General features: G+C 64.0%; 102 protein-coding genes and 9 pseudogenes (2 of these 111 only partly in view). 76 read left to right on the top strand and 35 right to left on the bottom strand.

Annotated elements, in window-relative coordinates; all coding sequences use genetic code 11:
- The 12 genes from H0A72_RS00860 to H0A72_RS00805 all read left to right on the top strand — a co-directional run.
- Positions 1-312, top strand: the end of a protein-coding gene (locus H0A72_RS00860) for a branched-chain amino acid ABC transporter permease (protein WP_180152938.1). It extends 558 nt beyond the left edge of the window; only the last 312 of its 870 coding nucleotides appear in the window; its start codon lies beyond the left edge, outside the window; its stop codon occupies positions 310-312.
- Positions 309-1175 (top strand): branched-chain amino acid ABC transporter permease, encoded by an 867-nt coding sequence (locus tag H0A72_RS00855; protein ID WP_180152937.1) that lies wholly within the window; start codon positions 309-311, stop codon positions 1173-1175. The genes H0A72_RS00860 and H0A72_RS00855 overlap by 4 nt, the downstream gene beginning before the upstream one ends.
- Before the next feature lie 10 nt (positions 1176-1185).
- Positions 1186-1932, top strand: a complete 747-nt coding sequence (locus tag H0A72_RS00850; RefSeq protein ID WP_180152935.1) for an ABC transporter ATP-binding protein — start codon at positions 1186-1188, stop codon at positions 1930-1932.
- Positions 1932-2666, top strand: coding sequence for a branched-chain amino acid ABC transporter ATP-binding protein (locus H0A72_RS00845; RefSeq protein WP_246436986.1), 735 nt, complete (start codon positions 1932-1934; stop codon positions 2664-2666). The genes H0A72_RS00850 and H0A72_RS00845 overlap by 1 nt, the downstream gene beginning before the upstream one ends.
- Positions 2667-2712: 46 nt before the next feature.
- Positions 2713-3918 (top strand): acetyl-CoA C-acetyltransferase, encoded by a 1206-nt coding sequence (locus H0A72_RS00840; protein ID WP_180152933.1) that lies wholly within the window; start codon positions 2713-2715, stop codon positions 3916-3918.
- A gap of 20 nt (positions 3919-3938) precedes the next feature.
- Positions 3939-4742, top strand: a complete 804-nt coding sequence (locus tag H0A72_RS00835; protein WP_180152931.1) for an enoyl-CoA hydratase/isomerase family protein — start codon at positions 3939-3941, stop codon at positions 4740-4742.
- Positions 4743-4817: 75 nt separating this feature from the next.
- Positions 4818-5972: an acyl-CoA dehydrogenase family protein gene (locus H0A72_RS00830; RefSeq protein ID WP_180152929.1), complete on the top strand. Its 1155-nt coding sequence runs from the start codon at positions 4818-4820 to the stop codon at positions 5970-5972.
- A gap of 24 nt (positions 5973-5996) precedes the next feature.
- The gene (locus tag H0A72_RS00825) at positions 5997-6866 is read left to right on the top strand and encodes an alpha/beta fold hydrolase (RefSeq protein ID WP_180152927.1); all 870 of its coding nucleotides are present in this window, start codon (positions 5997-5999) and stop codon (positions 6864-6866) included.
- Between the two features lie 102 nt (positions 6867-6968).
- The gene (locus H0A72_RS00820) at positions 6969-7943 is read left to right on the top strand and encodes a tripartite tricarboxylate transporter substrate-binding protein (RefSeq protein ID WP_218953119.1); all 975 of its coding nucleotides are present in this window, start codon (positions 6969-6971) and stop codon (positions 7941-7943) included.
- A 50-nt stretch (positions 7944-7993) separates the two neighbouring features.
- The gene (locus H0A72_RS00815; protein ID WP_180152925.1) at positions 7994-8809 is read left to right on the top strand and encodes an alpha/beta fold hydrolase; all 816 of its coding nucleotides are present in this window, start codon (positions 7994-7996) and stop codon (positions 8807-8809) included.
- 85 nt (positions 8810-8894) lie between these two features.
- Positions 8895-9374 (top strand): NADAR family protein, encoded by a 480-nt coding sequence (locus tag H0A72_RS00810; protein ID WP_180152923.1) that lies wholly within the window; start codon positions 8895-8897, stop codon positions 9372-9374.
- 102 nt (positions 9375-9476) lie between these two features.
- Complete coding sequence (locus tag H0A72_RS00805) at positions 9477-10079, top strand: mechanosensitive ion channel domain-containing protein (RefSeq protein WP_343060211.1); 603 nt, start codon at positions 9477-9479, stop codon at positions 10077-10079.
- Positions 10080-10189: 110 nt separating this feature from the next.
- On the opposite strand, the gene H0A72_RS00800 is transcribed toward H0A72_RS00805, so the two are convergent.
- Entirely contained in the window at positions 10190-11113 is a 924-nt protein-coding gene (locus tag H0A72_RS00800; protein WP_180152921.1) for a LysR family transcriptional regulator, read from the bottom strand.
- A gap of 161 nt (positions 11114-11274) precedes the next feature.
- Between H0A72_RS00800 and H0A72_RS00795 the strand changes: the two genes are divergently transcribed.
- From H0A72_RS00795 to H0A72_RS22485, 5 genes and pseudogenes are all read left to right on the top strand, one after another.
- Positions 11275-12246 carry a tripartite tricarboxylate transporter substrate binding protein gene (locus tag H0A72_RS00795; RefSeq protein WP_180152919.1) on the top strand — a complete coding sequence of 324 codons (972 nt, stop codon included), beginning with the start codon at positions 11275-11277 and terminating at the stop codon, positions 12244-12246.
- Positions 12247-12285: 39 nt separating this feature from the next.
- The gene (leuC, locus tag H0A72_RS00790; protein ID WP_180152917.1) at positions 12286-13716 is read left to right on the top strand and encodes a 3-isopropylmalate dehydratase large subunit; all 1431 of its coding nucleotides are present in this window, start codon (positions 12286-12288) and stop codon (positions 13714-13716) included.
- Entirely contained in the window at positions 13716-14441 is a 726-nt protein-coding gene (gene leuD / locus H0A72_RS00785; protein WP_180153512.1) for a 3-isopropylmalate dehydratase small subunit, read from the top strand. The genes leuC and leuD overlap by 1 nt, the downstream gene beginning before the upstream one ends.
- Positions 14357-14593 (top strand): annotated as a pseudogene (locus H0A72_RS22300) (mandelate racemase); the annotation flags it as partial. The gene leuD and the pseudogene H0A72_RS22300, both read left to right, overlap by 85 nt.
- A pseudogene (locus tag H0A72_RS22485) lies at positions 14593-14712 on the top strand (mandelate racemase); the annotation flags it as partial. The pseudogenes H0A72_RS22300 and H0A72_RS22485, both read left to right, overlap by 1 nt.
- 32 nt (positions 14713-14744) lie before the next feature.
- Here the strand turns inward: H0A72_RS22485 and fabG are convergent.
- Positions 14745-15485, bottom strand: a complete 741-nt coding sequence (gene fabG, locus H0A72_RS00770) for a 3-oxoacyl-ACP reductase FabG (RefSeq protein WP_180152915.1) — start codon at positions 15483-15485, stop codon at positions 14745-14747.
- 263 nt (positions 15486-15748) lie between these two features.
- On the opposite strand from fabG, the gene hisD reads away from it, so the two are divergent.
- From hisD to H0A72_RS00715, 11 genes are all read left to right on the top strand, one after another.
- The gene (gene hisD / locus H0A72_RS00765) at positions 15749-17074 is read left to right on the top strand and encodes a histidinol dehydrogenase (RefSeq protein WP_180152913.1); all 1326 of its coding nucleotides are present in this window, start codon (positions 15749-15751) and stop codon (positions 17072-17074) included.
- A 31-nt stretch (positions 17075-17105) separates the two neighbouring features.
- Positions 17106-17867 carry an SDR family NAD(P)-dependent oxidoreductase gene (locus tag H0A72_RS00760; protein ID WP_180152912.1) on the top strand — a complete coding sequence of 254 codons (762 nt, stop codon included), beginning with the start codon at positions 17106-17108 and terminating at the stop codon, positions 17865-17867.
- A 56-nt stretch (positions 17868-17923) separates the two neighbouring features.
- Complete coding sequence (locus H0A72_RS00755) at positions 17924-18643, top strand: RraA family protein (protein WP_180152910.1); 720 nt, start codon at positions 17924-17926, stop codon at positions 18641-18643.
- A gap of 65 nt (positions 18644-18708) precedes the next feature.
- Positions 18709-19701, top strand: a complete 993-nt coding sequence (locus H0A72_RS00750; RefSeq protein ID WP_180152908.1) for a Bug family tripartite tricarboxylate transporter substrate binding protein — start codon at positions 18709-18711, stop codon at positions 19699-19701.
- A 2-nt stretch (positions 19702-19703) separates the two neighbouring features.
- Positions 19704-21446, top strand: a complete 1743-nt coding sequence (araD, locus tag H0A72_RS00745) for an L-arabinonate dehydratase (RefSeq protein WP_180152906.1) — start codon at positions 19704-19706, stop codon at positions 21444-21446.
- Between the two features lie 8 nt (positions 21447-21454).
- Positions 21455-22414, top strand: a complete 960-nt coding sequence (locus tag H0A72_RS00740; protein WP_180152904.1) for a hydroxyacid dehydrogenase — start codon at positions 21455-21457, stop codon at positions 22412-22414.
- Complete coding sequence (locus tag H0A72_RS00735) at positions 22411-23595, top strand: alpha-hydroxy acid oxidase (protein WP_180152902.1); 1185 nt, start codon at positions 22411-22413, stop codon at positions 23593-23595. Before H0A72_RS00740 ends, H0A72_RS00735 begins: the two co-directional genes overlap by 4 nt.
- Entirely contained in the window at positions 23588-24631 is a 1044-nt protein-coding gene (locus H0A72_RS00730; RefSeq protein WP_180152900.1) for a LacI family DNA-binding transcriptional regulator, read from the top strand. Before H0A72_RS00735 ends, H0A72_RS00730 begins: the two co-directional genes overlap by 8 nt.
- Positions 24632-24767: 136 nt before the next feature.
- A complete protein-coding gene (locus tag H0A72_RS00725) occupies positions 24768-25742 on the top strand; it encodes a Bug family tripartite tricarboxylate transporter substrate binding protein (protein WP_180152898.1) in 975 nt (324 codons plus the stop codon).
- A 48-nt stretch (positions 25743-25790) separates the two neighbouring features.
- Positions 25791-26693, top strand: a complete 903-nt coding sequence (locus H0A72_RS00720) for an SMP-30/gluconolactonase/LRE family protein (RefSeq protein WP_180152896.1) — start codon at positions 25791-25793, stop codon at positions 26691-26693.
- 56 nt (positions 26694-26749) lie between these two features.
- Positions 26750-27718, top strand: coding sequence for a Bug family tripartite tricarboxylate transporter substrate binding protein (locus H0A72_RS00715; protein ID WP_180152894.1), 969 nt, complete (start codon positions 26750-26752; stop codon positions 27716-27718).
- A gap of 18 nt (positions 27719-27736) precedes the next feature.
- Here H0A72_RS00715 and metC (H0A72_RS00710) read toward each other — a convergent pair whose 3' ends face one another.
- The 5 genes and pseudogenes from metC (H0A72_RS00710) to H0A72_RS00690 form a co-directional block, all read right to left on the bottom strand.
- Positions 27737-28939, bottom strand: coding sequence for a cystathionine beta-lyase (metC, locus tag H0A72_RS00710; protein ID WP_180152892.1), 1203 nt, complete (start codon positions 28937-28939; stop codon positions 27737-27739).
- A 381-nt stretch (positions 28940-29320) separates the two neighbouring features.
- Positions 29321-29449: pseudogene (locus tag H0A72_RS22480) on the bottom strand (tripartite tricarboxylate transporter substrate-binding protein); the annotation flags it as partial.
- A gap of 126 nt (positions 29450-29575) precedes the next feature.
- Entirely contained in the window at positions 29576-31894 is a 2319-nt protein-coding gene (locus H0A72_RS00700; RefSeq protein ID WP_180152889.1) for a molybdopterin guanine dinucleotide-containing S/N-oxide reductase, read from the bottom strand.
- Positions 31895-31902: 8 nt separating this feature from the next.
- Entirely contained in the window at positions 31903-32361 is a 459-nt protein-coding gene (locus H0A72_RS00695) for an Lrp/AsnC family transcriptional regulator (protein ID WP_343060215.1), read from the bottom strand.
- A 1-nt stretch (position 32362) separates the two neighbouring features.
- Positions 32363-33322, bottom strand: a pseudogene (locus tag H0A72_RS00690) (CoA-binding protein); the annotation flags it as partial.
- Between the two features lie 148 nt (positions 33323-33470).
- On the opposite strand from H0A72_RS00690, the gene H0A72_RS22295 reads away from it, so the two are divergent.
- Positions 33471-33605, top strand: a complete 135-nt coding sequence (locus H0A72_RS22295; protein WP_281389319.1) for a hypothetical protein — start codon at positions 33471-33473, stop codon at positions 33603-33605.
- Positions 33606-33636: 31 nt separating this feature from the next.
- On the opposite strand, the pseudogene H0A72_RS00685 reads toward H0A72_RS22295, so the two are convergent.
- Positions 33637-34501: pseudogene (locus H0A72_RS00685) on the bottom strand (LysR substrate-binding domain-containing protein).
- A gap of 141 nt (positions 34502-34642) precedes the next feature.
- Between H0A72_RS00685 and H0A72_RS00680 the strand changes: the two are divergent.
- Genes H0A72_RS00680 through H0A72_RS00650 form a run of 7 tightly spaced genes read left to right on the top strand, consistent with a single transcriptional unit; the run spans position 34643 to position 41074 of the window.
- Positions 34643-35233, top strand: a complete 591-nt coding sequence (locus H0A72_RS00680; RefSeq protein WP_180152884.1) for a cysteine dioxygenase family protein — start codon at positions 34643-34645, stop codon at positions 35231-35233.
- Positions 35233-36399: a cystathionine beta-lyase gene (metC, locus tag H0A72_RS00675; protein ID WP_180152883.1), complete on the top strand. Its 1167-nt coding sequence runs from the start codon at positions 35233-35235 to the stop codon at positions 36397-36399. The genes H0A72_RS00680 and metC (H0A72_RS00675) overlap by 1 nt, the downstream gene beginning before the upstream one ends.
- A gap of 19 nt (positions 36400-36418) precedes the next feature.
- Positions 36419-38020: a rhodanese-like domain-containing protein gene (locus tag H0A72_RS00670; protein ID WP_180152882.1), complete on the top strand. Its 1602-nt coding sequence runs from the start codon at positions 36419-36421 to the stop codon at positions 38018-38020.
- Between the two features lie 21 nt (positions 38021-38041).
- The gene (locus H0A72_RS00665; protein ID WP_180152881.1) at positions 38042-38896 is read left to right on the top strand and encodes a transporter substrate-binding domain-containing protein; all 855 of its coding nucleotides are present in this window, start codon (positions 38042-38044) and stop codon (positions 38894-38896) included.
- Positions 38897-38935: 39 nt separating this feature from the next.
- On the top strand, positions 38936-39637 hold the full coding sequence (locus H0A72_RS00660; RefSeq protein ID WP_180152880.1) for an amino acid ABC transporter permease: 702 nt from the start codon (positions 38936-38938) through the stop codon (positions 39635-39637).
- On the top strand, positions 39634-40335 hold the full coding sequence (locus H0A72_RS00655; RefSeq protein ID WP_180152879.1) for an ABC transporter permease subunit: 702 nt from the start codon (positions 39634-39636) through the stop codon (positions 40333-40335). Before H0A72_RS00660 ends, H0A72_RS00655 begins: the two co-directional genes overlap by 4 nt.
- Positions 40336-40348: 13 nt before the next feature.
- Positions 40349-41074 carry an amino acid ABC transporter ATP-binding protein gene (locus H0A72_RS00650; protein ID WP_180152878.1) on the top strand — a complete coding sequence of 242 codons (726 nt, stop codon included), beginning with the start codon at positions 40349-40351 and terminating at the stop codon, positions 41072-41074.
- A gap of 76 nt (positions 41075-41150) precedes the next feature.
- Here the strand turns inward: H0A72_RS00650 and H0A72_RS00645 are convergent, their stop codons facing one another.
- From H0A72_RS00645 to H0A72_RS00625, 5 genes are read right to left on the bottom strand one after another with little or no spacing between them, the layout of a single operon-like run.
- Positions 41151-42143 (bottom strand): Bug family tripartite tricarboxylate transporter substrate binding protein, encoded by a 993-nt coding sequence (locus H0A72_RS00645; protein WP_180152877.1) that lies wholly within the window; start codon positions 42141-42143, stop codon positions 41151-41153.
- Positions 42144-42188: 45 nt separating this feature from the next.
- Positions 42189-43274 (bottom strand): Ldh family oxidoreductase, encoded by a 1086-nt coding sequence (locus H0A72_RS00640; protein ID WP_180152876.1) that lies wholly within the window; start codon positions 43272-43274, stop codon positions 42189-42191.
- A gap of 46 nt (positions 43275-43320) precedes the next feature.
- Complete coding sequence (locus H0A72_RS00635) at positions 43321-44280, bottom strand: tripartite tricarboxylate transporter substrate-binding protein (RefSeq protein WP_180152874.1); 960 nt, start codon at positions 44278-44280, stop codon at positions 43321-43323.
- Positions 44281-44301: 21 nt separating this feature from the next.
- Positions 44302-45537: a metal-dependent hydrolase family protein gene (locus H0A72_RS00630; protein WP_180152873.1), complete on the bottom strand. Its 1236-nt coding sequence runs from the start codon at positions 45535-45537 to the stop codon at positions 44302-44304.
- 22 nt (positions 45538-45559) lie between these two features.
- Entirely contained in the window at positions 45560-46738 is a 1179-nt protein-coding gene (locus H0A72_RS00625) for an NAD(P)/FAD-dependent oxidoreductase (RefSeq protein ID WP_180152872.1), read from the bottom strand.
- Positions 46739-46936: 198 nt separating this feature from the next.
- On the opposite strand from H0A72_RS00625, the gene H0A72_RS00620 reads away from it, so the two are divergent.
- Positions 46937-47575 carry a GntR family transcriptional regulator gene (locus tag H0A72_RS00620; RefSeq protein ID WP_180152871.1) on the top strand — a complete coding sequence of 213 codons (639 nt, stop codon included), beginning with the start codon at positions 46937-46939 and terminating at the stop codon, positions 47573-47575.
- 47 nt (positions 47576-47622) lie between these two features.
- Here H0A72_RS00620 and H0A72_RS00615 read toward each other — a convergent pair whose 3' ends face one another.
- Positions 47623-49104 carry an aldehyde dehydrogenase family protein gene (locus H0A72_RS00615; RefSeq protein ID WP_180152870.1) on the bottom strand — a complete coding sequence of 494 codons (1482 nt, stop codon included), beginning with the start codon at positions 49102-49104 and terminating at the stop codon, positions 47623-47625.
- Positions 49105-49244: 140 nt separating this feature from the next.
- Between H0A72_RS00615 and H0A72_RS00610 the strand changes: the two genes are divergently transcribed.
- Positions 49245-49718, top strand: a complete 474-nt coding sequence (locus H0A72_RS00610; protein ID WP_180152869.1) for a c-type cytochrome — start codon at positions 49245-49247, stop codon at positions 49716-49718.
- Here the strand turns inward: H0A72_RS00610 and H0A72_RS00605 are convergent.
- Entirely contained in the window at positions 49696-52065 is a 2370-nt protein-coding gene (locus H0A72_RS00605; RefSeq protein ID WP_180152868.1) for an FdhF/YdeP family oxidoreductase, read from the bottom strand. The two genes, H0A72_RS00610 and H0A72_RS00605, sit on opposite strands and share 23 nt — an antisense overlap.
- Between H0A72_RS00605 and H0A72_RS22475 the strand changes: the two are divergent.
- A pseudogene (locus H0A72_RS22475) lies at positions 52024-52545 on the top strand (CopD family protein); the annotation flags it as partial. The gene H0A72_RS00605 and the pseudogene H0A72_RS22475 overlap by 42 nt on opposite strands.
- A gap of 85 nt (positions 52546-52630) precedes the next feature.
- Here H0A72_RS22475 and H0A72_RS00595 read toward each other — a convergent pair.
- The gene (locus H0A72_RS00595) at positions 52631-53116 is read right to left on the bottom strand and encodes a DUF2231 domain-containing protein (protein WP_180152867.1); all 486 of its coding nucleotides are present in this window, start codon (positions 53114-53116) and stop codon (positions 52631-52633) included.
- Between the two features lie 112 nt (positions 53117-53228).
- Here H0A72_RS00595 and coxB point away from each other — a divergent pair, with 112 nt between their 5' ends.
- The 6 genes from coxB (at position 53229) to H0A72_RS00565 (ending at position 59554) form a co-directional block, all read left to right on the top strand.
- Positions 53229-53864, top strand: a complete 636-nt coding sequence (coxB, locus tag H0A72_RS00590; RefSeq protein ID WP_180152865.1) for a cytochrome c oxidase subunit II — start codon at positions 53229-53231, stop codon at positions 53862-53864.
- Positions 53861-56344 (top strand): cytochrome c oxidase subunit I, encoded by a 2484-nt coding sequence (ctaD, locus tag H0A72_RS00585; RefSeq protein WP_180152863.1) that lies wholly within the window; start codon positions 53861-53863, stop codon positions 56342-56344. The genes coxB and ctaD overlap by 4 nt, the downstream gene beginning before the upstream one ends.
- Positions 56341-56730: a hypothetical protein gene (locus H0A72_RS00580; RefSeq protein ID WP_180152861.1), complete on the top strand. Its 390-nt coding sequence runs from the start codon at positions 56341-56343 to the stop codon at positions 56728-56730. Before ctaD ends, H0A72_RS00580 begins: the two co-directional genes overlap by 4 nt.
- Before the next feature lie 169 nt (positions 56731-56899).
- On the top strand, positions 56900-57316 hold the full coding sequence (locus H0A72_RS00575; RefSeq protein ID WP_180152859.1) for a DUF411 domain-containing protein: 417 nt from the start codon (positions 56900-56902) through the stop codon (positions 57314-57316).
- A gap of 116 nt (positions 57317-57432) precedes the next feature.
- A complete protein-coding gene (locus H0A72_RS00570; RefSeq protein ID WP_180152857.1) occupies positions 57433-58506 on the top strand; it encodes a PA0069 family radical SAM protein in 1074 nt (357 codons plus the stop codon).
- Positions 58507-58702: 196 nt separating this feature from the next.
- Positions 58703-59554: an SIR2 family NAD-dependent protein deacylase gene (locus H0A72_RS00565; RefSeq protein WP_180152855.1), complete on the top strand. Its 852-nt coding sequence runs from the start codon at positions 58703-58705 to the stop codon at positions 59552-59554.
- 55 nt (positions 59555-59609) lie between these two features.
- On the opposite strand, the gene H0A72_RS00560 is transcribed toward H0A72_RS00565, so the two are convergent.
- Positions 59610-60602: an SDR family oxidoreductase gene (locus H0A72_RS00560; RefSeq protein ID WP_180152853.1), complete on the bottom strand. Its 993-nt coding sequence runs from the start codon at positions 60600-60602 to the stop codon at positions 59610-59612.
- A gap of 207 nt (positions 60603-60809) precedes the next feature.
- On the opposite strand from H0A72_RS00560, the gene H0A72_RS00555 reads away from it, so the two are divergent.
- Positions 60810-61736: a hydroxyacid dehydrogenase gene (locus tag H0A72_RS00555; RefSeq protein WP_180152851.1), complete on the top strand. Its 927-nt coding sequence runs from the start codon at positions 60810-60812 to the stop codon at positions 61734-61736.
- Positions 61737-61795: 59 nt separating this feature from the next.
- Positions 61796-62788, top strand: coding sequence for an Ldh family oxidoreductase (locus H0A72_RS00550; protein ID WP_180152849.1), 993 nt, complete (start codon positions 61796-61798; stop codon positions 62786-62788).
- On the opposite strand, the gene pgi is transcribed toward H0A72_RS00550, so the two are convergent.
- Both pgi and infA read right to left on the bottom strand, forming a co-directional pair.
- Positions 62770-64383, bottom strand: coding sequence for a glucose-6-phosphate isomerase (pgi, locus tag H0A72_RS00545; protein ID WP_180152847.1), 1614 nt, complete (start codon positions 64381-64383; stop codon positions 62770-62772). The genes H0A72_RS00550 and pgi overlap by 19 nt on opposite strands.
- 50 nt (positions 64384-64433) lie before the next feature.
- Positions 64434-64691 (bottom strand): translation initiation factor IF-1, encoded by a 258-nt coding sequence (infA, locus tag H0A72_RS00540; RefSeq protein ID WP_180152845.1) that lies wholly within the window; start codon positions 64689-64691, stop codon positions 64434-64436.
- A gap of 394 nt (positions 64692-65085) precedes the next feature.
- On the opposite strand from infA, the gene H0A72_RS00535 reads away from it, so the two are divergent.
- From H0A72_RS00535 to H0A72_RS00515, 5 genes are all read left to right on the top strand, one after another.
- The gene (locus H0A72_RS00535) at positions 65086-66789 is read left to right on the top strand and encodes an FAD-dependent oxidoreductase (protein WP_180152843.1); all 1704 of its coding nucleotides are present in this window, start codon (positions 65086-65088) and stop codon (positions 66787-66789) included.
- Positions 66790-66816: 27 nt separating this feature from the next.
- Positions 66817-67890, top strand: a complete 1074-nt coding sequence (locus H0A72_RS00530) for a TRAP transporter substrate-binding protein (protein ID WP_180152841.1) — start codon at positions 66817-66819, stop codon at positions 67888-67890.
- Between the two features lie 2 nt (positions 67891-67892).
- The gene (locus H0A72_RS00525; RefSeq protein ID WP_180152839.1) at positions 67893-68471 is read left to right on the top strand and encodes a TRAP transporter small permease subunit; all 579 of its coding nucleotides are present in this window, start codon (positions 67893-67895) and stop codon (positions 68469-68471) included.
- Positions 68468-69814: a TRAP transporter large permease gene (locus tag H0A72_RS00520; protein WP_180152837.1), complete on the top strand. Its 1347-nt coding sequence runs from the start codon at positions 68468-68470 to the stop codon at positions 69812-69814. The genes H0A72_RS00525 and H0A72_RS00520 overlap by 4 nt, the downstream gene beginning before the upstream one ends.
- An 85-nt stretch (positions 69815-69899) precedes the next feature.
- On the top strand, positions 69900-70637 hold the full coding sequence (locus tag H0A72_RS00515; RefSeq protein ID WP_180152836.1) for an SDR family oxidoreductase: 738 nt from the start codon (positions 69900-69902) through the stop codon (positions 70635-70637).
- Positions 70638-70649: 12 nt separating this feature from the next.
- On the opposite strand, the gene H0A72_RS00510 is transcribed toward H0A72_RS00515, so the two are convergent.
- Entirely contained in the window at positions 70650-71624 is a 975-nt protein-coding gene (locus H0A72_RS00510) for a Bug family tripartite tricarboxylate transporter substrate binding protein (protein ID WP_180152834.1), read from the bottom strand.
- Between the two features lie 176 nt (positions 71625-71800).
- Here H0A72_RS00510 and H0A72_RS00505 point away from each other — a divergent pair, with 176 nt between their 5' ends.
- Genes H0A72_RS00505 through H0A72_RS00485 form a run of 5 tightly spaced genes read left to right on the top strand, consistent with a single transcriptional unit; the run spans position 71801 to position 75497 of the window.
- The gene (locus tag H0A72_RS00505) at positions 71801-72931 is read left to right on the top strand and encodes a CaiB/BaiF CoA transferase family protein (protein ID WP_218953117.1); all 1131 of its coding nucleotides are present in this window, start codon (positions 71801-71803) and stop codon (positions 72929-72931) included.
- Positions 72928-73374: a VOC family protein gene (locus tag H0A72_RS00500; RefSeq protein ID WP_180152832.1), complete on the top strand. Its 447-nt coding sequence runs from the start codon at positions 72928-72930 to the stop codon at positions 73372-73374. Before H0A72_RS00505 ends, H0A72_RS00500 begins: the two co-directional genes overlap by 4 nt.
- Entirely contained in the window at positions 73371-73781 is a 411-nt protein-coding gene (locus H0A72_RS00495) for a PaaI family thioesterase (RefSeq protein WP_180152830.1), read from the top strand. Before H0A72_RS00500 ends, H0A72_RS00495 begins: the two co-directional genes overlap by 4 nt.
- A complete protein-coding gene (locus H0A72_RS00490; RefSeq protein ID WP_180152828.1) occupies positions 73782-74708 on the top strand; it encodes a LysR family transcriptional regulator in 927 nt (308 codons plus the stop codon).
- 12 nt (positions 74709-74720) lie between these two features.
- On the top strand, positions 74721-75497 hold the full coding sequence (locus H0A72_RS00485) for a 2-keto-4-pentenoate hydratase (protein ID WP_180152826.1): 777 nt from the start codon (positions 74721-74723) through the stop codon (positions 75495-75497).
- A 29-nt stretch (positions 75498-75526) separates the two neighbouring features.
- On the opposite strand, the gene H0A72_RS00480 is transcribed toward H0A72_RS00485, so the two are convergent.
- The gene (locus H0A72_RS00480; RefSeq protein WP_180152824.1) at positions 75527-75991 is read right to left on the bottom strand and encodes an Lrp/AsnC family transcriptional regulator; all 465 of its coding nucleotides are present in this window, start codon (positions 75989-75991) and stop codon (positions 75527-75529) included.
- Between the two features lie 158 nt (positions 75992-76149).
- Here H0A72_RS00480 and mdeB point away from each other — a divergent pair, with 158 nt between their 5' ends.
- The 5 genes from mdeB to H0A72_RS00455 all read left to right on the top strand — a co-directional run bounded on the left by mdeB (position 76150) and on the right by H0A72_RS00455 (position 82499).
- Positions 76150-78792 (top strand): alpha-ketoglutarate dehydrogenase, encoded by a 2643-nt coding sequence (gene mdeB, locus H0A72_RS00475; protein ID WP_246436995.1) that lies wholly within the window; start codon positions 76150-76152, stop codon positions 78790-78792.
- Between the two features lie 86 nt (positions 78793-78878).
- Entirely contained in the window at positions 78879-79766 is an 888-nt protein-coding gene (locus H0A72_RS00470) for a DMT family transporter (RefSeq protein WP_180152820.1), read from the top strand.
- A gap of 124 nt (positions 79767-79890) precedes the next feature.
- Positions 79891-80856, top strand: coding sequence for a tripartite tricarboxylate transporter substrate-binding protein (locus H0A72_RS00465; protein ID WP_180152818.1), 966 nt, complete (start codon positions 79891-79893; stop codon positions 80854-80856).
- A 27-nt stretch (positions 80857-80883) separates the two neighbouring features.
- Positions 80884-81660, top strand: a complete 777-nt coding sequence (locus H0A72_RS00460) for a GntR family transcriptional regulator (protein WP_180152816.1) — start codon at positions 80884-80886, stop codon at positions 81658-81660.
- A complete protein-coding gene (locus H0A72_RS00455) occupies positions 81657-82499 on the top strand; it encodes a hypothetical protein (protein WP_180152815.1) in 843 nt (280 codons plus the stop codon). The genes H0A72_RS00460 and H0A72_RS00455 overlap by 4 nt, the downstream gene beginning before the upstream one ends.
- Positions 82500-82510: 11 nt before the next feature.
- Here the strand turns inward: H0A72_RS00455 and H0A72_RS00450 are convergent, their stop codons facing one another.
- Entirely contained in the window at positions 82511-83767 is a 1257-nt protein-coding gene (locus H0A72_RS00450; RefSeq protein ID WP_180152813.1) for an O-antigen ligase family protein, read from the bottom strand.
- Between the two features lie 79 nt (positions 83768-83846).
- On the opposite strand from H0A72_RS00450, the gene H0A72_RS00445 reads away from it, so the two are divergent.
- From H0A72_RS00445 to H0A72_RS00430, 4 genes are all read left to right on the top strand, one after another.
- Entirely contained in the window at positions 83847-84251 is a 405-nt protein-coding gene (locus H0A72_RS00445) for a GtrA family protein (RefSeq protein WP_343060208.1), read from the top strand.
- Between the two features lie 112 nt (positions 84252-84363).
- On the top strand, positions 84364-85428 hold the full coding sequence (gene rffG, locus H0A72_RS00440) for a dTDP-glucose 4,6-dehydratase (RefSeq protein WP_180152811.1): 1065 nt from the start codon (positions 84364-84366) through the stop codon (positions 85426-85428).
- 180 nt (positions 85429-85608) lie between these two features.
- Positions 85609-85788: a hypothetical protein gene (locus H0A72_RS00435; protein WP_180152809.1), complete on the top strand. Its 180-nt coding sequence runs from the start codon at positions 85609-85611 to the stop codon at positions 85786-85788.
- A 29-nt stretch (positions 85789-85817) separates the two neighbouring features.
- The gene (locus tag H0A72_RS00430; protein WP_180152807.1) at positions 85818-86321 is read left to right on the top strand and encodes a DUF4351 domain-containing protein; all 504 of its coding nucleotides are present in this window, start codon (positions 85818-85820) and stop codon (positions 86319-86321) included.
- Positions 86322-86441: 120 nt separating this feature from the next.
- On the opposite strand, the gene H0A72_RS22290 is transcribed toward H0A72_RS00430, so the two are convergent.
- From H0A72_RS22290 to rfbD, 5 genes are all read right to left on the bottom strand, one after another.
- A complete protein-coding gene (locus tag H0A72_RS22290) occupies positions 86442-88403 on the bottom strand; it encodes a calcium-binding protein (RefSeq protein WP_180152805.1) in 1962 nt (653 codons plus the stop codon).
- 254 nt (positions 88404-88657) lie between these two features.
- Positions 88658-91045: an autotransporter domain-containing protein gene (locus tag H0A72_RS00420; RefSeq protein WP_180152803.1), complete on the bottom strand. Its 2388-nt coding sequence runs from the start codon at positions 91043-91045 to the stop codon at positions 88658-88660.
- A 154-nt stretch (positions 91046-91199) separates the two neighbouring features.
- The gene (rfbC, locus tag H0A72_RS00415) at positions 91200-91745 is read right to left on the bottom strand and encodes a dTDP-4-dehydrorhamnose 3,5-epimerase (RefSeq protein WP_180152801.1); all 546 of its coding nucleotides are present in this window, start codon (positions 91743-91745) and stop codon (positions 91200-91202) included.
- Positions 91742-92626, bottom strand: coding sequence for a glucose-1-phosphate thymidylyltransferase RfbA (gene rfbA, locus H0A72_RS00410; protein ID WP_180152799.1), 885 nt, complete (start codon positions 92624-92626; stop codon positions 91742-91744). Before rfbA ends, rfbC begins: the two co-directional genes overlap by 4 nt.
- The gene (rfbD, locus tag H0A72_RS00405) at positions 92623-93522 is read right to left on the bottom strand and encodes a dTDP-4-dehydrorhamnose reductase (protein WP_180152797.1); all 900 of its coding nucleotides are present in this window, start codon (positions 93520-93522) and stop codon (positions 92623-92625) included. The genes rfbA and rfbD overlap by 4 nt, the downstream gene beginning before the upstream one ends.
- 75 nt (positions 93523-93597) lie before the next feature.
- Between rfbD and H0A72_RS00400 the strand changes: the two genes are divergently transcribed.
- The 5 genes from H0A72_RS00400 (at position 93598) to H0A72_RS00380 (ending at position 99710) form a co-directional block, all read left to right on the top strand.
- Positions 93598-94530, top strand: coding sequence for a glycosyltransferase family 2 protein (locus tag H0A72_RS00400; RefSeq protein ID WP_180152795.1), 933 nt, complete (start codon positions 93598-93600; stop codon positions 94528-94530).
- Between the two features lie 23 nt (positions 94531-94553).
- On the top strand, positions 94554-95936 hold the full coding sequence (locus tag H0A72_RS00395; protein ID WP_180152793.1) for an undecaprenyl-phosphate glucose phosphotransferase: 1383 nt from the start codon (positions 94554-94556) through the stop codon (positions 95934-95936).
- A complete protein-coding gene (locus H0A72_RS00390; RefSeq protein ID WP_180152791.1) occupies positions 95923-96918 on the top strand; it encodes a glycosyltransferase family 2 protein in 996 nt (331 codons plus the stop codon). Before H0A72_RS00395 ends, H0A72_RS00390 begins: the two co-directional genes overlap by 14 nt.
- Before the next feature lie 59 nt (positions 96919-96977).
- Positions 96978-98525 carry a TolC family outer membrane protein gene (locus H0A72_RS00385; protein WP_180152789.1) on the top strand — a complete coding sequence of 516 codons (1548 nt, stop codon included), beginning with the start codon at positions 96978-96980 and terminating at the stop codon, positions 98523-98525.
- Between the two features lie 84 nt (positions 98526-98609).
- Positions 98610-99710 carry an acyltransferase family protein gene (locus H0A72_RS00380; RefSeq protein WP_180152787.1) on the top strand — a complete coding sequence of 367 codons (1101 nt, stop codon included), beginning with the start codon at positions 98610-98612 and terminating at the stop codon, positions 99708-99710.
- A 3-nt stretch (positions 99711-99713) separates the two neighbouring features.
- On the opposite strand, the gene H0A72_RS00375 is transcribed toward H0A72_RS00380, so the two are convergent.
- From H0A72_RS00375 to H0A72_RS00350, 6 genes are read right to left on the bottom strand one after another with little or no spacing between them, the layout of a single operon-like run.
- On the bottom strand, positions 99714-100889 hold the full coding sequence (locus H0A72_RS00375) for a glycosyl transferase (protein ID WP_180152785.1): 1176 nt from the start codon (positions 100887-100889) through the stop codon (positions 99714-99716).
- A gap of 22 nt (positions 100890-100911) precedes the next feature.
- On the bottom strand, positions 100912-101772 hold the full coding sequence (locus H0A72_RS00370; protein WP_180152783.1) for a glycosyltransferase family 2 protein: 861 nt from the start codon (positions 101770-101772) through the stop codon (positions 100912-100914).
- A gap of 46 nt (positions 101773-101818) precedes the next feature.
- Positions 101819-103795, bottom strand: coding sequence for a glycosyltransferase (locus H0A72_RS00365; RefSeq protein WP_180152781.1), 1977 nt, complete (start codon positions 103793-103795; stop codon positions 101819-101821).
- Positions 103792-104712: a class I SAM-dependent methyltransferase gene (locus tag H0A72_RS00360; RefSeq protein ID WP_180152779.1), complete on the bottom strand. Its 921-nt coding sequence runs from the start codon at positions 104710-104712 to the stop codon at positions 103792-103794. Before H0A72_RS00360 ends, H0A72_RS00365 begins: the two co-directional genes overlap by 4 nt.
- Positions 104713-104730: 18 nt before the next feature.
- Positions 104731-106065 carry an ABC transporter ATP-binding protein gene (locus H0A72_RS00355; protein WP_180152777.1) on the bottom strand — a complete coding sequence of 445 codons (1335 nt, stop codon included), beginning with the start codon at positions 106063-106065 and terminating at the stop codon, positions 104731-104733.
- Entirely contained in the window at positions 106055-106870 is an 816-nt protein-coding gene (locus H0A72_RS00350) for an ABC transporter permease (RefSeq protein WP_246437090.1), read from the bottom strand. Before H0A72_RS00350 ends, H0A72_RS00355 begins: the two co-directional genes overlap by 11 nt.
- A gap of 466 nt (positions 106871-107336) precedes the next feature.
- Here H0A72_RS00350 and H0A72_RS00345 point away from each other — a divergent pair, with 466 nt between their 5' ends.
- On the top strand, positions 107337-110156 hold the full coding sequence (locus H0A72_RS00345; RefSeq protein WP_180152775.1) for a beta strand repeat-containing protein: 2820 nt from the start codon (positions 107337-107339) through the stop codon (positions 110154-110156).
- Between the two features lie 354 nt (positions 110157-110510).
- Here H0A72_RS00345 and H0A72_RS00340 read toward each other — a convergent pair.
- Positions 110511-110711: pseudogene (locus tag H0A72_RS00340) on the bottom strand (transposase domain-containing protein); the annotation flags it as partial.
- A 77-nt stretch (positions 110712-110788) separates the two neighbouring features.
- A pseudogene (locus tag H0A72_RS22050) lies at positions 110789-111070 on the bottom strand (group II intron maturase-specific domain-containing protein); the annotation flags it as partial.
- Between the two features lie 86 nt (positions 111071-111156).
- Here H0A72_RS22050 and H0A72_RS00335 point away from each other — a divergent pair.
- The 4 genes and pseudogenes from H0A72_RS00335 to H0A72_RS00315 all read left to right on the top strand — a co-directional run.
- Complete coding sequence (locus H0A72_RS00335; protein WP_180152773.1) at positions 111157-111573, top strand: transposase; 417 nt, start codon at positions 111157-111159, stop codon at positions 111571-111573.
- The gene (gene tnpB / locus H0A72_RS00330; RefSeq protein ID WP_180152771.1) at positions 111570-111914 is read left to right on the top strand and encodes an IS66 family insertion sequence element accessory protein TnpB; all 345 of its coding nucleotides are present in this window, start codon (positions 111570-111572) and stop codon (positions 111912-111914) included. The genes H0A72_RS00335 and tnpB overlap by 4 nt, the downstream gene beginning before the upstream one ends.
- Before the next feature lie 83 nt (positions 111915-111997).
- Positions 111998-113491, top strand: a pseudogene (gene tnpC, locus H0A72_RS00325) (IS66 family transposase).
- A 101-nt stretch (positions 113492-113592) separates the two neighbouring features.
- On the top strand, positions 113593-114228 hold the 5' portion of the coding sequence (locus H0A72_RS00315) for a tyrosine-type recombinase/integrase (RefSeq protein WP_023094592.1). The gene runs 567 nt beyond the window's last position; the window shows 636 of its 1203 coding nt (coding positions 1-636); it begins with the start codon at positions 113593-113595; the stop codon falls past the right edge of the window.

The raw sequence follows: 114228 nt of genomic DNA, 5'->3' as shown, positions 1-114228 counted from the left end.
CGCCTGACCATCCTGGCGTTCGTGATCGGCTCGGCCCTGGTGGTGCCGGCGGCCATCTTCACGGCGGTCTCCATCGGCATCCAGCCGGCTTCCGGCCACCGCGTCATGCTCATCAGCCTCGCGGCCACCATCGTGGGCGGTATCGGCAGCCTGCGAGGCGCCGCCCTGGCGGGCTTGCTCCTGGGGGTGGTCGAGAACCTGGTCATCACGGTGGTCGACACTCAATGGAGCGAGGCCGTCAGCTTCCTGGTCCTGTTCGCTTTCATCATGTTCCGTCCTCACGGCATCTTCGGCATGGCGGTAAAAAAATGATCAATTACCTATTCAGCATCCTGACTCTCGTCACCATCTACGGCATCGCGGCGTCCAGCCTGAACGTGCTGGTCGGCTACGCGGGCATCTTCAGCGTGGCGCATGCCATATTCTTCGGCATAGGCGCGTACACCGGCGCGCAGTTCGCCCTGCTGGTGAGCCCGGACGTCGTCCTGGCCTGCCTGGCGGCGGCCGCCACGTCCGGCGTCTTTTCCCTGCTGCTCGCCGTGCCCGCCCTGCGTGTCCGGGGCGAGTACTTCGTGGCTGCCGCCCTGGGCTTGCAGATGGTGGGCGTTACCGTGTTCAGCGAGGCCCATGCGCTTACCGGCGGCCACGGCGGCCTGGTCGGCATTCCGCCCGCCACGCTCTTCGGCATGGACGTGTCCTCGCCCGGCGCATTCCTGCTGGTGTGCGCCCTCATGCTGGCGCTGGTCCTGTATGCGATTCGCCGGCTCATGCGGCTGAGCTTCGGGCGTGCGTTGATGTCCATCCGGGACAACGAAACCGCGGCGGAAAGCTTCGGCAAGAACGTGCCCAAGCTGAAGACCCTGGCCATGTTCGTGGGCTGCGCTTTCGCGGGCGTCGCGGGGACGCTGTTCGCTTTCAACCTGATGTTCGTCAACGTGGAGAGTTTCACGTTCGAGCAGTCGATCCTGATGCTGGCCATGGTCGTGATCGGAGGCGTGGGCACGCTGTCGGGACCGCTGATCGGCGCCATCGTGCTGCTTTCGCTGCCGGCCCTGCTCTCGTTCATCCCCTTCATCCCGCCGACGGAAATCGGGACGGTCCAGCAGTTCATCTACGGTGCGTTGATGACCTTGCTGATGATCTTCCGCCCCTCCGGCATCGCCGGAAAACTGTGAGGAGCGACGCATGTCGAACGTATTGCTGTCGATGCGTGGAGTGAGCATCAGTTTTGGCGGCCTGGCCGCGGTTCAGTCGGTGGACATGGATCTTCAGGAAGGCATCGTGACCGCGCTGGCGGGGCCGAACGGCGCGGGCAAGACCACGCTGTTCAACCTGATCACGGGCAACCTGCCGGCGTCCAGCGGGCAGATTTCCCTGCGGGGGAAATCCATACTCGGCCTGCGGCCGCATCAGATCGCCGGCATGGGCATCGCCCGCAGCTTCCAGGACCTGCGCCTGTTCACGCACATGACGGTGCGCGACAACGTGCTGGTGGCGATCGAGCCGTCCTCGTGGCTCTGGCAGCCGGGCGGCAGGGCCGCGCAGCGCGAACGGATGCGCAGGGTGGACGAGGCGCTGGAGCAGACGGGCCTGGCGGGCATGGCCGACAGCAGGGCCATCGACCTCTCTTACGCGGAAACCAAGTTCCTGTCGCTCGCGCGCATCATCGCCACGGGTTCGCGCATCTGGCTGCTGGACGAGCCCGCTTCGGGACTGGACGTCAACTCCCGGACGCGCTTCATCTCGCTGCTGCGCGATGCCACCCGCCGCGGCGTCACGATCTGCCTGATTGAACACAATCTGGACGTCATGACGGAAATCGCGGACCGGATCGCATTCCTGGACCGGGGCAGGAAACTCGCGGAAGACGTGCCTGAAAAGGTGCTGCGCGATCCTGAACTGATCTCCATCTACTTTGGCAAGAGCAGGTAATGAAAATGACGAATGTCGAAGTCGGGCTCGCCCCCGCCATGGCGGTCGAGCAATTGGCCGCCGGCTACAAGGGCCGGAACGTGTTTGAAGGGTTGAGCCTCAAGCTCTACACGAACGAGGTGCTGTGCCTGATCGGCCACAACGGTGCGGGCAAGTCGACGCTGTTGAAGGTGCTGTTCGGCCTGCTGCCGCATAACGCGGGCGTCATCCGCTTCCATGGCCGGGAGATCAAACCCACGCCCAGCGAGATGGCCGGCCATGGCGTTTCTTACGTGCCCGAGGGCCGGGGCGTCTTTCCCGGCCTGACCGTGAAGGAAAACTTCGCGCTCGCCCTGTGGTCGGCGAAGATCCAAGGCCAGGACGCCGAGCGGCGCATCGGTGAAGTGCTGGAGGTGCTGCCGCGCATCAAGGAGTTCTGGCAGCGGCGGGCCGGCCAGCTTTCCGGGGGGCAGCAGCAGATGGTGTCCATAGGGCGCGCCATGCTGGCCGAGCCGTCCATCCTGTTGCTGGACGAGCCCTCCATCGGCCTGGCGCCCAAGCTGTTCCAGGACCTGCTGGTCCCCATCCGCGAATACCAGCAGAAGCGCGCCATGTCGGTGCTGCTCGTGGAGCAGCAGGTGGGCGAGGCCTTCAGCGTGTCCGACCGGGTCGTGGTCATGAAATCCGGCGAGCTGATCTTCGAGGGCGTGCCGGGCGACCTGGCGGACGAAGGCAAATTGATGGGAATGTTCTGAAGGATTCTTCGGGACCACGCACGATCACGATTGCAGGAGCAAACACATGAAAAAGACCGACGCATACATTGTTTCACCGTTGCGGACGGGCATAGGCAAGTTCGGCGGCGGGCTGATGCCCTTGAAGGCCGATGAGCTGGCGGCGTTCATGATCAACGAAATCGTCAGGTATGCCGGGGTGGAGCCGGGCCTGATCGAAGAAGTGATCGTTTCGCAGTCCTATCAGTCTTCGGAGGCGCCATGCATGGGGCGTTACGCGGCGAACCTGGCCGGACTGCCCATCGAAGTGCCCGGTTACACGGTGGACAGGCGCTGCGGGTCGGGCGTGCAGGCGATTGCCGACGCGGCCATGCAGGTCCAGACGGGCGTGCTCGACTGCGCCATGGTGGTGGGCGTGGAAAGCATGAGCAATATCGAGTACTACTCCACGGACATGCGCTGGGGCAAGCGCCTGGGTTCGGTCGTCTTGCATGACCGTCTTGAAAGCGGCCGGGTGCGCTCGCAGCCCGCCAGCCGCTTCGGCGAATGTTCCGGCCCCATCGAGACCGCCGAGAACCTCGCGCAAGACTATGGCATCAGCCGCGAAGAGGCCGACCGCTACGCCTGCCACAGCCACCGCAAGGCCGCCGCGGCCTGGCGCGAGGGGCGCTTCGACAAGGAAGTGGTGCCGGTGCCGGTGCCGCAGCGCCGCGGCGACCCCGTTCTGTTCCGCGAGGACCAGGGCATACGCGCCGACATAAGCCTGGACGATCTGGCGAAGCTCAAGCCCATCATCCGGGGCGGCACGGTCACCGCCGGCAATGCCAGCCAGCAGAACGACGCGGCGGCCGGCTGCCTGGTGGTTTCCGAGTCCTTCCTGCAGCGTACCGGCATCGAGCCGATGGCCCGCTTGCTGGGGTGGTCGGCCGCGGGCTGCGATCCGCTGCGCATGGGCATCGGCCCGGTGCCCGCGGTCGCCCGCCTCATGCCCCGCATCGGCTTGTCGCTGGACGACATGGACGTGGTCGAGGTGAACGAGGCCTTTGCCGCCCAGATCCTGGCCGTGCTGAAGGAATGGGGCATGGTCGACGATCCGCGCGTGAATCCGAATGGCTCGGGGATTTCGCTGGGGCATCCCATCGGCGCCACGGGCATGCGCATCATGACCACGCTGCTCCATGAAATGGAGCGCCGCAAGGCGCGCTATGGGCTCGAAACCATGTGCATCGGCGGCGGGCAGGGCATGGCGGCCGTATTCGAGCGCATCGCCTGAGCGGTCTTCTGGGAAACACCATGACGATCCATCATTCCATTGACCGGCACGTCGCCACCATCGTGCTCGATGCGCAGGCGGCGCTCAATGCGCTCACCGTCGAAGACCTCGCGGCGATGCGCGATTTGCTCGTGTCCCTGCAAGACGACGATGCCGTCCGGGCCATCGTTCTGACCGGCGCCGGCGAAAAGGCTTTCTGTACCGGCGCGAATCTGAAGAAGACGATGCCGCCGGCCGCGGGTTTCGCCCAAGGCGCTTTCAAGAGCCGGCGGGCCGAGGCGGGCGGCGGCGGATACACCCGGCTCATCGACATAAGCGATCTGGACATCTGGAAACCCATCATCGGCGCCATCAACGGATATTGCCTGGGCGGAGGCCTGGAGCTGGCATTGCAATGCGACATCCGCATCGCAAGCGACAACGCCACCTTCGCCCTGCCCGAGGTCAAGGTCGCCAGCGTGCCCGCCGTCGGCGGCGTGCAGCACCTGATGCGCGCGGTCGGCTCATCCAATGCGTTGAGCCTCGCCCTGACGGGGGACCGGATCGACGCCGATCACGCGCTGCGCATCGGGCTCGTGTCGCAGGTCGTGCCCCAGGCCGAGCTTGCCGCGAGCGCGCGCGCCATCGCCGAGCGCATCGCGGCGAACGGCCCGCTGGCGGTTCAGGCCGTCAAGCGCCTGGCGCAGGAAACCAGCCACATGGCGCCGCGCGATTTCATCGCGCAGTCCAATCTGCAATGGGGCCTGCTGCGCGATTCGCGTGACCGCCTGGAAGGGCGCCAGGCCTTCGCCGAGCGCCGTACGCCGCGATACACGGGTGAATGAACGGCCGGTGCCGAGGAATGAACGAGAGGCCGTCCATGCATGGGCGAGCCGGTTGGCAATGACGAGAGGCAGCAAGTGAATTTTGAATTGACGCAAGACCAGGAAGCCATGGTCTCGGCCGTGCAGCGCGTGAGCCGGGACGCCATCGAGCCCATCATGGCAAGCCACCCCGTATCGGCGCCCTTGCCCAAAGAGGCGATGCTGCGCATCTATGCGCATTTGGCGGAACTCGGGATCACCGCGCCCCGGCTGCCCGAAGAAGCGGGCGGAGGCGGGCTCAAGATGCTCGACTACGGCATGCTGATCGAGCAGCTGCCGCCGGTGGTGGCTTTGTCGCTGATCTCGCATGAAGGCACGATATCGCGCATCCATGCCGGCTGCCCGCGGGAGATCCGGGATGCGTATCTCCCGGATCTGATTGCGGGGCGCAAGATCGCCTGCACCGCGAACAGCGAGGCGGACGCGGGTTCGGATTCCAACGCGGTCAAGACCAGGCTGGAAATCGACGGGGATCATGCCTACATCACCGGGCGCAAAATGTGGATCACCAACGCCTCCATCTGCGATGTGGTCAATGTGTCCTGCACCGCCGGTGCCGGCCCCGGCGGCAAGCCGCTCACCCGCCGAGTGCTGGTGGACCGCTCGCAGTCCGACTTCGAGGTGCGCGAAACCCCCGTCACCGGATTGCAGCAAGGCCATCTGAGCGAAATCGAGTTCGACCGCAGCCGCGTTCCGCTGAGCCATGTGCTGGGCGAGCCCGGCGATGCCGGCAAATACCTGACGCTGGCCTGGAACGCCAACCGCCCGTTGCTGGGCCTGATGACCGTGCACCTCGCGCAGCGCGCCCTGGACATGACGCGCGAGTACGTGGGCCTGCGCAAGCAGTTCGGCAAGACCCTGGGCGCGCACCAGCTGGTGCAGCAGGACCTGTCCGACATCGAGACCCGGGTCATGAGCGCAAGGCTGATGTGCTACTACGCATTGAGCTGCATGGACCGCGGGCTGCGGGCCAATGGAACGTCCGCCATGGCCAAGCGCTACGCCACCCATGCATGCGAGCGCGCCATCAACCTGGCCATGCAGCTGCATGGGGCGATGGGCATCACGCAGGAATTGCCGCTGGAGCGCATGTGGCGCGATGCCCGGATGTTCCAGGTGCCGGACGGCACCATGGGCATACTGGCTCTCATACACGGGCGCGAACTGACCGGCATCGGCGCCTTTCGCTGAGCGCGTGAACGCCAGGAGACGAGCATGAATGAAAAGACGTGGATCGAAGCCAACGGGATTGCGCTGCGTTACGCCTATCGCCGAGGGACCGATGCGACCTATGTGCTGTTGCACGAAATGGGCGGCTCCATCGAGAGCTGGGAAGAGGCCGCCGCACGCTTGCCGCCCGATGCCGGCGTGCTGCTGTATGACCAGCGAGGCTTCGGCCTGTCGGAAAAGGTCAGGAGCCCCATGACGATGGAGCAGCACGTCGCCGACCTGCTGGCGCTGCTGGATGCGCTGGGCATCACGCAACCCGTGGTGCTGTCGGGCGTGGCGGTGGGGGCGGGCATTGCGATGGCCTTTGCCGCCCGGCACCCCGAGCGGGTCGGCGGTTTGCTGGCGCTCGCGCCGGCCTGCGGCGTGGCGCCCGAACGTCGGGCGGCGGCCATGGAAATGGCCCAGCGCATTGCCGGCAACGGGCTTCGAAGCGAAGGGGCGCGCCTGTTCGAGACCGCCTACCCCGAGGCCTTGCGGACCGATCCGGCCCGCTACGAGTCCTACCGTTCGGCCTGGCTATCGGCCGATCCGCATTCGCTGGCGGCCATCTATCGCATGCTGGCGACGCAGGATCTCGATGCGGACGTGGCGGCCCTGCCCAAGGCCACCCTTCTGGTGGGCGGCACCTATGATGCGCTGCGCCCCGAAGCCGAGATCCGCCGCCTGGCCGGCCTGTGTGCCCACGCAGCGTGCATTTTCGCCCCGACGGGCCATTTCATGCAGGTCAACAGTCCGCGCTTCGTGGCGCATGCGTTGGCGGCGGTGGCGCGGGACGCCGGCCGCTCCGTGCGGGCGATCCAGGAATTTCTTGATGCGCCGGGCAACCGCCACGGCCGGAATGGGCCGCTGCGCTAGGGCCAGTGACACCTACCCTTTAGCGTTGACAGGCCCTAGGATTCATTTTCGCCGGCGCGGCGCCACACGCTTCACTCGCATATAACCATCCAGGAGACATCCGTGAAATCGATTCTATTCAAAGCCCTTTCGTTGGCCTCGGCAGCCGTCATGGGCCTTGCGGCGCCGCAAGCCATGGCCGCCGATTTCCCCTCGAAGCCGATACGTATCGTTGCGCCCTTCCCGGCGGGCGTGACGACGGATATCGTCGCCCGCACCGTCGCAGACGCCTTGACCGCCCGGCTGGGCAAGCCGGTCATCGTGGACAACAAGGCCGGTGCGGACGGCGTCATTGGCGTGATGGACGTGGTCAAGGCGGCGCCGGACGGCCACACCTTGCTGGTGGTGACGAACGGCCCTTTGTCGGCGGTGCCCAATCTGAAGAAAAACCCGCCCTATGACGTTCTGAAGGACTTGACGCCGATATCCGATATTGGCCGTGCCACCTTCGCCGTGTACGTGGCGGCGGAGGTCCCGGCAAAGACATTGCCCGAATTCATCGAATACGCCAAGGCCAACCCCGGCATGCTGAACTACGCGTCCGGAAACCTTACCGGACAACTGTCCTTCGCCTACATGGCCATGAAGGCCGGCCTGGACATGGCCCATATTCCCTACAAGGGGGAAACCAACGCGATGAACGACATGATAGGCGGGCGCGTCCAGGCGATCGTGGCGACGCTCGGCACCGGCCTGCCGATGGTGGAGGCCGGCAAGCTGCGCATCCTGGCGGTGATCGCCGGTGAACGCAATGCGGAAATCCCGGATGTTCCTTTGATATCCGAGGCCGGGTTTCAGGATTTCCCCATTCAGTCCTGGTTCGGCATGTTCGGCCCCGCCGGCATGCCCCCCGATGTCGTCACCAAACTGAATGTTGCCATGACGGACGCCTTGAACGACCCCGCGGTGCTGAAGCGCTTGAAGGGCATGCGCACTGAAGTGACGCCGTCGACGCCCGAGGGGCTGGCGGTCGTGCTGCGTGCCCAGCTGGAAGCCCATGGCAAAATCATTCGCGATGCCGGCATCTCTTTGGAATAGGACGCGGGCCCCGCGCCTTCGGGCGCCATGCAGATAGACGAGGAATGCCGATGATGCACCAGCGAGCCGCCAGCCACAGCGAAGCGACCATCCAATACACCGCGCAGGGGACGGGCTACCCCATCGTCATCCTTCCTTCTCTGGGAAGAGGCCCGGCCGACTACGACGAGCTTGCCGGGCTGCTGGCGCTGCGGGGTTTCAAAGTCCTGCGGCCGGTGCCCAGGGGCCTGCACGACGCCGCTTCGCGGGCCGCATCCGGCAAGCTGACGCTGCATGATTACGCCCGCGACGTAGCCGCCGTCATCCGGCGGGAAGGGGATCCGGATGCGGTCATCGCGGGCCATGCGCTCGGGAACTTCATTGCGCGCACCACCGCCGCCGATTTCCCGGCGCTGGTGCGCGGGGTGGCGCTGCTTGCGGGATCCGCCGGCAAGGCGCCCGAAGGCCAGGACAGCATTCCGGCCGATGTGCTCGAGTCGGTGTATGAAAGCGGCAATCCGTCGCTTCCCGACGAAGAGCGCCTCCTCCATCTGCGGAAGGCTTTTTTTGCTCCGGGCAACGATCCGAGCGCATGGCTGACGGGCTGGTATCCCGAATTGAAAGCCGTCCAGACCGCCGCATGGCGAGCCACGCCGATCGACGACTATTTTGCCGCGGGCTCGGCGCCGCTGCTGGACCTGCAGGCGGCGCAAGACACCGTCGCGCCGCGGCGGTTCTCACACGTCCTGAAACAGGCTTTGGGCGACCGGGTGACAGTCGAAGTCATCGATAACGCCGGTCACGCGCTGATTCCCGAACAGCCCGAGGCGGTCGCGCGCGTATTGGGAGACTGGGTCCGCAAGCTCATCGGCGATGGCGCCGCGTGACGGGCGCGGTCCGCGTCGCTGCCGGTCCTCGCGACTATGTAAAATCACCCGGATACGGTGAACCCCACAATCCCGAGGTGATGCCATGCCGGCGACCCCCAGCAGCTTGAACGTAGCCTACACGTCGACCGACTGGCGCGGCGTGGCGCTTTCGAACTTCACGCTTTCGCCTTTCGTCCTGGACGACACACTGCTGGCTTCGGTGGAAGGCTTCATCCAGGGCATCAAGTTCCCCGAAGACGATCCCCGCAGAGCGCAGGCCTTTCATTCCAGCGCCTGGGATGCGAAACGGGCCGGCGAGCAGGCGGGCCGTAGCGCCGTGTACTGGTCGGGGCAGTCGATTCCATTCGGCTCCATTGAGCATCATCGGCTGGTCGCGCGGGCCGTCCGCGCGCGCATCACGCAATCCCTGGGCTTGCGCACGGTGCTGATGTCCACAAAGGGAATGACGCTGGTTCACGATACCGGGCATGGGCCCGAGCCCGCCGTGACCTCGCTGCCGGCGGCGATGTTTTGCGCAACACTGGCCCAGCTCCGCGACGAATTGCTGGCAGAGGCTCGCTAGGGCCGGTGCCGCCCGTCTTTTTGCGTTGACGGGCCCCCGCGGCGGCATTGCGGGCCACGATCCCCGCGACTTCGGTAAAATCGGCGGAATTCATTTTCCCGTGTGACCGTGGACTTTCATTCTTCTCTTCCTGTCTGGCTGTACGCATGGTCGGGCCCGGGCTTGCTCGCGGCGCAAGTGCTATTGATCGCCGCCGGCGCCTGGCTGCTGCAGCGCACGCTGCGCAAGCTGATCCTGAAGGCCGGCGCCGTCTACGACTTGCCCAGGCACCTCACCAGTTCTTCGATGTGGCTGACGCGGTGGATCATCACGATAGCCGCGGCCATGCTGATCATGGGCAGGATAGGCGTATCCGGCACGGTGCTCTGGACGGCCTTCACCAGTTTCGCCGCGGTCGCGGCGGTGGCTTTCTTTGCCGCCTGGAGCGTGCTGTCCAACATTTTTTGCGCGCTGCTGATCTTCACGGCCCGGCCTTTGCGGGTGGGCGACTACGTCGAGATTCTGGATACGGCTGAAAAACCCGGCGCGAAAGGCGAGGTGATCGCGATCAGCCTGCTTTACGTGACCTTGCAGGACAGCCAGCCCGGGCAGGGCGGCGCGCTGCTGCAGATTCCCAACGCACTGATCTTTCAGCGCATCGTACGGCGCTGGGCGGGCGGGCCGCCGCCCGACGACGGGGCGAGCCGGGGGCTGACGGAGCTTTAGAGTCCGCGGCGCCGGCCTGGGATCATGAAGAAAATACCTGTTCGATGGAATCGGCATCGATGAAATTCAGGGCCCAGGTCTCCAGCTCGGGGGCTGCGCCAGCGTGGATGCTACCAGCGGCTGTGGGAGTCGCTGGTCGGCTTGCGCTGGTCGGCGAACCAGTCCATGAGGAAGTCCAGGAAGGCGCGCGTGCGCGCCGACACATGCTGCCGCCGGGGGTAGACCGCCACCACGTTGGCTGACGGCAGGGACCACTCCGGCAGGACCTGCCGCAGCCTGCCCGAGTTCAGGTAGCGGGCGATGTCCCATTCCGAGCGCATGAGGATGCCCAGCCCATCGAGCGCCCATTCCACCGCGGCTTCTCCATCGTTGCTGCTGGCTCGGCCCGCCACCTTGACCGTCTGCACGCGGTTGTGCCGCGACAGATGCCAGGCGCCGTAGGTTTCGTCGCTTTCCCGGATGACGATGCACTGGTGCGCTTGCAGGTCGGCGGGCGCGGCCGGCTCGCCCGCCCTGGCGAGATAGGCGGGCGATGCGCACAGCAGCCGTCGGTTGATGGCGAGCGTGCGGGCGGTCAGGCGCGAGTCGGGGGCGTCGCCAAAGCGGATGATCGCGTCGAAGCCGGAGTCCACGAGGTTCGCCGGCGTATGGCTCAGGTGCAGCTGTACGTCGATGTCGGGATAGCGCTGCAGGAAGCGCGAAACGGCGGGCGCGATGTGCCGCCGCCCGAATCCCAGTGTGGCATGCACCCTCAGCAAGCCGCGCGGCGCCGCCCTGCCGCCGGCCACGGTCTGTTCGAGCGCGTCGATTTCCTCGAGCAGTCTTTCCCCCTGGGCGAGATAGGCTTCCCCTTCGAGCGTCAGGCTGATGCGCCGTGTCGTGCGATTCATCAGCCGCACGCCGAGCCGCTGTTCCAGGCCGGCGAGGCGCTTGCTTACCGTGGGCGGCGTAACGCCGAATTCCTGGGCCGCGCGGGACAGCGCGGCGTGCTTGGCCAGCGTGACGAAAAAGCGAAGATCGGAGATGGCGTCCATGGCGAGCTGCGATTTTATTATGTCGTACAAAGAAATAATGTATTAGAAGAATCGACATTATGCTGAACTCAGGACATATTAGCATTGGTCTTGCCGGTTTTCCTGACCGGCATGGGAGCCCAAGGCTTCCCCCTCATACAACAATTCATCGGGAGACATTCATGTACAAGCTTCCTTTCGTGCGCCGCTTGGCCTGCTGTGCGCTGCTTGCGCTGCCCATCCTGGCGGCCGCGCAATCCTACCCGGAACGGCCCGTCAAGCTGGTGGTGCCCTACGCGCCCGGCGGAAGCGCCGACATCGCCGCGCGCCTGATCGCCGACGACTGGGGCAAGGCGCTGGGCCAGCCCATCGTGATCGAAAACCGCTCGGGCGCCGGCGGAAACATCGGCGTGGACATCGTCTCGAAGGCCAAGAACGACGGCTACACCATCGGCCTGCAGACGGTGTCGCTGGCGATCAATCCTTCGCTATACGACAACATGCCCTACGACACACTGAAGGACTTGGCGCCCATCGGCATGGTGGCCACTTCCCAGCACGTGCTGGTGGTCAATAACGACCTGAAGGCCCGGTCGGTGGCCGAGCTCATCGCCGCCGCGAAGGCTGCGCCGGGCCAGCTGCTCTACGGCTCGGCCGGCAGCGGCAGCACCTTCCACATGGCTGCCGAGCTGTTCAAGTCGGTCTCGAAGACCGACATCATGCACATTCCGTACCGGGGCGGCGGGCCGGCCATGCTGGACACCATTGGCGGGCACGTGCAAATGTCCTTTCCCGTGCTGTCGGCCGCCTTGCCGCAGGTGCAGGGCGGCAAGCTGCGCGCCCTGGGCGTGACCGGCCCCAAGCGTTCCGCCCTGATGCCGGACGTGCCCACGATCGGCGAGGCGGGCCTGCCCGGCTACAGCTTTGAGACATGGTTCATGGTGTTCGCGCCGGCTGGAACGCCGGCGCCCGTGCTCGAAAAGCTGAACGCCACCCTGAACCAGACGCTCGATTCCCCTGCGCTCAAGGAAAGGATGACGCGCGAAGGCTACGACCCGGCGCCTTCCTCGATAGAGCAGGCGCGGAAGCTGCTCGCAGGCGACATGAAGAAATGGAACACAGTGATCTCGGCGGCGGGCATCAAGGCCAACTGATCCCGCCGGATGAAGCAACTTGATTGGGATGACTACAGGATGAGCCTCCGCACGCTATACCAGAAGCTCGTCGAGTCGCATACCGTGACACGGCTGGACGACGAGAATGTCCTGCTTTTTGCGGACTTGCATTTGATGAACGAGTACACAAGCCCGCAAGCCTTCGCCGGACTGCATGAGCAGGACCGGGGCGTACCCCTGCCCGGCCAGAATGTGGCCGTCGTCAGCCATATCATTCCCACCCGGCCCGAAGCCTTGCGCGTCATCGCCGACCCGGCCTCGGCGCTGCAGGCAAGCAACCTCAAGCGGAACTGTCTGCGGCACGGCATTCCGCTGTTCGACACCAACGACGCGCTGCAGGGTATCGAGCACGTGGTGGCGCCGGAGCATGGGATGATACGGCCCGGCATGGTGGTGATCTGCGGCGACAGCCACACCACCACCTATGGCGCCCTGGGGGCGCTGGGCTTCGGCATCGGCACCTCGGAGGTCGAACACGTGCTGGCGACGCAAACGCTCGTCTACCGTGTCGCCCGCGACATGCGGATCAGCGTCGATGGGGAATTGCCGCCGGGCACGACCGCCAAGGACCTCATCCTGATGATCATTCGCCGCATCGGCGCCCAGGGCGCGCGCGGCTATGTGGTGGAGTTCCGCGGGTCCGCCATCGCCGCGCTGTCGGTGGAGGCGCGTTTCACCCTGTGCAACATGGCGGTGGAAGCCGGCGCCCGCGGCGCGCTGATCGCCCCCGACAGCCTGGCCATCGACTATGTGCTGGAGCGCGCGGCTGACATCGAGGGGCACACGCGCGAGCGCGCGGTCGCTCACTGGCGTGGGCTGCGGAGCGACGAAGGCGCGGTGTTCGACGTGGAGCATTATTTCGACGCCGGCCAGGCGGCGCCGTACGTCACCTGGGGCACCAGCCCCGACCAGGCGATTCCAGTGGACGGCACGATACCCGACATCCCCGCCGATGCCGCGGGCAGGCCCGACGCCTCGATGCAGCGCGCATTGCGCTATGTCGGCCTGAGCAGCGGCGACACCCTGCTGGGGCTACCCATCCAGCACGTGTTCATCGGCTCCTGTACCAACGGCCGCATCGAGGACCTGCGGGCGGTTGCCGGCATCGTGCGTGGCCGCAAGGTGGCCGAGGGGGTCAGGGCCATGGTCGTGCCGGGTTCCGGCGCGGTCAGGCGCCAGGCCGAGCGTGAAGGCCTGGACGGCGTGCTCATCGAGGCGGGCTTCGAATGGCGCAAGCCCGGATGCTCGATGTGCCTGGCGATGAACGACGACGTCCTCCAGCCTGGCCAGCGCTGCGCATCGACGACGAACCGCAACTTCGAGGGGCGGCAGGGCAGGGGTGCCATCACCCACCTCATGAGCCCGGCGATGGCCGCGGCCGCCGCCGTCACGGGTCGAATCACCGACGTCAGGCGATACCTGGCGGGCACGCAAGCGGGAGCGCAATGATGCACGACAAGCACCAAGTTATCGAAGGCCTGGCGGCGTCGATTCCCCTGGCCAATCTCGACACCGACCAGATCATGCCGAAGCAGTTTCTGCGGGGCATCGACAAGGCCGGGCTGGACAAGGGCCTGCTGTATGACATGCGCTTCGATGAGGCGGGCAGGCCGCGCGAGACCTTCATCCTGAACCGCCCGGACTATGCGCGGACTCGCATCCTGCTGGCGGGGCCCAACTTCGGCTGCGGCTCCAGCCGGGAACATGCCGTGTGGGGCCTGCAGCAGTTCGGCATACGAGCCATCATCGCCCCAAGCTTCGGTGAAATCTTCTATTCCAACGCCATGAACAACCGGCTGTTGCTGGTGATGGCTTCCGAACCGGACGTCCGGGCGCTCATGGACGACGTGTCGGTTCCGGAGCGCGGCCATATCGCGATAGACTTGAAAACGATGCGGGTGCGCAGCGGCAAACGGGAAATCGCCTTCGATCTGTCTCCGCGCCATCGCGGCATGTTCATCCAGGGCCAGGACCTGATCGGCGCTTCCCTGGCGCACCGCGAGGCGATAGAAGCGTTCGCCGCAAGGCATTGGCAGACGCATCCGTGGCTGAAGAATGTGGCGGGCCTGACGTTCGAACGGCTTGGCGCATCGGCACCGGCGTCATTCGCGGCGGCAAGCCCGTCATCGGCTCCGGGTTCAACTCCAACGGGCGCTATGGGCAGGGCGCGCTGATGCGCGGCCGCATCATTCCGCGCGTGCTGGAAGCGGGCCCGGCCTCGCCCGGCTGTTGGCCGAACGCTATGGCGATGGCCGGCCCAATAAAAAAGGTTTTCGTCTACGCCGCCGGCGGCTACTACTATCCCGGACGGGACCACGGCAAGCTGGCGGTTTTCCCGATGGCGTGAAAGTGGAGGACAGCTACATCGCCATGCCCGAATTGCCCGGCATAGGCTTCGAGGGGAAGGCGGACCTGTACCGCGTCATGCAGGCCCTGACCGCCTAGCAGGCGCCCGCCCCGTCCAGCCGGCCGCCAGGCTAGAGCGTCAGGCCGCCGCTGGCCTCGATCACCGTGCCGTTGACGTAGCTGGCGTCGTCGCTGGCAAGGAAGGCGTACACGTTGGCGATCTCTTCGGGCCTGCCGAGCCGCTTCAGCGGCACTTGTTCGCACATCCGGGTCAGCACGTTGTCGGGCACGCTGGAAAGCATGGAGGTTTCGATGAAGCCGGGCGCCACGGCATTGACGCGGATGCCCTTGGGGCCGAGCTCGCGGGCCCAGGTCTTGGTGAAGCCGATCACGCCGAACTTGGCGGCGGCGTAGTTCGTCTGGCCGAAATTGCCATAGATGCCGACGACCGAGCTTGCGTTGAGGATCACGCCGCTGCGTTGCGCCACCATGGTGGGAAGGACGGACTGCGTCACGTTGAAGACGCCTTTCAGGTTGACGTCTATCACCGCATCGAATTCGTCGACGCTCATTTTCTCGACACGGGCGTCGCGCGTGATGCCGGCGTTGTTGACCAGGACGTCTATCCTGCCGAGCCGCCGCACCACGTCTTCGACCATCGAGTCCAGCGCGTCCCGGTCGGTGACGTTGAGCGAGAACCCGATCGCTTCCGCGCCCAGTTCCTTGCATGAGGCGACGGTCTTTGCGACCGAGGCGTCGTTCATGTCGCATATGACCAGGGCGGCGCCTTCACGCGCGAATTTGAGCGCTGTCGCTTCCCCGATGCCTTGGCCTGCGCCGGTGATGATCGCGACTTTTCCTTTTAGTTTCATGTGGGCAACACTATCGAAGGTTGATGAGGGCGCCGGCCACCTGCGCCGTGACGCCTGTTGACGGGATCACCGGGATTTTATACGGCTTGCCTTGGCGGCCTTGCCCAGGATGGCCCGCGCGCAGGCGGGCGAACGTGCGGCGGGGACACAAAAAAATATTTGCAATCGCTTGCAATGAGGTTTATAGTGCCTCCGAAGGCTGCTTCATTTGGACTTTTGCAGTCAATTTTGCAACCGCTTGCAAAAATTATCAGGAATATGAAATGACCGTCAGATATTTGAAGAAAGGCAAGGACGACCAGGCGATCGCCGAAAGTGATGCAAAGGTTCGGGCCATAGTTGAAACGATACTCGCAGACATAGAAAAGCGGGGCGATGACGCCGTGCGCGACTTGTCGAAGAAGTTCGACAACTGGGCGCCGCGGGACTTTCATCTGGGGCAGGCGGAGATCGAAGCAGCGGTGAAACAGCTGTCGCCTTTGCAGATCGAAGACATCAAGTTTGCCCAGAAGCAGATCGGCGGGTTCGCGACGATACAGCGCGCATCGATGAAGGACGTCGAGGTGGAAACCATGCCCGGGGTGGTGCTCGGGCATAAGCACATACCGGTCAACGCGGTGGGATGCTACATACCCGGCGGCAAATACCCGATGATCGCCTCCGCCCACATGAGCGTGCTCACCGCCAAGGTCGCGGGCGTCCGGCGCGTCGTGTCCACCGCGCCGCCTTTCCAGGGGGCGCCTCATCCGGCCATTGTCGCCGCCATGCATTTTGCCGGCGCGGATGAAATTCTCGTGCTGGGCGGCGTTCAGGCGATTGGCGCGATGGCGCTTGGAACCGGCAGCATCGCCGCGGTCGACATGCTGGTCGGCCCCGGCAACATGTATGTGGCGGAGGCCAAGCGCCAGCTGTTCGGGCGGGTCGGCATCGATCTGTTCGCGGGGCCGACCGAGACCCTGGTGATCGCGGACAGCACGGCCGATGCCGAGATGTGCGCGGTGGACCTGCTGGGGCAGGCCGAGCACGGCCCCACTTCGCCCGCCATCCTGCTGACCACGGACGAAACCCTTGCGCGCGAGACGCTGGCGGAAATCGACCGGCAGCTGCGCATCCTGCCCACCGCGGATGTCGCGCGCATTTCATGGGCGGATTATGGCCAGGTCATACTTTGCGATACCGACGAAGAAATGATCGAGGTGGCGGACGATCTCGCCTACGAGCACGTGCAAGTCCTGACGAAAGACCCCGACTTCTTCCTCAAGCATTTGACCAACTACGGCGCTTTGTTCCTGGGGCCCCGCACCAACGTGTCTTTCGGGGACAAGGTGATCGGCACGAACCACACGCTTCCCACCAAGCGCGCGGCGCGCTACACGGGCGGGCTGTGGGTCGGCAAGTTCATCAAGACGTGCACCTATCAGAAAGTCACCAGCGACGAGGCATCGGCGCTCATCGGAGAATATGGTTCGCGGCTGTGCCACATGGAGAACTTCGCGGGGCACGCCGAGCAGGCCAATCTGCGCGTCCGCCGGTATGGCGACCGGGCCGACGTGCCGTGGTATGAGCCCGTCCCTCCGAAAGCGGCCTGAGCAATGCCCGCAAACTGAAAAGGGGAACGCCATGCGAACACCGAGTTTCCGTCTGGATGGGAGAAGAGCCCTGGTCACGGGGGGCAGCCGCGGAATCGGCCTGGCCGCCGCGGCCGCGCTGGCGCAGGCGGGAGCCCAAGTGGTGCTGGCCGCCAGAACCGAAAACGACTTGAAGGCCGCCAGGCAGCGGATAGAGGCGGATCAGCCCGGCGCCCAGGTAACGCTCTGGACGGTCGACGTTACCGACTCGTCCGCGGTCAGGCGGGGCATGGCCGAGCATGGCCCGTTCCACGTTGTCGTGAACAACGCGGGGACCAACCGGCCGGCCCTGATTTCGGATGTCGCGGACGCCGATCTGGATGACGTCATCGATCTCAACGTCAAGGCGGCATTCTATGTGACGCGCGAGGCGGTCCGCCTGATGCGGGAGAACAGCCTGCGCGGCAGCATCATCAATGTGTCTTCGCAGATGGGGCATGTCGGTGGGCCGAAGCGTACGGTCTATTGCGCGACCAAGCACGCCATCGAGGGCTTTTCAAAGGCGCTGGCCCTGGAGCTGGGGCCGGCGTCCATTCGCGTCAATACGATCTGCCCGACGTTCATAGAAACCGAAATGACCAAGGACATGCTGAATGATCCTTCTTTCAAGGAGTTCGTCGAGTCCAAGATCGCGCTGGGCAGGATGGGCCGCCTTGAAGACATCATGGGCGCCGTCGTTTTCCTTGCCGGCGATGCGTCCGCAATGATTACCGGCTCGGCAATCATGATCGACGGGGGATGGACGGCCGCCTGAGGCCATCGAGGCGGGCAGTACGAATCAACAAACTGAACCTTACGAGAGAGTCCTGTATGTCAAAGAAAATCGATCCCGCGCTGCTGACGCCGGAGCTGATTGAAGTGCTTACTTCGGTGGATACGCCGACCATATGCAACGCGCTCGAGGTCGCCACCGGCACCCGCACGAACAAGGGTTTCACCCGGGGGGCGTTTCATGCGGCGCATCCCGGCATGAAGCCCGTGATGGGTTTCGCGCGCACGGCCACGCTGCGCACCGCCCATCCCTATACCGAACCGCTGGACGCCATAAAGGCCAGACGCATCGCCTGGTACGAGCACCTGGAAGGCAAGGGCGTCCCCACGTTCTGCGTGATGGAGGACATCGACGACGAGCCTGGACTGGGCGCTTTCTGGGGGGAAGTGCACAGCAACGTCCTGAAGGGCCTCGGGGTCGCCGGAGTGCTGACGAACGGCGCCATGCGCGACTTCGGCATGCTGGCGGAAGGTTTTCAGATTCTGGCCGCGACCATTTCGCCCAGCCATGGCTACGCGCAAATCGTCACGATCGGCCAGCCCGTCCAAATTCACGGCCTGACCATCGAAGACGGCGACCTGATTCACGCCGACAGGCACGGAGCCGTGGTCATTCCGCCCGAAGGGCTGGCAACGTTGCCGCATGGCATAGAAGTCATCACGGCCAAGGAACGGCCCCTGATAGAGGCCGCAAAGCGCCCGGGCTTCTCGGTGGAAGACCTGAAGAGGGCCATGAAGGAAGCCGACGACATTCATTGACCGGAAACTTGTACACCGGTGGAACTTAGCCTAATTCAATAGGCATTTATTGGAGAGACGACACCATGAAGAAAAACCTTTTTTCGCGCGCATTGCTGACCTTGGGCGCCGCCATGCTCGGCCTGGCCGGCGTCACGGCTACGGCGACGGCCGCGGCCAGTAATTACCCTGCGGAGCCGATCAAGCTCATCATGCCGTATCCGGCGGGCGGCATGAGCGACGTATCCGCCAGGACGATCGCCGAAGCGCTTTCGAAGAAGCTCAACGGCAACATCATCGTCGAGAATCGCCCGGGAGCCGCATCGACGGTGGCCAGCAACTGGATGGTGCATCAGAAGGCGGACGGCTACACCTTGTACGCGGCGCCGGTATCGCTGGTGCTGAATCCCATCCTGCAGCCCGAGGTCGGCTACAAGCCGTATGAAGACTTCACGCCGATATCCATGCTGCTGTACTCGCCCTTCGTCCTTCAAGTGAACAAAGACCTCGGGGTGAGCAACGTGAAGGAGTTGATCGACCTCATCAAGGCGCGTCCCGGGAAGTTCGCGATCGGGACGTCGGGGGTCGGCTCCATCAACCATCTGGCCGCCGAATACTTCATCAATGAGTTCGGGCTGGACATGATCGTCGCCCATTACAAAGGCGGCTCGCCCGCGGCCAAGGACTTGGTGGGCGGGCAGATCCAGATGATGTTCTCCGCCGCGAACGAGGCCGCCCCGATGATGGCCGCCGGCAGGACCAAAGGCCTTGCCGTGACCACTTCGGAACGCTTGGCCATGCTGCCGGACGTGCCCACCATGAACGAAGCCGCCGGCTTGAAGGATTTCGAAGCCGTCTTCTGGATGGCGCTGGTGGCGCCCAAGAACCTGCCCGCGGACATCCAGTCGAAGCTGTCGCTCGCACTGCAGGAGCTGGGCAATGATCCGCAGCTGCGCCAGAAAACGGATGCCCTCGGCGTACGCCTGCATGTCTCCAAACCCCAGGAAGTGACGGACAATCTGCGTCACGACGAGAGGAAGTGGGGCGACATCATCAAGAAACTGAACATCAAGCTCTGATCATGAACGACATCAAGAAACGCAAGAAAACCCCGGAGACCTTGCGCAGCCACAGGTGGTACGGCGCGCAAGACCTCAGGGCATTCGGCCATCGGTCGCGCACCATGCAGATGGAGCTCGACCGCGAGGATTTCGTCGGCAAGCCGGTGATCGGCATCGTCAATACGTGGTCGGAGATCAATCCCTGCCATACGCACCTGAGGGCGCGCGCCGACAACGTGAAAAGAGGCGTATGGCAGGCGGGGGGCTTTCCCGTCGAACTGCCGGCGATCACGCTGGCCGAGACGATACAGAAGCCCACGACCATGATGTACCGCAACCTGCTGGCGATGGAGACCGAAGAGCTGCTGCGGTCGTATCCCATCGACGGCGTCGTGCTGCTCGGCGGTTGCGACAAGACGACGCCCGCGCTGGTCATGGGAGCGACCAGCATGAACCTGCCGACGATTTTTCTGCCCGCCGGCCCGATGCTGACGGCGCGCTGGAGAGGGCAGACCTTGGGATCCGGGTCGGACCAATGGAAGTACTGGGACGAGCGGCGCATGGGGAACATCACCGAAGAAGAACACCGGGAGGTGGAAGCCAGCATCGCCCGGTCTCCCGGCACCTGCATGACCATGGGAACCGCGTCCACCATGGCGGCGATCTGTGAAGCGCTGGGTGTTTCGCTCGCGGGGGCGAGCTCCATTCCGGCGCCCGACTCGGGGCACGGCCGCATGGCCGCCCAGTGCGGCAAGCGCATCGTGGAAATGGTATGGGAAGACCTCAAGATACGGGACATCCTCACGCCCGAGGCATTCCACAACGCCGCGACCACGCTGATGACCAACGGCGGGTCGACCAACGCCGTCATCCATCTCGTCGCCATGGCGGGCCGCGCGGGCGTGAACCTCGGCCTGGATGATTTCAACGCGATCAGCGCTCGCACGCCGGTCCTGGCGAACATCCGTCCGGTCGGGGACAAATACTTGATGGAAGACTTCCACTATGCCGGGGGGCTGCCGGCCTTGCTGCGGGAAATACAAGACCTGCTGCACCTGGATGCATTGAACTGCAATGGCAAGACGCTGGGCGAGAACATCTCCCACGCGAAGATCTGGAATGACGACGTGATCCGCCGCCGCGACAATCCCGTGAAAGCGGACGGCGGCCTGGTGGTGCTGCGCGGGAACCTGGCGCCCGATGGCGCGGTGCTCAAGACCGGCGCCATGGACCAGCGCTTCCTTCAGCATACCGGCCGCGCCGTCGTGTTCGACAGCTACGACCACATGATGGACCTCATCGATCGCGACGATCTGGACGTCGACGGCGACTCCGTTCTCGTCCTGCGCAACGCCGGCCCGCTCGGCGGCCCGGGCATGCCCGAGTGGGGCATGATGCCCATTCCCCGCAAACTGTTGAAACAGGGCATACGGGACATGGTCCGCATATCGGATGCGCGCATGTCCGGCACCAGCTACGGCACCTGTGTATTGCACGTCGCGCCCGAAAGCTGGGTGGGAGGGCCGCTGGCGCTGATACAGACCGGCGACACCATCAGGCTCGATGCGCACGCGAAGACCTTGGAGGTCCTGTTGCCGGACGAAGCATTGGCCGAGCGGCGCAAGAACTGGACGAGGCCGGCCGAGCGATTCCCGCGTGGCTATGGGAAGCTCGTCATGGCCCACATACAACAGGCCGATAAAGGCTGCGATTTCGATTTCCTGATGGGAACGGAACCGATCCCGGACCCCGAAATTCACTGAGGCGCACCATGCCGCACATACTCGTTTCGAAGAAGATCGCCGATCCCGGCATCGCGCTGCTGCGCGCCCGGGAAGGCTTTACGGTCGACGTGCTCGAAAACCCGGGGCCGGGCGACTTCACCGGCAGACTGGCCGATGCGGATGGCGTCATCCTGTTTTTCCAGCCGCTCAGGGCCGCCGACATTGCCGGCGCGCCGAAGCTGAAGGTCGTGTCGCGCCATGGCGTGGGCTACGATTCAGTGGACGTCGCCGAGCTGGACAAGCGCGGCATTCCCCTGACGATCACCGCGGGAGCCAACGCGGTCGCCGTGGCGGAGCATGCGCTGTCGTTGTTGTTGGCGGTGGCGCGGCGGTCGGTGTCGTTCGACAAAGACGTCCGGGCGGGGCTTTGGTCCAGGAACGCGTCGGTTCCGATCTTCGAGCTGTATGAAAAGCGCGCGCTCATCGTCGGAGCCGGGCGCATTGGCAAAGCCGTGGCGCAACGGCTGCGGGCGTTCGGCATGCATGTCGCGGCCTACGACCCGGCCTTGCCCGCCGGCTCGGCCGTCGGCGACGGCATCGAGCGCGTGCCGGACCTGGATGAAGCCCTGGCGCGCGCCGATGTCGTCAGCCTGCACATGCCGCTGACGCCGGATACGCGCAACTCGATCGATCCGCGCCGCATGAAGCAAGGCGCCATACTGATCAATACCGCGCGAGGCGGCGTGATAGACGAAGGCGGCCTGATCGACGCCCTGAAGAGCGGGCATATATTGGGCGCCGGCCTCGATGTGTTCGAGACCGAGCCTCTTGCGGCGGACCACCCGTTGTGCCGGGTGGACAACGTCGTGCTGTCTCCACACATCTCGGCCCTGACGGACGGCGGCTTGCGCCGCATGTCGCTCGAAGCGGCGCAGAACGTCATCGATTGCTTCGACGGCACGCTCGACCCGGGCATGGTCGTCAACAAGCAGGTATTGGCGACATGAAGCTGGATCGTCTGCTGTCGGTTTCCGACTTCGAACGAGCAGCCAAGAAATTCCTTCCGCGTTGCGTATACGGCTACGTGCGCGGAGGGACCGAAGACGAGCGGTCTCTGCGGGCCAACCGCCAGGCGTTTGACGAGCTTGGATTCTTGCCCCGCGGCTTGAACGTCGTCGACAAACGGGAGCTTTCGACGGAATTGTGGGGCCGCCGGTACGCCATGCCGTTGGGCATCGCGCCCACCGGCCTTGCGGGACTGCTGCGGCATGAGTGCGACCTGGACCTTGCGCGCGCGGCGCAACAGGCCCGCGTTCCCTTCATTATCAGCGGGTCTTCCAGCGTTCCCCTGGAAAAGCTGCAGGAAGAGGACAGGGACAACTGGTACCAGGCCTATTTCCCCGGGGACCGCGCACGGATGTCCCGCATTCTCGACCGGCTGCGCGCCGCGAAGATCGACGTGCTGGTCGTCACGATAGACACTTGCGTGGCGGCCAACCGGGAAAACAACGCCCGGATGGATTTCATCATTCCATTCCGAATGACGCCTAGGCTGCTGCTTGATGGTATGCTGCATCCCCGTTGGAGCGTGGGCGTTTTCCTGAAAACCTTGTATGCGAACGGGATTCCCAGATTCGCCAATCTGTACGAAGAAATCGGGCCGCCCATCACGCAGGAACCCGCCCACGGTTTCCGTACGGGTCGGGACAGGCTTGGCTGGGACGATATGGTGTGGTTGCGTGAGCAATGGAAAGGACGGCTGGTGTTGAAGGGCGTAATGCACCCTCTGGATGCCGAAAAGGCCGAGCAGATAGGCGCGGACGGGATAATCGTATCCAATCACGGCGGCCGCCAGCTGGACGGGACGATAGCGCCGCTTGCCGCCTTGCCCGCGATCATCGATACTGTGTCCGAAAGGCTTCCGGTCATGATCGATGGCGGGTTCCGGCGCGGCACCGACGTCTTGAAAGCCATTGCTTTGGGGGCCAAATTGGTATTCGTGGGGCGGGCAACGTTGTACGGCGCCGCAGTGGCCGGAGAAGCCGGGGCGCGGCGCGTGCTGTCCATTCTGGCCACCGAGCTGGATAGAGACATGGCTTTGCTGGGTTGCGCGAGCCTTTCGGAGGTCACGGCGGCTTTGCTCAAAACCCGGGCCGGCGCTGCGTTTGAGGCTGCGAACTATGACTGAATCCGTGAAACCGGCGCCCACGGGCTTGGGGCAATCGACACTGGCCGACGTGGCCGCTCTTGCCGGTGTAAGCACGTCGGCCGTGAGCCGTACGTTTACCCCTGGCGCCAGCGTAGCGAAAAAAACCCGGGCCCGAGTCCTGGAAGCGGCCAAGAAGCTCGGCTATCGCCCCAACGCCATCGCCCGCACCTTATCCACCCGGAAATCCCGCATCATCGGCGTGGTGGTCTCATATCTGCACAACCAGTTCTACCCCGCCGTCATCGAACGGCTGTCGCAGCTGCTGCAGGCCCACGGCTACCATGTGCTGTTGTTCATCAGCAGCGATTCGAACTCCAGCGACGACGGAATGGACTCGTTGGTGCTGGACATTCTTCAGTACCAGGTCGATGGAATAGTGCTCGCCAGCACGGTGATGTCGTCCCGACTGGCGGCGCACTGCCAGTCGGTGGGGATACCCGTCGTGCTGTTCAACCGGGTGGCGCCCGTCGAGGAGGCCAGCATGGTGACTTCCGACAACATCGAAGGCGGGCGCCTCGCCGCCCAGGTCCTGCTGGAACGCGGGGCGCGCCGCATAGGCTTCATCAGCGGCCTGGAAGATTCATCGACGTCACAGGATCGCGAGAAAGGCTTCATGGAAGAGCTGGCCCGGCACCGTAAAACGCTTTTCGCACGCATATCCGGCGAGTATGACTTCGGCGTGGCAAGAGCCGCGACACGGGAACTGTTCAGCCAGAAAAAACGGCCGGACGCCTTGTTCGTCGCCAATGACCACATGGCTTTCGCCGTAATGGATGCGCTGCGCATCGACCTGGGCCTGAACGTGCCGCAGGACGTCCAGGTGGTGGGCTTCGACGACGTCCCGCAGGCTGCCTGGGGCGGATACCAACTGACGACCATAGAGCAGGACTCCGAACTCATGACCCGGGCGACCGTGGCAATTCTGCTGGAGCATATCGAATCGGGCGCCGCCACGCCACGGCGGGTGGTGACCCCCGTACGGGCCGTCATTCGCGCCACCACGCTTCCTTTATAGATTATCGACGGGCCGCGGAGGCAAGGCCTGTTCGTTCGAAAATTTTTGCAAGCGATTGCAATTTCAGTGATTTGAAATGGAGGACGGCGCAGACGCCTGATCCCGGGTTGTTCATTTGAAAGAAAGGAGACTGTCAATGAAATTACGATCCACCGCGGGCTTGATCTTTACGAGCCTCATGCTGTCCGTGTGCGGGCCGTCATATGCGGCATGGCCTGCGGACAAGCCCATCAACTATATCGTGCCGTTCTCTCCCGGCGGCGGCACGGACATCATCGCCAGAGTGGTCGCGGACAAGCTGGGCGCCATGCTGGGAACGCCGGTCGTCGTCACCAACAAGCCCGGCGCGGGCGGCAATATCGGCACCGAGCATGTCGCGCGTTCGGCGCCGGACGGCTACACCATCGGCGGCGCGTCGATCGCGACTCACGCGATCAATACCAGCCTGTACAAGCAAATCGGCTTCGATCCGAAAAAGGACTTCACGCCCATCAGTCTGGTGGGAACGACGCCGAACGTGCTCATCGTCAATCCCAAGACGCCGTATCACAGCGTCAAGGATTTGATCGGCGCCATACGGAAATCGGCGGAGCCGATGCCGTTCGCGTCGGCGGGGGCCGGAACTTCTCAGCACCTGTCGGCCGAGCTGTTCGCGCAGACCGAGGGCGTGAAGTTGCTGCATGTCCCATACAAGGGCGCCGGCCCCGCGCTGTCGGCAGTCATGGCGGGAGAAGTTCCGTTCAGCTTCGAGAACCTGATCGTCGCCAGCCCGCAAATAAAAAGCGGGGCGGTCAGGGCGCTGGCCGTGACGTCGTCGAAACGGGAGTCTTCGTTTCCCGACTTGCCCACCATGCAGGAGTCGGGAGTGCCCGGCTATCAAGTCGTCTCCTGGCAAGCGATTTTTGCGCCCGCTGGGCTGGATGGCGCAATACGCGACCGGCTGAGCGCTTCGATACGGGAAATATTCAAGCGTCCGGATGTGATCGACCGCATGAAGGCGCTGGGCGTGGATATCGTGGCAAGCACGCCTGAAGAGCTTGCAAGATTCCAGGAGGAAGAGATCCGGAAATGGGCGGCTGTCATCAAGAACGGAAACATCAGCATCGATTGAGCGCCGGCGCCGCGGTTTGCGGCTGAAAACACGGAAGGAGGAGTTTCGATGAACGTCATGCAATTGGAAGCGGAAGTTCTTTATCGCCTGCCGGATTCTTTGCGTCGCGGCGCGCGCACACCATGGAGCGACGCCCGCGGAGGCGGGCCGCTGCACTCTTTTCTTGAAGGGCCGTCATTTGACCGCGCCGGCAACTTCTACTGCACCGATGTCTGCCATGGTCGGATTTTCCGCATCGACAGGCGGGGCAATTGGGAGGTGTTTGCCGATTACGGCGGCCAGCCGAATGGCTTGAAGATTCATCGCGACGGCAGGATATTCGTCGCCGATGCGCAGCGCGGAATCCTGGTCTTCGATCCGTCGACGGGTTCCGTTGATTCCGCCTGGCATGGCCCCGTGGACGCGCCCTTTCGAGGGGTCAACGACCTGCACTTCTCCAGCGACGGCACGCTGCTCGTCACGGATCCGGGCGCCAGCAGCCTGGCCGATCCGTCGGGGCGGGTGCTGGTTCAACGGCCGGACGGCGGGTTCGAAGCGATCGCCGAGAACCTCGCTTATCCGAACGGCCTGGCTCTGGCCCCGGGGCAGGACGCCTTGTGTTTCACCGTCACGCGCGCCTTGCAAGTGCTCCGTGCGCAATGGAGGGGAGCAAAGGCATGCAACCTGGGATTGTTCGTGCAACTTAGCGGAGGATTGGCCGGACCTGACGGAATGGCGTTTTGCGAAGACGGCTCTTTTGTCGTGGCCCATTCAGGGCTTGGGGCCGTATGGTGGTTTGACGAACTTGGCGAGCTTCGGGCCCGCATCAGGTCCAAAGCCGGAATCAGAACGACGAATGTCGCTTTCGACCCCGAGGCGCCGGACCAGCTGTATATCACCGAAAGCGAAAGCGGAGCGATTCTCAAGGCGACGCTTCCGGCGCGGGGCGCTCTTCTTTATTCCCATCGTTGATGCTGTAAGCAGTCTGTGTGGTTTTTCCAATATCGTCGAGGAGACACATGATGAAAATGAAATCGATAGTTTTGCCGTTCCTGGCGGGCGTTGCAATGTCATTGGCCGGCGGCACGGCTGTGGCGGCCTTTCCGGACAAGCCGGTGAGAATCATCGTTCCGTTTGGAACCGGAGCGATGATCGACATCATTCCACGGGAGGTCGCGACGGTGCTCAGCAAGAAATGGGGGCAGCCGGTCGTCGTCGAGAACAAGCCCGGCGCGGCGAGCATGATCGGGGCGGAATACGTTGCCAGGTCGAAGCCGGACGGCTATACCCTCTTGATGGCGTCGTCCAGCACCCTGTCCGTCGCGCCTTTCCTGTACAAGAACTTGCGATTCGATCCCCTGAAAGACCTGGTGCCCGTCACGCTGGTCAGCACGGCGCCGAACATCCTGATGGTAAGCAGCGCGCTGCCGGTTTCCAGCCTGTCGGACCTGATCCGGCTGGCGAAGGAAAAACCCGGGCAATTGTCTTATGCGTCGGCCGGCGTCGGGGGAATCATTCATCTGCAAACCGAACTGTTCAAGCGCGTGACCGGAACCGATTTCATCCACGTGCCCTATCCGGGCTCCCAGCAGGCGGTGGGCGACTTGGCTACGAATCGCGTGCAATTGATGATCGACATTCTCGCATCCAATTATGGGAACTTGCAGGACGGGCGCCTGAAGCCCCTGGTCGCGATGACGTCCCAGCGCCTGCCCCAGTATCCGAATCTTCCGACCGTGGTGGAAGAAGGCTATCCGGATCTGGTGACCGATATGTGGTTCGGCCTCGCCGTGCCGAAGGGAACGCCGCAAGAGGTCATTCAGAAACTGCAGACTGACATTTCCGCGGCGTTGAATGAGCCGGCATTCAAGAAAAAATACGCGGATATGGGTATGAACATGGTCGGCAGCACTCCGGAGGAAATGCAAAAAGTGGTCGACACCGCGGCCGCCAGATGGAAAAAAGTGATCGAGGAGTCCAAGATTTCCATCGAGTGACCGCGCATGGCCGGCCGCTCAGGCGGCCAGCCCCCCTCTTATGCCGCGCAGCGTCCGGCTCATGGCCTGGAAGCCCTGTTCCAGATCCGCCGTCAGGTCGGCCGGGTCTTCCAGGCCGATATGCAGCCTGACGCCCGGGCCGGCGTAAGGCCATTGGGTGCTGCCGCGCCCCGCCGGCGAGAACGGCAGCGCCAGGCTTTCGTAGCCGCCCCACGACAAACCCAGGCCGAACAGCTTCAGGCTGTCGATGAAGGCGTGCAGGGCGGGTTCGGGCACGGGCTTCAAGGCGATGGCGAACAGGCCGCAGGCGCCCGTGTAGTCGCGCTTCCATAGGGCGTGGCCGGGGTGGCTGGGCAGGGCGGGGTGAAGAACGCTGTCGACCTCGGGACGGCTTTCCAGCCACTGGGCCACCTGGACTCCCGACGCCCAATGCTGGCGCAGCCGCACGCTCATCGTGCGCAGGCCGCGCAGCGCCAGGAAGGCGTCATCGGGGCTGCAGGTCTGGCCGAAATCCTGCGAGGTTTCCCGGACGGCGTTCCAGCTGGCTTCGTTGCAGGTGGCCACGCCCAGCATGGCGTCCGAGTGCCCGACGATGTATTTGGTCGCGGCCTGGATCGAGACGTCGACGCCATGGTCGAATGCCTTGAAGAACAAGGGCGTCGCCCAGGTGTTGTCCATGACGACGTAGGCGCCGCGCGCATGGGCGGCCCGCGCGATGGCGGGGATGTCCTGCATCTCGAAGGTTTCGGAACCGGGCGATTCGACGAAGACCACGCGGGTGTTGTCCTGTATCAACCGGGCGATGCCGCCGCCCACGCGCGGGTCGTAGCGGGTGACGGCGACGCCGAAGCGTTTCAGGGTGCGCGCCAGGAACTGCGTGGTGGCGGAATACACGCTGTCGGTCAGCAGCACATGATCGCCCGTGGACACCAGCGCGGTCACAACGCTGGCGATGGCCGCAAGCCCGGACGGGTACAGCATGGTCCGGTGCCCGCCGCTGATTTCCGTGATGGCGTCCTGCAGCGCGTGATGCGTGGCCGTGCCGTAGCGCCCATAGATGCTGACGCCGAATTCATCGTCGGCGTGCCTGCGGTTCTTGTCCGCCCAGTGCGCCATATTGGGGCTCAGCAGCGTCGAGCCGCGCACAATGGGTGTGTTGACGACCCCTTCGAATCGCTCTGGATTGCGGCCGGCGCTGACGAGCCGAGTGCTTTCTTTCATGGGATACCTGCCTGTTTGGCGCGGCGGTGCGGGGCCCGCCGCGCATTGAAAAGTACAGGTTCAGTATAGGAGCGTGAACAGCGAAAATTCTGTCAAAATTCCCCCCATCCAGGTGCCCGGATGGGAATCATCCGCTTCGAATTCCTTAAAGGCTAGAATAATTTTTTTCGAAGCGGGTGCGGCGCTTAATCGAGCTTGATGTTGAGTTCCTTGATCAGCTTGCCCAGGGCGGCGATGCGGTCCGGGGGCGTGCCCATGGGCGCGAAGGCGCCGAACCAGGTGCCGGCGTCGACTTCCGGCATGCCGGCTGGATGAACTGACCACCGCGTCGAACCGGCTCAGCTGCGCCACGGGCGCGAATTCGGTCAAGGGCGCATAAGGCAGCTTGCGCAGGTGCGGCGTGATGGCGCCCACGGCGATGGGCGCGACCAGCACGGTATAGCCGTCGGGCTTCGCGGCGGCGGTGGCCTGCGCCGCTATCGAGCCCCCGCCGCCGCTGTGGTTTTCCACCACGACGGGCTGGCCGCCTGCGCGGGAGCCCCAAGGACCGCGCACATCGCAATCCCTGCGAAAGCGCGTGTCGCGGATGAAATTCTGCTGAACAAGATGGCTCCTCGATGAAGGGTGGGTCGGGCGTCAGCGACGGCCGGGTTCCGGCTCGCTGATGAAAGGGGGCGGCACGAACGCCCGGACGGGTTCGGGTTCGGCGTCCAGCCGTTCGATCTCGACGCGCGCCAGCTGCCCGCTGCAGCCTTGCGACAGCGCCGAGGTCGGGAGATCGCCGGTCAGGACATTGGGATTGCCATGACGGCACTCGGGCCGCGCGGCGGACGGGTCTATGGGGTCGTACCAGGCGCCGGTGGGCAGCTGCGCCACCCCGGGCATGACGTCTTCCGACAGCCGTACCGCCGCCTGGCAGCCGCCCCGCTCGTTGTACAGCCGCACGAGGCCGCCGTCGGATATTCCGCGGGCGGCGGCATCGGCCGGATGCATGGTGCAGACTTCGCGGCCATGGCGCTTGTTCGATTGGCTGTATCGGGCGAAGTCCAGCTGGCTGTGCAGGCGGGTGGCGGGCTGGTTGGCGATGAGCCACAGGGGATAGCGCTCGGTGGGCGTTTCGCGTTTGGCCAGCCACGCCGGGTGGCCGGGGCAGTCCTCGTACCGGAAGCCCGCGATGCGTTCCGACACGATTTCTATGCGGCCGCTGGGCGTGGGCAGCGGATGCGCCGCGGGGTCTTCGCGGAAGCGCCTGAACATGCCGCCGTCGTCGGGCGCTTTCTGGAGTTCCAGCCGGCCTTGTTCCCAGAAGGTATCGAAGTCGGGCAGGGCCTGGCCCGAGGACGCATTGCGCCGCTGCGTTTCCGAGTAGATCCAGCGCAGCCAGCCCATGGTGTCGCGGCCTTCCGTGAATGCCTCGTGGCGTTCCAGGCGCTTGGCCAGTTCGGCGAAGATGTCATAGTCGTCGCGCGCCTGGGCGTATGGGGCCGCCACGCGCTTCATGGCGATCAGCATGGAATCGGTCTGGGTGACGCCCAGGTCGTCGCGCTCCAGGGTCATGGTGCATGGCAGGACGATGTCCGCATGGCGGGCGGTGGCCGTCCAGGCGACCTCGTGGACGATGATGGTTTCAGGACGGCGAAAGGCGTCGCGCAGCCTGGCCAGCTGCTGATGGTGGTGGAACGGATTGCCGCCCGCCCAGTACACCAGCCTGATTTCAGGATAGCGGTGCACGGCGCCGTCGTAGTCGAATTCCTGGCCGGGATTGAGCAGCATGTCGCTGATCCTGGCGACGGGAATGAAGGCCTGCACGGGGTTGCGGCCTTGCGGCAGCGAGGCGAAGCGGATGCGGTTGTCGAGCCGCCCGTAGTGGGCGATGGTGCCCAGGGCATAGCTGTAGCCGCCTCCGGGCAGGCCGATCTGCCCCAGCGCCGCCGCCAGCACCAGCCCCATCCAGACCGGCTGTTCGCCATGTTCGGAACGCTGCAAAGAGTGGGACACCGTCACCAGCACCCGGCCTTGCGTCAGGCGCGCCGCCAGTGCGCGTATGGTGCCCGCGTCGATGCCGGTGATCCCTGCCGCCCAGCGGGGATCCTTGGGCTGCCGGTCGGCGGTGCCCAGCACGTAGTCCTGGAACCGGTCCCAGCCCACGCAATACCGGGACAGAAAGGCCCGGTCATGGCGCCCCATGGCGACGAGCTCGTGCACCAGCGCCAGCATCAGCGCAACGTCGGTTCCCGGACGTATGGGCACCCATTCCGCGTCCGCCCCCTCAGGCAGGTCGGTGCGCAGCGGGCTTACGTTGATGAAATGGCATCCCCGCCGGCGGGCGGCGGCCATGGACGGCTCTTCGATGTGGTGGCTGATGCCGCCGCTGGCGACCATGGAGTTCTTGGTGGCCATCCCGCCGAAGGCGATGACGCAGTCGGTGTATTGCTCGATCTGCCGCCAGGTGACGCCGCGGCGCGAGACATCGTCGAAAGGCCCGGCCACGTGCGGCAGGAGGACCGTCGATGCGCCCGCGCTGTAGCTGTTGACGGAGCGGACGTAGCCGTCCGTGCAGGTGTTCAGGAACCGATGGATCTGGCTCTGCGTATGATGAAAGCGCCCGGCGCTGGCCCAGCCGTACGAGCCGCCGAAGATTTGCCCGGCGCCGAATTCGTCGCGCACCCTGCGCAGTTCCCGGGCGACGAGATCGAACGCGCGCTCCCAGCTGACGGCCACGAAGGTGTCGCCGTTGCGGTCCGCGCCCCGGGTCGGACCGCGTTCCAGCCAGCCTTTGCGCACCATGGGTTGCCTGATGCGGGCCGGGTGGTTCAGGGCGTCGGTGAAGTTTCCGATGACCGGGCTCGGATTGGGGTCGTCTTCATAAGGGCGGACCTGCAGCCCGTCCCGGCCCGGACGGGCGTAGAAAGCGCCCCAGTGGGAGCTGTGCAGAATTTCTTTTTCTTGAAGCATGGCGGTTTTCAAGTGTAGTCCAGCGGAAGGGCGGTGGTCAGCTTGATCTGTTCCATGGCGAAGCTGGAATTGATGTCCAGGTAATCCATGTCGCGTATGAGTCTCTTGTATACGGCATCATAGGACTTGATGTCGGGAACGACGATGCGCAGCAGGTAGTCGGTTTCGCCGCTCATGCGGTAGAACTCGACCACTTCCGACATGGACGTGACGACGTCGTTGAATTTCCTGAGCCATTTCTCATTGTGCTGCTGCGCCTTGATGGCCACGAACACCGTGACGCCGACGTTGATTTTTTCGGGATCCAGCAAGGTTACCCGTTTTTTGATGACACCTTCTTTTTCCAGCCGCTGAATGCGGCGCCAGCAGGGTGTGCTGGACAGGTTCACGCGTTCCGCGAGCGCGGAAATCGAGATCGTCGCGTCTTCTTGCAGGATCTTCAGGATCGCTCTGTCGATTTTGTCGATTTCAATCATGGTTGCCTCGGCTGGAAAGGCGGATCAGGGGTTTCCGAATCTGGGCTCGCGCTTTTCCTTGAACGCGGCCACCCCTTCGATGGCGTCCGGCCCGGTCATCAGATCGTTCAGCTCGCCCATGTCGGGGTAGGCGGTTTCCGCTGGCGAGCGCGGAAGCGTGCGGGCGACGGCGCGCTTGATGGTTTTCAGCACCGTGGGCGACAAGCGTGTGAGCTTTTCGGCGAATTCCAGGGCGTCGACCGCCAGCGCGGAATGTTTGATAGGCGCCCGCCATGCTGGCGGTGTGCGACTGCACGGCCTTGGTTCCGGAAGAGCTGCGCCCCGCCTTGGTGACCAGCACGGGCTTGCCGGCTTGCCTGGCGGCTTCGAGCAGGGCGGTGAAGCGGCCGGGATTCTTCAGGCCTTCCACGTATAGCGCGATGACCCGGGTGTTGGCGTCGGCGATGGCATATTCCAGGAAGTCGCATATTTCCAGGTCCGCCTGGTTGCCGAGCGATACGCAAAAGCTGAAGGCCGCGCCGATGTCATAGGAGCGCGCCAGCATGGCGCCCGCCAGCGCGCCGCTTTGGCTGATGAGCGCGATATGGCCTTTGTGCATCGTGTCATTGCGGATGAAGGCCTGCGCGTTCAGCAGGCACAGATCCGAGGCGCTGCTGAAATACCCCATGCAATTGGGGCCGATCATGCGCATGCCCGCCCGCGAGACGATGTCTTCGACTTCCTGCTGCAAGGCCATGCCTTCGGGGCCGGATTCCGCGAACTGGGCCGTCATGACCAGGACGGCGCCGACGCCCGCTTGCCCAACCTGGGAGACCGAGCCGTAGGCTTTCAGGCCCTGGACCATGTCGGCCTTGGGATTGATGGGGAACAGCTCGCCCTTGAAGCCGAATTTGCGCAGCAGGGCAAGCACGCTGCCGCCCCACTTGTTTGTGTCGTTGGAAGCGCCGATGACGGCCACCGAGCGGGGGTTCAAGATGCTTTCGATCTGCTTTTGCACGGACATGGTCTGATTTGCTGTCGACTTGGTATGACGCATCATTCTAAAGAGACATATCCAGAATAAAATTCCAATTTTCCCGGTTTTAAGGGAAAAAATACGAATGCCTATTCCCATCATGCGCGCGTACCATGTGAAGTCCGACTCGGCAAGCGAGCACAAGGCCAATGAATTCATCGACATCGAACAGCTGGAAGAATGCGAGCGGTTCTTGCGGAGAATGGCCGCCACGCTGTAGGCATGGCGCGGAGCCGCGGCGGCCGCCGTTTTCAATTGGCTTCGGCGGACTTCTGCTCGAATTGCCCCTTCAGCATTTCGTAGATGGCCAAGGTCAGCGGGCTGATGGTGTCGGGGCGCGTCCATAGCGTGTAGGTCACCGGCGGCAGGGGTGGAAGGCCTTCGGCGTCTCCCAGCACCCTCATGTCCGGGCCCAGGAATTCGACGGAGCGTGCCGTTACGCCCAGGCCGGCGCGCACGGCGGCCTTGATGCCCACCAGAGTGGGCGCAATTGATGTGCCAGGTACGCTGGGTATGGCTCAAGGCCTCTAGCGCTATCCTGCGGAAAATGCTCAGCTCGTCCGCCAGGATCAGAGGCAGCGGCACCCGCTTGTTGTAGACGAAGTCCGCTGCGCAGATCCATGCGGTGGGAGAGGTCCTGAGCGCGAAGCCGCGCAAGTCGGGGGCTTGCCTCGTGGAGATCGTCAGGTCGATGTCGCCCGATTCCAGCGCATCCATCAGGAAGGGGCTGCGGTCCACGCGTATCTCCAGGCGGACGCGGGGCGCATGGCGGGCGATATGCGTGAGCACGGGCGGCAGGATGGTGTCCGCCACGTCCAGCGGAGCGCCCAGGCGGATCTCCCCTTCCATCTGCTTCCTGCCGATGCTGCGCACTGCCTCGTCGTTGATGGCCAGCATTTTTCGCGCATATTCCGCGAGTTGCTGGCCCTGGGGCGTCAATACTCTGTTGCGGCCCTTCTTTTGAAACAGCGGGCAGCCCATTTGCGCTTCCAGGCGCTGCATCTGCTGCGTGACCGCGGATTGGGTGCGGAACAACGCGCCGGCTGCGCCGGAAAACGTATTAGTTTTCTCAATGGTTAGCAGGGTCCGCAGCAGGTCGAGGTCCAAATTCATCATGGGGTTTACCCTAGTGTCCAGTTTTCCGGAAGGCCGCCGCTCATAGGGAAACAATAAGCACTGCTTATATGTATCTTATAACAATTAATTTGTGGACGGCTGCTGCGCCCTCTATATTTTCTTGGAATTATGGAGGAAGACATGCAAGCATCTAATGCAAAGCAATCGGCCGTCGCCGATTTCATCGATCTGGCAAAGCGACATGGGGGCGCGGGCGTCACGCGCGAAAGCCTGGATGTGATCAAGGAAGCGCTGGTCGGCCTCGCCTCGCAAAAGGATTGGTGGAACGGCGAGGAATATCCGGCTCCGGAAGGCGGCGAACTGCAGGCGCGGTACTTGATTCATCAAGAACCCGACAGCACGTATGCCCTGTACCTGAACGTGATGAAGCCGGGCAAGAAGATCGTGCCGCACAACCACACCACCTGGGCTTGCATTGCGGCGGTCGAAGGCACCGAAAGCAATTATCTGTACGAGCGCACGGACGACGGCGGCACGGCGGGGCACGCCACGCTGAAAGAGGTCGGCATGCAGCCGGTCGGGCCCGGACAGGGCATAGCGCTGATGGCGGACGACATCCACGCGGTGCGCATCGAGGACGCCAGCATCAGACACCTTCACATGTATGGCCTCGCCCTCGAAAAACTCGATCGGCGTCTGGCGTTCGACCTCGAGAACCATACCTGCAAGATCATGGACGTGGGCGTCAAGACGCGGCGGAGCGGCAGCTGATGGCCGAGGATGCACTCGCCACCTTGCTTGCGCGCCTGGGACGCCCGAGCCATGGCTGGGCCAACACGCCCATCGTGAAGGGCAGCACCTATCTGTTCGAGGACTTGGCGCAATGGCGCGCCGCCCGCGAACAGCGCGACGCGCAGCGCGTCCTGTCCTATGGCGCTCGCGGCAACGAAACGGTCTTTGCGTTGGAGGACGCCATCACGGCGCTGGAGGGCGGCTACCGCAGCAAACTGTTTCCCACGGGGCTGGCCGCGATTGCCGCGGCGTTCCTGGCCTACCTGAAGGCGGGCGACCACGTCCTGATTTCCCAAGGGGTATACCAGCCCGCCCGGCAGCTGTGCGAATCGCAGCTGTCCAATTACGGCATGCGCTTCAGTTTCTTCGACCCGCGCGATCCGGAGTGGAGGAAAGCGTTGATGCCCGAAACGCGGATGGTCTATGTGGAGTCGCCCTCATCGCTGCTATACGACATGTTCGACCTGCCGGCGATCGCCGAGGTGTGCCGGCCCAGGGGGATATTGCTGTGCGCCGACAACACCTGGGGCTCGTCGCTGATATACCGCCCGCTGGAACTGGGCTGCGACGTTTCCGTGATGGCCGCGACGAAGTACCTGGGAGGCCATTCCGACGTGATGATGGGGTCGGTCACGGCCCGGCAGGCGTGTTTCGCGGAGCTGGAGAAGGCCAGTGTCAATCTGGGGCAGACGGTGTCGGCCGAGGACGCGTTCCTGGTGCTGCGGGGCATGCGCACGCTCGATCTTCGCTTGCGCCGTCATGCCGACAGCGCCCTGGAGATCGCCGCGTGGCTGGCATCGCAGCCGGCGATCAGGACGGTTTTCCATCCGGCGCTGGAAAGCGATCCCAATCATTCCCTGTGGCGGCGCGATGCGCACGGCAGCAATGGGCTGGTCACGGTCGAGTTCGATCCGGGCCTGGATCATGGGCGCATAGAACAGGCCATTGGCGCTTTGCGGCTTTTCGGCATCGGCGCATCCTGGGGCGGGTACGAAAGCCTGGTGCTGCCCGTCGACGTGCGGCGCACACGCTATCGCGACGCGGCCGTGCCGCCGGGCTACCTGCTCCGCCTGCATATCGGGCTGGAAGATCCGCAAGACCTCAAAAACGATTTGAGCAAATTATTGGGCGCGTTGGCGCACTGAGCAACCGAGTGATTGGAACATGACGTATTCGACCTTGCGCTATGTGGACGCGCGCCAGCTGAAAGAGTGGATTCACGACGACGATGAGGTGGCGTTGCTGGACGTGCGCGAACACGGGCAGTATGGAGAGGACCATCTGTTTTTTGCGGTCTCCCTGCCCTACAGCGAACTGGAGCTGCATCTTGGACGGCTGGTGCCCCGGCCGGCGGTAAGGGTGGCGCTCTACGGCGATCGGCGCACGGAACATGTGGTGGCGGCCGCGGCACGGGCCATGGAAGGCCTGGGCTATTCCAATGTTCATGTGCTGAGGGGCGGGATCGAGGCATGGAAGGACGCCGGGTTTGCGAGCTTTGCGGGCGTGAACCTGCCGAGCAAGACATTCGGCGAGATCGCTGAACACATATACGGCACGCCTCGCATATCAGCGGGCGACCTGCATGCGCTGCTGAAGGATGGCGCGCGGAAAGTTCTGGTCGTGGACGGCCGCCCCGTGCCGGAGTATCGGAAAATGAACATACCGGGCGCGGTCTGCTGCCCCAACGGCGAGCTGGCCTTGCGTATCGGCGAGCTGGCGCCCGACCCCGACACCACCATCGTCGTGAACTGCGCGGGCCGCACGCGCAGCATCATCGGCGCCCAGACCTTGATCAATCTTGGCGTGCCCAACAAGGTATATGCCCTGGAGAACGGGACGCAAGGGTGGTATCTCGCCGATCTGCCGCTGGAGCATAAATCCAATCGCTTGTATCCCAAGGATGTCAGCGCGCAGGACCGAGACGCGTTGCGGGCGCGTTCCCAGGCCTTGAGCCGCCGCTTCGAGATCCCGATCGTCGACGCGGAGACCGTCAGGAGCTGGGTCCGGGACGAGACGGCGTCCGTATTCCTGTGCGACGTGCGCACCGATGAAGAACATGGCCGAAGGGATCTGCCGGCGGCGGTCCAGCATACCCCGGGCGGTCAGCTGATCCAGGCGACCGATCAGTACGTGGGCGTGCGCAAGGCCCGGATCGTATTGTGCGATACCGATGGCATCCGGGCGCCCGTCGTCGCCAGCTGGCTGAAGCAGCTGGGATGGAACGTATTCCTGCTGGAGGATGCGGACGGCTTGCGGGACCTGCCGGAGCCGAAGCGCTACGAGCCGGCGCTGCGGCACACACAGGACCTTCCGCTTGCCGGCCTGTCCGAATTCCTGAAGCGGAATCCCGATGCGCTGTTGCTGGACGCCCGGCCCAGCCTGAAGTTCCGCGAGGCCAGCATTTCAGGCGCACGCTGGACGACGCGGCCGAACGTGTCCATGGCGCTCGCGGGGCATGCGGACCATCCGGCGGTGCTGCTGGGCCATGGGAAAGACCGCTTGTCTTTGCTCGCCCAGGAGTTGGAAGCCAACGGGTTTGCGGACGTCCATATTTGTCTGGTGGGAGAAGGCTTCCCGCACTCGGCCGGCCTGCCGGTCGAGACCCATGAGCACATGCCTGACGAGGCCTGCATCGACTACCTGTTTTTCGTGCATGATCGGCACGACGGAAACAAGGAAGCCGCAAGAAAGTACCTGGAGTGGGAAACCAACCTGGTATCCCAGATCGACGAGCGCGAGCGCGACACATTCGCCATTGATCATTGACACAACTTAAAGGAGACAAGCATGAAACATCAAACCAAAAAGAGTCTGGCGCTGTGCGCGGCGGCGCTCGCCGTTGCCTGGGGAAGCAATGCGGCCGCCAACCGGCTGGACGACATCAAGGCGCGGGGAACCATTGTCTGCGGAACGCAGAATGCCAGCAGCCCCTACGGCTTCCAGGATCCCGATACCCGGAAGTACGTGGGGTACGACGTGGACGTCTGCATGGCCATCGGCAAGGAAATGGGCTTGAAAGTCGAGCACAAGCCGCTTTCCACCGAAGCCCGGATACCGGAAGTGCGAATGGACCGCGTCGACATGGTGGCCGGGTCGGTCGCCTGGATGCCGCAGCGCGCCGAGCAAGTGGATTTCAGCAAGCAGTATCTCCAGGGTTACATCAAGGTGCTGGTCAAAGGGGACGCGGCGATATCCTCGCTGAAGGACCTGGCCGGAAAGAAAGTCTGCGCATCCTCCGGTTCCAGTTCGGCGGCGATAGCGGAAAAGGTCTTGCCCGACGCCCAGGTGCTTACGTTCCAGACCATTTCACAGTGCTATCTGGGCGTGCAAAGCGGCAAGGTCGAAGCCATGACCGCGGGCGAACTGGTGTTGCGCCGTTTCCTGAACGACGCCGAGAAGGCCGGCACGCCAATGAAACTGCTGGACCAGCCCACCTATACCGAGCATATAGGCATCATCGTCAAGAAAGACCAGCCTGAACTGCTGGCCGCCGTCAATGCCGCCATAGAATCACTGGACAAGTCGGGCGAACTGACGAAGATCTACGACAAATGGATGGGCTCGCAATCCATTTACAAGATGACGCGCGACTTCGCCGTGGAGGACGTTGCGGCGGCCTCCAAGAAGGACGCTTCCAAGTAGAACGGGAGAACGGGGCGGGCGCCGCCCTGGCATCTTTGCATGGACATTTCTTTTTCATTGCTGTCGGATCCCGATGTGCTGCGGATGATAGGCAAGGGCACGGCGATTACCCTGAGGCTTTTTGTCGGCGCGCTGCTGGGCGGATTCGCGGTCGCCCTGCTGCTGTCGGGCGTCAATCTCATACCGTCTCGGCTGGTGCGCGGCCTGGTGTCCCTGTACGTGGAATACCACCGGAACGTGCCCACGGTCGTGCAGATCATGGTGTGGTATTTCGGCATGCCGGAAATCCTGCCGGAACCGATCCGGGTTTGGGTGAATCAGGGCAATACCGAATTCTCTTTCGCGCTGGTGGCCCTGTCCCTGAATGTCAGCGCCTATTACTACGAAGATCTGCGTTCCGGCATCCGGGCCATCGTTTCGACGCAGGTTGAAGCCGCCAGGTCCATCGGGCTGGGGGCGGTGCAGGCCCTGGTCTATGTCGTGCTGCCGCAGGCGGCCAGGTACGCGGTGCCTCCGCTCATCAACCGCTCCATCATCCTGTTCAAGGACACCAGCCTGGCCATGGTGATCGGCGTGACGGAACTGACTTATCAAACGAAAAAAATAGAGAACATCACGTTCCAGACGTTTGAAATTTTCTTGATCGGCACGGTGATCTATCTGTGCATGTCGCTGCTGATCGCCATGCTGGGGGCCCGGCTGTCAAGAAAGTACCCTCCGGACTTCAAGGTGCCGTCGTGATCGAGTTTCTTCATACCTATGGCTTGATGTTCCTGGTGGGGTCCTGGCCGAACGGGCCGATCGGCGGCTTCGCGGGCACGATACTCCTGGCGGCTCTGGGCCTCGCCGGCGCGTTTCCCTTCGCCATGCTTATCGGCATCGCCCGCACGGGCACCGGCGTAACGAGAATGGCTTCCACGATATGGGTGTACACCTTCAGGTCGATACCCTTGATCATGATAGTGTTCTGGGCCTATTTTCTACTGCCCGTCTTGTTGGGAACGGAGCTGCCGCCGTTCTGGATCGCCTTGGCGGCGATCGTTGTTTATGAATCGGCATTCCTGGCGGAGATCATCCGGGCCGGGATACAGTCCGTCCCGCAGGGCCAGGTCGAAGCCGCAAGGGCGGTCGGCCTCAATACGGTGCAGACATTGGCGAGCGTGCAACTTCCGCAGGCGCTGAGCAACATGATTCCTTCCTTGCTGAATCAGTTCGTATCGACCATCAAGGCGACTTCCATCGTCTACATCATCGGTGTGCAGGAAGCCGCATTTGCCGCGCAGCAAATCAATAGCATCGAGCTCACGGGCGCGCTTCGAACCTATCTGATCCTTGCATTGTTCTATTTCTTTTTATGCCTTGTGTTGTCCAGGCTGGCCAAAGCGCTGGAGAACCATTTGAAAGACAAGCAGATGGGCATCATCGCGCAAGCGAGTTGACGGGAGACGGGAGATGATTCAGTTCGAAGGCGTAAGCAAGTGGTATAAAAAATACCAGGCGCTGAACAATATCTGTGGTGAAGTGCATGACGGCGAGGTCTTGGTGGTGTGCGGCCCGTCGGGTTCCGGAAAGTCCACCATGATCCGCACCATCAACAGGCTGGAAGAAATCCAGCGCGGAACCATAAGGGTGCAAGGCAAGGACATTACCGACGAAAAGCTCGACATCAACCGTCTGCGTGCCGGCATCGGTTTCGTTTTTCAGCAGTTCAATCTGTTTCCTCACTTGTCGGTAAAAGACAATATCGCGCTTTCGCCGATCAAAGTGGGCGGCATGGCGCGCAAGGAAGCCTATGAACTCGCTGAGGAATTGCTGCGCAAAGTAGGCTTGGAAGAGAAGTTGAACGCCATGCCGTCAAACCTGTCCGGAGGCCAGCAGCAGCGCGTCGCCATCGCTCGCGCGCTTGCCCAGAAGCCGCCCTTGATTCTTTTCGACGAGCCGACCAGCGCGCTGGATCCTGAAATGGTGGGCGAAGTGCTGAATGTGATGAAGACCTTGGCGGCCGACGGCATGACCATGATCTGCGTGACGCACGAAATGAATTTTGCCCGCGAGGTGGCGGACCGGGTGTGGTTCATGGACCGGGGCGAAATCCTGGAAGATGCGCCGCCGGAAGAATTCTTCGTGCACCCGCGGCACGAGCGCGCGAAGAAATTCTTGTCCGAAATCGTGCATTGATGGTTCGGGCCGGCGCCAGGCCGGTGGACGGTTTGCTGGATGAGGGATGCAGGCCGCGTTGCGGTTCCCGGCGCTCTTAATTCGCCCCGATCCCGGCCGCTTTTATCAACGACCCCCAGCGTTTGTCGTCGGCCTCGACCAGCTTCGTGGCGGCTTGCGGCCCTTCGAAGTTAGCGACGCCGCCGGACTCCAAGATCTTCGCCTGGATTTTCTCATCGGCAAGCACGGCCTTCACGGCCTCGGCCAGTTTCTGCACGACGGCCGCGGGCGTGCCGGCCGGCGCGGCGAGCACCGTCCATGACGTCGTTTCGAGCCCGGGGTACTTCAGTTCGGCGACCGTGGGCACGTCGGGCAGGTTGCCGACGCGGGTTCCGGACGTCACGGCAAGCGCGCGCAGGTTGCCCGCCTTGATGTGGCCGACCGAATTGGTCGCCTGGTCGAACATGACATCGATGTGGCCGGCGACGACGTCGGTAAGCGCCGGGCCGTTGCCCTTGTAGGGCACGTGCAGCAGCTTGGCCTGGGTCTCGTGCATGAACAGTTCGCCGACCAGGTGGGTGGAGGTGCCGGCGCCGGCGGAGCCGAAGCTGATCTGGCCGGGCCGCGCCTTGGCCTGGTCTATCAGATCTTGCAAGGAGGCGATGGGCAGCTTGGCGTTGGCGACGATGACGTGCGGGGTGTCGTACAGGCGGGCGACCGCGGTGAAGTCCTTCAATGGATCGAAGGGCATGTTCTTGTAGAGATGGCGGTTGACCGTCATCAGCCCCATGCTGCCGAACAGCAGGGTGTGCCCGTCCGGCCTGGCGCGGGCTACGTATTCGGCGCCGATGTTGCCGCTGGCGCCGGTCTTGTTTTCCACGATGACGGGGTTGTTCAATTGCTTGCTGAGGCCGTCCGCAAGAATGCGGGCCACGGTGTCGCTGCCGCCGCCCGCCGAGAACGGCACCACGATGCTGATGACCCGGCTGGGGAAACCGGCGTCGCTTGCCGCCTGAGCGGCGGGCATGGCCACGGCCAGCGCCATGATGCCGCCGCAGCGCCGCAGGGCGCGGAATAGGGATGGGTTCATGATGTCTCCTTCATGTTTGTTGAGGGGGCGCCGGCGCAAGCCGTATCAGGCGGGGCCGGGGCGGGGCGCGTCATACCAGGACAGCAGCAGCGCGGGGTTCACCGCGATGCCCTCGTCTTCGGCGCGCTTTCGATTGGCGTGGCGGCGGTCGCCGGGCAGCCGCGACTGGCCGCTTTCCATTAGGGTGCGGGCCAGCGCCTCGATGCGCTGCGCGAACGCGTTCTCGCCGGACAGGCGGGGATCGATGCACAGCAGGAATTGCCCGGCCCTGGAGGTATGGGCGTTGGTATAGCCCGACTTGTCGATTTCCCATGAGAAATTCCCGCCGGTCAGCGCCGCGGCCAGGATTTCCACCATCATGGCGATCGACGAGCCTTTGTGGCCGCCGAAGGGCAGCAAGGTGCCGCCGTCCAGGATTTCGGCCGGATCCTCCGTGGGCTTGCCGAACTTGTCCAGGCCGGTGCCGGGCGGAACCGGCCTGCCGCTCTTGGCGGCGAGCTGGATGTCGCCCTTCGCCATGACGCTCGTCGCCTGGTCGAAGACGATGGGCGGGCGCCCGTCGCGCGGGCAGGCGAACGCCATGGGATTGGTGCCGTACACGGGTTTGGTGCCGCCCACGGGCGCCATGTGGCTGCTGGAGTTCACCATCGTCAAGGCGACGAAGCCTTGTTCGGCCAGAGGCTCGACGTCCAGCCACAGGGCGCCGAAGTGATGCGAATTCTTCATCAGCATGACGGCCACCCCGGCCTCGCTCGCCTTGCGCGTGAGCAGGGGCATGGCTTGCGCCAGCGCGGGCTGGGCGAAGCCGTTATTGGCGTCGACGAGCACGGTGCCGCTTGCGGATTCCTGGACCCGGGGACGGGCGCCGGGCGTGACCCAATCGGTGGCCAGGGTGGCCAGATAGGCCGGCATGCGATGCAGCCCATGGCTGTGCGCGCCGTCTCTTTCGGCATGCACGCAGGTTCTGGCCAGAATCCGCGCCGGACCGGCCGGGACGCCGGCGCGGACGAAGATCTCGGTGATCAGGCCCAGCAGGCCCTCCGGGCTCAGCCGGCAGGTGTCCGAACCCACGCAGCCGCGCAGGCGGTCCACGATGCCGTTGATTGCTTCATTGCTTGCCGCTGTTGGCATAAGATTCCTCCCTTGCCGTTTTATGATGGTTCTTCTTGGCGCGGCACTATTTTGCCGATAGCCCGGCGGCCTTGCCCAGCTCAACCATTTTCTGCTGGTCGCGTTCGACGAACCGCATGAACTCTTCATGCGTGCGCTGCGGCATGGGAATCCCGATCTCTTCCAGTTTCTGGATGATGGCCGGCTTGGACGTGGTCCGCCGCAGGGCGCTGCGCAGGTGTTCGACCACGGCCTCGGGCGTCTTGGCCGGGGCGGCCACCACGATCCATCCCACGAAATTGAAATCGGGATAGCCCGATTCGGCGACCGTGGGTATCCGGGGCAGGTCTTTGGTCCGGTAGCTGGTGCTGACGGCGAGCGGCTTCACTTTGCCGCTATCGATCATGGACGCCGCCGCGGTGGACGTATAGAAAATCGCGTCCACGTCGCCGGCGACCACGGCGCGCAAGCCGTCGGGCCCGTTCTTGTACGGCACGTGCAGCAGCTTGACGCCGGCTTCATGGGCAAGCATTTCGCCCACCAGGTGCCCCGTCGACCCCACGCCGGACGAGGCATAGGTCAAGGCGCCGGGATGCTGCTTGGCATGATCGATGAAGTCCGCCAGCGATTTGAAGCGTGATTCTGCCGATACGATCAGGAAGCTCGGCATGTCGCCGATGTGGCCGATGAAGGCGAAGTCTTTCTTGGCGTCGTATGGAAGCTTGTCGTGCAGCACGGGATTGACGGCGAACGTCGCATTGGATCCCACCAGCAAGGTGTAGCCGTCCGGCGTGCTGTTGGCAACATGGCCCGCCGCCACCGCCGTGCCCGCGCCGGGCTTGGTCTCGACCACTATGCTTTGGTTCAGCTCATCTTTCAAGTCGGCGGCAATGATGCGGGCCAGGGTGTCGGTGGCGCTGCCGGCGCCGAAGCCGACGACCATCTTCACGGGGCGGTCCGGATAATCGGCATGTGCGAGGCCTCCGCATAGCAGAAGGGCGAGCAGTATGGAAGTGATTCGTTTCACGGTTTTGTCTCCTGGATTTGTTTAAAGATCGAATTTGTACAGGCGGCCTTGTTTCATGATGACGCGCAAATTGGTGCCTTCGGCGTCGAACACGGTGATGTCGTCGTAGGGATTCCCGTCCACGACCAGCAAGTCCGCATAGGCGCCGGGCACCAGCTCGCCCAGCTTGCCTTCCTGCCTCAGGATGGCGGCATTGACCAGGGTCGCAGACCGGATGACGGCCTCGTTGGACAGGGCGCCGGCCTGGATCGCAAGGCCTTCGCATTGATAGTGCTGGGTGTGCATGGACAGGTCCGTTCCGAAGCCGATGCGAACGCCCGCTTTTTCGCAGATGCCCAGCGACTTCAGGCCGGCTGCGTGGACCTGCTCGTTCTTGGCGAGGCTGTCCGGCGATTTGCCCGATGCCGGGCCCAGGCGTTTGTTCACCTCATAGACGATCAGGGTGGGCACGAGAAAAGCTTCTTTTTCCGCCATGATGGCGGCCGTTTCGGGCGTCAGGAAATTGCCGTGCTCGATGGTCCTGACGCCCAGTTCGATGCCGCGCCGGACGGCTTCGTCTGAATAGGCGTGGGCGCATACATAGGATCCCCAGCGCGTGGCCTCCTGGACCGCGGCATCGATTTCGTCTTCCCTGTACTGGAGGCTGTACAGCGGATCATTGGGAGAGGCGACACCGCCGCTGAGCATGATCTTGATGTGGTCCGCGCCTTTGCGCAGTTCTTCGCGGACCGCCTTGACGACTTCCGGGACGCCGTCGGCCATGACGCTGAACAGGGACAGCCCGGTGCAGCAGGCGCAGCCGTAGCCGCTTTCGGCGCGATTGCGGAAATCGCCGTGGCCGCCCGTCTGGCTGACCGCGCGCCCGCCCATGAAGAGCCGCGGGGCTTCCACGTACTGCGCCTCGATGGCGTCGCGCATGCCGTAGTCGCCGCCGGCGACGTCGCGCACCGTGGTGAAACCGCGCTGCAGCATGCCCCGCAGCACGACGGTCGACTTGGCCGCCATGTATGTGGGACTGACTTGGCCCAGCCCGGCGATGTTCGCCTCGTTCATGTAGATGTGCACATGCGCGTCGATGAGGCCCGGCATAACCGTCCTGCCTTGCAGGTCGATGACTTGCGCGCCCTGGCATTCCGTGGCGCCTTGCCGGACGTCCTGGACGTACCCGTCCCTGACGGCGATTTCGTAGCCGTCGAGCAGGCGCCCCTGGCGCGGGTCCAGCAGCTTGCCGTTCTTCAGAATAAAAGCATTGTTCATGGATGCGGCGTCCCGTTCGCGTTCAAAGTATGCCCAGCTCAGGATAGGGCCGGTTGTTTTCGACCCGTTCGTAGCCGAGTCGCGTGAGATCGAGGGTTTCGTAGCGGCCCTTGACGATGAGTTCGGCGATGGCCAGACCGGCGGCCGGGGCGTGCATCATTCCATGCCCGGAGAAGCCGGCGACCGTATACAGATTGGGCAGCCTGGAGTTCCAGGCGCCGATGACCGCGTTGCCGTCCAGTTCGTTGACTTCATAGAGCCCCGACCAGGTGCGATGGCACTTGGCGGCCTCGAAGGCGGGGAAGCGGTGTGCCACGGCCGGCCAGACGACGTTTTCGAAATAATCGTGGTCCACTTCGAAGTTGTAGCCGCGCGCGGCGCTGCCGTCGACCAGGCCGCCCGAATAGCCTTGGCCTTCCGAGCGGAAAGCCAGGCGCGAGAGGTCTTTGACATAGGGCAGGTGGCCGACCTTGGTGCCGGGGGTGAAGTAGTGCTCGAAGCGGCGCATGGGGGATACGGGAAGGTTCATGCCGAACATCTTGGCGACGTCGCCGGACCAGGCGCCGGTCGCGTTGACGAAGGCGTCGGCGCGTACGGTCGCGCCATCGTCCAGCCGGACGGACACGGCCTTCACGCCGCTGGTTTCGGCGCCGACGACGCGCGCCGCGATATAGACGGCGCCGAGGTCGACGGCCTTGTGGCGAAAGCCCCACAGCAGGCCGTTCGGGTCGCACCACCCGTCATGCGGGGTATGGGCGCCGGCGCCCAGGTCGCCCACATGCATCGCGGGAAAGCGGTCTTTCAATTCCGAAGGCGAAAGCAGTTCGACCGTTGCGCCTTGGGACCGCTGGAAGGCGGCGTTCTTTTCGAGCTGGGCCGCGTGTTCCGGCGGGACGATGAACAAATAGCCGCCTTCGACCCAGTCCACGTGGGCCGGATGCTTGCCGGTCGACATGGTGCGCTCGAAATTCTTGATGAAATCGATGCTGAAGAGCGACATCGCGATGTTTTCTTCGCCGGTGAACTGCACCCGGCAACCGCCGGAGGACCGCAGCGCCGAAGCGTATTCATAAGTGGGATCGGGTTCCATGACGCAAACCGACAGCTGCGGGTCTTGCTTCAACAGGAAATAGGCGACCGCCGATCCGATCACGCCGCCGCCGATGACGGCGACGTCGAATTTTTTCTGGGTGGTATTCATGTCTCTCCGGCCAGTGGTTGGATGCATGAAGATCGTATCCGTTATTGGATCCATTTGTCAACGCTTCGCCGGAAATGGAATCAAACCCCATGCGGAGCCAGGCCTTTCCCGTTCGAGCGTCTGGGAGGAGTTGGATCCCGTGTCGGATTCAATTTATCATTTCATTCTTCGGAACCGTTTGCCATGAAGGAATCATCGATGAATGAAGAAGTGGGCCGGGCTTTGTCCGCCGATGCGATCACGACTGAATTGCGTGCCATGATTCTGTCCGGCGGTTTTCCCATAGGCGTGCAGCTGAAGCAGGAAGCGCTGGCCAAACGCTTCGGGGTCAGCCGCATACCCGTGCGCGAAGCATTGAAGCGCCTGCAAGTGGAGGGCTTGGTGGAGCATACGCCCCATCAGGGTTCGATCGTCGCCGGGCAGACCATACCGCAGCTTCTGGAGACGCTGGACATCCGCATCGGCCTGGAAACGCGCGCGCTGAAACTGGCGATCCCCAACATGCAGGAATCGGATTTTCGCGCCGCCGAGGAAATTCTCGCCAAGTACGACCAAAGCGATCTGCCCAGGGAATGGGCCGAGCTCAATCTGGAATTCCACCTGTGCCTGTACCGGCCCTGCGGGCTGCCGCGCTTGCTGAAGATGATAGAAGAGATGGTGCGCGGCATCGCCATGCATCTGCGGGCGCTGCAAAGCTACCGGGTGGGGCGGAAGTCGCCGCAGTCCGAGCATAGGGAAATCCTGAAGGCGTGCATGGCGCGCGACGTCGACCTTGCGGTCAAGTTGCTGGAGCAGCACGTGGACCATACCAAGGAAGTCTTGAAAAGCGCTGCCTGACGGCGCCGGCGCCTTGCTGGCGCGGGCGTCGTTCCTTTCAGTAGGGCTTAGCGCATGACGAACGGATTTCCGGACACCGCGCCGCTGTTGAGCCAGACGCTCTTGGTCTGAAGAAATTCCTTGATGGCGTCCATGCCGTTCTCGCGTCCGAGGCCCGAATCCTTATAGCCGCCAAAGGGCGCCATGAAACTGACGGCTCGATACGTATTGACCCACACCGTGCCGGCCCTGAGCTTTTCCGTCATGCGCAATGCCTGGGCCATGTCGCTGGTCCAAACCGCTGCCGCCAAGCCGAACCGGACGTCATTGGCGATCTGCACGGCGTCCGCCTCGTCCTTGAAGCGAATGATGGACAGCACCGGGCCGAACACTTCTTCCTGAGCGATCCGCATGCTGTTGTCGACGTCCCCGAAGATGGTGGGCTCGACAAACCAGCCGCCGCTGCCGCATTCCGGCCTGTCGGCGGGCTTGCCGCCCAGCAGCAGGCGAGCGCCTTCTTGCTTCGCGATATCGATGTATTCCAGCACCTTCTGATACTGTGGGGGAGTGGTGACGGGGCCGACTTGGGTGTCGGGATCCATGGGGTCGCCCATCCGGGCGGTGGCCGCAAGCGCCAAGAGCTTTTCCACGAATTCGTCATAGATGCTGTCCTGCAGAAGCAGTCGCGATCCAGCGATGCATGTCTGTCCCGTGGCAGCGAAGATTCCGGATATGGCGCCGAAGACGGCTTGCTCCAGATCGGCGCTTTCGAAGACGATGTTGGGCGATTTGCCGCCCAGCTCCAGAGAGCTGTGTTTCAAGTGACGCGCCGCTTGTTCATTGATCACGCGGCCGGTCTGGTCAGAGCCCGTGAAAGTGATTTTTTGTACCAGAGGATGCTCTACCAGCGCGGGCCCGACGTCCTTCCCATAGCCCGTGACCACGTTGAAGACGCCGGGCGGGAAGCCCGCCTCGTCGAAAAGGTCGGCGAGCTCGAGAGTGGAAGCGGAGGTGAACTCCGAGGGTTTGATCACGACAGTGCAGCCCCCTGCCAATGCCGGAGCCACCTTCCAGCCCAGCAGCATCAATGGCGAGTTCCATGGCGTGATCGCTGCAACGACGCCAAGCGGTTCGTGGCGGGTAAAGCAAAAGTATCCTTTCTTGTCGAGCGGCAGTGTCGCGCCGTGAATCTTGTCCGCCAGGCCGCCGTAGTAATAGAACCATTGCGGAAGGTAGTTCAGCTGGCCCTGCATTTCCGCGATCAGCTTGCCATTGTCGCGTACCTCGGTTTCCGCGAGCTTGCGGGCGTCGCGGGCGATGAGATCGCCCAGGCGGTGCAGCAGCAGCCCGCGCTGGGATGCGGTCATTTCATGCCAAGGGCCGGAAATGAACGCATCGTGCGCAGCATTGACTGCAATATCGACATCGGCGGATGTGCCGCGTGGGATCTCGGCCCAGGCCTCGCCGGTAAAGGGATTCTGCGTCTGGAACCAGTCGCCTGACGCCGGGTCGACCGATTTGCCTCCGATCTTCAGTTGATAACGTTTCACTTGTGTGGTCTCCGAGGTGGTTCAGAAGATTATTCTCTGGAGCGAAGAAAGGGGTCAGGCCCCGTACGGGGTCTGGCCTCGATCCTGTTATAACGGTAAATCGATCATATTGTCCGGCGCATAAGCTCGGCCACCAAACCATGTTGAAAAATGGAGCAAACGCCATCGTCATTGCCATATTCGCCATGGGCCTGGCAACGGCGGCATTCGCGCTCTGGAAGGCGCGCGAACCTGCGTTCATCGATCCCTCGGACAGTGTGATGGCTGTGCGCGGAAAGAGGGTATACGACGCATATTGCGCCGCCTGCCACGCGGCCGACCTCAGCGGCCAGCCGAATTGGCGCGAACGGATGGGTAACGGGCGTTTGCCGGCGCCGCCGCATGACGAAACCGGACACACCTGGCACCATCCCGATTCCGTACTGATCGACATCACTAAGAACGGCTTGGTGCCGGGACGCACGGCGCCGGCGGGCTATGAAAGCGACATGCCGGCCTATGGCGCCGTCTTGTCCGACGAGGACATCATCGCGGTCCTGACCTATATAAAAAGCACCTGGCCGCCGGAGATCCTGGAGATGCAAAGAGAGGTCAACCGGCAGGATCCGGGGTAGGCCGCGGCCCGGCCGAGGCAGGCGCAATGCGCACGGGTATGGATTTGGCGGCGGGGACATGGCTTTCCCTGGCATGGTGCCACACCGGCAGCAAGACATTGCATTCCGGGTAGTATGCGGCGCAGGAGCCTCGCGGTATATCGTAGGCGACTACCCGCAGGTCGCCGATGCTGCGAGGATTGGCGAGATCGACAGCGGTGCGCAGCGTGACGCGCTCGCCTTCAGTTAGCCCATGTGCCCGGATGTCATCGGCATTCATCAATACCACTTGCCGTGTGCCGGATATGCCGCGGAATCTATCCTCATACCCATAGACGGTGGTGTTGAACTGGTCGTTGCTGCGCAAGGTCATGAGCTGCAGGACCGCTTCCTCATCCGATTCCTGCCGCAATCTTGCGGTAAGGTCCTGCGGTATCTTGAAGTTCGCCTTTCGGGTCTCCGTGTTCCATATGCGTTCGCGCGGCGCATTGGCAAGTGGAAAGCCGCCGGGATTCCAGACGCGTTCGTTATACCGGGAAAAACGCTGTAGGTAAGTCGCTTCGATGGCTTCCCTTATGAGCGCGTAATTGTCCATCCATGCCTGCCAAGGCACGTTTGCCTGGCCAAGACGCGGAATCGCCAGTGCAATGCCGGCAATGATCGCGGGCTCCGAACGCAGTTGAGTGCCGGCCGGGGTTTTGCGGCCGATGGAGCCATGGACGCAGGAAGTACTGTCTTCTATGGAAACGAATTGCACGCCGCCCGCCTGCCGGTCGATTTCACTGCGGCCCAAGCACGGCAGCACGTAGGCGCTTTTGCCGGGGAAGAGGTGGCTGCGATTCAGCGTAGTGCTGATATGGACAGTCAGGTCCAGACGGCTCCAGGCCGGTTCCAGCGCCGCCGTGTCGGGCGCGGCCCGGACGAAGTTGCCGCCAAGCGCGACGAAGCCTTGCAGGTCGCCCTTCAGCGCGCTTTCGCAGGTTCCTATCGTGTCCAGGCCTTTTTTACGGGGCGGTTCGAACGCATATAGTTCGGCAAGGCGATCCAGGGGCGCGAGCTCGGGCTTTTCCGTGATGCCCACGGTGCGCTGGCCCTGTACGTTGGAGTGTCCGCGAACGGGACAGATACCAGCGCCGGCCTTGCCCACATTACCTCGCATGAGAGCGAAGTTGACGAGCATTTGAACGTTGTCGACCCCGCCCAGGTGTTGAGTCAGGCCCATGCCGTATACCAGCAGCACGGCATCGGCGCGGGCATAGATCCAGGCGGCGTCTTCGAGCGCTTCCCTGCCGAGGCCGCTAAGCTGATGTATGTCGTCCCAGCTCGTGGCCCGCAGGAACCCTGCAAAATCCTCGAATCCAGCGGTGTGCTCGCGAATGAAATCCCAGTCCAGGAGAGGAACCTGTCCTTGCGCGCGGGCACGCTCGTCAACATCCAGCAGCGACTTGCACATGCCCGCAAGCGCCGCGATGTCGCCGCCTGGGACCACTTGGTGATAGTGCGAACTGATCGGCGTACTCGGCGCGCCGAGCATTTGCGCGGGGCGCTGGGGATTCTTGAATTGCTCCAATCCTTTTTCACGCAGAGGATTGAATGTGACGATGGGAACGCCGCGCTCGCTGGCCTTTTGCAACTCGTGAAGCATGCGCGGGCTGTTGCTGCCGACGTTCTGGCCAAAGAAGAAGATGGCTTCCGCCTGCTGGAAGTCCTCGAGCCGGACCGTGCCCACCCCCAGCCCCAGGCTTTCTTGCAAACCCACCGAGGTGGATTCATGGCACATGTTGGAACTGTCGGGAAGATTGTTGGTGCCATATACGCGGGCCATCAACTGATACATGTAGGAGGCTTCAAGAGACGCCCTGCCGGACGTATAGAAAGCGACTTTATCCGGCGCCATCCGCTCGAGCTTGGCGCCGATCTCCGACAGTGCCGTTTCCCAGCTGATGGGCACATAGCGGTCCTGTCCGGCGTCCCAGGCCAGCGGCTCGGTCAGGCGGCCCGCGCTTTCCAGATCATGATCGGACCAATTCCGCAATTCGGCCACGGTGTGCCGGTAGAAAAAGTCCGGCCCGGCTCGTTTGCTCATGCCTTCCCACGCGGTGGCTTTGGCGCCGTTCTCACAGAACTCCAGGGCGTGAGGTTCCGCAGGCTTGGCCCAGGCACAACTGACGCATGCGAAGCCGGCAGGCTTGTTCTGGCGTGGCAGCACGCGTGCGGCGGCTTCGTAGGCGCCTGTCCGGGAAATGATGCCTGCAACCGAACGGGCGGAACCCCATCCGCCGGCAGGACCCGCATACGGACTTGGGCGCTGGTTGTGAAGGCCCGCATGCGGGCCGGCGCGTCTTGCTTTCTGATCTGGTCTTGTCATGGACGTAATCCCCCTGAAAGGCGCGGTGCAGCAAGACTTATGCCGTGTTCAGCTACTTGTCAGCAAGAGGCCGCGGGCACGGGATTTGCTAGGCGTTGCGACGCCGACGAACGAACAACGATAGGAGCGCGCATGGTATGGGTGAAAGCTGTGCACGTCGTTGCCATACTGATATGGAGTGCCGCGCTGATCTATCTGCCCATGATCATGGCGACGCACAGCGCAAAGCTTTCCGAGCCGGAGTATTTGCGGGTCCACGCAATGTCCCGGACGATTTTTGTCGTATTGGCCTCGCCGGCTGCGATCATCGCGATTTTGTCGGGCACGGCGCTCGTGGCCCTGCGCGATGTGACTGAACCGTGGTTTGCCGTGAAACTGGCGATCGTGGCCTTGATGTCGGTCGTCCATGCGCGTTGCGGCATTATCCTGGCCAAGCAGACTCATGAAGCCGAGCGGGCGAATGCCGGAATCAGGGTGATGCGCATTCTGACGCCGCTGGCTCTGATTCCCTGTGTGCTATGGCTGGTGCTGGCAAAGCCCAGAATCGACTACATCGATGCCGCGCTCACGCCTCCTTCACCCCTACCCGTTCTTCGAACACCAGCTTTCCCCCTAGCCAGCCCGCCGCCGACACCAGGAGCAAGCCCAGCGCCGACAGCAGAATACCCGCGGGGTATATGGTCGACACAGGGTCGGAAAGTCGCATGAACCAATTGAAAAAGGCCACTGCCAACAGCATCACGGCCACGACGGAATGGCTCCATGCAGCGGCGCGGCGACGGATGGAGCCGATGATCAGAAGCTCGGCCGTGCCGACGATGCCCGCGACCAAGCCCATGGCTGCGCCGCCGCCCAGCAGCCACAGCGAGACGCGAGCCCAGAACGAATCCAGGGTCAAGAGAAAACCGATGTCGCTGGCGGTGGCCGTGATGAGGAAGGCGATGGGGAAGGGCACCAGCATAGGATGGATGGGATGGCTGCCCAAGGCCACCGCGCTCGGAGAGCCTTCAGGCCGTGATTCCTGCAAGTGCTGTCGAGAAAGATCTTCCATTGGCCCGGCCGCTTCTAGTCGTCAGGCCGGCACTCAGCAAGCACCATGCCGCGGCGCAGGAAAGGCCGCTGTCTTGCTTGCGGGCGCGCTTGCGGGCTGTCGCGATGCGCCCTTGTCCGCGATCGACGCCGCCAGCGCCGGCGCTCGGCATGTGGCGGACGTATGGTACGCCATGGCTTGGGGCGGCGTCGGCATCTTTTTGCTGATGCTGGCGCTGACGGCTGTGGCGGTACGCAGGTCGAAGGACGGCGACGCGGGTGTGTCAGCCCGTCGAGGCCATTGGCTGCTGGTCGCAGGCGGCGTGCTGTTTCCGGTCGGCGTCATGGCGGCCTTGCTGGTCTATGCCTATGCGAAGGCGCCGCCGCAGGATGAGGCGGCTTACCATGTGCAGGTGACGGCGCACCGATGGTGGTGGGAAGTCCGTTATCCGGACGCGCCTGGCGGCGCACGCTATTCTCTGAATGAACTGCATGTCCCGGCAGGCGTGGCAGTGGGCATCGAGCTGCGTTCCGCGGATGTGATCCACGGCTTCTGGGTGCCCAAGCTGGGCGGAAAGATGGATGCGATACCTGGGCGGACCAACCGCATTGTTTATGTCGCGCCGGAACCGGGCGTCTACCTGGGAACCTGCGCCGAATATTGCGGGACCGGACACGCAGTCATGCAGCTGCGTGTCATCGCGCATCCGCCAGACGTGCTCGATGGACTCCTGTCGCGCCTGCCCACCACAGAAGGAGTGCGACCGTGAACGACGAGCGACCGCATCCTATAGCGCTGCATCATGCCCTGGAGCGCCAATGGGCCTCTCCAAAGGGCTGGCGCAGCCTTTCGGCCGTGAACCACGGCACGATGGGAATGCGCTTCATCATCGCCGCCTTGTGCTTCTTCCTGGTGGGCGGCGTGCTTGCGATGCTGATGCGTGCTCAGTTGGCCACCTCGGGCAGCGCGTTCCTCGACAGCGATCTGTATGCGCAGATTTTTACGATGCATGGCACGGTGATGATGTTCTTGTTCGCCATCCCGATGCTGGAGGGGTTTGCCTTTTATCTGCTGCCCAAGATGCTGGGTTCGCGCGACCTGGCTTATCCGCGGCTCGGCGCCTATGCGTGGTGGTGCTACCTTTTCGGGGGATTGATACTCATCGTCGCCATGCTTCTGGGCGTGGCGCCCGACAAGGGGTGGTTCATGTATACCCCCTTGTCGGGCAAGCAGTTCACCCCCGGCATCAACAGCGATATCTGGCTGATCGGCATCACGTTCGCGGAGATCTCCGCCTTGTGCGGGGCCGTGGAACTCATCGCCACCATACTCAAGATACGCGCGCCGGGCATGAGTTTGCGGCAGCTTCCTATTTTTGCCTGGTACATGCTGGTGACCGCCGGAATGATACTGGTGGGATTCCCGCCATTGATCCTCGGCAGCATATTGCTCGAGCTGGAGCGGGCTTTCGGTTTGCCCTTCTTTTCGGTTGCCCTGGGCGGAGACAATCTGTTGTGGCAACACCTGTTCTGGATGTTCGGACACCCCGAGGTCTACATCATCTTCCTGCCTGCGGCGGGGCTGGTGTCGACCATGATCCCGACATTTGCCCGGCACCCCTTGCTGGGTTATTCCTGGGTGGTCAATAGCGTCGTCGCAATGGGTTTCCTGAGCTTCGGCCTATGGGTTCACCACATGTTTTCAGTCGGGATCCCGCAGCTCAGCCTGGCGTTCTTTTCGGTGGCGAGCATGCTGGTGGCGATACCGACCGCGATCCAGTTCTTTGCCTGGATCGCCACATTGTGGGCCGGTCAGGTTGCTCTTCGGCTGCCGGTCCTATACCTGGGCGGCTTTCTGTTCATCTTCGTGATCGGCGGCCTGACGGGCGTCATGGTGGCGCTCGTGCCCTTCAACGTGCAGGTGCACGATACCCATTTCGTGGTGGCGCATCTGCATTATGTCCTGACGGGCGGCATGGTGTTTCCCCTGTTGGCGGCAAGCTATTACTGGCTGCCTCACTTTACCGGCCGCATGCCTTCGGGCAGCCTTGGAACCGCCGGGTTCTGGCTGATATTCGGCGGCTTCAACATCACGTTTCTCCCCATGCACTTGACAGGGCTATTGGGCATGCCGAGACGCATCGATGCCTACGCGGCCGACATGGGCTGGGATTTGCTGAATCTGACGTCCAGCATGGGCGGGTTCATACAGGCGATCGGGTTTGCCGTGTTCCTGCTCGATGTGGGGCTGCATGCCCGCAGGGGCACGCCCGCGCCGCGCAACCCCTGGACGGCGGGCACGCTCGAGTGGGCAATGCCCACGCCGCCCGCTTCCTACAACTTTGCGACTCAGCCGGACGTCGAGCACCGGTATCCATTGTGGCGGAACTCGGCGTTAGGGGCCGAGCTTGCCGGCGGCAGGCATTGGCTGGGCGGATACCCGCCCGCCCACCGCCAGACCATGAGCGTGGATGCATTGACTGGAAATCCCCAAAGCGTGGTCAATTTACCCGGATCGAGCTGGCTTCCTCTTTATTGCGGCCTGGCAACCGGCGTCTTCTTCCTTGGCCTGCTGTTCAAAGCATATGCCGTGGCCTTGCTGTTCGCAGGCGTGGTCGCGTTGCTGTTCATGGTCTGGGTCTGGATGGAGTCACCGCGCGGATCGCAGGAAGCGATCGAGGCGAAGCCGGGCGTGTGGCTGCCCGTGCATACGGACTGCCGGAGTTCTCCAGGGTGGTGGGGCATGGCATGTACGCTACTGGCGAACGGCACCTTTCTTGCGTCGCTGGTTTTCGGCATTGTGTTCCTCAGGCTCTACGCGCCGAATTGGCCGCCCGGGCAATGGCTGGGTGTTCCGCCTCTGCAAGCGGCGTGGATATTCCTTGCTTATGGTGGCATGGCACTGTGCGTCTGGCGCGGGAACCGGCCACGCGCCGGCGGCGGATGGCTGTACGGCTGTGCCGGCTCCACCGTGTTGGCGCTTGTTCCGGTGGCCGCCATAATCGGCAGGCTGGAGGATCCTGCCAGCCATGCCTACTGGGCTTGCATGATGGTGGCGCTTGCCTACATGGCGGTGCACCTGGCCCTGGTGCTCGTCATGGCCGCGTTCATTGCCCTGCGACGTATCCGCCATGGCGGTGCTGCACCCTTCAGCGAAGAAACGCGGATCTTCGGAATGTGGACGCTTCATTCGGCGGCTGGAGGAGCGGCCCTGATGGTATTGATACTTTCCTTGAGAGGCGGCGCATGATCGGGAAGACGCACAGGCTCGCCACGCCCTCTGCGACGCGTCCGTCGCTTTCCCGGCTCTTTGCCGGTTTTGTCGTGTGGGCGCTGGCGTTCGTCGTCCTGTATGCCGGCCATGCCCTGGCCTGTCTTTATGTCAGCCCGGATACGAGCGGGGCCGACATCGCCGGGTGGACCTTGATCATGCTCTGGCTGGCGCATGTGCTTCTGTTGGCCCGCATGTCATGGCGCAGCTTGGCCGCCCTGGCGCCGGCCCATGCGGATGCCGACGAGGCCCGGGCGAATGCGCGATTCATGTGGCGCGTTACTTTCATGCTCGATGTCTTCGCATGCGCCGCGACCATCGTCACCGGCCTGCCCCTGGCGTGGGTGAAGGTGTGCGGCGCTTGAGTCCAGCCCATCGGCGATGGACGCCAGCTTTGGAGGAGCGGCATTTCGGGATAAACTGGACGGATGCATCAAGGTGTTTCTCAAACCGTGATTCGAGCCGAATCCCAGAATGCGATAACCAGCAACGGCGGCGTCGTGTGCGCGCCGCGGTCATTTCCAGGATCATCAAATGAAAGCAGGCCTTCTTGCCCTTGCCTTGACGGCGGCCGCGTCGGTCGTCCACGCGCAGGGCGGTTCCCTTACCGTCTACCAGGATCCCAATTGCGGCTGTTGTTCGGGGTGGGTGGATCACATGCGCGATTCGGGTTTTGACGTCAAGGCGGTCAAGACGACTCAGATGGCGGCCGTCAAGCAGAAGCTCGGCGTCCCCGGCGAGCTGGCGTCCTGCCATACGGCGGTCTTCGATGGCACGGGGCAGATTGTAGAAGGGCATGTGCCCGCTGCGGCGGTGCGCAAGCTTTTGGCGGCGCCCGCGGTCAGGGGCGTTGCGGCGCCGGGCATGCCTTTGAATGCGCCGGGCATGGGGCGGCTGGACGGCAACCTGGTTACCCTGGATTTCAACGGGCGGCCGTTTTCGCGTGATTGAAACGGGGGGCCGTAGCCGGCCGGCGAGCAGGCCGGCCGGCTGCCAAGAAACGGCCCACGCGACGCCCATGAGCTCCTTGAATACTGTATATTTGAACAGTATTCAAGGAGCTCATCATGCCCGCCACCCCCATCAAGGGCAGGGGTAGCCTGTCCAACCAGAACTCACGCTTCGACGCCCACACCCGCGTAGCTTTCGACGACGACTGGCCGGCCGCGCAGGAAGAACCGCCATGGCGTCCCGCCACCACCGTCACCGCCGAAAGGGCCCGTTCCATCATCACACGGAACGCCTCGCCCGATATCCCCTTCGAGCAATCCATCAACCCCTATCGCGGCTGCGAACACGGCTGCATATACTGCTATGCCCGGCCCAGCCACGCCTACCTGAACCTGTCCCCCGGCCTGGACTTCGAAACCCGGCTTTACGCCAAGGAAAATGCCGCGGAAGTCTTGCGTGGCGAACTTTCCAGGCCCTCCTATCGGCCACGGGTGATCGTGCTGGGCAGCAATACCGACCCCTACCAGCCCATCGAGCGGCGTCTGGGCATCACCCGCGCGATCTTGCAGGTGCTGAGCGAATTCGGCCACCCGGTGGGAATCACGACCAAGTCCGCGTCCATCACCAGAGACCTGGACCTGCTGGCGGACATGGCGTCCAGGCGCCTGCTGCGCGTATTCATGTCTATCGGAACGCTCGACAGGCACATCGCGCGCACCCTGGAACCGCGCGCCAGCACGCCCGCCGCCCGCATGGAAGCCGTGCGCGCCTTGAGCCGGCAAGGCATACCCACCGGCGTGCTGGTGGCGCCCGTCGTTCCCGCGCTGACCGACCACGACATGGAGCGCATCCTGGGCCAGGCGGCCGAGGCGGGCGCGCTGGACGCATGGTATGCCTTGCTGCGCCTGCCGCGTGAGGTCGCCGGCCTGTTCGTTGAATGGCTGCGCGCCCATCACCCCTTGAAAGAGGCGCACGTCATGAACCAGCTGCGGCAGATGCATGGCGGCAAGATCTACGAGTCCGAGTTCAGCGTGCGCATGCGCGGCACCGGCGTGTTCGCGGACCTGCTCAGGCAGCGATTCCAGAAAGCCTGCGCCAGATTCGGGTTGAACGCGCGCCGGGTCGAGCTCGACGTCACGCAATTCACCCGTCCGGCGGAGGCCGCCTCCCGCCAGCTCACCTTGTTCTAGATTCCAGGGCCAGTGCCGCCCGCCTTTCAGCGTTGGCGGGACCCCAAGGCTCGGCGCCGGCCCGCCCCGAGCATGCCGTTGCGGCCGCCGGTCAAAATACACCGAATCGCCGGAGAATTCTTTGATGATTGGTGATTGAGTTTTACGAGTTGCTCATATATGTTTATGTTTAAAAAATCAGAATGAAGGCCGGGTTATGGAAATCCACGATTACGCATTCGTCAAGGCTGCCCAGCTCATCAGCCATGCCGATGCGTTATTGATCACCGCGGGGGCCGGCATGGGCGTCGACTCCGGGCTGGCGGATTTCCGAGGCCGGCAAGGATTCTGGAAAAGCTACCCGGCGCTCCAGGCGTCCGGCATCGTTTTTGAAGAAATGGCGACCCCCCGGCACTTCCGGACGCGGCCCGAACTGGCCTGGGGGTTCTACGGCCACCGCTTGAATCTGTACCGGCGCATGCAGCCCCATGGGGGCTTCCACATCCTGCGCGAGATCGCTGCGCGGCTGAACCATGACGCCTTCGTGTTCACCAGCAATGTCGATGGGCATTTCCAGAAGACGGGGTTCCCCGAAGGGCGCGTCGTCGAATGCCACGGCTCCATCCATTATCTGCAGTGCCTGAACAACTGCAACCAGAACGTCTGGTCGGCGGAAGGCTTCGAGCCCGAGGTGGACGACGAGAACTGCCTGCTTTTGAACAAGCCGCCAAGCTGCCCCCAGTGCGGCGGGCTGGCCAGGCCCAATATCCTGATGTTCGAGGACCTGGACTGGATCGAAACGCGCAGCATGATCCAGCGCATGAGGCTCAATACCTGGCTATGGAATGCGGCCAATCCCATCGTCGTCGAAATCGGCGCGGGCTCGAGCCTGCCGGTCGTGCGGCAGTTCAGCGAGCGCCAGCGGGCGCCGCTGATACGCATCAACCCTTTTGAATCCGAGCTGCCGCGCTCCACCAAGCACGTATCGCTGCCGTTCGGCGCGCTGAACGCTCTTTCCATCCTGAAAATGGCGCTGGAAGACATCCATTTCTTCGACCGGCGCCCCTGAGCGCTACCAGGCGGCACAGGGGCCGGTGCCGCCTGCCTTGTAGCGTCAACAGGTCCTAGCCGCCCGGGCTGCCGGTGATCGGCAGGACGATGCCGGTGATATAGCTGGAACACACCGGCGATGCAAGAAATACATAGGCGGGTGAAATTTCTTCGGGCTGGGCCGGCCGGCCCAGCGCGGTCTTGGCGCCGAAGGATTTTATTTTTTCCGGAGGCTGGTCGGCGGGATTCAAGGGCGTCCAGACCGGGCCCGGAGCCACGGCGTTCACCCGTATCCCTTTTTCCGCCAGGTTGCCGGCCAGCGACATCGTGAAAGCGTGTATTGCGCCCTTGGTCGTCGAATAATCGAGCAACTGCGGCTGGCCCCGCAAGCCGGTCACCGAACCGGTGTTGATGATGGAGGATCCGGGTTTCAGATGCGGCAGCGCGGCGCGAGCCATATGGAAGTATCCATAGACATTCGTGCGCATGGTTTCGTCGAACCGCTCGTCGGTGATGTCCAGCAGAGAGTCGGCATGTTCCTGGAAGGCGGCGTTGTTGACCAGGATGTCGAGCTTGCCGAAGGTGTCGACGGTCGTGCTCACCGCTTTTTCGCAGAAGGCCGGATCCTTGACGTCGCCCTTGATCACCAGGCATTGCCGACCTTCCGCGGCGACGTGGCGGCGGGTTTCCTCGGCGTCCGGCGTTTCGTCCAGATGGACGATCGCCACGTCGGCGCCTTCGCGCGCAAACAATACCGCGACCGCTCTGCCGATGCCGGAATCCCCGCCCGTAATGAGCGCGGTAAGGCCCCGCAGCTTGCCGCTGCCCTGGTACAGGGGGGCTTCGAACTGGGGTTGCAGCTCGAGGTCTTGTTCCAGGCCGGGCTTTTCCAGGTGCTGTCCGGGCAGGGGCGGCTCGGGATGCGGGCGCGCGCCGGTTTGCGCCGGCTTGCCCTTGCCGTCGCCGCCTGATTTTGGCTTGCTTTGGTCCAGCTCGTCTTGCTGGTCCTGGATGCGTCTTTGCTTGCCGGCGGCGGCCTTGGCATCGTTGTCTTGCTTGGCGTTCATTGGCGCTCCTGCTCGGTGTATCGGGTGGCGATCATGCCGTTTGGTGCAGCCGGACGAGCAAGCGCCGTGCCGCGCGCCGGCGGGGACGGCGCCTCATGAGCCCCACGCCCACGGCTTCCCGCCTTCGGCCATCTCATGTCATATAGATCATTTAGTTGACACTGCCATCAGGACGCGGATACGATCTGGCTCATCACAGGAGCCGACATGAAAATCATCATTTCCGAATTTATGGACACCGCCGCCGTCGACCAGCTGCGCAGCGGCTTCGAGGTCGTCTACGACCCTGCGCTGGTCGACAGGCCCGACGACTTGCGCGCCGCGGTGGCCGGCGCGCAAGGCCTGATCGTGCGCAATCGCACCCAGGTCGGCGGCGAACTGCTGGCGGCCGCGGGCGGCTTGAAGGTGGTGGGACGGCTGGGCGTTGGGCTGGACAACATCGACACGAAAGTCTGCACCGACCGGGGCATCAAAGTGATCCCGGCCACCGGCGCCAATTCCCGGGCGGTGGCCGAATACGTCATTGCCTCGGCCATGATGCTGCTGCGCGGCGGCTTTCTTGCCAGCGCCGATGTGCTGCGCGGCGACTGGCCCCGCACGCGCCTGTCCGAAGGGCGCGAATCGGGCGGGAAGACGCTGGGCCTGGTGGGCTTCGGCGGTATCGGCAGGCTTGCGGCCGGCCTGGCGCAGGGCCTGGGGTTCACCGTCATCGCTTACGACCCGGGCATTCCGGGCAGCGCGCCGGTATGGGCGGAAACCGGTGTCCGGCAACTGCCGCTGGACGAGCTGCTGGCCCAGTCCGACGTCGTCAGCCTGCACGTGCCCCTGATAGAAAGCACGCGCAATCTGTTCGATGCCGATACCCTGGCCAAGATGCGCCCGGGCGCCATCCTCATCAACACCGCGCGCGGCGGCATCGTCGATGAATCCGCCCTGGCCGACGCGCTCCGGGCGGGCCGGCTGGGCGGCGCGGCGCTCGACGTCTTCGCGCAGGAACCGCTCAAGGCGGGCAACGCGTTTGCCGACGCGCCCAATCTGATCCTGACGCCGCACATCGCCGGCGTCACCGCCGAGTCCAACCAGCGGGTCAGCCAGATGATCGCCGACGAAGTCGCGCGATTCCTGAAAGCCTAGCTTCCCGGGCCAGGCATCGACACCCTCCAAGCCAATCAACCGAAAAAAAGGCAAACAGCATGGCGTTGCACACTATCGATTCACTCGTCCAGCGGGTGACCAATGCGCTGGAAAAGGCCGGCGCCTCACATGACATGGCGCTCAGCACCGCGCGGGCGCTGGTCGCCGCCGAAGCGCAGGGCATGGGCTCGCACGGCCTGTCCCGGGTGGGTCAGTATGCTTCGCACTTGCGCAGCGGGCGCGTCAACGGCGCCGCCGTTCCCGCCATCCGCGCCGAGCGGGGCGCGGGCGTGCTGGTCGATGCGGACGAGGGCCTGGCCTTTCCCGCCTGCGAATTCGCCGTCCGGGAAGCCATCGCCCGCGCGCGGCAATACGCCATCGGCTTCGCCGGCGTCACCCGCAGCCACCACTTCGGCGTCGCGGCCCTGCACCTGGAAGCCGCCGCCCAGGCGGGCATGGTGGCGTTCGCATTCAGCAATTCGCCCGCGGCCATGCCGGCGCCGGGCGGCACGCGCGCGCTGTTCGGCACCAACCCGATAGCGGCCGTCTTTCCGCGCCGCGACGGCAGCGCCGTCAGCATCGATCTGTCGCTGTCCGAGGTGGCGCGCGGCAAGCTCATGGTGGCCGCGCGCGAAGGCCGGGAGATCCCGCTGGGCTGGGCGCTGGACAAGCACGGCAAACCCACCACCGACCCCAAGGCCGGGCTGGACGGCATGATGTGCCCGGCCGGCGGCGTGAAAGGGGCGATGCTCGCCCTCATGGTGGAGTTGCTGTGCGTGGCGCTGACCGGCGCGGCCTTCGCCTTCGAGGCCGATTCATTCTTCAGCGCCCAGGGCAACCGTCCGCACGTGGGCCATGTGTTCCTGGCCATCGACCCGTCGGCCCTGGCCGGCAACGACGTCTACTTCGAACGCGTCGAAACCCTGATGGAAGCCATGCTGGCCGATGAACAGGTCCGCATACCCGGAGCGCGCCGCGCCCAGATCGCCGTGCGCTCCGCCGCAAACGGCATCGAAGTACCGGATGCGATGATTCAGGAACTGGACGCCTGATTCGACCCAAAAGCCCCGACCCAATAAGCGGTCGAGGCGTCGTGCCGGGCATCCACCGCCGCCTCGCCCGCGAGTTCGGCGGTAATGCCCTTGGCCAGCACTTTGCCGTATTCCACGCCCCATTGGTCGAAGGGGTTGATGCCCCATACCACCCCTTGCACGAAGATCTTGTGCTCGTACAAGGCCAGCAGGGCGCCCAGCGTATAGGGCGACAGCCGCGGCAGGACGATCAGGGTGGAAGGCCGCCCGCCGGGGTGCACGCGATGGCGCGCAAGCCATTTGGCCTCGTCGGCGTCCATGCCGCCCGCCAGGCATTCCGCCAGGGCGTCGTCGTAGGACTTGCCCTTGAGCAGGGCTTCGCGCTGCGCCAGGCAGTTCGCCAGCAGGCTGCGATGGTGGTCGGGCCAGCCGTGGTCGGCATGCTGGCACACGATGAAATCCACCGGCGCGCCTTCGCTGCCCTGGTGCAGCCACTGGAAGAAGGTATGCTGGGCGTCGGTGCCCGGCATGCCCCACACCGCCGGCCCGGTGGGCACGCCCACGGGCTGGCCCGCCAGGTTGACCGACTTGCCCAGCGATTCCATTTCCAGCTGCTGGATGTAGGGCACAAGGTTGAACAGGCGGAAGTCGTAGGGGGCGATGTTCAGCGACCCATAGCCCAGCACGCTGCGGTTGACGATGCCGGCCAGCGCCATTTGGATCGGCGCGTTTTCCTCCAGCGGCGCTTGCTGGAAATGGGCGTCCATCGCGGCGGCGCCCGCCAGCATGCCGGCCACCACGTCCACGTTCACGGCCAGCGCCGTCGTCAGGCTGACCGCCGACCACACGGAAAACCGGCCGCCGACCCAGTCCCAGAGCTTGAAGATATGGGCGTCGGCGATGCCCCAGGCGCGCGCCACCTCCGGGCGCGCGGTGATCGCGACGACCTGGTCGTAGGGATTGGCCACGCCCGACGCCTGCAGCCATTCCAGGGCGCGGCGCCCGTTCTGCAGCGTTTCGGCGGTCGTGAAGGACTTGGAGGCGAGCACGATCAGCGTGTCGTGAGGGTCCAGACCGGCCAGCCCGCCCTGGATCGCATGGCCGTCGATGTTGGCCACGAAATGCACGTTGCGCCAGGTTCCCGCATAGCCGAAGGCGCCCACCGCCAGCCGCACGCCCCAGTCGCTGCCGCCGATGCCGATGTGCACGATGTTGCGCCAGCGGCGCTCGGAATCGGCCAGCCGCACGAACTCGTTGAGCCGCCGGCGCTCGGCGGCGATTTCTTCAATGGGGGCGGGGATGCGCAAGCTGGTGTGCCAGGCCGCGCGGTTCTCGGTCACGTTGGCGATGCCGCCGTCCAGCAGGCGCCGGCGCATGTCGGAAAAGCCGCGGGCATCGAGCAGGGCGCGGGCGGCCGCAGCGAGCTCGCCGGAGCAGACCTGCCCGCTGATGTCCATCTGGATGCCGGCGGCGTCGATCAGCCGCAGTTTGCGCGTATCGATGGATGAAGCTTTGGCGGCGCCGCAGAATGCGGCCCACTCAGGCAGTTCGGACAAAGGCCGTGATTCCGGAGAGCCGGCGGCGACGCCGGGCAACGATGGACTGACCACAGGCATTCCTTTTTGAAAGTGAACGTTGTGATCGATTGTACGGCCAGCCCGGCCGCTTAACGGCGACGACGCGTAACAGCGGCGGCGGGGCGACCGGCGATATGGCGGAAGGTGATGCGGGCCTTGCTGAGGTCGTAGGGGGACATTTCCAGCGAGACCTTGTCGCCGGCGAGGATGCGGATATGGTGCTTGCGCATTTTGCCGCCGGTGTACGCGACGACGGGATGGCCGTTATCGAGCGTGACGCGAAAGCGGGAATCGGGCAACACTTCGGTAACGAGTCCTGACATTTCAATCAATTCTTCTTTGGCCATGGATTTTTCCTCATAAAAAACATAAAAAGCACCGGGCCGGCTGCGCGCAGGCATCCGGGAAACCGCGTTGCGGTCAGGGGCGTTGGGTGCTTCGTGACGCCAAGTGGGCGTTTTGCTGCGCTTCTGGAAGGAAGCGTGTATGGAGCAACCGGCGGCGCATGGTTCATGCGCATGCTGGTGACAAGAAGTGGCTGGGCCGCGAAATGCGGGCGAGGGCCTGTGTTCAGCAGGTCGATGATATCACGCATCTACTATCAGGTCGAGCTTTTTTCAATAGGCGTTATTCCCAGTGGCCGGCCCTCTTTACGGCGACCGATGCAAACAACGAACATATCTGTTATTAACTAATATCAAGAAAACGCCGCGCAGCGGCACCAGCAAGGAGGCAAAACCCGTGCAACAGGCAGCGGATTACGATGTCGTGGTCATCGGTTCGGGCGCATCGGGCATGGCGGCGGCCGTGACCGCCGCGGCGAACGGCCTGGACGTCCTCGTGATCGAAAAAGAAGCGCAATTCGGCGGCACCACCGCGCGCTCGGGCGGCTGGCTCTGGATACCGGGCACGCGCCTGGCCAAGGAACAGGCCATCATCGAGCCGGACGGCGCCGCGCTGGGCTATCTGCGGCACGAAGCCGGCGCGCATTTCGACCCGGAAAGAGTCGGCGCCTTCCTGAAGTACGGCCCCGAAGCCGTGGATTTCTTCACCCGCGAAACCGTCGTGCAATTCGACATGCCCGCGGTCTTCCCCGACTACCATGCCGAAGCGCCCGGCGGGCAGCCCGGCGGCCGCTCCATGGTCACGCGCCCCTTCGACGGCCGCGAGCTCGGCGACGAAATCAAGCACCTGGCGCCGCCTCTGCCGGAACTCACCGTGTTCGGCATGATGCTGGGTTCGGGCAAAGAAATCCTGCATTTCATGCGGGCCTTCCGTTCGCTGCCTTCGTTCCTGTTCGTATGCCGCCGGCTGGGCCGGCACCTGCTGGACGTCCGGCGCCACGGCCGCGGCATGACGCTGACCAACGGCAACGCCCTGGCGGGGCGGCTGCGGCGGGCGGCCATGGACCTGGGCATCCCCTTGTGGCTGTCGACCCGCGCGCTGTCGCTGGTCACCGAGCAGGGCAGGGTCGTGGGCGTGCGCATCGAACGCGGCGGCGCGCAAAGCACGCTGCGGGCGCGGCGCGGCGTCGTGCTGGCCTGCGGCGGCTTTCCCCACGACATCGAGCGGCGCAAGGCCTTGTTCCCGCATGCCCCCACCGGGCGGGAACACCATACGCCGTCGCCGCCCGGCAATACCGGCGACGGCCTGCGCATGGCCGAAGCCGTGGGCGGCTGGGTGGATGCGACCATTCCGCAAGCCGCCGCCTGGGTGCCGACCTCGGTGGTCGAGCGCGACGACGGCACGCAAGGGGTGATGCCGCATTTCATCGACCGGGCCAAGCCCGGCGTGATCGCCGTGACCGCGCAGGGCAGGCGTTTCACCAACGAAGGGAACTCCTACCACGATTTCGTGCAGGACATGGTCGCCGCCTGCCGGGCCGCCGGCCGGTCCGAGGTCGGCGCATGGCTGCTATGCAGCCACAAGACCCTGCGGCGCTACGGCCTGGGCTGCGTCGCGCCCTTCCCCGTGCCCTACGGCAAATACTTGCGCAACGGCTACCTGAAGCGCGGCGCCACGCTGGCCGAGCTCGCCGCCAGAATCGGCGTGGACGCGGCCGCGCTGCAGGCGACCGTCGAAGAATACGACCGCCACGCCGCCGAAGGCAAAGACCCGCTGTTCGGCAAGGGCTCCAAGGCCTACAACCGCTACCAGGGCGACGCCACCCGCCTGCCCAATCCATGCCTCGCCCCGCTGGGCCGCGGGCCGTACTACGCCATCAAGCTCGTGGTGGGCGACATCGGCACCTTTGCCGGGCTGGCGACGGACGGGCTGTCGCGCGTGCTCGACGGGCAGCGCCGGCCCATCCCGGGCCTGTACGCCGTCGGCAACGACATCGCCAGCATCATGGGCGGCAACTACCCCGGGGCCGGCATCACGCTCGGCCCGGCACTGACTTTCGGCTACATCGCCGGCAAGCACCTCGCTCAGCAGAACCCATGACCACAACTACTATTCCAGGAGACGAAAATGTCAGCGTTCAAATTGAAGTCCGCGTTCAATAAAACCGTGCTGGCGGGGGCGCTGAGCCTGGCCGCCCTGGCCCTGTCGGCGCCGGCGGGCGCCCAGGTCAAGCGCCTGGACCTGCAAAGCGTGTTTTCGCTGCAGGTGCCGTCCATCGGCTCCAGCCCGGTCAAGTGGGCCGAACGCGTGGCGCTCATGACCAATAATGAAATCCAGATCAAGGTGCATGGCGCCGGCGAATTCGTGCCGCCCTTCGAAGTATTCGGCGCGGTCTCCAACGGCTCCATTCCCATGGGCTTCGACTGGATCGGCTACTGGTCCGGCACGATACCCGTGGCGAACCTGATCGGCTCCATGCCCTTCGGGCCGGATCCCACCCTGTTCCTGGGCTGGATGTTCAAGGGCGGCGGCCTGGAAATCATCCAGAAGGCCTACGATCCGCACAACGTCAAGATCCTGCCCTGCCACCTGGTGGCGCCCGAGGCCGGCGGCTGGTTCAACAAGGAAATCAAGTCCGTCGAGGACCTGAAAGGCCTGAAGATGCGCATCGCCGGGCTGGGGGCCAAGACCATGGAACGGCTGGGCGCGACCGTGCAGTTGGTGCCCGCCGGCGAAATCTTCGTCTCGCTCGAGCGCGGCCGCATCGACGCGGCCGAGTTCGCCACGCCGCAGCTGGACCTCGGCCTGGGCCTGCAGAAGATCGCCAAATACTACTATTTCCCGGGCTGGCACCAGCCGTCCAGCTGGGACAGCATCATCATCAACAAGAAAGTATGGGATTCCTTCACCGAGAAACAGCAGAAGGCCATGACCGAAGCCTGCTACGCCAACATCACCTACAACAACTATGACCAGATGGGCGCCCAGATCGACGCCATCGAAGCCATCGAAAAAGCGGGCGTGAAAATCGAGCGCTTCCCCGAACCGGTCTTGAAGGCCCTGCAGGAAACCGCCCAGCAAGTCATGCAGCAGGAGGCCGAGAAAGACCCGCTCTTCAAGGAAGCCTATGAGTCGCTCACGGCCTACATCAAGCGCGTGGGCCGCTGGACCGACCTGCAATCCCTGCCGCGCCTGAACTGATCATGGTCCGCTACCTGAAGGCCGTCGAAAGCGGCTGCGCGCGGTTCGGCAAGGCGGCGGCCTGGACGGTGCCGCTGCTGGTGCTCGGCACCTGCCTGACCATCCTCATGGTGCATTTGCGCATGAACGTGCTGGTGGAATGGGATGCGCGGCTGCCGCTGTTCGGCGAGCACCTCAGCCTCAGCAACCTGACCGAACTGCAGTGGCATCTGTTCGCTGTCATGACCATGCTGGGCGGTGTCTACGCACTGCACGACGACAGCCACGTCTGCGTCGATTTCCTGGCCTGCCGCTTCAGCCCGCGCACCCGCGCCATCGTCACCCTGCTGGGCGATCTCTTCCTGCTGCTGCCCTTCACGGTCATCATGACCGTGTACGCATGGGACTACATGATGGCCGCCTTCCATTCCGGCGAAGGCTCGTCCTACGGCGGGCTGTCGGACCGCTGGATCATCAAGGCGTTCCTGCCCCTGGGCTTCGGGCTGCTGGTGGTGTTCGGCGTCGCGCGGGTGCTGCGCCTGGGCATCCAGCTGGCCACCTCCACGCTGCCGGCCGAGGCGCCGCCAAAGGAGCAAGAATGACGTACTTCTGGCCTCTGCTCATGTGCGTCGCCCTGCTGGCCGGCATCTTCACCGGCTACCCCGTCGCCTTCGTCCTGGCGGGCATAGGCGTCGCGGTGGCCGTGCTGGCCGACGTCCCCATGCTGTTCCTGTCGACCGGCGTATCGCGCATCTTTTCCGGCGTGCTCAGCAACTGGCTGCTGATCGCCGTGCCGCTGTTCGTGTTCATGGGCCTCATGCTGGAAAAATCCGGCATCGCCCAGCGCCTGCTGCGTTCGCTGGCGGGCATACTCGGCCCGCTGCCCGGCGGCTACGCCTTCGCCGTCACCATCATCGGCATCGTCATGGCCGCCTCCACCGGCATCATCGGCGCCTCCGTCGTGCTCATGGGCGTGCTGGCGCTGCCCATCATGCTGGAAAGCCGCTACGATCCGCGCCTGGCCACCGGCGTGATCGCCGCCACCGGCACGCTGGGGATACTGATCCCGCCCAGCATCATGCTCGTCATCCTGGGCGACACCATGCGCATCTCGGTGGGCGACCTGTTCGCGGGGGCGCTGTTCCCCGGGCTGCTGCTGGGCGGCCTGTACATCGCCTACCTGATCGTGCTGGCGATCTTCCGGCCCCAGGTCATGCCGCCCCTGCCCAAGTCCGAGCACATCGATGTCTCGGCGGCCCTCATGCGGCTGTGCCGCGACCTGCTGGCGCCGCTGCTGCTGATCATCGCCGTGCTGGGCTCCATCATCGCGGGCGTGGCCACGCCCACCGAAGCGGCGGCGCTCGGGGCGCTGGGCGCCTTCCTGCTGGCGCTGTTCTCGCGCCAGCTGGCCTTCCGGCAATTCGTCGACGTGATCCGGGACACCACCAAGACCACCGCCATGATCATGTTCGTGATGGTGGGCGCCACCATCTTCAGCGTGATCTTCCGCAAGCTGGGCGGCGACGTGATGATCGAAGACATGCTGGGCGTGAGCAGCGGCGAAGCCGACCCGTATTGGGTCATGTTCCTGATCATGTTCTTCGTGTTCATCCTGGGCATGTTCCTGGACTGGGTCGAGATCACCTTCATCGTCATCCCCATCGTGGCCCCCATCATCGCGGGGCTGGACTTCGGCATGCCGTCCGAACAGGCCATGCTGTGGTTCGCCATCCTGTTCGCGGTCAATCTGCAGACCTCGTTCCTGACGCCGCCCTTCGGCTATGCCTTGTTCTATATAAAGGGCATCGCCCCGCCCAGCGTCTCCACCCGCATGATCTACCTGGGCATCGTTCCCTTCGTGCTGCTGCAACTGCTCGGCCTGCTGCTGACCGTGTTCTTCCCGGACCTGGTGCTTTGGCTGCCCGGCAAGATGTTCGGAACCTGATAGTCCAAGGCCGGGTCTCGTGCGGGGCCCGGCCTTTCAACTGGTATATTCACAGGCTACGACACCACACAAGAATCCAGCACCCATGAACCAAGCCTACAGTACCGTCACCTGCGTCGTCACGGGCGGCAGCAACGGCATCGGCCGCGCCATCGTGCAAGACCTGGCCGCCAAGGGCGCCACCGTCGTCAATATCGACAGGTCGATTCCCGACTGGACCCTGGACAAGGTCCACCACTACCAGGCCGACTTGACCGATGCGGCCGACACGGCGCGCGTCGCCGGCGAGGTCGCCGCCCGCTTCCAGGTGACGGCGCTCGTCAACAACGTGGGCGCCACGCGGCCCGGCAGCGTGGAGTCCGCCAACGCGGAAGACCTGCGCATCGTCACCGCGCTGCACATCGAAACCCCGCTGAAACTGGTCCAGCACTTCCTGCCGACCATCAAGAACTGCGGCCAAGGCCGGATAGTCAACATTTCCTCGCGCGCCGCGCTGGGCAAGCACGACCGCCTGGTCTATTCCACGACCAAGGCCGGCATGGTGGGCATGATGCGCACCCTGGCGATGGAACTCGGCCAATACGGCGTGACGGCCAACGCCATCGGGCCCGGCCCGATCGACACCGAATTGTTCCGCGTCAGCAACCCGGCGGGCGCTCCGTCCACCCAGCGCATCATCGACAGCATCGCCGTCAAGCGCCTGGGCACGCCCGAAGACGTCGCGCGCCTGGTCTCCTTCCTGGTCGCGCCCGAAAACGGCTTCATCACCGGGCAGATGATCTATATCTGCGGCGGCACCACGCTGGGCGTGGCGCCGGTTTAGCGTTGACAGGCCTTAATCGATCTTGGCGTTGGTTTCTTTGATGAGCTGCGCCCACAGAGGCGTTTCCGTTTCCATCTTCTTGCGCAGGTATTCAGGCGATGCGCTGGGCGGCAGGATGAGCCCGCGCGCCTTGAGCTTCTGCTGAACTTCCGCATCGGCAAGCACCCGGCCGGAAAATTCCGCAAGCTTGCTTTTCACGGCGTCCGGAATGCCCGCCGGCGCCAGCAGGGCAAAGAAGACGTTGATGTCGATGTCTTTCATGCCTTGCTCCTGCAAGGTCTTGACGTCCGGAAACAGCTCTGAGCGCACCGACGACGTCACGCCGAGTATCTTCAGCTTGCCCGCTTCGATGAAGGGATGCGCGGTGAAGACGTCGGTGAATGTCATGGTCACCTGGTCCCCAAGCAGGGACTGCAGGGCGGGGCCCGATCCTTTGAACGGGATGTGCGTCAATTCCACGCCGGCTGACTTGGCGAACATCAGTCCCGACAGATGCGTGGTGCCCCCGCTGCCGGCGGACGCATAGGTCGCCATGTTCTTCTTCGCGTAGTCGATGAGCTCTTTCGTATTGGACACTGGCAAGTTGCTGGTGACGAGGACGGCGTTGGGCAGGCTGCCGAATTCCGCTATCGGTTCGAAATCCTTCAGCGGATCGAACTTCAGGTTGTTGTACAAGGCGGGATTGATCACCAGCACGGGCGACGAGCCGAACAGAAGCGTATAGCCGTCCTTCTTGGCCCTTGCGATATAGTCTCCCGCGATATTGCCGCCGGCGCCGGCCCGGTTTTCAACGATGATCGGCTCTTTGGTGAACTCGCTCATCTTGTTCGCGATCATGCGCGCGATCAGGTCGGCCGGGCCGCCGGGCGCATAAGGCACCACGAAGGTGATGGGCCGGGATGGAAATTCGTCGGTGGCATGCGCTGCGCCTGTTAAACCGAGAGTGAGCGCCGCCAGGCCGGCGGCGACGAAGGATCGGAATGTCATTGTCAGTCTCCTGTATGTTGGCCCGGCGGATCTTAGCAGCGGGCTCACGCGGGATTTATCTGATAAACCAATAGCGCGATATTTAATTTGAATCATCGCGGGGATATGTTTTCCTACACTTGTCGGCGTGAGGTGGTCCGACGGCATCGGTTCGCCAATTGATTCAGAAGGAAAGCATGTTGAAGACAGAAAGCGGCGGGGCATTGAGCGGCATCCGCGTGATCGACGCCTCGAGGGTACTCGGCGGGCCGATCGCGGGCCAGATCCTGGGCGACCACGGGGCCGAGGTCATCAAGGTCGAAGGCCCGGCGGGTGACGACACTCGGCAGTGGGGGCCTCCCTATCTGGGCAGGAACTCGGCATATTTCTCGGGCGCGAACCGGAACAAAAAGGGCGTGACGCTGGACCTCGCATCCGAAACCGGGCGAAGCCGCTTCTTTGCGATGCTCGAGACGGCCGACGTGCTCATAGAGAACTTCAAGGAATCGACGCTGAAAAAATGGGGAATCGACGTTTCCGGCTTCACGGAAAGATTTCCCCGCCTGGTGCATTGCAGGGTGTCGGGCTTCGGCTCGACCGGCCCTTATGGGGGCTTGCCCGCCTATGACACGGCAATGCAGGCGCTGTGCGGCCTGATGAGCGTGAACGGCGACCACTCGACGGGACCCTTGAGGGTGGGCTTGCCCATCGTGGACATGACCACCGGCCTGAATGCGGTCATCGGCGTCCTGCTGGCGCTTCAGAACCGGGAGCGCACAGGCATGGGGCAGCTGGTGGAAACCACTTTGTATGCCAATGCCTTGTCCATGCTGCACCCCCATGCCCCCAATTATTTTGCGACGGGCCGCTGCCCCGCTCCGACGGGCAACGCGCATCCCAACATCTATCCGTACGACAGCTATCCCACCGCCAATGGGCACATTTACCTGGCCGTGGGCAACGATGCGCAATTCGGCTTGTTTTGCCGCCGTCTGGGCCTGGACGAACTTCCTTCCGACCCGCGCTTCTCCACCAATCCTTCCCGCTCGGTGAACCGCGCGGCATTGAAGGCGCTGCTGGAAGCGGCGCTGAAACCCGAGGACGGACGGAGCCTGGCGCTGGAACTGATGCGGATCGGCGTGCCGTGCGCGCCCGTGAATACGGTGGAAGACGCCTTGTGCGACCCGCATACCCGCCATGCGGGGCTGGTGGTCGAGCTGGAGGACGAGTATAAAGGTCTCGCGTCGCCCATCAGCCTGAGCCGGACACCGGCCACGTATCGCCACGCGCCGCCGGCGCTGGCGGCAATCGAAAAGGAAGAGGCATGACCCAGCCGCTGCGATTTCCCTATGGCTCCGGCAAACGGTACCATCTACACCACCCGCATATCCTGTGCGCCGACATCGAGGCGACCATCGACTTCTATCGCCGCTGGTTCGACGCGGAAGTCGTATGGGACGGGGACTATGCCGGGACGCGCAACGTCTTCCTGAAAATCGGCATCGGCGCCATGCATTTGTATGAAAAGAAAGTGGATACCGCCCCGCGCAATGCGCTGCACCACCTGGGCATCCAGGTGGTCGGCCTGGAGGACCTGTATCGCCGGATGCAAGAAGCGGGGATGGCATTGAGAAACCCGATACGAAGCATAGACGGCGGCGGCTATTTCATGCTGGAAGCGCCCGACAACATCCTGCTGGAGCTCTTCGAGCCCGGACCGGATCGGCAAAGCGAAGTGCTGGCCTACTATGGATACGGGCAGTCGTCATGAGATTCGAAGACGGCTCTTTTTTCGGCATCCGCGCGCCCATGATCGACCGATTCGGGATCAAGCCGAATTCAATGAGCGATGGAAATACGGCGTCCGCCATTCTTCCCTTTCTTGAAGAGAACTGCAATGTCCATGGCACAGTCAGCGGTCCCGCCATAATGGCTTTGCTGGATTTCGCGATGGCCGCGAGCGCGCGCGCCCATGCGCCGCTTGCCCATACCGTCCTGACGATCGATCTTTCCATCAAATTCATCAAGCCGGCCGATTCGGATCTCTATGCCGATTGCCGGTGCGAAAGCCGTGGCCGCAGCATGTGCTTCGCGACAGGCATCGTGTTCAACGAACGAGGCGAGAAAATCGCGATGGCGAACGGAGTTTTCAAGCTCGTTGCCGGTAAAGGGTGCTAGATGCGCATCGACGCGATCGAGCTGAGGCATTTGAAGTATTTCATCGCGCTGGCCGAAGAACTGAACTTCAGCCGGGCGGCGATGCGATGCCATGTTTCGCAGCCGCCCTTCAGCGTCGCGATCCAGCAGCTCGAATCCTATCTGGAAATCCAACTGGTCATCCGGTCCAGCCGCAATGTCGAATTGACCGAGGCGGGGCGCGAATTCTACACCTACGCTTTGCAGGTGACGGGCCATGCGAATCAGGCGTTCAGCGACATCCAGAATTTCGCCATAGGCTTGTCGCGCGGCATCAGCGTCGGGTTCCATGCGTCCATGATCTTCCGGGGGCTGCCCGACACCATACGCAGGTTCAAGTCGGAAGTCCCGAACGTACCGGTTTCCCTGTATGAGATGTCTTCCAAAGCGCAGTTCGACGCCGTCCTTGCGGGCGACCTGGACATCGGTTTCACGCATTCGCTGGCGTCCATCAGCAGCCGGGCGGTGGGATGCATCAACCTGTTCACGGAAAGGTTTCTGCTGTGCGTCCCGGATTACTACCGGGTGACCGAAGCCGACGTGGACCTGGCGCGCTTCAAGGACGAGAATTTCATCATCTTCGACCGCGACGCCTCGCCCCATTATTTCGACACGATCACGTCCATCTGCATCCAGGCGGGCTTTTCGCCGCGCATGGAGCACCATGCCAAGCAGTGGCTGACGGCGGTCGCCATGGTTTCCAAGGGCATGGGCGTTGCGCTGGTACCGGAATGCCTGGCGCAAACCGGCTTGAACGGCGTGCGGTTCCACCGCGTGCAAACGGAGATCGTTTCGCATCTGCAGTGCATTCATGCGCTGTCGGGCAAAGTGGACCATGTCCGGTCCATGATAGACATCGCCCGGACCATGATCAGGCCCAACGGGCCACCGCCTGGGGAGCCGGCATGAAAAGGAACGGCGATGGCGGTTGATGCGAGCTTGGTCGAAGCGCTGCGGAACGCGCGCCGGGAGGTCCGGCCGCTGGCGCGGATGGACGCGGCATGGCGCCTGGAGTCGGAAGAGGAGGCCTACGAAACCATGTTCGCGGTGTCGAGCGCGCTGGGCTGGCGGCAGGCTGGCTGGAAAATCGCCGCGACCAACGAACAGATGCAAGCGCAGTTGCGCACGGACTCCCCGGTATTCGGTCCCACATTTCACGAGCATTTCCTGAGCGCGCCCGCGGCGCTTCCGCAGCAGCGTCTTTTGAGCCCCATCGTGGAATGCGAATTCTTCTTCGTCATGGGCCGCGCCCTGCCAAGCCGCGGCCGGCCATACGCCTTTGACGACGTCATGGCAGCGATCGAACGCGTGCATGTCGGCATCGAAATCGCGGAGTGCCGCTACCCCGAGGACAGGCTTCCGTCCAAGGAATTCATCATTGCCGATGGCTTTGCTTCCGGCTGGTATGTCATGGGCCGGCAAGTCGACGCGTGGCGGGAAGCCTTCGCGCGCGATATCGAGGTTACGCTCTACAAGAACGGCAAGCCCAAGGCCCGGGGGCGCGCCTCCGACGTCATGGGACACCCGGTCGCCCCTATTGTCTGGCTGGCGAACAAGCTCAATGGGATGGGTAGGGAAATAGCCCGGGGGCAAATCGTCAGTTCCGGCAGCTGCAACATCCTGGCGCGCGCCCGGCAGGGCGACGCATTCAAAGCCGTCTACGGCGCGCTCGCCGAAATAGACCTGGAAATTCTTTGAGGGAAGGTAGCGGCGGCTGCGCCACGCCGCTACCTTCCCAATGGCAGCGCGGTCTTATACAAGACCTGCTTCAGCGCGAAGCTGGACCGGATCTTGTCTATGCCCGGTATGGGCGTCAGCTGTTCAAGGATGAACCGTTCCAGCGCCGCGATGTCCTTCACGGCCACGCGGATCAGATAGTCGGAATCGCCGGTCATCAAATAGCACTCCATGACCTCGTCATGCTCGGCGATGCGCTGCTCGAAATGGTTCAGGGCGGCCTTGTCCTGCGACTTCAGGCTGATCGAGATGAACACGTTGAGCCCCAGGCCCAGCGCGGCGGCATTGGCCAGCGCCACGTAGCGCGCGATGATGCCCGCCGCCTCCAGCGCCTTGACGCGCGCCAGGCAAGGCGAGGGCGAAAGATGCACCCGGCGCGCGAGCTCCACGTTGCTGAGCGAGCCGTCGCGTTGCAGCTCGTCCAGTATCCGTAAATCCGTGGCGTCCAGCTTCATGTGCTTTCCCTGATGTTTCACCTGGCATTTTATGCTGCAAAGTGCGATAAGAGCCACTTTCTTCGACAGCAAATGCCGCGTCGGCGGGGGCAGAATATCGGTATGCAGCATTATTTCGGATGACCGCCATGAACTCACCACTTCCCATGCAAGCCTGGATGCAGGATCCCGCCTTTGCCGATGCCCAGAGCGGGCCGGACGCCGGCCCCGGCGCGGCCCACGATATCGATCCCGAGGAAACCGCCGAATGGCATGAGTCCTTCCGGTCCCTCATCGAAACGCATGGCCCGCAGCGAGCCGCCTTCATGATGGACGAGCTCTCCCGCCTGGCGCTCGGCGGCAAGCTCGCCTGGCGGCCGCCCCTGGGCACGCCCTACGTCAACAGCATACCCGCCGACCGGCAGCCGGCTTTCCCGGGCGACCTGGCCATGGAGCAACGGCTGGGCGCCATCATCCGCTGGAACGCCCTGGCCATGGTGGTGCGCGCCAACGCCGCCTATGGCGAACTGGGCGGGCACATCGCCAGCTATGCCAGCGCGGCCGACCTGTTCGAGGTCGGCTTCAATCACTTCTTTCGCGCGCGCGAGCGCCAGCCCGGCGGTCACAAGGGCGACCTGGTGTTCCTGCAGCCGCACAGCGCGCCGGGCGTCTACGCGCGCGCTTACCTGGAAGGGCGGCTGACCGAACACGACCTGGCCCATTACCGGCAGGAGATCCGCGGCCCCCGGGGAGGCGCGCGCGGGCTGTGCAGCTACCCGCATCCCTACCTCATGCCCGATTTCTGGCAGTTTCCCACCGGTTCCATGGGCATCGGCCCCATCAGTTCCATCTACCAGGCGCGCTTCATGCACTACCTGACGCATCGCGGCCTGCTCGATTGCGGCGGCCGCAAGGTGTGGGGCGTGTTCGGCGACGGCGAAATGGACGAGCCCGAATCCATGAGCGCGCTGACGCTGGCCGCCCGCGAACGGCTGGACAACCTGATCTGGGTGGTGAACTGCAACCTGCAGCGGCTGGACGGCCCCGTGCGCGGCAACTTCCGGGTCATCGACGAGCTGGAAAAACTCTTCCTGGGCGCCGGCTGGAACGTCATCAAGGTCTTGTGGGGCAGCGACTGGGACGGCCTGTTCGCCCAGGACCGCACCGGGGCGCTGGCACGGGCCCTGTCCAACACGGTCGACGGCCAGATGCAGACCTTCGCCGCCAACGACGGCCGCTACAACCGGGACCACTTCTTCGGCCAGAACCAAGAGCTCGCCCGCCTGGTGGAAGGGCTGAGCGACGAGGAAATCGACAGCCTGCGCCGCGGCGGGCACGACCTGGTCAAGATCCACGCGGCCTATGCCGCCGCCATGGCGACCACGGGCCGGCCCACCGTCATCCTCGCGCACACCAAGAAAGGCTACGGCATGGGCAGCGCCGGCCAGGGCCGCATGACCACGCATTCGCAAAAGAAATTCGAGGACACCGACCTGCTGCAGTTCCGCGACCGCTTCGGCCTGCCGCTCACCGACGAACAGGCCAGGCGGCTGGACTTCTACAAGCCCGAAGAAGGCAGCGCCGAGCTGCAATACCTGCAGGCGCGGCGCCGGTCGCTGGGCGGCCACCTGCCCGCGCGCCACACGGACTGCGACCCGGTCGCCGTGCCGCCCGCCGAATCCTACGCCCGCTTCGCCCTCCAGGGCGGCGGCCGCGAAATGTCCACCACCATGGCTTTCGTCCGCATGCTGGGCACGCTGTTGCGCGACAAGGAACTGGGGCCGCGCATCGTGCCCATCGTCGCCGACGAGGCGCGCACCTTCGGCATGGCCAATCTGTTCAAGCAGGTCGGCATCTATTCCTGCGTCGGGCAAAAATACGAGCCCGAGGATATCGGTTCCATACTCAGCTACCGTGAAGCCATCGACGGCCAGATCCTGGAAGAGGGCATCAGCGAAGCCGGCGCCATCTCCAGCTGGGTCGCCGCGGCCACCAGCTACAGCGTGCATGGGCTGGCCATGCTGCCTTTCTATATCTATTACTCCATGTTCGGCTTCCAGCGCGTGGGCGACCTGATCTGGGCCGCCGCCGACCAGCGCCCGCGCGGCTTCCTGATCGGCGCCACCTCGGGCCGCACGACCCTCGCCGGAGAGGGCCTGCAGCACCAGGACGGCTCCAGCCACCTGTGGGCCGCCGCCGTGCCGAACTGCAGGGCCTACGATCCGGCGTTCGCCGGCGAGCTGGCCGTGATCGTGGCGCACGGCATGCGGCGCATGATGGTGGAGCAGCAGGACGAGTTCTACTACATCACGGTGATGAACGAGAACTACGCCCAGCCCGATCTGCCGGCGGACGTCGAAGCCGACATCGTCCAGGGCGCGTATCGCCACGGCGCATACGCCGCCGAGGGCGCCGCGCCGGAACGGGCGCCGCGCGTGACGCTCATGGGCTCGGGCGCCATCCTCACGGAAGTCATCCAGGCGGCCCGGGAACTCGCCCGCCGGGGCGTCGCCAGCGACGTCATCAGCGTCACCAGCTGGAGCGAACTGGCGCGCGACGGCGCCCGCTGCGAGGACGGCGCGGAGGTTCCGCACTTGCGGCGGGTGCTGGACGGCACGCAAGGCCCCATCATCGCGGCCACGGACTATGTGCGCCTGGTGCCGGAGTCGGTCAGGGCGTATCTGCCCGAAGGACGCTCTTATCGCTGCCTGGGTACGGACGGCTTCGGCCGCAGCGATACCCGGGCCGAGCTCCGGCGCTATTTCGGGGTGGATGCGCAAGGAATCGCCGAAGCGGCCTCGAGGGCGTTGGAAAGAGGCTGAAGGCGCCATAAAGCCGGGGTTGCGGAGCCCACAAACCCCGCCTTACCTGATATGCTTTCGCCATCCAGACAGCCCTACGAAGACGCATGAATCCCGTCAGTATGCAGGTGCTCCTGATCGGCGTGATGGCCATCTGGGGCGTGAATATATCCGCGGTCAAAGTACTGACGACACAGCTGGACCCTCTCCTGGTGGCCTGTCTGCGCATGGTGCTGGCGGTCGCCGTCATCAACCTCACGCTTTTCCTCGCCAGGCAGCCGCTGAAGCTGCGCGGCATCACGCGCAAGCAATGGCTGCGCTTCCTGCTCTGTGCGCTGCTCATGGTGTATGGCAACCAGGTGTTGTTCACCGCCGGGATGCGCAGCGCCAGCGCCACCAACGCCGCCCTGATTTCAGCGCTCAGTCCGCTCATGGCGTCGCTGCTGGTGGCGGCCATGTTCCGCGAAACCCTGACCCGGCGGCGGCTCGTCGGCATCGTCATCGGCTTCGGCGGCGTGGCGGCCGTGGTGCTCAACCGCAGCGGCGCGGCCGTCGAGGGCGCGGGGTGGGGGGACCTGCAGGTGTTTTCGGCGCTGCTCAGCTTCGTGTCGGGCGGCGTGCTGATCCAGTCGATGGCCAAGCAGTTCGGTGCGCTGGTCATCAGCGGCATCATCTACACCATCGGCACGGTCATCCTGTGCGTGCACCTGGCGTTCAGCGAAATCGCCGGCCAGATCCCCGGCATGGCTTTCCCGGGCTGGTGGCTCGTCATGCTGCTCTTGTTCTCGGGCGTCGTGGCCACCGCCATCGGCAACATGGTGTGGAACCGGGCGCTGATCGAAATCGGCGCCGCGCGCAGCGCCATGTACCAATACTGGATTCCCGTGTTCGGGGTCTTGTTCGCCATCCTGCTGCTGGACGAGCCGTTCTCGGCCTGGCATGCCGTGGGCCTGGTCGCTATATTGCTCGGCACTTATCTCGGCACGCGCCGTTGAGCCACCTGGCCAAGGGGTCGGCATAAACCCAGTTTCCATAGGTTGTATTGTTGACAATACAACTATATGAGTTAGACTGATTCACGCCATCGAGAACCCGATATTCCATTCCAGGAGACCCACCGTGCACAAGAACGTACTCGGCCGCTGCCTGCTTGCCGGCCTTTTCAGCCTGCTGCCCCTCGCCGCCACATACGCCCAGGCCCCCAAACCCATTACGCTGATCGTCGGCGCATCGCCCGGCGGCACGACCGACCGCGTGGCGCGGGGCATCGCCCAGGAAATGTCCGACATCCTGGGCACCACCGTGATCGTCGAGAACAAGCCCGGCGCCGGCGGCAACATCGCGGCCGATCAGGTCGCCCGCTCCGCCAAGGACGGCAACACCCTGCTGGTCAGCTTCACCAGCTTCACGGTCAACGCCAGCCTGTACAAAAAGCTGCCTTTCGATCCGCAAAAAGACTTCACCCCCATCAGCATTCTCGCCCAGGTGCCCAGCGTGCTGGTCGCCCGCAAGGACTTCCCCGCCAACAACGTCGAAGAGCTCATCAAGCTGGGCAAGAGCAAGCCCAAGGAACTCAGCTTCGCGCTGGGCGGCATCGGTTCGTCGCTGCACATGGCCACCGCCAGCTTCCAGATGGTCACGGGCATCGAAGGCCTGAACGTGCCGTATAAAGGCACTTCGCCCGCCCTGCAGGACCTGGTCGGCGGGCAGGTCGACCTCATGTTCGCCAGCGTCGAAAACGTGCTGCCGCTGCTGGACTCGGGCCGCATCAAGTTCCTGGCGGTCACCAGCGACAAGCCGCTGAAGCAGTTCCCCGGCCTTCGCCCCGTGTCCGACACCGTGCCCGGGTTCACCTCCCAGGCCTGGTTCGGCATGTTCGGTCCCGCGGGCCTGAGCCCCGAGCGTCTCGCCGAACTGAACAAAGCCGTGGTCGAAGGCGCCAAGCGCCCGTCCTTCATCAGCCTGATGACGCACGGCGGCGGCCAGGTCGTCACCAACACGCCGGCGGAGTTCGCGGAATTCATCAAGAAAGACATCGCCCACTACGCCGAAGTCGTCAAGTTCACGGGGGCCTCGGCCGACTGACCACCACCCCCATCGGCGCACGCGGCCATGATCGCCAATCCCACGCCTCGCTACTACCGGATCTACCGGCTGCTCAAGCAGGCCATCGAAGGCCAGCAATTCGATGCCGGCCGCGCGCTGCCCGGCGAGAACGCGCTTGCCGGGCAGTATGGCGTGTCGCGACTGACCATCCGGCGCTCGCTGGATCTCCTGCAGCAGGAAGGCCTGGTGGAACGCCGCCAAGGGGCGGGTACGTTTCCGTGCCCGCCCAGCGCACCGTCCGCCGCATTGCCGGCCGACATCAACAAGCTCATGGCCCACTTGTCGGACATGGGCGCGAATACCCAGGCCAGGCTGCTGTCCTTCGGCTATGAAGCCGCCGGCCCGGACGTCCGCACCCGGCTGGAACTGCCGGCCCATGCCAAAGTGCAGAAGGCATTGCGCGTGCGCTACTACCACGACCAGCCTTTTTCCTATCTGCTGACCTATGTCCCCGAATCGGTGGGGCGCCGCTACACCGAAGCCGATCTCGGTCAGAATGCCTTGCAGCGCATCTTCCGCCGCCTGGGCCTGAAGCCCACCTCGGCCGAGCAAAGCTTCACCGCCATCCTGGCGGATGTCCATCACGCCGAGGCGCTGGATGTCGGCGTGGGCTCGCCGCTGCTTTGCATCAAGCGCGTGGTGCGCGATGCCGACGGCACGCCGCTGGAATACCTGATCGCGGCCTACAATCCGGCCCGATTCGAATACCGCATGGCCTTGTCGAACCGGCGCGCCAAAGGGCGCGACACCTGGGTCATGGATGAAACCGGGAAATCGCCATGAAAGTCCCTGGCATACACGTTTACGACAGCGTCACGACCTTGCTGCCGGAAGGTATGCATCCCTCTCAAGGCCCCGTCTGGGGCGCCATCGTGATCGCCGCTTCCCATGGCGGCCGCTATGCCGCCTACCTGGCGGCGCTGGCCGGCGTCAAAGGCATCGTGCTGAACGATGCCGGCGTCGGCCGCGACCGGGCGGGCGTATCGGGCCTGGCCTTGCTGGACGACTGCGGGATCGCGGGCGCCGTGATTTCGCACCTATCCGCCAGAATCGGCGACGGCAAGGACGCCGCCTGGCGCGGCCGCATTTCCGCCGTCAACCACACGGCGGGCAAGGCGGGCGTGCAGCCCGGAATGAGCGCCATGGACGCCGCCCGCCTCATGGTCGCGGGCGGCAACACGCCCACGCGGCCGCCCCCGCTGCCCGCCGAGGCGCGGGCCGTGCTGCAGCCGCCGGGCGCCCGGCGCAGGCTGGTCCTGATCGATTCGGTGTCGCTGGCCCATGAAGAAGACGCCGGCGCCGTCGTCGTCACCGGCTCGCATGGCGGGCTGCAGGGCGGCGACCCCGCCACCGCCATAGGCGGCCACGCCGTATTCGCCGCCGCCTACAACGATGCCGGCATCGGCGTGGACGGCGCCGGCGCCACCCGCCTGCCCGCGCTGGAACGGCAGGGCGTGGCGGGCGTCACCGTCGCGGCCGAAAGCGCCCGCATCGGCGACGCCCGATCCACCTACCGGGACGGCATCATCAGCTGCGCCAACCCGCTCGCCCTGTCGCTGGGGGCCAGGGCGGGGATGCCCTTGATGGAATTCGTGGCGCGGCTCCTTGAAGCCCGGGTTTGATGCGGTCGCGGTCAAACGCCGGGCGATCCGCCCTTTTCCGCGCGCCGCATGGCGGCCCATAAAATCACCAAAGACAGCACCAGGAACATGATCCCGTTGTTCCGCCGTAGAATCACCTGCGTCAGGCCAAAGAACACATAGCCCGCCACCAGCGAAGAACCGCAAAACGCCAGCGTGCGGACGGTGATGTCGGCGTGGCGCAGGCGCCTGCAGAAACCGGCCAGCGGCACCGCGTACAAGGCCAGCAGCGCCAGCAGCCCGGGCAGGCCCTGGAAAGCCCAGGCCTGAAGATAATTGTTGTGCAGGTTGTCGCTGAACTTCAGCGCCACGTCGTCCAGCACGCCCGCGTCCACCATGCGTTGCAATTCGTTGGCGTATTCCTGCTCGTTCCAGCCCAGCCAGGGCCGCTTCGAGATGTTCTCGACGGCACCGTCCCACATCACGAAACGCGCCCCGATGGATGTATCGGCCTCGTCCTTCTGCATGAACAGCACGATGTCCGACACGGCCGCATCGTAACGCGCCTTCAGCCGGCTGTCGGGCATCGCGAACAGCCCGGCCACCACCACCGCCGCGACGGCGCCGGCGATGCCGGCCCGCCAGGCGTTGCGGCGATCGATGAAGGCCACGCAGAACAGCAGCGCGATCGCCGGCATGGCCACCCAGCTGCCGCGGCTGCCCGACGCCACCACGCTGTACAGGCTACAGGCGATGCCCAGCACGAAGGCCGCGCGCCACCACCAGGCCTTGCGGCCCTGCGTGCCCGCCCAGAACATGCCGCCCAGGCAGAACACGCCGAACACCAGGGCGATGTTGCCGAAATGGATGATGTTCAAATACCCCTCGGCGCGGTCGTAGCCCAGGCCGTAAAGCTGCCAGACGGCGATGCCCACCGAGCTCACGACACCCAGCACCGTTCCCGCCCACAGCGCGGCCAGTTGAAAGGGCACGTGCAGCATCCACAGCAATATGGGAATCGCGAGCAGGCAGCGCAGCGATTGATCCAGCGACTTGGTGCTGTTGTCCAGGTACAGGATGCTCAGCAGCGAAACGAGGAAATAGACGGCCAGCACCCAGGCGACGGCCTTGTCCTCGGCGGACAGGGACATGGCCGGCCGCTGCGCGACGAACGCCAGCCCGCCCAGCAGCAGCACGGAAGCGCCATACGAGTACCCGGAGGGCAGGGCGAAGGTCAGGGCAAAGAACAGGAACACGCCCAGCGTTTCAATGGAAACCGCCGTCAATTGCGGCAAGCGTCGGTTTTGCATGGTCGATGATGGTGATGGCTGCGGCACCGCGCCATTGTAGCGGCGGCGCCGCTAAAATACCGCCCATGAACGACATAGTGTGTTGCCAACTGTAGTGAAGCTGCTGCGCGAAACGATACTCTTCGGCGTGGCGGGGACCGTGGGCTTCATGGTGGATACCGCCGTGCTTTACGCGCTGCAGGGCATCATGGGCCCCTTCTACGCCCGCGCGCTTTCCTTCCTGGCGGCCGTGCTGGCCACCTGGCTCATCAACCGCAACCTGGCTTTCCGCGGCCGTGCCTCGGCGCTTTCGCGCAAGAGCGAGTTCCTGTCCTACCTGGTCCTGATGCTGGCCGGCGGGCTGGTCAACTATGGCGTCTACAGCGCCCTGGTCCTGTGGCAGCCCGTGGTGCGCCAGCACCTGGTCCTGGGCGTCGCGGCCGGCAGCCTGGCGGGCATGTCGGTCAATTTCCTGACGGCGCGCTATCTGCTGTTCAGGAAATGAAGCCGGCGTACCGGCGGGCGGGCGCGGTTCAGCGCGCGGCGTGCCCGCTGCGCCGATCGGGCGGCTTTACTCTTTATAATCCCTTCAAAGCAAATCACATCGGAACGCGTCCATGAAAATCCTCGTTACCGGCGGCGCCGGCTTCATCGGGTCGGCCCTGGTTCGCCACATCATTCGCAACACCGGCGACTCGGTCGTCAACGTCGACAAGCTGACCTATGCCGGCAATCTCGAATCCCTGGCGGAAATCGCGGGCAGCGACCGCTACGCCTTCGAACACGTGGACATCTGCAACCGTGCGGAGCTGGACCGCGTCTTCCGGCAGCATCAGCCGCAGGCGGTGATGCACCTGGCGGCCGAATCCCACGTCGACCGCTCGATCGACGGCCCCGCCGCCTTCATAGAAACCAACATCGTCGGCACCTATGTGCTGCTGGAAGCCGCCAGGCAGTACTGGCAAGGGCTGGACGACGATGCCAAGGCGCGGTTCCGCTTCCATCACATTTCCACCGACGAAGTCTACGGCGACCTGGAAGGCCCCGAAGACCTGTTCACGGAAACCACCCCCTACGCGCCCAGCTCGCCGTATTCCGCCAGCAAGGCCGGCTCCGACCACCTGGTGCGCGCCTGGCTGCGCACCTACGGCCTGCCCACGCTGGTCACAAACTGCTCGAACAACTACGGTCCCTACCATTTCCCCGAGAAACTCATCCCGCTGATGATCCTGAACGCCCTGGAAGGCAAGCCCCTGCCGGTATACGGCGCGGGCAACCAGGTGCGCGACTGGCTCTATGTGGAAGACCACGCCCGCGCGCTGTACACGGTGGTTACACAGGGCAAGGTAGGCGAAACCTACAACGTGGGCGGGCATAATGAGAAGAAGAACATAGACGTGGTGCACGCCATCTGTGCGCTGCTGGAAGAATTGGCCCCCGCCAAGCCAGCGGGCGTCGCGCGCTACGCCGACCTCATCACCCACGTCAAAGACCGCCCCGGCCACGACCTGCGCTACGCCATCGATGCCGGCAAGATCCAGCGCGAGCTGGGCTGGGCGCCTTGGGAAACGTTCGAGTCCGGCTTGCGCAAGACCGTGCAATGGTATCTGGACAATATGGAATGGAGCCGCCGCGTGCAGGACGGCAGCTATCAGCGCGAGCGGCTGGGCGTTGGGGCTTGATTCTTGATGCTCTTGCGGGCGTGGTTTTGGCTTCAGGGCCGTGGCATGGCGCGGCCTGACACGGCTAGAGCTTGCTACGACCGGGTAGTTCCCGCAGTGGCCATTCCATCCGCCGCAGCCACTCCCGCGCTGTGATCCAAGCCATGATGGTCTCCTGACATTCACTTCAGGGAGGCCGCCATGAGCGAGCGCGATGCCGCCTACCGGCGCGTGTTCCATCACCACCAGATGCTGCGCGACCTGCTGGCCTGCGTGCTGGAGGCCGATTGGCTGCGGGACCTGGACTGGGCGGGCCTGCGCGAGGTCAACACGCAGTACGTGGCCGAGCGCCTGCAGCGGCGCGTGGGCGACGGCGCCTGACTTGTCCAACTACCAGTTGCAGTCGCTACGTGCTGATCGACGAAGGCGCGCTGCTGCGCGCGGGCGGCCTGCCCGATGCGAACCTGGCGGGGCTGCTTTTTCGGCTGGAGCACAGCACGGCCATTGAGCAAATCCCGGAAATACTGCACACTTTGATGGACGCGGTGCAAGGGGAGGGGTTTGAGGAGTTGAACCGCAGCCTTGCCGCCTATATCCAGCACCTGGTGCTGTCGCGGGCCCAGCCGCAAGAGGCGGTGCCCCAGGTCACGAGTTTGCAGGAGCTTGTCATGTTGATCAGTGAGAAGCCGGGCATGTGGGCCCGGCAGTGGAAGCGCGAGGGGATCCTGGAGGGGTTGCGGCAAGGCGAGCTGTCTGGCCAAGCAGCGCTGCTGGAGCGTCAATTGATCCACAAATTCGGCCCCTTGCCTGACACTTTGGTTCAGCGCATCCACACAGGCAGCGCTTCCGAACTGGAGGTTTGGTCTCTGAACTTTATCGATGCCGATTCCATCGAGCAGGTGTTTGCTCCATAGCGCAGCCGGGTTTTTGTATTAGAGGTGTCTGCGTGCCCAAAAACGCCTGAATCCGGCGTTGCGCCGGATTCAGGCACTTGCCGCCCGGCAGTGCTGGCAGGCGGCGTCTCCGGGGAAGGATCAGCCGAAGTTGAAGGCGGTCAGCGCCGCCAGGTCGGCGGCGGCGTTCGCCGTCGTGATCGTGCCGATGAGGACTACGTCGCTCCCCCCGCGGTGCGCACCCATCGCGGAGTCGTACCAAATCTGGACGGCGCCGTTGTTGTTGAACACCAGGATGCCGGAACCCGCGTGATTACTCACCGAGTATGCCAAATGGTCCACATCAGCTGCGGCAAGCGCATTACCCGATACGTTCTGGGCATCCGTGATGACGGCCATGTTGTAATTGCCAATGCTTCCGGAGAGCGTTGAAAAATCACCTTTGATGAAGTTTCTCACTCCAGTAAGCAACTGAGCCACATCCAGGATGTCGCCATCGCTCGACTTGAAATCGGTGATGGTGTCGGCACCGTTGGCTGCCGCGACGGCTGCAGCGGTGGCGTCAGCACCTGCGATGAAGAGGAATTTATCAATCCCATTGCCGCCGATCAGGATGTCGTTGCCCGCACCGCCAAACAGCGTGTCGTTTCCATCGCCACCAGACAGCGTGTCGGCGCCATCACCGCCGGCGATCTGGTCGACAAACGCGGAACCCGTGACGGTTTGATCACCGGCACTGCCAGCCAGCGTGACACCCTTGATGCCTGCCCAAACGGCATCGCTGAAGTTCTTATTATGAGCGGCGTCGATGGTGTCGCTGATGCGGTAGCCGCCGGTGAAGGTGAGAGTGGGGGGCAGATTGTTAAAGCCGGCGATATCCAGCGTAACAGCATCGGTGACGCTGACGGCGGCAGCATCCGTGATCAGATCGTCGTCCAGCTCAGGTTGGACATGGGCCCAGGTGTCAGTGATGCTGTAAATCACCACGCCTGCAACACCGCTGAAGTCAACACCCGCGACCTGTGCCACGGTGGACGGGCCGACGAGCGTCAAGTTGCCGCCGCCGGAAATTGCTTTGCCACCGAGTACACCGACCGCGCCGGACATCGTCGTGCCAGCAGGCACATGAATAATGCCGATACCCGCTGCGTCGGCGGTGGTGCTGATCGAAGTCGAGCCGCTGGTGAATTTGAGCTTGCCGCCTTCTTCCACAACACTGATCGTGGAGCTCGCATGCTCGAAGGCGACTGCCACAGTTGGCGCAGAACCGCTTTCGGTCACCGTGAACGTGATCGTGGGCCCGGGTGCAGGGGGCGTTTCATGCTCGACGGTATCGGGCAAAACGACATCCGGAGGCACGGTCACCGAAGGCGGCACGATCAGCTTGACGCCTTTGGGCGGGACGAAGTCGATGGGGATCGGGGTATTGGCGGCGGGAACCCAACCAGTGGGCGGCGTGAAGGTCGGCAGGAAGGGCGCGACCTTGCCGACGATGGCCACCGCATCTTCGTAGCGGCCTTCGGTGATCGCCGCCTTGAAGGCGGGGTCCGCGGCAAACAGGGACAGGCTCACGCCGTTGCTCAGCGGGCGTCCTTCGGCGATGCCGTATTGCAGCAGGTGGGTAAGCGGATCGGTCTGGCCGTTCCGGACGGCTTCGGCGACGTCGGGGTTTGCATCCAGGTAGCCCTTAAGGTTCAGGAAAGGCAGCAGTTGCCGCCCTTCGGCCAACCCGTACAGCAAAATATGCTGGATGGCGGAGATGTACCCCGCCGCCACGGCGGCGGCCACGTCAGGGTTCTGCGACAGGTAGAAGCTGATGTCGAATATGCTCGATGGCGAACGGCCCTCGGCCGCGCCATACAGGACGAAGTGGTCAAAGGCGGAGATCTCGCCCGCTTTGACAGCGGCGGCTACGTCCGGGTTTTTTGCCAGGTACTCTTGCGGATTGAATAGCGGGCCAGGCGCGCGGCCTTCGGCTTTTCCATGAAGTTCGAAATGCAGTTCGGCGGTAGTGTGCCCCAGGCGCACCGCCGCGGCTACGTCGGGGTTCCGGTTTAGATACCAAACCGGGTTGAAAAGAACGGATGCAGGCAGAGTTGCCATGATTCTGTATCCTACCGGATCGATTTAATGATGCCTATCGCCCGCTACCCGCATGGTTATGGGATGAAGCAGTTGGGGCGCAATAATTGTTGCTACAAACAACATAAATGATCGTTTTGTTACTTAAATTGTGGAATTGTATCTATTCTCCCTGGCAAAGGCAACGCATCGGTATGAAGAGCAGGAGAATCCGCAAGAGGAATCAGGCTCTGGCCGCACCCACAATCGCGTAGAGCCTCTTCACCAACCCTTCCTTAAAACACCCACGCCACCGCAACCCGCAACCCATGATCCTTCTGCCGCCGCGCGTACTGCCCGGCATAGCCGACGCTCAGCCGCAGATCACGCCCCAAATCGCCCTCCAGGCCCAGCTTCAACGACCATGCCTGGCGCGCAATGGCCTGCCCTTCGGAGGCGAACACGCGCCTGCGGGTGCCGTCCCTGAAATACTGTTGCGAGCGCGCGTGCGTGTCGCCGCCGGCGTGGCGCCATGCCAGCTCGCCTTGCAGGCGCATTGCGCCCTTCGGGCCTTGCAAGGCATAGTCGGCTTGCACGCCCAGGGTGGTAAACACGACGGAACGCCGGTCGCGCAGCATGGTCAGTGCGGCCGCGCCGCCGCGCTCGTCGTAGCCGTGCAGGCTGTCGCGCACCCAGGCCGCGCGTATGAACGGGGTCAGTCCCTTCAGCGCCGGATGCCGGTGCAGCTTCGCCAGCCGCCGCAGCGGCGCCGCCAGTTCCGTGAAAACCTGCAAGGTATACCCGTGGCCCACGCCGGCCAGCGCATAATGCATGCCGCCCGCCGACACCGACCGCGATGCCTGGACGCGGTTCCAGGTCTTGGCCACGCCCACGGCAAGGTCCGTGACCGTCAGTTCCTTCAGCAGGGCGATGCCGGCGTGGACGCCGTCGATGCGCGCATGGGCCGTGGCGGGATGGCGCCGCCAATCCCCGCGCTGGGCGCCCAGGAAGACGGTCGCCCGCCAGTGGGCGGCCAGGTTGCGCGTCGACCCCAGCGCCATCCCGTGCAGGTCGCGCCAGTCGGCGGGCGTGCCGTGTGCCGCGCCGCGCCATCCGTTGGAATGCCAGCCTTGCAGCCAATGGCCCTCGCCCCGGCCCAGATGGCGCAGCGCCGCTTCGCGGATGTGGCGGCTGTCCTCCAGCATGCCGGACCGCAGCGACGCATGCCAACTGCCGGACAATTGGCGCAAGGCCGTTTTCGCCTCGGGCGCGGTCATGACGAGGATTTCGTCATGCAGTATGGCCTCGGGCTCGCTGTCCACAACGATGACCACAGGGTCATCCACAGGAATATCCACATCCGTCTCCGTCGCGTCCGGCGGGGCCGCGGGCGCCACCGGCTCGATCGGCGGCAAGGGCTCCACCGGCCGCACCGGCGTCACCGGTTTCACCGGGTCGATCACAACCGCCACTTCGTCCTCGGTTTCGGTGTCGCCCACCTCGTCCAGCCGGGTGTCGTTGCGCACCAGGGTCAGGAAAGCGCGGGTATCGTCGTCGCTATAGCTCAGCTCCGGGTCCAGGAAGGCCAGATTGCTGCCGGCGGACTCGAAACGCGTGCCCTCGAAGCCGCCCAGGGCATGCACGACGGTATATCGGGTGCTGGGCCGCCAGTCGCCTTCACCGGCCAGGGCCGACAGCCGGCCGTCCAGCAAGGCCTTGCCCACCACCATGACCTGGTCGGAGCCGCCGTCGGGCAGGACCTTGACCGCCAGTTCCGCGCCGGGCAGCAGGTGCAGCCGGCCCGCCACCGCCAGGGTGCCGATCGCACCGGGGCGGCCCGATGCCGCCGGCGCGCCGGGAGCCAGGGTGGCGCCGCCCTGCACCGTGGTGGCGCCCATGGAGCCGCCGCCTTCCAGGCGCGCGCCGCTGCGCACGGTGACGGGGCCGTTGATCATCATCAGGTTGCGCAGCGTGCCGGCCTCCACGTCCAGGCCCGCCGCCGCGTGCGCGGAGCCCGCCAGCACCAGGGTGCCCGACCCTTGCTTGACCAGGGGCAGGGGGCCGACGATGGCGCCGGCCTGGGTCGCCACCCCTTGCGGCACGTGCAGCAGCGCCGCCTGCGGAGCCGGGTCGTCCGGCGCTTGCCCGGGATCGAGCTGTATGCTTTTGCTCAGCACCGTGCCGGCGGCATAGCTGAGCGTGGTGCCCGGGCGCATCCACAAAGACGAGAGCCCGCCGCCCAGCGCGTTGTGGCCCTGTATCTGCAGCCGCCCGGCCATCAGCCGGGTATGGCCCAGGTAGTTGTTGTCGGCGGAAAGCGCCAGCGTGCCGGCGCCGGTTTTCACCAGCCGGCCTTCCGAGCCGTCCAGGCTGGACACGGTGCCGGCCAGTTCCAGCCGGGCGCCGCCGGCCACTTCGATGTGGGCGTCGCGGTCTATGGCGACGAGGCGCGCCGTGCTGAAGCTTGCGCCGACGCGCAAAGGCTCGCCCGAAAAGACAAGAGGCGCATCGGGTAAGCCCAATTGCGCCTCGTCGGTGATCCAGTTCAAGGGGTTGCCGGGTTCCGGCCCTGGTGGCGGGCCGGTATGCTGGCCCGCCAGCGCCCGCTGGCAGAAGACGCTGAACAGCAGGACGGCAACAAAGGAGAAGAACGACGGGAACAACAATGTGCAACGTGTCAACATAGTGCCTCCGTATAGGGAATTATGTCACTCAGTAGTTGTGACAAGCCGGAGTATCGTACAAGTTGACGAAATTAGATACTATCTTGCAGTAAGTTGAAGCGTTTTGTCGTGATCCGGGCGTTCGCCGTGGCGGCGGCCACCCCATGAAGGCCTGTCAGGCGAATACCTCCGCCTTGGCCAACGGCAGGCCTTGCGCGTCCTTGGCGGACAATATCGGCTCGCCGCGCATGGGCCAGTCTATGGCCAGGTCCGGGTCGTTCCAGGCGATGCAGCGCTCATGCGCGGGCGCGTAGTAGTCGGTGGTCTTGTACAGGAATTCGGCGTGCTCGCTGAGCACCACGAAGCCATGGCCGAAACCTTCGGGCACCCATAGCTGGCGCTTGTTTTCCGCGCTCAGCACCGCGCCCACCCATTTGCCGAAGGTGGGCGAACTCTTGCGCAAGTCCACCGCCACGTCGAAGACTTCGCCCGCCACCACGCGCACCAGCTTGCCCTGCGGCTGCTGGATCTGGTAATGCAGGCCGCGCAGCACATTGCGCGCGGAGCGCGAGTGGTTGTCCTGCACGAACCCCACCTTGCGGCCCACGGCCGCGTCGAACTGCGCCTGGTTGAAGCTTTCAAAGAAGAAGCCGCGGTCGTCGCCGAAAACCTTGGGCTCCAGCAGGATCACGTCGGGGATGTCGAGTCGTTGGGCGTTCATAGCACGTATTCGTTCAAGATGCGCAGCAGGTATTGGCCGTAGCCGTTCTTGGTCAGCGGCTGGGCCAGCCGTTCCAGTTGCGCCGCGTCTATCCATTTGCGGCGGAAGGCGATTTCCTCCGGACAGGCCACCTTCAGCCCCTGGCGGTTTTCCAGGGTGGCGATGAACTGCCCGGCTTCCAGCAGGGACTCGTGCGTGCCGGTGTCCAGCCAGGCGTAGCCGCGGCCCATGAGCTCCACGTTCAGCTGCCCTTGCTGCAGGTACAGGCGGTTCAGGTCGGTGATTTCCAGCTCCCCGCGCGGCGAGGGCTTCAGGCTGCGCGCCATGTCGACCACCTGCTGGTCATAGAAGTACAGCCCTGTGACGGCATAATTGGACTTGGGCCGCGCCGGCTTTTCTTCCAGCGAGATGACCTTGCCTTCGGTATCGAATTCGGCCACGCCGTAGCGCTCCGGGTCATGCACGTGGTAGGCGAACACCGACGCGCCTTCCGTGCGCTGCATGGCGCTGCCCAGCAGCTTGTGGAAATCGTGCCCATAATAGATATTGTCCCCCAGCACCAGGGCGGACAAATCATTCCCGACGAAGTCCGCGCCAATGATGAAGGCCTGCGCCAGGCCGTCCGGGCTTTCCTGCACGGCGTATTGCAGGTTCAGTCCCCACTGGCTGCCGTCGCCCAGCAGCTGTTGGAAGCGCGGCGTGTCCTGCGGGGTGGAAATGATCAGGACGTCGCGTATGCCGGCCAGCATCAGGGTGGACAGCGGGTAGTAGATCATGGGCTTGTCGTACACCGGCAGCAACTGCTTGCTGATGGACAGCGTTGCCGGGTGCAGCCTGGTGCCGGATCCACCGGCCAGGATAATGCCTTTGCGTTGTGTCATGTTTTGTCCAGGATTTCGGTTAAAAGGCGGGTCACGCCCACCCGCCAGTCGGGCAGGTGCAGGCCGAAAGCTTCCTGCAGCTTGCGCGTGTCCAGCCGCGAGTTCAATGGCCGCCGGGCCGCCGTCGGGAAGCCGCTGCTGTCCACCGGCAAGACGGCGCCGGGCGCGGTCTTGAGCTCCACGCCCGCGGCGCGGGCCTGTTCCAGCACGAAGGCGGCATACCCGTGCCACGAGGTTTCGCCGCCCGCCGCCAGGTGGTACAGGCCGGCCAGCGCCGGTTCCCGCACGGCGGCGCGCAGCGCGTGCGCGGTAACGTCGGCCAGCAGGTCAGCCCCGGTGGGCGCGCCCACCTGGTCGTCGATCACGGTCAGCGTATCGCGCTCCTGGCCCAGGCGCAGCATGGTCTTGGCGAAATTCCCGCCCCTGGCCGCGTACACCCAGCTGGTGCGAAAGATCAGGTGCCGGCAGCCCGAGTCCTGGATGGCGGCTTCGCCCTCCAGCTTGGTCTGGCCGTAGACGTTGATGGGCGCGGTCGGGCAGCTTTCCCGCCAGGGCGTGTCGCCGCCGCCGTTGAAGACGTAGTCGGTCGAATAGTGCACCAGCCAGGCCTTGCGTTCACTGGCCAGGCGGGCCAGCAGGGCGGGCGCCCGCGCATTCACGGCGCGGGCGATTTCGGGTTCGGCCTCGGCCTGGTCCACGGCTGTATAGGCGGCGGCATTGACGATGACGTCGGGCGCGATGCGCTCGACCGTATCGGCCAGGGCGTCGGGGCGCTGCAGGTCGCCGCAGAACTCCGTGCTGTGGCGGCACAGCGCCACCAGTTCGCCCAAAGGCGCCAGGCTGCGCTGCAGTTCCCAGCCCAGTTGCCCGTTCTTGCCGAATAACAATATCTTCATATCGTGGTGGTCTGTTGCGCCGCATTGGAAGGCCAATATTGTAACATTGGCATATCTGGTCTCTGTGAGCCTTCTATGACGCATGATACGCCGCGCGTCGCGGCGCTGGTCGTCGGGTATATGCCCGACATGCCGGTTTTGGACGCCTTGCTCGCCGGCCTGCCGGCCCAGGCGGATACGGTCGTCTTCGTCGACAACGGCGGCGCGGAAGGCATCCTCGGCCATGATCCCGATCAGCGCGCGCGCATCCACTACATAGCCATGGGCGGCAATGCGGGGCTGGGCGCGGCGCTGAACGCCGGCATGGAATTCGCGGCTAGCCAGGGCTGTACGCACGTGGCCACCTTCGATCAAGACAGCGAACTGCCGCCGGGGCTCATTCCGCGGCTGCTGCAGGCGCATCTGTCGCTGCGAGGCCAGGGCGTACGCTGCGCGGCCGTGGGGCCCCGCTTCTACGACAGGCGGGAAGGCACCGTCAAGAAATTCCCCATGTACCGCGAACAGGACGGGGCCATCAAGGTCATTGCCGCCGACGGCGCAGGCGCCGATTCCGCCGCCGGCCTGCAAGAGGTCGACGTGCTGATCACCTCGGGCATGCTGGTGAACCTGCGGGCCTGGCGGGAAGGCCTGCGCTACGACGAAGGCCTGTTCGTCGACTACACCGACACCGACTGGTGCTTTCGCGCGCGCGCCGCCGGCTACCGCCTGTTCGTCTGCCTGGACCAGGAAATGGGCCACGCGATGTCGGACGCGCCCCCCGTGCGGGTGTTCGGCGTCAACCTGCTGTGCTACCCGCCGCTGCGCCGCTACTACTACTTCCGCAACACCATCTACTTCATCCGCCAGCCCTATGTGTCGCCGGCCTGGCGCAAGCGCCTGGCTGCGGGCCTGCCGGTGCGTTTCCTCAGCAATGTGTTCATCGACCGGCACAAGCTGGCCGGCCTGAAAATGATGCTGCTGGGCCTGTGGCACGGCGTGCGCAAACGGCTGGGAGGCTACGGCGCCTGACCCGCGCAGGATACAATTCCAGCATGAAGCCTCAAATACATTACGTGCCGACCCTCGCGGAGCGCTACCCGGTGGCGTTCCTGGCCGGCGTGATGGATTTTTTGCTGATCGTGCTGGGCAGCTACGCCGCGCATTACCTGCGCTTCGGGTTCTGGTACATGTCCCAGCACTACCTGACCGCCACACTGGTCATTGCCGGCACCGTCGTCATGTGCCAGCTGCTGCTGGGCACCTATCTGTCCTGGCGTGGCCGCCATCTCATCCAGCAGCTCAACCGCATGTACACCGGCTGGCTGCTGGCGCTCGCCGTCATCGCCAGCCTGGCCGTCCTGCTCAAGGTGGCCGAGGACTATTCCCGCATCTGGCTGGGCGCATCGCTGGTCATTTCGCTGGCGCTGGTCACCAGCTTCCGGGTCTCGGTCTATGTGCTGCTGCGCAGCCTGCGGGCCAGGGGCAAGAACCTGAAGAAAGTGCTCGTCGTCGAATCCGGGGACGCGGCCATCATGCTGCGCGAGCGCGAGGCGGAGCTGCCCGAACAGGGCTACGACGTCGTCAAGGTCCTGCGCCTGGGCCGGGGCACGGAATGGGAACGGCATCTGGTCACCGAAGTGACTTCCTGCGGCGCCCATGAGTTGTGGCTGTGCCTGCCCCTGAACGAAGGCGAGGCCATCAAGAACGTGGTGCACGCGCTGCGCCACCAGACGGTGGACATCCGCTACCTGCCCGACCTGGGCGACCTGCCGCTGCTGAACCATCGCGTCAGCACCATCGCCGGCCTGTATACGCTGGACATCAGCCGCAGCCCCATGGAAGGCCCGGCGCGCCTGGTCAAGCGGCTGGAAGACCTGGTGCTGGGCAGCATCATTTCCGTCTTCGTGCTGCCGGTCTGCCTGTTCATCGCCATCGCCATCAAGCTGACCTCGCGCGGGCCGGTCATTTTCAAGCAATACCGCATGGGCATCAACGGTCGGCGCTTCAAGGTGTATAAATTCCGCTCCATGGAAGTCCACGAAGAAGCCACCGGCCAGGTCACCCAGGCGCACTACGGCGACCCGCGCATCACCCGCCTGGGCGCCTTCCTGCGGCGCACCAGCCTGGACGAACTGCCCCAGTTCTTCAACGTGCTGCAGGGGCGCATGTCCATCGTGGGGCCGCGCCCGCACGCCCTGGCCCACAACGAATACTACAAGGACATGGTCGAATCCTACATGCAGCGCCACAAGGTCAAGCCCGGCATCACGGGCTGGGCCCAGGTCAACGGCTATCGCGGCGAGACCGACACGCTGGAAAAAATGGTGCGGCGGGTGGAGCACGACCTTTGGTACATAGACAACTGGTCGCTGGGCCTGGACCTGAAGATCATCGCCATGACGATCTACAAGGGCTTCATCAATGGCCAGCCCTGAACACGTCGCCGAGGGGCCGCGCGCCGCGCGGGTCAGGCTCATCGTGCCCACGCGCAACGGCGGGGAAATCTGGAAATCCTGCGCCCGGGCCATCGCCGACGCGGTGGCCGCCGGCCGCGCCCGCGTCGACGTCCTGGTCATGGACTCCGCCTCGGCGGACGACACCGCCGGCGTGGCGGCCCGGCACGGGTTCGAGGTCCGTGGCGTCGACCCCGCCGCCTTCGACCACGGCGGCACGCGCAACCTGGCGGCCCGCATCGGGCCCGAGCCCGACATCCTGGTCTTCCTGACCCAGGACGCCGTGCTGGACACGCCGCACGCCCTGGACGGCCTGCTGCGGGCCTTCGACGACGACGGCGTGGCGGTCGCCTACGGACGCCAGCTGCCCCACCGGGACGCCAACCCGCTGGCCGCCCATGCGCGCACGTTCAATTACCCGGCGCGCTCCCACGTGGCGGGCGCCGCCGACCGCGACGTCTTGGGCATCAAGGCGGTGTTCGCGTCCAATTCCTTCGCCGCCTATCGCCATGCCGTCTTTCGCGAACTGGGCGGCTTCCCGGAAAAAAGCATCGTCAGCGAAGACATGTACTTCGCGGCGCGGGCCGCCCTGGCCGGCCACAAGATCGCCTACGTGGCCGACGCGGCGGTCCGCCATTCCCACAACTACGGCCCGCTGGAGGAATTCCGGCGCTATTTCGACATCGGCGTTTTCCAGCGCGACCAAGCCTGGATCCGGCAGGCCTTCGGCGGCGCGGGCGGCGAGGGTAAACGCTACATTCTGTCGGAATTGCGCTACCTGGCGCGCCACGCCCCGCTGTGGATACCCCGCGCCTGCCTGCACAACGCCTTGAAGATGGCCGGCTATGCGCTCGGCCAGCGCTACCCCGCGCTGCCGCTCGCCTGGCGCAGGCGATTCAGCATGCACCGGCGATATTGGGACGCCCCCGCCGCCCGCGCGCCGGGGCCGGAAGGGCCGGAGTAAAATGCCCGTTTGTCTTCAAATCGGCGCCCCTGGGTACATAGGCGGCGCATAAGGTATTCATGTCTTTTCCGGTCCGCTTCCCGCCCGCTTCGAACCGCCTGCCGCGCCTGGCGGCCGCCTTGCTGCTGGGCGGCGCATGCGCGCACGCGGCCTGGGCGCAAGGCGACAAGCAGCCTGAAAAACCGGCGCGGCCGGGCTGGAACCTGGAAACGCTGGAATCCCTGCGCGGCCAGGGCGCAGCGCCCGCCGGCGCGAGTCTGGCGCTGATGTCGCCCTCGGCCCGCGCCCCCGCCCTGGAAGGCGTGGTCGACCTGGCCCGGGCCTGGCGCCTGGCGCTGGAGCACGACCCCAGCTACCAGGCGGCGATCAGCGAACAGGCCGCCGCCGACACCGAACGCGCCCAGGGGCGGGCCGCGCTGCTGCCCCAGGTGCAGGCGGGCTATTCCCGCAGCCGCATCTCGGGCACCATAGAACAGCCGGGCTTCCTGGGCCAGCGCGTCAGTTCCGACGTGCGCTACGATTCCAGCAGCGCCTACGTGCAGCTGCAGCAGCCGCTGCTGAACTACAGCCGCTACGCGGACTACCAGCGCGGCCAGGCGCGCGCGGGCCAGGGGCTGGCGGCGTTCGCCGTCAAGCAGCAGGAAGCCGGCCTGCGCCTGGCCACCGCCTACCTGAACGTGCTGCTGGCCGGCGACCGCCTGGCCTTGCAGCGCGAACTGGAAAAATCCCTGGACGAACAGGCCCGCGCCCAGGAATCCCTGTACGTGCAAAACGAAGGCACGCGCACGGACGCCCAGGAGACCCGCGCCAGGCTGGCCCGCACCCGGGCCGACGTGATCGCCGCGCAAGACCAGCTGCGCACCGTCAACCGCGAACTGCAGGCCTTGCTGGGCGCGGCCCCGCTGCAATTGGCGCCGGCCAAGCCCGATTTCCCCCTGCCGCCCCTGGTGCCCGCCGACCTGGGCGTCTGGCTGGAGCGCGCCCGCGCGAACAACGCCGAGGTGAAGTCCGCCCGGGAAGCCGTCAAGGTGGCGGACACGGAAGTCAGCCGTGCCGCCAGCCGCTATTTTCCCAGCATGGACCTAGTGGCCAGCCTGAGCAAGGCCGAAAGCGAAAACCTGTCCACCCTCAGCCAGCGCACCAACACCTTCCTGGTCGGCATCAGCGTCAATATTCCCATTTTCACGGGCGGCTACAACACCGCCAACACCGCCCGCGCGCGGGCCGACCGCTCGCGCCTGGAACAGGAACTCCGCGCCGCCACCGAGCGCGCCCAGGCGGAGACCACGCGCCAGTACTCGGCCGTGCTGTCGGGCGAACAGCGCATCCGCGCGCTGGAAGCCGCGGCCGAATCCAGCCGCCTGAGCCTGGAAGCCGCCCGCAAAGGCTATGAATACGGCGTCGCCAGCAATGTGGACGTGCTGAAAGTGCAGGACAAGCTATTCCAGGCGCTCAGCGATTTGTCGCGCGCCCGGCTGGAATACATTCTGGCGCGCCTGAGCCTGGCCGCCGCCGTGGGCGACCTTCAAGCCGGCGAGTTCGATGCGGTCAGCCAGGTGTTCTTCACCGCGCCGGACCCGGCGCGCAGCCTGAGCACAGCCGGCTGATTTTCGCGTATAGTCAGCGCTTCGGCCCAGGCCCTGGGGGCCCATGAACGTTCAATAACGGACTGCAGCGGCAGTGGATGACGCATGAGAAGCAGCAACGCCTCTTCGTATTTGTCGCGCCTGGATCATCTGCGCTTCGTGGCGGCGGCGCTGGTGATCGTGTATCACTTCAGCATACGCCAGGTCGGCGCCATCGGCACCGCCAACCCGCTGCTTTCGCTGATCGACGAAGGCCATACCGGCGTTGCCCTGTTCATGGTCATGAGCGGCTTCATTTTCGCGGTCATCGCCTACGGCAAGGATATCGACTACGGCGCCTTCCTGCGCAACCGCTTCATACGCATCTACCCCTTGTATCTTTTCGCGCTGCTGCTGTCGGTATACATCGGCCGGCAGAACTACGGATTCATGGACGTGCTGGGCGCCCTGGCGCCCTTCCTGAACCTGCGCAACCCGCCGTCGGTGAACAGCTTCGACCAGCTGTGGACCATTGCCGTCGAATTCCAGTTCTACCTGATTTTTCCGTTCCTCTGCGCGTTCCACCAGCGGCGCGGGCTGTCCTACCTGCTGGGGCTGCTGGGCTTGCTGGTGCTTTGCCGCGCCCTGGTCTACGGCGTGTACGGCACCATCCAGGACTTGTCCTACTGGACCATATTCGGCCGCCTGGACCAATTCCTGATCGGCATGATGCTGGGGGCGGCCTATCGCACCCGGCCGGGCGTCTTGTCCCACCCGCTGTACCTGCTTGCGTTCATCGCCCTACTGCTGGGCGGCGTCCAGTGGTTCAACAATGTGGGCGGGTTCTACGGCGTCAGCTACCCCAGCCAGGCGGCGTACTGGGTGGTGCTGCCGACGCTGGAGGGCCTGCTGTGGGGCGGCATCGTGCTCGCCTACGTGAATTGCCGCATCCGCGTGCCGCGCATCATGGACCAGGCGCTGGCATGGCTGGGGCAGATCAGCTTTTCTTTGTACGTCATGCACAACCTGGTGATCTTCTTCCTGCTGAAGCACGTGGGCGCCGTGCCTTTCCGGGCTGGCCATGACGTCTTCAACACCGTCATGACCGGCGCCCTGGTCGCGCTGCCGCTGACGATAGGGCTGGCCAGCCTCACCTATTACCTGATCGAAGCGCCGTTCCTGGAATACCGCGTAAGGTACGTGAGGCAGCAGGCCCCGACCCCCTGAGCCCTACAGCAAGCGCTTGATCTTGGCCTTCAGCTCCGGCGACAGGTTGCGGTTCAGCCAGAGCATCAGCCGCGGGTTGCGCTTGACCCGGTTCGCAATCTTGCCCAGGGCCGTGGGCGGGTGCTCGACGGCGGCCGGCTGTTGCGCCGCCACCGTCTCCTGGTTGCGGTGCAGCCATTGCTGGAAGGCGTTATCGGAATACGGCGTGGGAAAGCGCTTGGGCAGATCGGCCTCGTTCCGGTAGGTGAAGCGCCATTCCCGCTCGATCTTCTGCCCGTCCGCAAAAAAATCGTACACGCCGGGGCGCCGGCCCAGGCGCTCCTGCCCGTGGCGCAGCTGCTCCGACACATACCAGTCGCTCATCGAATGCAGCAGCGCGTCGTCGGCCGCATGCTTGCGCAGCATCAGCTCGTGGGTGCCGATGTCGAAGCCCGAGAAATGGAAGAAGCGCAGCGGCAGGTTGCCGTTCACCATGATGTTGCCGTCGGCGTCCTTGCTGAGGCTGCGGTAATAGAGGTTCCAGGTCGCCATGTTGTAGCCTGGGTGGCGCAGCACCAGCAAGGTCGGGAAGAAGCAGGGCGCCAGGTCCACCCAGCGCTGGTCGGTGAACAGGCCCTTGGGCGATTCGTCGTAGCACCAGTCCAGGCAGCGCGCCGCCCACCAGTCCAGGAACTTGACGCCCTCGCCATGATTCGCCAGGGCCAGGAACCCCAGGTTGAAGACCCCGTGGCGCAGGCAGCCCAGCATTTCGCCGTCCAGCAGATCGTCCTCGTCCTGGGCGGGGTTGCTGACGTGCGGGGTGAGAATGACCGGGTGCTGCGGCAGGGCGTCGTAGATCTCGTCCAAAGGCGAGTAGGCCACCGTGTCGGGGTCCATGTACAGCACGTTTTCGGCGCCGTAGCGCTCGAATATCTTCTTGAACGCCCAGGGCTTCACGGCCGTGCACAGCTCCACCACCGTGTGCTTGAAGATCCAGGCCTCGACCGACGGCACCGGCAGGCCGAGCTGGTCTATGGTCAGCACGTCGTCGAAGGCGGAATAATCGACGTCGTCGCGCTTGGCGTCCGACAGCATGCAGGTGACGTGCGCTTCCTTACCATAGACGCGCCGCAGCGACTCGGCCAGGGTGATGGCTTTGGGAATATAGGCGTTGTTGATAGAGGTAAAGAAGTATTTCATGTCGGTCGTCGTTTAGTGGGGGTCATCGGAACAGCCGCCGGTGCAGCTTGCGGGCAAGGCGGCCAAGGCCGGCGCGGTCTATGGCCGCCACGATGCGGCGCCGCACCGACATGCGCCAATGGCCCCAGGGGTCTTCCTTGAGCAAGGCGAGTTCCTTGCGCAAGGCATGCACCTCAGCCTGCAGCTTGATGTTCTGTTCTTTCAGGATCACGGGGTCGGTCGTGCTCCATTGCGAAGACATTTCCTTCAGGTGGGACTGGTAGTAAATGTCTTCCTCGGTGGGCTTGCCGGTGTCCGCATACCACGGCAGGTGCCGCGCCGTCATGGGCGCCGCGGTGCGCAGCGAGCGCCACCAGCGCGGATCCTTGGGCCCGATGCCCGGGCGGTAATAGGCAAACGTGGTGTCCACCGCCGCTTCGTACAGGGCGCCGTTTTCCAGCGCGTGTTCCCAGAACGGCGCTTCCCATTCCAGCACCTGGGCCTTCAGCGAATAGTGGTCAGGCAGGTCGTCTATGCGCAGCGACAGCCCCGCCTTGGTGAAGTTCGGGTAGCGCTCCAGCACCGCCGCCAGGCGCGCCACCACGTCGTCGGGGCATTGCTCGTCCGGCAGCACGTCGCAATCGCTCAGCACGAAATTCCGGCGGTCGATCACGTCCTTGAACTTGCCCGATTCCCACAGCACCAGGTGGCCGTAGTTCTTGTCCATGCGGTGCACGTGGTGCGGGCTGGCGTCCAGCCAGGCCAGCAGCGGCGGATAGGTCGACGCGTTGTCGATGATGTGGATGTTGGTGTAGCCGGCGCCCTCCAGCCAGCCGACCAGCTTGCGCAGGGCGTCCAGCCGGTTGTAGGCGATCAGGAATACGGGTGTATGGAAATAGTTCATAAAGAAAGGGCGCGCGGCGCAGCCCGCGATCTGCCCGGATTGTACTTTAGGGCTCCAAGTCGTCCAAACCGGCCAGATAGCCGCCGTCCTTGGCCGCCAGGCCGCCGAACACGCGTTCGCAGCCATGTTCCAGCGTGCTTTCCACGTCGCCGGCCCGCGCCGGGTCGAAGTCGTCCTGCGTCATGCCGGCCTCCAGCAAGGGCGCCAGCGCCCGGCCGCGTATCCAGAACATGGTCCCGCCGAAGAAGCGTATGCCTTGCGTCACGCTCAGGCGCGCGCACAGGCGGCGATAGCCTTCAGGATCGGCGTCGGGCGCCTCGCAGATGAAGCGCGCCGCGCCCGCCATGGCCAGCGCCGGGTCGTCGTGGAAGGCCCGGTAGATGCGCAGCACCCGTTCGCGGCTGCCCGCGATGGGCCGGATCAGCCGGCGCCGCCAGTCGTCGCCGTCGCGGATGTCGGCGCCGAACAGGCCGCGGACCGCCGCCAGGTAGCTGGGCTGGTTGCGGCTCTTCTTGCCGTGCAGCTTCAGCACCAGGTCGTACTGGTCCAGCCTGTGCCGGTTCAGCGCATCGATGAAGGGGCCGATGTCCTTGCCCTGGTTGGGCGTCTGCCAGACCACGGCTTGCGGAATGCGCGCCCGCACGCGCGCCTGTATGGTGTCGGCGGGCTGGGTGGTCGTCACGAACACGTCCGGCGCGCCCGGCAGCGCGGCGACCGCGTCCAGCAGCTCGTCCAGCAGTTCCGTGTAGTGGCTGTGCACGTGCACAGCCACCCGCGGCGGCGCCGATTCCAGCGGCGCGGGCAGCGCCACGCGCCGGTAGGGCGGGCGCGCGGTTCCGGTTGTGGCGGGCGCCGGGGCGGGGGCGCTGTCGGGGGCCGCAGCGGACGCCGCCGCCGGAATGTCGGGCGCAACCGGAACCGCGGGCGCGCCTCGCCTGCGTTCGCGCAGCCAGCGCAGGGGGGCCGTCAGCTTCCGCCCCAGCTTGTAGCTGCGCGACGCATACACCAGCGCCAGCTCGTGCTGCAGGGCGTTGCGCGCTTCCCGCGTCCGGCTCAGCTCCTCCCGGGTCTGGCCCAGCTCCGTCAGCGTCCGGCCCAGGTCTTCGTGCGCCTTGTCGTGCGCGTCGCGGGTCGCCGCCCAGCCTTCATGGGCTTTGTGCAGTTCGGCTTCCCAGTGCGTGTCGCGGGCCGAGGCCACGGCCGCCACCTGCTGGCGGCGGATCAGCTTGTAATGACGCCGCAGGCCGGCCAGCGCGGTGCCCGGCACCCGGTAGCCCTGCTTGATCGCCCGATAGAGCAGGTGGTTGGCCTCGATGGCGGACACGGGCAGCCCGCCCGTGATCGTATTGCTGCCGTGCAGGCGGTAGTCCCAGAGCTCCAGGTCGTCGCGCCATGCGAACCGGTCCGGGGCGCGCAGATAGGCGCGCAGGGCATAGTCCCAGTCCATGTTGTAGCGCAGGGGCCGGATGGGGCCCAGCGCCTGGAATAGCTCGCGCCGGAAAAAGAAGTTGGACGTGGAAACCGTGAAGTTGCGTTCCAGCAGGGTCGCCCACAGGCCGTTCGCATGGGCGCCCGCCCGCATGCGCTGATATTCCTGCAGCCACACGTTCTCGGTGATGGGCTGCGAATCATCGTCGATCAGCCGCAGGCCGGTGGCGATGAAATCCAGCCCCGCGCCGGCCTCGGCCAGGTCCACCAGCGTTGCCAGGCGGTCCGGGTGGTAGCGGTCGTCGGAATTCAGGATGGCCAGGAACTCCCCGCGACAGGCGCGCAGCCCGGCGTTGATGGCGGCGTGCGCGCCCTGGTTCTCCTGGCGGAAGGGGCGCAGGCGGCCGTCGCGTTCCGCGAACTCCTGGATCAGCGCCCAGGACCCGTCGCGCGAGCCGTCGTCGACGACGACCAGCTCCAGGTCCACGCCGCGCTGGCCCAGCACGCTGCCCATGGTCTCGGCCAGATAGCGCTCGTGGTTGTAGGAAGGGATGACCACGCTCACGCGCGGCGCATTGGAAGGGGCTGTCGTCATGGGCGGGATTTTAGTTTTCTGGCCAGATAGCGCAAGGGCGCGGTCAGCTTCCAGCTTTGCGAGGCCTGCATGGCCGCCAGCGCCTGGCGGCTGCCGTCCAGCTCCGCCCGCAAGGCTTCCAGCGCGGCGGCCGATTCGGCCGCCCCGCGCAATGCCTGCGCCCAGGCCTCCAGCCATTCGGCCTGGCGGGCCCGCATGCCGGCCGTCGGGTCGGCATCTTCCGGCACAGCGCCGGATGCCGCCCGCGCGCACACGATCACCTGGTAGGCGCGGCCCATGGGGTTTTGCGCCAGGGCGTCGCGCACCTCGGGAGGAAGCTGGTCCCAATAGGCGCTGAATTCAGGGTGCCAGGGCCCCGTGTCCACCGTCTCCAGGTGGTCCACCGCAAAGCCGGCCTCGCCCAGCAGGCGGCACAAGGTGGATGCCGTGAAGAAATGGATGTGGGTGCGGTCCAGCAGGCCGGTCTCGCGGTAGGTGAAGTCCCCCAGCAGCAAGGCCGCCAGCACGCCGCCATGCGCGATGTTGGGCACGGAGACGATGAGCCGCCCTTCGGGCGCCAGCAGGCCGCGCAGCTGCCTGGCGCAGCCCAGAGGGTCGCGCAGGTGCTCCAGCACGTCGGCCGCGACGATGCGGTCGAAGCCGCCTTGCTGGAAGCCGCCGGCCCAGCCGGGCTGGTCCAGGTCGGCTTGCTCCACCCGCACGCAGAAGCGCCTTGCGCTTTCCGCCGCGGGCCCTTCGAATTCGATGCCCGTCACGCGGCAGCCGTAGTGGCCGCTCATGACCGCCGACATGGCGCCGGCCGCGCAGCCCAGTTCCAGCACCGCATGGCCGCTGCCCACCAGGCGGCATACGCGGGCCGCCGTGCTGTCGCCGGAAGGGTCGAACTGATAGTCGTAGCGCGACGCCGGTTCGCTCATGCCGGGCTCCTGTGGGCGTTACGCCGCTTCGGGGCTCGATGCGTCCAGCCGGACGTCGAGCATGGGTATGCCCACCAGCCCCGTGGCGGCGGCGCTGCTGTGCGAGCGGAACAGCACCGCGTCGTGTATCCAGTGGTGCTGCACGTGGTCCGCCTGCGTGCCGTCGGCAACCGCCACGGCGATCGAATAATCGCCCACCGGCAGCAAGGGCATGGGAAAGCGGAAGCGCGCCGTCAGCACGCCGCCCGCTTCCACGGGCTGGGGCTGGTCCGAGTAGGTCAGATAAGTATTGTCGCCGAACAGCGTCTGCCCCAGGCGGTCCTTCACGTAGAAGCCGATGATGGGGCGGTCCAGCCGCTGCTCGGCCTGCACCGTGACCGTCAGCGTGGTGACTTCCCCGCCCACCACCCAGGCCATGCGGTTCCCCTCGGCGTCCGCCAGGTGCACGTCGGTGATGGCGGCGCGGCCCTGCCCGAAGCCCGCCTTGTCGGGGTCGAAGCGGAAGATCTCCAGGTCGTTGCGCAAAGGGCTGGCGTTGATGAAGTCGCGCCGCTGGTCCACCCACTGCTCGGGCTTGGCGCGCACGGCGTCGGACTTGCGCACGGCGCCATTGCCGTTTTTGCTTTCAAAAAGCGATGCCAGGTAGGCCTCGCACACACCCTTGGCCTCGCCCTGTTCGACGATCTGCCCTTCGCGCAGCCAGATGGCCCGCTGGCAAAGATTGGTCACCGCCGCGCTGTCATGGCTAACGAACAGTATGGTTCCCGTTTCGCGGAACTTGCGCAAATAGCGCATGCACTTCTGCGTGAACAGCGCGTCGCCCACCGCCAGGGCCTCGTCGATGATCAGGATGTCGGCGTCTACGTGTGCGATCACCGCGAACGCCAGGCGCACGTACATGCCCGAAGAATAGGTCTTGACCGGCTGGTCCACGAAATCGCCGATTTCCGCAAAAGCGAAGATATCGTCCAGCCGCTGGTCGATCTGCTTGCGGGTCAGCCCCAGTATCGTCGCGTTCAAGTATACGTTTTCGCGGCCGGTGAACTCGGGGTTGAACCCCGCGCCCAGCTCCAGCAGGGCGGCCACCCGGCCATGGACCGTGATCCGCCCCTGCGTGGGGGTCAGCGTGCCGCAGATCAACTGCAGCAGGGTGGACTTGCCCGAGCCATTGCGCCCGATGATGCCCACCGTCTCACCGCGGTTCACGTGGAAGCTGATGTCGGACAGCGCGTGGAATTCCCGGAAGTATTGGCGCCGCGGAAAGAAGCGCTGCAGCAGGCGGTCCTGCGGCCGCTTGTACAGGCGGAAGGTCTTGCCGACCTGCTCGACCGAGATGGCGATTTCAGAGGACATCGGCGAACCCCTTCTTCATGACCTGGAAGGAACGGTAGCCGAAAAAAGCCACGACGAGCGCCGCCACCATATATATAGAGAGCGATAAAAGATCGGGAGCCTTGCCGTCCAGCAGCACCGCCCGGCCCTGCTCGATGATGATGGTCAGCGGATTGAGCTGGAAAATGGTCTGGAACTTCGCCGGCAGGGCGGAAGCCGGATAGAACACCGGCGACAGGAACATCAGTATCATGGTCAGCAGCCCGGTCAACTGGGCGATGTCGCGCAGGTACACCCCCAGCCCGGCCAGGAACCAGCCCACGCCCGCCAGCATGACCACATAGGGCGCCACCACCACCGGCAGCCAGAAGGCGGTCGCGTGCAGGTGGCGGTGCACCGCAAAATAGAACACCAGCAGCACGGCCAGGCTGATCAGGAAATGGAACACCGCGGACAGCAGGTTCACCACCGGCAATGTTTCCAGAGGAAACACCACCCGCTTCACATAGCTGACGTTGCCCACCATCAGCCCGGGGGACCGGTTCAGGCATTCCGCCGCCAGCCCGTGGATGATCAGCCCCACGAACAGCTGAAGGGCGTAATCCAACGGGCTGGACGACTCCTGCGACCAGCGCGCCTGGAATATGCCGCTGAACACGGCGGTATAGACCGACAGCATCAATATAGGAGTCAGCAGCGACCACACCAGGCCGCCGGCGGACCCTCGGTAGCGGCCGAGCACTTCGCGCCAGGTCATGGTGGCGATCAGGTGCCGGTGGCGCCATAGGGCGACGGGCAGGGATGACTGCGTCAGGGGATTTGCCATTCAGAGGGAGCCAACCACGGGAAAAGATCCTCTATTATAGAGGGGACCCGCTGAGCCCATTTCGCAGCGCAGATGGCGGCAAATAAGTCCCGTTACAACTTTCAATGTTGTGAAAAGCCTACGGATTCGGCCTCTACTACGATATATCAGCCGCTTGTCGGTATGTTACGTTTAATGGTGCAATACAAAGGTTTGGCAAGCGGTATTGTTGTAGATGCACAACATTTGTGTTGAGAAATTACTTTAACTCTGGTTTTAGGGGTAATCTTTGCTCAACCTCGGCGCCAAAAGGGTGGTGATACGTTGGACCGCACTGCAGTTACCCTTGATTGACAGCCGTTGGCATTCTGTTTAGACTTCGCCGATGTTACTGGATGCTAGGTTTTACGACGTTGCGTCGATTCGCCTACGACAGCTAACATCCATCGATGGGTGTGACCCGCAACAAAATAGGACGACTATCATTATGGCTAATCCGTACTTCAACGCTGCCTATTACTTGGCAACCAACCTGGATGTGCTGGCCGCTGGATACACAGTGGAAACCGCAGAACAGCACTACCTGCAATACGGCGCTGCCGAAGCGCTGTCGGGCGCGAACACCGCTCGCAAACCCGCACCCTGGTTCGACATTCAGTTCTACCTGACTAGCAATCCCGACCTGCTGGCCAACGGCATCGGTGCTGACAACGCTTTCTGGCACTTCACCACCTACGGTCAGTTCGAGCAGCGTTCGCCTGCCAACGGCCTGACGGTTACGGACGCCAAGCTGAAAGCCTACGCTGACGCCAATGAAGACCTCCGCACCGCCTTCGGCATCACCGACACGGCCAATCTGACCGACGCGCAAAAAGACGCGCTGACCAGCCACTTCTATCAGTATGGCTACGCAGAAGATCGCGCGGGCTCGCCTTTTGACACCGATACGAATCCTGGCGAGACTTTCACGCTCACTACTGGCACGGACAACATCACGGGCACAGCAAGTAATGACACAGTAACTGCGGGCGAAGCCAACGGCTTGGCCACCTTCACCGTTGGCGACCAAGTCGACGGTGGTGGCGGTGTAGATACCATGAACTGGATCCAGACAGCCGCCATTGCGGCTGTTCCGACCGGAGCAGTGGTTAAAAATGTAGAAATCCTCAACGTAACGTCCGGCGGGGCAATCGCGCTGAACACTGCTGGTAACTTTGAAGGTCTTGTTGACCTGAATACCAATACATCTGGCGCAGCGCAGACGATCACCGCCGCTGCTACCCAAAATATTACGGCCAACGTTGCTCTGCAGGCTGCTAACAATACTGGCTTCAACGGTGGTAACGATGTCACCGTCAATGCAACCGGTGTGACCACCGGTACCACGACTGTCGGTGCTGTAGCCGCCGCTGCCGGCGATGTCGTTGTTAACGTTACGAACTCCACCGGCGGCACCACAACGGGTGCTGTTACCGTGACTGGCGGCAAGACCGTAACGGTCAACTCTGCTGCAGCTAACGCCGTCAACACCACTGTTGTCCAGTCGGCCGTTACCGTAAACGGTAACGCCAACACCACCGACGTGACAGTCAACCAAAATGCTACAGTGGCTGCTGCTGCAACGGTCGTTGGTAAAACAGCCGGCACAGTGATTATCGCCGACGTTAATGCTGCGTCGGCAACCGCTGCTGGCACGATCGCTACGGTAACTCTGAACAGCTACGGCAATTCCACTATCGATTCCAGCGCGTTGACGACTGTCAACCTGTCCGGCACTGGCGGCACCCTGGGCATTGGCCGCGGTGCGCTTACCGCTACCCCGACGGAAAATACGCTGAACCTGAATGTCAGCGGCCTGACTGCTGGCGCGATCACTGACCAAGAAGCTGCTGCTGATGATGGCTTCACCACCATCAATCTTGCGTCCAACGGCACTGCCTCCACGATCGCCGATCTGGTTGCGGCTGACGCGACCACTCTGAACATCTCTGGCGACGCGAAGGTTACCTTAACGGCTCAAACTCTAGCCAACACCAAGACCATCACCGTAACCAACAGCGCTGGTGCGTCGTTGGGCACTGCTCTGGCTAACGATGTGCTGTTTGTTGGAGGCGCCGGTGCTGATGCCATCTCGATCGGTGCAACCACCAAGGCGATCAACATGGGTGCCGGTAATGACGTCGTAACGTTGTCGTCTGCTTCTCTAGGAGCTGGCGGCACACTGAACGGCGGCGATGGTAAGGACACTCTTGTAGCAAACACCAACGGTTCATCCTTCATCGCTGACCCAGCTTTTAGCAACTTTGAAGTCCTGCGTGTGGCGGGCAGCTCTGCTGAAGGAAGTCACAATGCCAATGGCTTCAGCGAACTGGAAATTGGTGCAACCAAAGGTGCAGTTACTTTCACAAACGTTGCTGCTGGCGTAGGTCTGACGGTTCTCGCTGGTCCGACGGGTACCACCACAGTGACGCTGGCGAACGCCACCGGTGCTGCGGACTCTTTCGATCTGACTCTGAGTTCCGCGGGTAACCTTAACGCTGGCGCAGTGACTTTGGCCGGCGTTGAGACCGTCAACATCACCAACACCGATACTCTCACCACCAATGGCGTTAATGCTAACACGCTGACATTGGCTGCTACGGCTGCTAAATCTGTAGTGGTAACTGGTAATGCTGGTCTTAATCTTACTAACACTGGCAATACGGCTATTACTAACTTTGACGCAAGTGGTGTGACCGGTGATGCTGCTAACGCAGCTGCGCTGGCTGTTACGTTTGTCTCTGCCAATACCACCGTTGGTGAGAACGTAACCATCAAAGGCGGCTCTGGCAATGATTCGCTCACGGGCAGCGCAACGGCTAACGACAGCATTTTTGGCGGCGACGGCGCGGATACCCTAGTCTACACAGGCGGCTCTGATGTCTTCACCGGTGGCGCTGGAGTGGACACTTTCGACCTTAATGCTCTTGGCACCAAGACCTCGTTCCTCACGATCGCTGACGCAACCAAAGCCGATAGAATCGACTTCGCTGGTGTTTCTACTGGTACTATTGCTGATGCAACGTTGGGTGCCAAGGTCGCACTGGGAGCTGGTGCGACTTTGGATCAGTACTTGGACGCAGCTGCTGCAGGCAACGGTGGTACGAACGCTCTGGTGACATGGTTCCAATTCGGTTCTGACACCTACGTTGTCTTGGATAACACCGCTGGTGCCACTTTCGCGGCGACCGACGCTGTCATTAAGCTGGCTGGCGCGGTTGATCTCAGTGCTTCGACTCTTGCAACCGAAATTCTCACTATCGTGTAATTTGCAAGTTAAAGAAGCTTGGCTTGGAATTACGGTACCAGAAAGTCCGTAATTCTGGCCTTGCCGATACTTAACATCCACTCATGGTGGGCGTTAAGTGTCTATTCGTATAGAAAACCTTACATGACAGCAGGCCACCGCAACCTCCCGTCGTCCGGGCACTTCGGTGGCCAAGTAAGGGTTTCTAGAGCATCATCCTGAACTGCCCACTAAAGTGGGCAGTTCAGGCTCCGAAAGTATGCGTCCGGTAAACTCACATCGAAGGCAAACCAGGCCCGATAGGGCATATGTGTCCATTATTTGTAAGCGTACGGATATCCCACATTGACACGGCCGCATTAGCGGCCGTTGTCTTTAATCGGTAGTTTGTGGCGCCCAGTTATGCGGCAACAATTCGCCGATCCGACTGGCCGGTTGCGTGGGCAAGCGGGTGAGCACGTCTTTCAGATAGGCATACGGATCATGGCCGTTTAGGCGGGCTGATTGCACGAGCGTCATAACTGCAGCAGCCCGCTTACCGGCGCGTAGCGACCCGGCGAACAACCAGTTTTTGCGGTTATGTGGAGCTTCGCATAACCGCAGCCACACCACCCGGCATGCGGATCCGCACCGGGCGGTTCGAGAAGTTGAGGTCAAGAGATCCGAGGTAAACCCAGGGCATCGAACCAAGCCAGGTCCAGGATGCTGTTCAAGAGCTTGCTGCTGTTGCGCCACCACCGACGGCTATTGGCCGCCACGCGACGAGCCACCGCGACACTCGCTCCCAGTGCGCGCAACTCCCGGAACATGGTCTTGCCGCGCTTCCATTGCTTGAGTTGGATCGCCCGCAACCGATGACCCAGCCATTCGTCCAGCGTGCGCCAGACCCCAGGCGTTTGCGCCAGTCGGAACTAGCCTTTCCATCCCAGCAGGTAGACAGTAACAGCCCGGTCTGCACCGTCTTGAAGGCATGAGCGCCAGATAGCGAAAATAGGTTCCAATCAAAAATACGTTGGAACCTATGTCATCACCCGAAATCAGTTACCGGAATCATCCTCGCCGACGCTTCAACCGTCATTTCAAGCGCGAAGTCGTCGAGATCCTGCTGGAGCAGGCTGCAACGGTTGCCGAAGTGGCGCGGGCCTACGATCTGCACCCTAACCAGCTGTGCCGTTGGCGGAATGAATATTTCCGTGGTGAGTATGGTGCGGTGATCGCAGCCACGCCATCCGTGCCGACACGGTTGCCGGTGGCGCTGGTCGATACGGATGCCGAGCCTTGTGTCGCGATAGCGACCGCCGCAACACCGAAGTGCCTGGATATGCCCGTTGTAACGAAGCGGCTGGGTCGACTGAGGGTCATCCTCCCAAAGGGCCAAATCCACCTGGAAGAGGTCGAGCCCGAAACGCTCGGATTGCTCATTGAGGCACTGCGGTGATCGGGCTGCCTACGGGCACTCGGGTGTGGCTGGCTGCCGGGGTCACGGATATGCGCCGGGGATTCGATGGCCTCGCAGCTATCGTGCAGGACAAATTGCAGGAGGATCCCTTCAGCGGTCACGTGTTCGCCTTCCGTGGCCGGCGTGGTGACCGGATCAAGGTGCTGTGGTGGAGTGGCGATGGCATGTGTCTGTTTACAAAACGGCTGGAAGAGGGCCGATTTGTCTGGCCAGTGGCAGCGTCGGGCGCTGTGCATTTGACCTCCGCGCAGCTGTCGATGCTGCTGGAGGGCATTGATTGGCGCCGCCCTAAACGCACCCATCGCCCCACGCAGGTCTAGCAGTACAAAATCGCGCGTGAACCCGCATAAACGTTGAGTTTACGAAGATCAGTCCAGCCCGGGACCGCCCTGTACTTGGTAAAATGCCGGGCATGCAAAACCCTGTTTCCCGCCCCACCAAACTCGACACATTGCGCGCTGCAATTGCGTCGACGGGCGGCCAAACGGCCCTGCTTCAGACGCTGCTGGAAGAACTGGAGGCCACCCGCGCCGAGCGTGATGCGCTGCGCCAGGAAAAGCACGGCGACAAGCTGGAAATCGAACGGCTGACGCTCCTGCTGGAAAAGCTCAAGCGCATGCTGTTTGGTCGCAAGTCTGAGAAGCTGCTGCGCCAGATCGAGCAGTTGGAACTCGAACTGGAAGAGGCCTACATCAGTGAGGGCGAGCGCGAGGAAAAGCGGGAAGCTCAGCCCGCAGCGAAACCCAGCCCCAGGCCGCCTCGCCAGCCTCTGCCGGATCACCTGCCGCGCGCAACCAAAGAGCACTTGCCCGCCGATACTCAATGCCCCGACTGTGGCGGCACCTGGAAGCGACTGAGTGAAGATGTCAGCGAAGTGCTGGATCTGGTGCGGGTGCGCTTCCATGTCGTGCGCCACGTACGCCCACGTCTGGCCTGCGCCTGTTGCGATCGCATCATGCAGGCGCCGGCGGGCAGCCGCCCGATTGCGCGCAGCTACGCCGGCCCGGCGCTCCTGGCACACATCGCAACAGCCAAATATCTGGATCACGCGCCTCTGTACCGGCAAGCCCAAGCCTATGCCCGCGAAGGCGTGCCGATCAGCGAAAGCACCCTGGGCGACTGGATCGGCGCCATGCACGAACTGCTACGCCCGCTCACCGATGCCTTGAGGCGGCACGTGTTCGCCGCCCAGAAGATCCACACCGACGATACCCCCATCGCGGTCCTCTCGCCGGGGACCGGCAAGACGCGCCAGGCGCGCCTGTGGACCTATGTGCGCGATGACCGCCCCCATGGTGGCGTCCTGCCGCCGGCAGCCTGGTATCGCTACTCGCCCGATCGCAAGGGCATCCATCCCCAGACGCATCTGAAGGACTACAGCGGCATTCTGCAAGCCGACGCGTTCGCAGGCTACAACGCGGTCTACGAAACTGGCCGGGTGCTCGAAGCCGGCTGCTGGGCGCACGCCCGTCGGCATTTTTACGATATCCACGAGAAGCGCCCCTCGGCGATCACGACGCACGCGCTTGAGACCATTGCCGAACTCTATCGTATCGAAGGCGAGATCCGCGGAAAACCGCCCGATGAAAGACGTGCGGTTCGCCAAGTGCAATCCGCACCCATCGTCCACGCACTGCATGCCTGGCTGAAAGAGCAGTTGGCCACCGTTGCGAAGAAATCCGTCACCGCGGATGCGATCAACTATGCCTTGAACCAGTGGTAGGCCCTGACGCGCTTGCTCGACGATGGCCGCATCGAGGCAGACAATAATGTCGCCGAGCGCGCTCTCAGGGCGATCAGTGTGGGTCGCAAGAATTTTTTATTTCAGGATGACTCCAGTACCGCACTTTGCTGGACTACGCCGCAGCCATATACAGCAGGTTTATCAAGGGCTTAGGCGAGTTCAACATATGCCGGTGCTTTCTGAAACTTGACCCGGCTTCCCTTCTACTGGCTCCTACGAGGCTCCTGGGAATCGGGTCTTTCCGAGGAGTCATCATGGCTAAGATCAAGCTCACCAAGTCCGCAGTAGATGCGGCACAACCCCAAGCGCAAGCCATCGAGCTGCGCGACACCCTTGTTCCCGGCTTCCTGTGCAAGATTACGCCGGTCGGTCGCAAGGTGTTCATGCTCCAGTACCGAACGAACGCCGGCGAGCGACGCAAGCCGGCCCTGGGCCTGTTCGGCGAGCTGACCGTTGAACAGGCCCGCTCGCTGGCGCAGGAATGGCTGGCCCAGGTGCGCCGGGGCGGCGATCCGGCAGCGGACAAGGCCGAGGCACGCCAGGCACCCACCGTTGAGGAATTGTGCAAGAAGTTCATGGAGGACTACTCCAAGAAGCGCAACAAGCCCAGCACCCGAGTCGGCTATCAAGGCGTCATCGACCGCTGCATCATCCCGCTGCTGGGCCGCAAGAAGGTTCACGACGTGAAGCGGCCGGACGTTGCCGGGCTGATGGAGAAACTTTCATACAAGCAGACCGAGGCGAACAAGGCGTTCAGCATCCTGCGCAAGATGTTCAACATGGCGGAGGTGTGGGGCTATCGGCCAGACGGCACCAATCCTTGCCGCCATGTCCCGATGTTCCCTGCCGGCAAGTCCACCCATCTCATCAGCGACGACGACATGGGCAAG

Origin of the sequence: Parapusillimonas granuli (genome assembly GCF_013416525.1) — a bacterium.
Classification (GTDB): Bacteria; Pseudomonadota; Gammaproteobacteria; order Burkholderiales; family Burkholderiaceae_B; genus Parapusillimonas; species Parapusillimonas granuli.
Note: the sequence above shows the minus strand (reverse complement) of the source record. Positions and strands in the feature narration are given on the sequence as shown.

Coding starts and splice junctions, on each gene's coding strand:
- H0A72_RS00855 (WP_180152937.1), top strand. CDS start 309: ATGATCAATTACCTATTCAGCATCCTGACTCTCGTCACCATCTACGGC.
- H0A72_RS00850 (WP_180152935.1), top strand. CDS start 1,186: ATGTCGAACGTATTGCTGTCGATGCGTGGAGTGAGCATCAGTTTTGGC.
- H0A72_RS00845 (WP_246436986.1), top strand. CDS start 1,932: ATGAAAATGACGAATGTCGAAGTCGGGCTCGCCCCCGCCATGGCGGTC.
- H0A72_RS00840 (WP_180152933.1), top strand. CDS start 2,713: ATGAAAAAGACCGACGCATACATTGTTTCACCGTTGCGGACGGGCATA.
- H0A72_RS00835 (WP_180152931.1), top strand. CDS start 3,939: ATGACGATCCATCATTCCATTGACCGGCACGTCGCCACCATCGTGCTC.
- H0A72_RS00825 (WP_180152927.1), top strand. CDS start 5,997: ATGAATGAAAAGACGTGGATCGAAGCCAACGGGATTGCGCTGCGTTAC.
- H0A72_RS00815 (WP_180152925.1), top strand. CDS start 7,994: ATGATGCACCAGCGAGCCGCCAGCCACAGCGAAGCGACCATCCAATAC.
- H0A72_RS00810 (WP_180152923.1), top strand. CDS start 8,895: ATGCCGGCGACCCCCAGCAGCTTGAACGTAGCCTACACGTCGACCGAC.
- H0A72_RS00800 (WP_180152921.1), bottom strand. CDS start 11,113: ATGGACGCCATCTCCGATCTTCGCTTTTTCGTCACGCTGGCCAAGCAC.
- H0A72_RS00795 (WP_180152919.1), top strand. CDS start 11,275: ATGTACAAGCTTCCTTTCGTGCGCCGCTTGGCCTGCTGTGCGCTGCTT.
- leuC (WP_180152917.1), top strand. CDS start 12,286: ATGAGCCTCCGCACGCTATACCAGAAGCTCGTCGAGTCGCATACCGTG.
- leuD (WP_180153512.1), top strand. CDS start 13,716: ATGCACGACAAGCACCAAGTTATCGAAGGCCTGGCGGCGTCGATTCCC.
- fabG (WP_180152915.1), bottom strand. CDS start 15,485: ATGAAACTAAAAGGAAAAGTCGCGATCATCACCGGCGCAGGCCAAGGC.
- hisD (WP_180152913.1), top strand. CDS start 15,749: ATGACCGTCAGATATTTGAAGAAAGGCAAGGACGACCAGGCGATCGCC.
- H0A72_RS00760 (WP_180152912.1), top strand. CDS start 17,106: ATGCGAACACCGAGTTTCCGTCTGGATGGGAGAAGAGCCCTGGTCACG.
- H0A72_RS00755 (WP_180152910.1), top strand. CDS start 17,924: ATGTCAAAGAAAATCGATCCCGCGCTGCTGACGCCGGAGCTGATTGAA.
- H0A72_RS00750 (WP_180152908.1), top strand. CDS start 18,709: ATGAAGAAAAACCTTTTTTCGCGCGCATTGCTGACCTTGGGCGCCGCC.
- araD (WP_180152906.1), top strand. CDS start 19,704: ATGAACGACATCAAGAAACGCAAGAAAACCCCGGAGACCTTGCGCAGC.
- H0A72_RS00740 (WP_180152904.1), top strand. CDS start 21,455: ATGCCGCACATACTCGTTTCGAAGAAGATCGCCGATCCCGGCATCGCG.
- H0A72_RS00735 (WP_180152902.1), top strand. CDS start 22,411: ATGAAGCTGGATCGTCTGCTGTCGGTTTCCGACTTCGAACGAGCAGCC.
- H0A72_RS00730 (WP_180152900.1), top strand. CDS start 23,588: ATGACTGAATCCGTGAAACCGGCGCCCACGGGCTTGGGGCAATCGACA.
- H0A72_RS00725 (WP_180152898.1), top strand. CDS start 24,768: ATGAAATTACGATCCACCGCGGGCTTGATCTTTACGAGCCTCATGCTG.
- H0A72_RS00720 (WP_180152896.1), top strand. CDS start 25,791: ATGAACGTCATGCAATTGGAAGCGGAAGTTCTTTATCGCCTGCCGGAT.
- H0A72_RS00715 (WP_180152894.1), top strand. CDS start 26,750: ATGAAATCGATAGTTTTGCCGTTCCTGGCGGGCGTTGCAATGTCATTG.
- metC (WP_180152892.1), bottom strand. CDS start 28,939: ATGAAAGAAAGCACTCGGCTCGTCAGCGCCGGCCGCAATCCAGAGCGA.
- H0A72_RS00700 (WP_180152889.1), bottom strand. CDS start 31,894: ATGCTTCAAGAAAAAGAAATTCTGCACAGCTCCCACTGGGGCGCTTTC.
- H0A72_RS22295 (WP_281389319.1), top strand. CDS start 33,471: ATGCCTATTCCCATCATGCGCGCGTACCATGTGAAGTCCGACTCGGCA.
- H0A72_RS00680 (WP_180152884.1), top strand. CDS start 34,643: ATGCAAGCATCTAATGCAAAGCAATCGGCCGTCGCCGATTTCATCGAT.
- metC (WP_180152883.1), top strand. CDS start 35,233: ATGGCCGAGGATGCACTCGCCACCTTGCTTGCGCGCCTGGGACGCCCG.
- H0A72_RS00670 (WP_180152882.1), top strand. CDS start 36,419: ATGACGTATTCGACCTTGCGCTATGTGGACGCGCGCCAGCTGAAAGAG.
- H0A72_RS00665 (WP_180152881.1), top strand. CDS start 38,042: ATGAAACATCAAACCAAAAAGAGTCTGGCGCTGTGCGCGGCGGCGCTC.
- H0A72_RS00660 (WP_180152880.1), top strand. CDS start 38,936: ATGGACATTTCTTTTTCATTGCTGTCGGATCCCGATGTGCTGCGGATG.
- H0A72_RS00650 (WP_180152878.1), top strand. CDS start 40,349: ATGATTCAGTTCGAAGGCGTAAGCAAGTGGTATAAAAAATACCAGGCG.
- H0A72_RS00645 (WP_180152877.1), bottom strand. CDS start 42,143: ATGAACCCATCCCTATTCCGCGCCCTGCGGCGCTGCGGCGGCATCATG.
- H0A72_RS00640 (WP_180152876.1), bottom strand. CDS start 43,274: ATGCCAACAGCGGCAAGCAATGAAGCAATCAACGGCATCGTGGACCGC.
- H0A72_RS00630 (WP_180152873.1), bottom strand. CDS start 45,537: ATGAACAATGCTTTTATTCTGAAGAACGGCAAGCTGCTGGACCCGCGC.
- H0A72_RS00625 (WP_180152872.1), bottom strand. CDS start 46,738: ATGAATACCACCCAGAAAAAATTCGACGTCGCCGTCATCGGCGGCGGC.
- H0A72_RS00620 (WP_180152871.1), top strand. CDS start 46,937: ATGAATGAAGAAGTGGGCCGGGCTTTGTCCGCCGATGCGATCACGACT.
- H0A72_RS00610 (WP_180152869.1), top strand. CDS start 49,245: ATGTTGAAAAATGGAGCAAACGCCATCGTCATTGCCATATTCGCCATG.
- H0A72_RS00605 (WP_180152868.1), bottom strand. CDS start 52,065: ATGACAAGACCAGATCAGAAAGCAAGACGCGCCGGCCCGCATGCGGGC.
- H0A72_RS00595 (WP_180152867.1), bottom strand. CDS start 53,116: ATGGAAGATCTTTCTCGACAGCACTTGCAGGAATCACGGCCTGAAGGC.
- H0A72_RS00580 (WP_180152861.1), top strand. CDS start 56,341: ATGATCGGGAAGACGCACAGGCTCGCCACGCCCTCTGCGACGCGTCCG.
- H0A72_RS00575 (WP_180152859.1), top strand. CDS start 56,900: ATGAAAGCAGGCCTTCTTGCCCTTGCCTTGACGGCGGCCGCGTCGGTC.
- H0A72_RS00570 (WP_180152857.1), top strand. CDS start 57,433: ATGCCCGCCACCCCCATCAAGGGCAGGGGTAGCCTGTCCAACCAGAAC.
- H0A72_RS00565 (WP_180152855.1), top strand. CDS start 58,703: ATGGAAATCCACGATTACGCATTCGTCAAGGCTGCCCAGCTCATCAGC.
- H0A72_RS00560 (WP_180152853.1), bottom strand. CDS start 60,602: ATGAACGCCAAGCAAGACAACGATGCCAAGGCCGCCGCCGGCAAGCAA.
- H0A72_RS00555 (WP_180152851.1), top strand. CDS start 60,810: ATGAAAATCATCATTTCCGAATTTATGGACACCGCCGCCGTCGACCAG.
- H0A72_RS00550 (WP_180152849.1), top strand. CDS start 61,796: ATGGCGTTGCACACTATCGATTCACTCGTCCAGCGGGTGACCAATGCG.
- pgi (WP_180152847.1), bottom strand. CDS start 64,383: ATGCCTGTGGTCAGTCCATCGTTGCCCGGCGTCGCCGCCGGCTCTCCG.
- infA (WP_180152845.1), bottom strand. CDS start 64,691: ATGGCCAAAGAAGAATTGATTGAAATGTCAGGACTCGTTACCGAAGTG.
- H0A72_RS00530 (WP_180152841.1), top strand. CDS start 66,817: ATGTCAGCGTTCAAATTGAAGTCCGCGTTCAATAAAACCGTGCTGGCG.
- H0A72_RS00525 (WP_180152839.1), top strand. CDS start 67,893: ATGGTCCGCTACCTGAAGGCCGTCGAAAGCGGCTGCGCGCGGTTCGGC.
- H0A72_RS00520 (WP_180152837.1), top strand. CDS start 68,468: ATGACGTACTTCTGGCCTCTGCTCATGTGCGTCGCCCTGCTGGCCGGC.
- H0A72_RS00515 (WP_180152836.1), top strand. CDS start 69,900: ATGAACCAAGCCTACAGTACCGTCACCTGCGTCGTCACGGGCGGCAGC.
- H0A72_RS00510 (WP_180152834.1), bottom strand. CDS start 71,624: ATGACATTCCGATCCTTCGTCGCCGCCGGCCTGGCGGCGCTCACTCTC.
- H0A72_RS00505 (WP_218953117.1), top strand. CDS start 71,801: ATGTTGAAGACAGAAAGCGGCGGGGCATTGAGCGGCATCCGCGTGATC.
- H0A72_RS00500 (WP_180152832.1), top strand. CDS start 72,928: ATGACCCAGCCGCTGCGATTTCCCTATGGCTCCGGCAAACGGTACCAT.
- H0A72_RS00495 (WP_180152830.1), top strand. CDS start 73,371: ATGAGATTCGAAGACGGCTCTTTTTTCGGCATCCGCGCGCCCATGATC.
- H0A72_RS00490 (WP_180152828.1), top strand. CDS start 73,782: ATGCGCATCGACGCGATCGAGCTGAGGCATTTGAAGTATTTCATCGCG.
- H0A72_RS00485 (WP_180152826.1), top strand. CDS start 74,721: ATGGCGGTTGATGCGAGCTTGGTCGAAGCGCTGCGGAACGCGCGCCGG.
- H0A72_RS00480 (WP_180152824.1), bottom strand. CDS start 75,991: ATGAAGCTGGACGCCACGGATTTACGGATACTGGACGAGCTGCAACGC.
- mdeB (WP_246436995.1), top strand. CDS start 76,150: ATGCAGGATCCCGCCTTTGCCGATGCCCAGAGCGGGCCGGACGCCGGC.
- H0A72_RS00470 (WP_180152820.1), top strand. CDS start 78,879: ATGAATCCCGTCAGTATGCAGGTGCTCCTGATCGGCGTGATGGCCATC.
- H0A72_RS00460 (WP_180152816.1), top strand. CDS start 80,884: ATGATCGCCAATCCCACGCCTCGCTACTACCGGATCTACCGGCTGCTC.
- H0A72_RS00455 (WP_180152815.1), top strand. CDS start 81,657: ATGAAAGTCCCTGGCATACACGTTTACGACAGCGTCACGACCTTGCTG.
- H0A72_RS00450 (WP_180152813.1), bottom strand. CDS start 83,767: ATGCAAAACCGACGCTTGCCGCAATTGACGGCGGTTTCCATTGAAACG.
- rffG (WP_180152811.1), top strand. CDS start 84,364: ATGAAAATCCTCGTTACCGGCGGCGCCGGCTTCATCGGGTCGGCCCTG.
- H0A72_RS00435 (WP_180152809.1), top strand. CDS start 85,609: ATGAGCGAGCGCGATGCCGCCTACCGGCGCGTGTTCCATCACCACCAG.
- H0A72_RS22290 (WP_180152805.1), bottom strand. CDS start 88,403: ATGGCAACTCTGCCTGCATCCGTTCTTTTCAACCCGGTTTGGTATCTA.
- H0A72_RS00420 (WP_180152803.1), bottom strand. CDS start 91,045: ATGTTGACACGTTGCACATTGTTGTTCCCGTCGTTCTTCTCCTTTGTT.
- rfbC (WP_180152801.1), bottom strand. CDS start 91,745: ATGAACGCCCAACGACTCGACATCCCCGACGTGATCCTGCTGGAGCCC.
- rfbA (WP_180152799.1), bottom strand. CDS start 92,626: ATGACACAACGCAAAGGCATTATCCTGGCCGGTGGATCCGGCACCAGG.
- rfbD (WP_180152797.1), bottom strand. CDS start 93,522: ATGAAGATATTGTTATTCGGCAAGAACGGGCAACTGGGCTGGGAACTG.
- H0A72_RS00400 (WP_180152795.1), top strand. CDS start 93,598: ATGACGCATGATACGCCGCGCGTCGCGGCGCTGGTCGTCGGGTATATG.
- H0A72_RS00395 (WP_180152793.1), top strand. CDS start 94,554: ATGAAGCCTCAAATACATTACGTGCCGACCCTCGCGGAGCGCTACCCG.
- H0A72_RS00390 (WP_180152791.1), top strand. CDS start 95,923: ATGGCCAGCCCTGAACACGTCGCCGAGGGGCCGCGCGCCGCGCGGGTC.
- H0A72_RS00385 (WP_180152789.1), top strand. CDS start 96,978: ATGTCTTTTCCGGTCCGCTTCCCGCCCGCTTCGAACCGCCTGCCGCGC.
- H0A72_RS00380 (WP_180152787.1), top strand. CDS start 98,610: ATGAGAAGCAGCAACGCCTCTTCGTATTTGTCGCGCCTGGATCATCTG.
- H0A72_RS00375 (WP_180152785.1), bottom strand. CDS start 100,889: ATGAAATACTTCTTTACCTCTATCAACAACGCCTATATTCCCAAAGCC.
- H0A72_RS00370 (WP_180152783.1), bottom strand. CDS start 101,772: ATGAACTATTTCCATACACCCGTATTCCTGATCGCCTACAACCGGCTG.
- H0A72_RS00365 (WP_180152781.1), bottom strand. CDS start 103,795: ATGACGACAGCCCCTTCCAATGCGCCGCGCGTGAGCGTGGTCATCCCT.
- H0A72_RS00360 (WP_180152779.1), bottom strand. CDS start 104,712: ATGAGCGAACCGGCGTCGCGCTACGACTATCAGTTCGACCCTTCCGGC.
- H0A72_RS00355 (WP_180152777.1), bottom strand. CDS start 106,065: ATGTCCTCTGAAATCGCCATCTCGGTCGAGCAGGTCGGCAAGACCTTC.
- H0A72_RS00350 (WP_246437090.1), bottom strand. CDS start 106,870: ATGGCAAATCCCCTGACGCAGTCATCCCTGCCCGTCGCCCTATGGCGC.
- H0A72_RS00345 (WP_180152775.1), top strand. CDS start 107,337: ATGGCTAATCCGTACTTCAACGCTGCCTATTACTTGGCAACCAACCTG.
- H0A72_RS00335 (WP_180152773.1), top strand. CDS start 111,157: ATGTCATCACCCGAAATCAGTTACCGGAATCATCCTCGCCGACGCTTC.